The sequence below is a fragment of the Pseudomonas sp. PS02303 genome (assembly GCF_029959925.1).
Lineage (GTDB): Bacteria > Pseudomonadota > Gammaproteobacteria > Pseudomonadales > Pseudomonadaceae > Aquipseudomonas > Aquipseudomonas mandelii.
Window position 1 is genome coordinate 1 of sequence record NZ_JASCOM010000008.1, and the last position, 83,779, is coordinate 83,779.

General features: G+C 59.0%; 63 protein-coding genes. 33 read left to right on the forward strand and 30 right to left on the reverse strand.

Going from position 1 to position 83,779, the window contains the following annotated elements:
• The 13 genes from tssI to QMX98_RS03865 form a co-directional block, all read right to left on the reverse strand.
• The coding region (gene tssI, locus QMX98_RS03805) for a type VI secretion system tip protein TssI/VgrG (RefSeq protein ID WP_282410264.1) at nucleotides 1-1,064 on the reverse strand (1,064 nt) is incomplete at its 3' end.
• Between the two features lie 384 nt (nucleotides 1,065-1,448).
• A complete protein-coding gene (locus QMX98_RS03810; RefSeq protein ID WP_282410265.1) occupies nucleotides 1,449-2,387 on the reverse strand; it encodes a carbohydrate kinase in 939 nt (312 codons plus the stop codon).
• A gap of 13 nt (nucleotides 2,388-2,400) precedes the next feature.
• Nucleotides 2,401-3,897, reverse strand: a complete 1,497-nt coding sequence (gene xylB / locus QMX98_RS03815; RefSeq protein ID WP_200666127.1) for a xylulokinase — start codon at nucleotides 3,895-3,897, stop codon at nucleotides 2,401-2,403.
• A gap of 158 nt (nucleotides 3,898-4,055) precedes the next feature.
• Nucleotides 4,056-5,528, reverse strand: a complete 1,473-nt coding sequence (locus QMX98_RS03820) for a mannitol dehydrogenase family protein (RefSeq protein WP_083376706.1) — start codon at nucleotides 5,526-5,528, stop codon at nucleotides 4,056-4,058.
• Between the two features lie 15 nt (nucleotides 5,529-5,543).
• A complete protein-coding gene (gene ugpC / locus QMX98_RS03825) occupies nucleotides 5,544-6,647 on the reverse strand; it encodes a sn-glycerol-3-phosphate ABC transporter ATP-binding protein UgpC (RefSeq protein WP_077747830.1) in 1,104 nt (367 codons plus the stop codon).
• Between the two features lie 159 nt (nucleotides 6,648-6,806).
• Nucleotides 6,807-7,637, reverse strand: a complete 831-nt coding sequence (locus QMX98_RS03830) for a carbohydrate ABC transporter permease (RefSeq protein ID WP_007936731.1) — start codon at nucleotides 7,635-7,637, stop codon at nucleotides 6,807-6,809.
• Nucleotides 7,638-7,647: 10 nt separating this feature from the next.
• A complete protein-coding gene (locus tag QMX98_RS03835; RefSeq protein ID WP_256597514.1) occupies nucleotides 7,648-8,547 on the reverse strand; it encodes a sugar ABC transporter permease in 900 nt (299 codons plus the stop codon).
• A 209-nt stretch (nucleotides 8,548-8,756) separates the two neighbouring features.
• On the reverse strand, nucleotides 8,757-10,067 hold the full coding sequence (locus tag QMX98_RS03840) for a sugar ABC transporter substrate-binding protein (RefSeq protein WP_102593498.1): 1,311 nt from the start codon (nucleotides 10,065-10,067) through the stop codon (nucleotides 8,757-8,759).
• Nucleotides 10,068-10,362: 295 nt separating this feature from the next.
• Entirely contained in the window at nucleotides 10,363-11,268 is a 906-nt protein-coding gene (locus QMX98_RS03845; protein ID WP_077747836.1) for an AraC family transcriptional regulator, read from the reverse strand.
• Nucleotides 11,269-11,349: 81 nt separating this feature from the next.
• Nucleotides 11,350-12,237, reverse strand: a complete 888-nt coding sequence (locus QMX98_RS03850; protein ID WP_145307640.1) for a phospholipase — start codon at nucleotides 12,235-12,237, stop codon at nucleotides 11,350-11,352.
• Between the two features lie 189 nt (nucleotides 12,238-12,426).
• Complete coding sequence (locus QMX98_RS03855) at nucleotides 12,427-13,293, reverse strand: phospholipase (RefSeq protein WP_154504739.1); 867 nt, start codon at nucleotides 13,291-13,293, stop codon at nucleotides 12,427-12,429.
• A gap of 148 nt (nucleotides 13,294-13,441) precedes the next feature.
• Nucleotides 13,442-14,734: a glycosyltransferase gene (locus QMX98_RS03860; RefSeq protein ID WP_145307636.1), complete on the reverse strand. Its 1,293-nt coding sequence runs from the start codon at nucleotides 14,732-14,734 to the stop codon at nucleotides 13,442-13,444.
• A 341-nt stretch (nucleotides 14,735-15,075) separates the two neighbouring features.
• A complete protein-coding gene (locus QMX98_RS03865) occupies nucleotides 15,076-15,435 on the reverse strand; it encodes a response regulator (RefSeq protein WP_282410266.1) in 360 nt (119 codons plus the stop codon).
• Nucleotides 15,436-15,693: 258 nt separating this feature from the next.
• On the opposite strand from QMX98_RS03865, the gene QMX98_RS03870 reads away from it, so the two are divergent.
• The 5 genes from QMX98_RS03870 to QMX98_RS03890 all read left to right on the forward strand — a co-directional run bounded on the left by QMX98_RS03870 (nucleotide 15,694) and on the right by QMX98_RS03890 (nucleotide 22,238).
• The gene (locus QMX98_RS03870; protein ID WP_282410267.1) at nucleotides 15,694-19,185 is read left to right on the forward strand and encodes a response regulator; all 3,492 of its coding nucleotides are present in this window, start codon (nucleotides 15,694-15,696) and stop codon (nucleotides 19,183-19,185) included.
• Entirely contained in the window at nucleotides 19,185-20,018 is an 834-nt protein-coding gene (locus QMX98_RS03875; RefSeq protein WP_010460449.1) for a protein-glutamate O-methyltransferase CheR, read from the forward strand. The genes QMX98_RS03870 and QMX98_RS03875 overlap by 1 nt, the downstream gene beginning before the upstream one ends.
• Entirely contained in the window at nucleotides 20,015-20,608 is a 594-nt protein-coding gene (locus tag QMX98_RS03880; RefSeq protein ID WP_169857728.1) for a chemotaxis protein CheB, read from the forward strand. The genes QMX98_RS03875 and QMX98_RS03880 overlap by 4 nt, the downstream gene beginning before the upstream one ends.
• Complete coding sequence (locus QMX98_RS03885; RefSeq protein ID WP_010460446.1) at nucleotides 20,602-21,783, forward strand: hybrid sensor histidine kinase/response regulator; 1,182 nt, start codon at nucleotides 20,602-20,604, stop codon at nucleotides 21,781-21,783. The genes QMX98_RS03880 and QMX98_RS03885 overlap by 7 nt, the downstream gene beginning before the upstream one ends.
• A gap of 77 nt (nucleotides 21,784-21,860) precedes the next feature.
• Nucleotides 21,861-22,238: a response regulator gene (locus QMX98_RS03890; protein WP_059405185.1), complete on the forward strand. Its 378-nt coding sequence runs from the start codon at nucleotides 21,861-21,863 to the stop codon at nucleotides 22,236-22,238.
• A 30-nt stretch (nucleotides 22,239-22,268) separates the two neighbouring features.
• On the opposite strand, the gene QMX98_RS03895 is transcribed toward QMX98_RS03890, so the two are convergent.
• The 3 genes from QMX98_RS03895 to QMX98_RS03905 form a co-directional block, all read right to left on the reverse strand.
• Nucleotides 22,269-23,939 carry an ATP-binding protein gene (locus QMX98_RS03895; protein WP_282410268.1) on the reverse strand — a complete coding sequence of 557 codons (1,671 nt, stop codon included), beginning with the start codon at nucleotides 23,937-23,939 and terminating at the stop codon, nucleotides 22,269-22,271.
• On the reverse strand, nucleotides 23,936-25,438 hold the full coding sequence (locus QMX98_RS03900; protein ID WP_010460440.1) for an ATPase domain-containing protein: 1,503 nt from the start codon (nucleotides 25,436-25,438) through the stop codon (nucleotides 23,936-23,938). Before QMX98_RS03900 ends, QMX98_RS03895 begins: the two co-directional genes overlap by 4 nt.
• Nucleotides 25,439-25,564: 126 nt before the next feature.
• Entirely contained in the window at nucleotides 25,565-26,620 is a 1,056-nt protein-coding gene (locus QMX98_RS03905) for a tetratricopeptide repeat protein (protein ID WP_010460438.1), read from the reverse strand.
• Between the two features lie 181 nt (nucleotides 26,621-26,801).
• Here QMX98_RS03905 and QMX98_RS03910 point away from each other — a divergent pair, with 181 nt between their 5' ends.
• From QMX98_RS03910 to QMX98_RS03920, 3 genes are read left to right on the forward strand one after another with little or no spacing between them, the layout of a single operon-like run.
• Entirely contained in the window at nucleotides 26,802-28,937 is a 2,136-nt protein-coding gene (locus tag QMX98_RS03910; RefSeq protein ID WP_282410269.1) for an FUSC family protein, read from the forward strand.
• The gene (locus QMX98_RS03915; protein ID WP_083376715.1) at nucleotides 28,927-29,127 is read left to right on the forward strand and encodes a DUF1656 domain-containing protein; all 201 of its coding nucleotides are present in this window, start codon (nucleotides 28,927-28,929) and stop codon (nucleotides 29,125-29,127) included. Before QMX98_RS03910 ends, QMX98_RS03915 begins: the two co-directional genes overlap by 11 nt.
• Nucleotides 29,128-29,131: 4 nt before the next feature.
• Nucleotides 29,132-30,097: an HlyD family secretion protein gene (locus tag QMX98_RS03920; RefSeq protein WP_282410270.1), complete on the forward strand. Its 966-nt coding sequence runs from the start codon at nucleotides 29,132-29,134 to the stop codon at nucleotides 30,095-30,097.
• A 140-nt stretch (nucleotides 30,098-30,237) separates the two neighbouring features.
• Here QMX98_RS03920 and QMX98_RS03925 read toward each other — a convergent pair whose 3' ends face one another.
• From QMX98_RS03925 to QMX98_RS03940, 4 genes are all read right to left on the reverse strand, one after another.
• A complete protein-coding gene (locus tag QMX98_RS03925; RefSeq protein WP_282410271.1) occupies nucleotides 30,238-31,659 on the reverse strand; it encodes a TolC family protein in 1,422 nt (473 codons plus the stop codon).
• A complete protein-coding gene (locus QMX98_RS03930; protein WP_169857729.1) occupies nucleotides 31,656-34,838 on the reverse strand; it encodes an efflux RND transporter permease subunit in 3,183 nt (1,060 codons plus the stop codon). Before QMX98_RS03930 ends, QMX98_RS03925 begins: the two co-directional genes overlap by 4 nt.
• A 15-nt stretch (nucleotides 34,839-34,853) precedes the next feature.
• Nucleotides 34,854-36,107 carry a multidrug efflux RND transporter periplasmic adaptor subunit MexE gene (gene mexE, locus QMX98_RS03935; protein WP_282410272.1) on the reverse strand — a complete coding sequence of 418 codons (1,254 nt, stop codon included), beginning with the start codon at nucleotides 36,105-36,107 and terminating at the stop codon, nucleotides 34,854-34,856.
• Between the two features lie 311 nt (nucleotides 36,108-36,418).
• Nucleotides 36,419-37,336, reverse strand: a complete 918-nt coding sequence (locus QMX98_RS03940; RefSeq protein ID WP_008156370.1) for a LysR family transcriptional regulator — start codon at nucleotides 37,334-37,336, stop codon at nucleotides 36,419-36,421.
• Nucleotides 37,337-37,605: 269 nt separating this feature from the next.
• On the opposite strand from QMX98_RS03940, the gene QMX98_RS03945 reads away from it, so the two are divergent.
• The 4 genes from QMX98_RS03945 to pgm all read left to right on the forward strand — a co-directional run bounded on the left by QMX98_RS03945 (nucleotide 37,606) and on the right by pgm (nucleotide 43,901).
• Nucleotides 37,606-38,628: a zinc-dependent alcohol dehydrogenase family protein gene (locus QMX98_RS03945; protein ID WP_010460426.1), complete on the forward strand. Its 1,023-nt coding sequence runs from the start codon at nucleotides 37,606-37,608 to the stop codon at nucleotides 38,626-38,628.
• Nucleotides 38,629-39,187: 559 nt separating this feature from the next.
• On the forward strand, nucleotides 39,188-40,666 hold the full coding sequence (locus tag QMX98_RS03950; RefSeq protein WP_282410273.1) for a hypothetical protein: 1,479 nt from the start codon (nucleotides 39,188-39,190) through the stop codon (nucleotides 40,664-40,666).
• Nucleotides 40,667-40,733: 67 nt separating this feature from the next.
• Nucleotides 40,734-42,134, forward strand: coding sequence for a PLP-dependent aminotransferase family protein (locus tag QMX98_RS03955; RefSeq protein WP_282410274.1), 1,401 nt, complete (start codon nucleotides 40,734-40,736; stop codon nucleotides 42,132-42,134).
• Nucleotides 42,135-42,254: 120 nt separating this feature from the next.
• Nucleotides 42,255-43,901, forward strand: coding sequence for a phosphoglucomutase (alpha-D-glucose-1,6-bisphosphate-dependent) (pgm, locus tag QMX98_RS03960; RefSeq protein WP_083376719.1), 1,647 nt, complete (start codon nucleotides 42,255-42,257; stop codon nucleotides 43,899-43,901).
• A 187-nt stretch (nucleotides 43,902-44,088) separates the two neighbouring features.
• Here pgm and QMX98_RS03965 read toward each other — a convergent pair whose 3' ends face one another.
• Nucleotides 44,089-44,784 carry a pirin family protein gene (locus QMX98_RS03965; protein ID WP_282410275.1) on the reverse strand — a complete coding sequence of 232 codons (696 nt, stop codon included), beginning with the start codon at nucleotides 44,782-44,784 and terminating at the stop codon, nucleotides 44,089-44,091.
• Nucleotides 44,785-45,065: 281 nt separating this feature from the next.
• On the opposite strand from QMX98_RS03965, the gene QMX98_RS03970 reads away from it, so the two are divergent.
• Nucleotides 45,066-47,540, forward strand: coding sequence for a UvrD-helicase domain-containing protein (locus QMX98_RS03970; RefSeq protein WP_282410276.1), 2,475 nt, complete (start codon nucleotides 45,066-45,068; stop codon nucleotides 47,538-47,540).
• A gap of 57 nt (nucleotides 47,541-47,597) precedes the next feature.
• On the opposite strand, the gene QMX98_RS03975 is transcribed toward QMX98_RS03970, so the two are convergent.
• Nucleotides 47,598-47,873, reverse strand: coding sequence for a DUF1652 domain-containing protein (locus QMX98_RS03975; RefSeq protein ID WP_010460414.1), 276 nt, complete (start codon nucleotides 47,871-47,873; stop codon nucleotides 47,598-47,600).
• Nucleotides 47,874-48,135: 262 nt separating this feature from the next.
• Here QMX98_RS03975 and QMX98_RS03980 point away from each other — a divergent pair, with 262 nt between their 5' ends.
• The 15 genes from QMX98_RS03980 to QMX98_RS04050 all read left to right on the forward strand — a co-directional run bounded on the left by QMX98_RS03980 (nucleotide 48,136) and on the right by QMX98_RS04050 (nucleotide 69,990).
• Nucleotides 48,136-48,951: a helix-turn-helix domain-containing protein gene (locus QMX98_RS03980; RefSeq protein ID WP_083376721.1), complete on the forward strand. Its 816-nt coding sequence runs from the start codon at nucleotides 48,136-48,138 to the stop codon at nucleotides 48,949-48,951.
• Nucleotides 48,952-49,001: 50 nt separating this feature from the next.
• Nucleotides 49,002-50,408, forward strand: a complete 1,407-nt coding sequence (locus tag QMX98_RS03985) for an FAD-dependent oxidoreductase (protein ID WP_083376722.1) — start codon at nucleotides 49,002-49,004, stop codon at nucleotides 50,406-50,408.
• A 42-nt stretch (nucleotides 50,409-50,450) separates the two neighbouring features.
• Nucleotides 50,451-50,792, forward strand: coding sequence for a cupin domain-containing protein (locus QMX98_RS03990; RefSeq protein ID WP_282410277.1), 342 nt, complete (start codon nucleotides 50,451-50,453; stop codon nucleotides 50,790-50,792).
• Between the two features lie 68 nt (nucleotides 50,793-50,860).
• A complete protein-coding gene (locus QMX98_RS03995) occupies nucleotides 50,861-51,946 on the forward strand; it encodes a polyamine ABC transporter substrate-binding protein (RefSeq protein ID WP_010460406.1) in 1,086 nt (361 codons plus the stop codon).
• A gap of 118 nt (nucleotides 51,947-52,064) precedes the next feature.
• On the forward strand, nucleotides 52,065-52,319 hold the full coding sequence (locus tag QMX98_RS04000; RefSeq protein WP_077747855.1) for a hypothetical protein: 255 nt from the start codon (nucleotides 52,065-52,067) through the stop codon (nucleotides 52,317-52,319).
• 448 nt (nucleotides 52,320-52,767) lie between these two features.
• Nucleotides 52,768-54,225, forward strand: coding sequence for a serralysin family metalloprotease (locus tag QMX98_RS04005; protein WP_282410278.1), 1,458 nt, complete (start codon nucleotides 52,768-52,770; stop codon nucleotides 54,223-54,225).
• A 97-nt stretch (nucleotides 54,226-54,322) separates the two neighbouring features.
• Complete coding sequence (locus tag QMX98_RS04010; protein ID WP_282410279.1) at nucleotides 54,323-54,745, forward strand: AprI/Inh family metalloprotease inhibitor; 423 nt, start codon at nucleotides 54,323-54,325, stop codon at nucleotides 54,743-54,745.
• 210 nt (nucleotides 54,746-54,955) lie between these two features.
• Nucleotides 54,956-56,731 (forward strand): type I secretion system permease/ATPase, encoded by a 1,776-nt coding sequence (locus QMX98_RS04015; RefSeq protein ID WP_282410280.1) that lies wholly within the window; start codon nucleotides 54,956-54,958, stop codon nucleotides 56,729-56,731.
• Nucleotides 56,728-58,077, forward strand: coding sequence for an HlyD family type I secretion periplasmic adaptor subunit (locus QMX98_RS04020; RefSeq protein ID WP_282410281.1), 1,350 nt, complete (start codon nucleotides 56,728-56,730; stop codon nucleotides 58,075-58,077). Before QMX98_RS04015 ends, QMX98_RS04020 begins: the two co-directional genes overlap by 4 nt.
• Before the next feature lie 2 nt (nucleotides 58,078-58,079).
• Complete coding sequence (locus tag QMX98_RS04025; RefSeq protein ID WP_282410282.1) at nucleotides 58,080-59,447, forward strand: TolC family outer membrane protein; 1,368 nt, start codon at nucleotides 58,080-58,082, stop codon at nucleotides 59,445-59,447.
• 72 nt (nucleotides 59,448-59,519) lie between these two features.
• Nucleotides 59,520-62,477: an autotransporter serine protease gene (locus QMX98_RS04030; RefSeq protein WP_282410283.1), complete on the forward strand. Its 2,958-nt coding sequence runs from the start codon at nucleotides 59,520-59,522 to the stop codon at nucleotides 62,475-62,477.
• A 215-nt stretch (nucleotides 62,478-62,692) separates the two neighbouring features.
• Nucleotides 62,693-65,764 (forward strand): autotransporter serine protease, encoded by a 3,072-nt coding sequence (locus QMX98_RS04035; RefSeq protein WP_282410284.1) that lies wholly within the window; start codon nucleotides 62,693-62,695, stop codon nucleotides 65,762-65,764.
• Between the two features lie 24 nt (nucleotides 65,765-65,788).
• On the forward strand, nucleotides 65,789-67,477 hold the full coding sequence (locus QMX98_RS04040) for a polyurethanase (RefSeq protein WP_282410285.1): 1,689 nt from the start codon (nucleotides 65,789-65,791) through the stop codon (nucleotides 67,475-67,477).
• A 96-nt stretch (nucleotides 67,478-67,573) separates the two neighbouring features.
• Nucleotides 67,574-69,427 carry a polyurethanase gene (locus QMX98_RS04045; protein ID WP_282410286.1) on the forward strand — a complete coding sequence of 618 codons (1,854 nt, stop codon included), beginning with the start codon at nucleotides 67,574-67,576 and terminating at the stop codon, nucleotides 69,425-69,427.
• A gap of 200 nt (nucleotides 69,428-69,627) precedes the next feature.
• The gene (locus QMX98_RS04050; protein ID WP_010460382.1) at nucleotides 69,628-69,990 is read left to right on the forward strand and encodes a hypothetical protein; all 363 of its coding nucleotides are present in this window, start codon (nucleotides 69,628-69,630) and stop codon (nucleotides 69,988-69,990) included.
• Nucleotides 69,991-70,073: 83 nt separating this feature from the next.
• Here the strand turns inward: QMX98_RS04050 and QMX98_RS04055 are convergent, their stop codons facing one another.
• Nucleotides 70,074-70,298 carry a YgdI/YgdR family lipoprotein gene (locus QMX98_RS04055; protein ID WP_010460381.1) on the reverse strand — a complete coding sequence of 75 codons (225 nt, stop codon included), beginning with the start codon at nucleotides 70,296-70,298 and terminating at the stop codon, nucleotides 70,074-70,076.
• 187 nt (nucleotides 70,299-70,485) lie between these two features.
• Between QMX98_RS04055 and QMX98_RS04060 the strand changes: the two genes are divergently transcribed.
• From QMX98_RS04060 to QMX98_RS04070, 3 genes are all read left to right on the forward strand, one after another.
• Nucleotides 70,486-72,138 (forward strand): VRR-NUC domain-containing protein, encoded by a 1,653-nt coding sequence (locus tag QMX98_RS04060; RefSeq protein ID WP_348967355.1) that lies wholly within the window; start codon nucleotides 70,486-70,488, stop codon nucleotides 72,136-72,138.
• Nucleotides 72,135-74,414, forward strand: a complete 2,280-nt coding sequence (locus QMX98_RS04065) for an ATP-dependent DNA helicase (RefSeq protein WP_282410287.1) — start codon at nucleotides 72,135-72,137, stop codon at nucleotides 74,412-74,414. The genes QMX98_RS04060 and QMX98_RS04065 overlap by 4 nt, the downstream gene beginning before the upstream one ends.
• A 128-nt stretch (nucleotides 74,415-74,542) precedes the next feature.
• A complete protein-coding gene (locus tag QMX98_RS04070; RefSeq protein ID WP_282410288.1) occupies nucleotides 74,543-75,439 on the forward strand; it encodes a zeta toxin family protein in 897 nt (298 codons plus the stop codon).
• Here the strand turns inward: QMX98_RS04070 and QMX98_RS04075 are convergent.
• Entirely contained in the window at nucleotides 75,420-76,175 is a 756-nt protein-coding gene (locus tag QMX98_RS04075) for a DJ-1/PfpI family protein (protein ID WP_282410290.1), read from the reverse strand. The genes QMX98_RS04070 and QMX98_RS04075 overlap by 20 nt on opposite strands.
• 146 nt (nucleotides 76,176-76,321) lie before the next feature.
• On the opposite strand from QMX98_RS04075, the gene QMX98_RS04080 reads away from it, so the two are divergent.
• Entirely contained in the window at nucleotides 76,322-78,244 is a 1,923-nt protein-coding gene (locus QMX98_RS04080; protein ID WP_221105972.1) for a PAS domain-containing sensor histidine kinase, read from the forward strand.
• Between the two features lie 12 nt (nucleotides 78,245-78,256).
• Here QMX98_RS04080 and QMX98_RS04085 read toward each other — a convergent pair whose 3' ends face one another.
• Nucleotides 78,257-78,490 (reverse strand): hypothetical protein, encoded by a 234-nt coding sequence (locus QMX98_RS04085; protein WP_077748490.1) that lies wholly within the window; start codon nucleotides 78,488-78,490, stop codon nucleotides 78,257-78,259.
• Between the two features lie 138 nt (nucleotides 78,491-78,628).
• Between QMX98_RS04085 and QMX98_RS04090 the strand changes: the two genes are divergently transcribed.
• The gene (locus tag QMX98_RS04090) at nucleotides 78,629-79,165 is read left to right on the forward strand and encodes a hypothetical protein (protein ID WP_077748489.1); all 537 of its coding nucleotides are present in this window, start codon (nucleotides 78,629-78,631) and stop codon (nucleotides 79,163-79,165) included.
• Between the two features lie 54 nt (nucleotides 79,166-79,219).
• Here the strand turns inward: QMX98_RS04090 and QMX98_RS04095 are convergent, their stop codons facing one another.
• The 5 genes from QMX98_RS04095 to QMX98_RS04115 form a co-directional block, all read right to left on the reverse strand.
• Nucleotides 79,220-79,696, reverse strand: a complete 477-nt coding sequence (locus QMX98_RS04095) for a hemerythrin domain-containing protein (RefSeq protein ID WP_010460365.1) — start codon at nucleotides 79,694-79,696, stop codon at nucleotides 79,220-79,222.
• A gap of 382 nt (nucleotides 79,697-80,078) precedes the next feature.
• Entirely contained in the window at nucleotides 80,079-80,375 is a 297-nt protein-coding gene (locus QMX98_RS04100) for a hypothetical protein (RefSeq protein WP_145307577.1), read from the reverse strand.
• Between the two features lie 191 nt (nucleotides 80,376-80,566).
• Complete coding sequence (locus tag QMX98_RS04105; RefSeq protein ID WP_010460361.1) at nucleotides 80,567-81,910, reverse strand: sodium:proton antiporter; 1,344 nt, start codon at nucleotides 81,908-81,910, stop codon at nucleotides 80,567-80,569.
• Nucleotides 81,911-81,956: 46 nt separating this feature from the next.
• Complete coding sequence (locus tag QMX98_RS04110; protein ID WP_010460359.1) at nucleotides 81,957-82,568, reverse strand: Yip1 family protein; 612 nt, start codon at nucleotides 82,566-82,568, stop codon at nucleotides 81,957-81,959.
• Between the two features lie 169 nt (nucleotides 82,569-82,737).
• Entirely contained in the window at nucleotides 82,738-83,595 is an 858-nt protein-coding gene (locus QMX98_RS04115; RefSeq protein ID WP_010460357.1) for an SDR family oxidoreductase, read from the reverse strand.
• Between the last annotated feature and the right edge of the window lie 184 nt (nucleotides 83,596-83,779).

Sequence of the window (83,779 nt, forward strand, 5' to 3'; positions counted from 1 at the left end):
TCCCACGGGGTGGCAAGGAAGGTGTTGCGGTAGCCCTGATGGAAATCGTCTTTGTTGTGGGTGACGTCGCTGGTGACGTTTTTGCCGAGCACTTGCGGCTGCTTGCCTTCGTGCACGACTTCGAGCAGCAGCCAGAGATCGTTCCACTCGGCACGCGGGTGTTCGCTCAGGGCCATGAAGTGGCCGCTGACGAGGGTTGGCTCGTCGCCTTTGCCTTCGGCCAGTTTGTAATCGCTGCGATGGCGCTCCAGCGCGCGGGTCGCCAGTTGTTTGCCGCGCTCGCGGGTCAGGAAGCGGCCGGGGTAGTCGTAGTCTTCGAGGTCCGGCGCGAAAGTGCTCTTGGCGGCGCCTTCGGGCAGGATGCGTGGTTTTTCGAAGTCGTAGTCGCGGCGGCTGACGCGGGAGGTGCGGGTTTCCAGGCGCAGGTTGAAGCGCTTGATCACCGGTTTCGTGGCCGCCATGCCGGAGTCTTGCTGGTAGGCCACGGGTGCGAGTTTGCGGAACACCGTCTGGTCATCGCCGAAGACGAGTTTGTGGCCGCTGGCGCTGTGCTGGAAGTGGAAGTGAATGCCTTCCTCTTCGCACAGGCGCTGGATGAAGTGCAGGTCGGATTCGTCGTACTGGACGCAGTAATCGCGCTCGGGGTAGATCGCGCCGAGCTGGAAACTGTAGGCGTCAGACAGGATGCCGCGCGCCTCCAGTACCTGGGCGATGATCTTCGGCACACTTAAATGCTGGAAGATCTGCTGGTCATGGTTGTGGCGCAGGTAAGCGAGTTGCGGGACCAGGCTGATGCTGTAGCGCGTCAGGCTTTTGCCGGAATCGCCTTGCTCGATGCGATAGACCAGACCGTGAATGATGCCCTTGCCGGTGGCGCCGAAGGTCAGGCAGCCAGGCTTGTGCAGTAACTCTTCAAGTTTCAGATCGGGACGGGCGCTGACCAGTTCGATGTCGAAACAGAACGGTTGATTGAGGGTTTCGCGACCGACGAAGCTGAGCACTTGCAGGTCAACGGAAACGCCTTCCAGCGTCAGGGAAATATGGGTTGCGTTCGCGTCCAGCATGCCTTTAATTCCGTCCTTTGAATAAGCTGGTGCGGATGGTGCAGGATTAAACCGCCACGTTCAAGGCGCAAATGGCGTAGGAGTGGATGCGTTGGGCTATCGGGAAAACCCTTAGATACAAGGTTTCGGCCAATGAATGCAGGGGATTTTTAGTTATCTTTTCCTGGGTATCACTGCGCCACACCTTCCAGGTGGCCAAGAATCAACAGTCATTTCCAGACTAAAGTCCTCTTCGGCTGATATAAAGCCTGCTGCCGCCATTGCCGATGATCCTGTTGATCGTTCCTGCGCTCTGCGTGGGAATGCCTCACTGGACGCTCCGCGTCCGCTTTGGACGCGGAGCGCCCCGGGCTGTATTCCCACGCGGAACGTAGGAACGATCTGTCAGTTGAGTTGCTGCCGATACGGCAAATCCGGCCCGGTCTTGCTGCACGTCAGCGCCGCTGCCTGTACCGCAAACTTCAACATCCCGTCGATTTGCCCGCGCTCAAGGGATTGCACACCCGCAACCGAATCCAGCTGCTGCTCGGTCAACCAGGTAATCAACGCCGCCTGGAACGTATCGCCCGCGCCCACGGTATCAGCGATTTTCACTGAGCTCGCCGGTACTGACCACGAACCCTGAGTGCGGCTGAACACCGTGGCACCTTCACCACCTCGGGTCAGGAACACCAACTGACAGCGATGCTGCAACCAACCTTCAATCACCCGCTGCGGATCCTGCTCGGGGTACAACAGACTCAAATCCTCATCGCTGACTTTGATCAGATCCGCCAACTCAACCAGCGTCGCAATCCTCGAACGCCACAGGTCGATATTCGGTTCAGGATTGAGTCGGACATTCGGATCAAGGCTGATCAGACGTTTTCCGCTTTCCCGCTGCACCAACGCCAGCAGCGTGTCGGCAATCGGCTGCACCACCAGGGAGAACGAGCCAATGTGCAAACCACGCACTTGCGGCCCCAGCTCAGGCAAATGTTCAGGTTTGAGCTGGCGGTCCGCGCAACCTTCACCACGAAAGCTGTAGTGCGGCGAGCCATTGGCCCCGACCGCGACCATTGCCAGTGTGGTCGGTGCGGCGAATTCCACCAGGTAATCCGGGCGCACACCTTCGTCCTGCAGCACTTGCTGCAAGCGTCGGCCAAGGTAGTCGGTGGAGAGTCCTGCAAAGAGCGCCGCTTCCACGCCCAATCGCCGCAAACCAACCGCCACATTGAACGGCGAACCGCCGGCAATTGCCTTGAAGTTCACTTTTGAAGCCAGGCCGCTGGCGTCGTCTTCACTGAAGAAATCGAACAGCGCTTCGCCACACACCAGATACATAGTTGTTCGCTCTTTAAAGGGTTGCGACATGTTGTTGATAACGTTCATAGGCCTGCTGACAGGCCGCCACATTGTCGGCAATCGGCAAGGTTTCACTGGCCAGATCGAGCTTTACACAACGCTCGCAAAGGTCCGCCAGACTGTCCTCGTGGCCGTTTGCCCTGGACTTGCACCACGCCGCCTGAATCGCTGCGCCCAGGGCTGCCGCTTCGCTCTGCTCGGTACAGATCACCGGGGTGTTCATGATGTCGGCGACGATCTGGCGCCACACCGGGCTTTTCGAGCCGCCGCCGATCAGGCAAATGCTGCGGCTTTGTAAGCCATTCTGGCGCAGCAGGTCCAGTCCATAACGCAAACCGAAGGTCGTGCCTTCGACGACTGCGCGGCACAGGTTGGCCTGGGTCAGGTTGGTCATGGTCAAGCCCAGCAGGCTGCCGGTGGCATGGGGCAGGGCGGGGACGCGCTCGCCATTGAGGAATGGCAGCATGCACACGCCTTCAGCACCGATGGGCGCCTGCTCGACCAAATCGTTGAAGTGTTCGATATCAAGGGCGAACAGCTCGCGAATGACCCCCGTGACGTTGGTCAGGTTCATGGTGCAGATCAACGGCAGCCAGCCACCGCTGGACGAGCAGAACGTGGCGACCGAAGCATCCGGGCTGACTTTCGGCTGGTCAGCATAGGCGTACACCGTCCCCGAAGAGCCGAGGCTCATGGTGATCGCACCGGGCTTGATATTGCCGGTGCCGATCGCACCCATCATGTTGTCGCCGCCCCCGCTGGAGACCAGCGCCTGCGGGTTGATGCCAAGCTGTTCGGCGATGCCGGGCAGGATCGTGCCGACGGCTTGATGCGCATCGATCAACTCCGGTAACGCGGCTTGCAGGCGTCCGCTCGGGTCGATGTCGCGCAGCAACTGCAAATCCCATTGGCGGGTCCGCACGTTGAAATAGCCGGTGCCTGACGCGTCGCCGTACTCGCTGCAACTGCGGCCGGTGAGCCAGTGGTTCAGGTAGTCGTGGGGCAGGAGGATGTGGGCGATCCGGGCGAAAATGTCCGGGTGCTGTTCTTTGGTCCACAGCAGTTTGGAAACGGTGTAGCCGGGCGCGATGACCACACCCAGGCGCTCAAGTGAACCCTTTTCGCCACCGAGTTGAGCCAGGAGACGGTCATTTTCCGGGGTGGATTCGGTGTCGCACCAAAGCTTCGCCGGACGCAGCACCTGACCTTGGTCATCGAGCAATACCAGGCCGTGTTGCTGTCCGGAGACGCCGAGGCCAAGGATGTCCTGACCGTCGACTTTCGCCGCGAGTAACGCACGGCGGGTGGCCAGGGTGAACGCTTCGAGCCACTGGCCGGTGTCTTGCTCGCGGCGACCGTTGGCGCCGCTGATCAAGCTGTGCACAGCGGCGCCCTGGCCCAGGACCTGGCCAGTGTGGGCGTCTAGGATCACGGCTTTGGTGCCTTGGGTGCCGCAGTCAATGCCGAGGAATAATTGTTGGTTTGCCATCGAAGGTCCTTGGATCGTCAGGTTCGACATTTAGGTTGTCGGTCAGTCCGTCATCGCGGGTAAGCCCGCTGCCACAGGAGATGTTTAGTCATGTTCGACAACGATCCAATGTGGGAGCGAGCCTGCTCGCGAAGACGGCAGCATTGTCACCGCCGCATTTACGCCAGCACCCGCTCCAGCGTCCGCGTCACACCCACCTCCCGCAAGCTGTTACAGCACCATTCAAACGCCGCCACAAACGCCGGAGAACGGGGAATCGCCGTACCAAAGATCTCCTCAACCTCCAGCAACCGCTGGGTCATCAACGCATCATCGGCCACCAAGGCCTGGCAGAACGCCGCCCGTGGATCGGGAATCGAGTAGGTGTCACCATTCTCATCCACCCCCTTCAAATACAACGCCCAGGCTGCCACCACCAGCGCGGCACGCTTGGTTTCCTGGCCATCGGCAATCAGGCGATTAATGGTTGGAATGGTGAACTTGGGAAACTTCGACGAGCCGTCCGAACACACACGCTCCAGCTGATCGGCGATGGCCTGATTGGAGAAACGCGCCACCAGCGTGTTCTTGTAATCCGTCAGGTCAATGCCCGGCACGGGCGACAGTTGCGGGGTGACGTCCAGGTCCATGTAGGCACGCATGTAGCGCACAAACAGCGGATCATTCATGGTCTCGTGTACGAAGCGATAACCCTTCAGAAACCCCAGATACGTCAGGGCCAAATGACTGCCGTTGAGCAGTTTGATCTTCATTTCTTCATACGGTGTGACGTCGTCGGTGAATTGCACGCCGACCTTTTCCCAGGCCGGACGCCCGTTGACGAACTTGTCTTCCAGCACCCACTGCACAAAGGGTTCGCAGACCACCGGCCAGGCATCGTCGACGCCATGTTTGTCGTGCAGTTGCAGCTTGTGTTCGGTGCTGGTCATTGGCGTGATGCGGTCGACCATCGCGTTGGGGAAGCTCACGCTGTTGGCGATCCAGTCACGCAGATCGGCATCGCGCAACGCGGCGAAGGCCAACAAGGCTTTGCGGGTGACGGCGCCGTTGTGCGGCAGGTTATCGCAGGACATCAAGGTGAAGGCCGGCGTGCCGGCGGCGCGACGTTTGGCCAGCGCGGCGCAGAGGAAGCCGAACACGGTTTTCGGTGCGTTCGGGTTGGCCAGGTCGTGCTGGATTTGCGGCAGGTGCGCCATGAACTCGCCGTTGCTGTCGTCGATGCAATAACCGCCTTCGGTGATGGTCAGCGAGACGATGCGGATCTCTGGGCTGGCGAGCTTGTCGATCAACACCTGCGCGCCGTCTTCGGCCAACAGCATGTCGCGAATCGCGCCGATGACCCGGACTTCAGTGTCGTCGGTGTCGCCCAGTTCGAACAGGGTGAAGAGGTAATCCTGCTCTTTCAGATCGTCCCGGGCGCGACGGTCTTCGGCGCGCAGGCCGACCCCGCAAATCGCCCAGTCCAGGCCTTCTCCGGTATTCATCAAGGCGTCGGTGTAATACGCCTGATGGGCACGGTGAAAACCTCCGACACCGATGTGGGCGATGCCTTGGCGCGTATCGCTCAGGGCGTAGGCGGGCAGGGCCACTTCGGGCGCAAGGCGGTTGAGGTTCTGTTGGTTGAGTTTCATCACAGGCTCTCTAAATCAGGCCGCTGCACGCAGCGGGCGGGTGAGCGCAACGCCGTCGGCATCGAATAAATGGCAGTGTTCGGCGTCCAGGTGCAGGCTCAAGGCTTCGCCGTAACGGCTGGCGAGGTCGCCACGAACGCGCATGGTCAACGCTTCGCCGGAAGCGGTCACGACGTGGCAGAAGGTGTCGCTGCCCAGGCGTTCGCTGACGTCGGCGGTGACCTGCAAGGTGCAGTCGCCGGTTTGCGCGAGGTTGAGGTGCTCCGGACGAATGCCCAGGGTCACCGCGCCGCCGACGTTCAGTTGGGCACCGCTCAGCGGCAGGGTGATGCGGGTGCCGGCGTCCAGCAGGACTTCACAGCTTTGGCTCTCGACTCGGGTGACTTTGCCTTTGAGGAAACCCATTTTCGGCGTGCCGAGGAACCCGGCGACAAACAGGTTGGCTGGCTGGTGGTACAAGTCCAGCGGCGAGCCGACCTGCTCGATTTTGCCGCCGTTGAGGACGACCACTTTGTCGGCCATGGTCATCGCTTCGACCTGATCGTGGGTCACGTAGATCATCGTCGCTTGCAGGTCTTTGTGCAGGCGCAACAGTTCCAGGCGCATCTGCACGCGAAGCGCGGCGTCGAGGTTGGACAGCGGTTCGTCGAACAGGAAGATTTTCGGGTTGCGCACGATGGCGCGGCCGATTGCGACACGTTGACGCTGGCCGCCGGAGAGTTGCTTGGGCTTGCGCTCAAGCATTGGCCCCAGTTCGAGGATGCGCGCCGCTTCACCGACTTTCTTCTCGACTTCAGCCTTTGGTACGCCGGCCAGATCAAGGGCAAACGACATGTTCTTTTTTACGGTCATGTGCGGGTACAGGGCGTAGGTCTGGAACACCATCGCCAGGTCGCGTTTGGCCGGGCTGACTTCGGTGATGTCGCGACCGTCGAGTTCAATGGTGCCGCCGCTGACTTCTTCCAAGCCGGCGATCAGGCGCAGCAGGGTGGATTTGCCGCAGCCCGACGGGCCGACGAAGACCACGAACTCCTTGTCGTTCACTTCCAGGTCGATGCCTTTGATGATGGAAAAGCCTTCGAAGCCTTTTTGCAGATTCTTGATTTTCAGGTTGGCCATGATGATGGGCCTCCACGTGTTGTTATTCAGTTGAGCCGGGCGGGCTTTTCTGTGGGAGCGAGCCTGCTCGCGATTGCGGTAAGTCAGATGCATTAATGCTGCATGACACTCCCTCATCGCGAGCAGGTTCGCTCCCACAGGGATTTGCATGTCGGCAGGTCATTTCACAGCGCCAAACGACAGGCCGCGGACCAGTTGTTTCTGGCTGATCCAGCCGAAAATCAGGATCGGCGCGCAGGCCAGGGTCGACACCGCCGACAACTTGGCCCAGAACAGGCCTTCGGGGCTGGAGTACGAAGCGATCAACGCGGTCAGTGGCGCGGCTTTCGACGAGGTCAGGTTCAGCGACCAGAACGCCTCGTTCCAGCACAGGATCAGCGACAGCAGCACGGTGGAGGCCAGGCCTCCCTTGGCGATCGGCAGCAGCACCCGGACCATTTCCTGCCAAAGCGTGGCACCGTCGAGGCGCGCGGCTTCGAGGATGTCTTTGGGGATGTCCTTGAAGTAGGTGTAAATCATCCAGACCACGATCGGCAGGTTGATCAGCGTGTAGATCACAATCAGCGCGATGCGCGTATCGAGCAGGCCGAAGCTCTTGGCCAACAGGTAGATCGGCATCAGCACGCCCACCGGCGGCAGCATCTTGGTGGAGAGCATCCACAGCAGCGTGCCTTTGGTGCGCTGGGTTTCGTAGAACGCCATGGAGTAGGCCGCCGGCACCGCGATCAGCAGGCACAGAGCCGTAGCGCTGAACGAAATCACCACCGAGTTCCAGGCGAAGCTGAAGTAATCGCTGCGCTCGTTGATGTGCAGGTAGTTCTCCAGCGTCGGCGTGAAGATGAACTGCGGCGGCGTGGCGAAGGCGTCGATTTCGGTTTTGAAACTGGTCAACACCATCCAGAAAATCGGGAAGAAGATCAGGATCGCGATGGCCCAGGCCAGGGTGCCGAGCAGCAGGCTTTGCAGGCGGCGGGATTGTTGAAGAGTCATGGCGCAGGCCTCAGGTCTTGTCGGTCAGGTTTTTGCCGATCATGCGCACCAGCACGATGGCCGCGATGTTGGCGATCACCACCGCGATCAAGCCGCCGGCGGACGCCATGCCGACGTCGAACTGCACCAGCGCCTGGTTGTAGATCAGGTACGCCAGGTTGGTCGAGGCATAGCCGGGACCGCCGTTGGTGGTGGTGAAGATTTCGGCGAACACCGAGAGCAGGAAGATGGTTTCGATCATCACCACGACCGCAATCGGCCGTGCCAGGTGCGGCAGGGTCAGGTGCCAGAAGATCGCGATCGGCCCGGCCCCGTCGAGGCGTGCGGCTTCTTTCTGTTCCTGGTCGAGGGATTGCATGGCGGTCATCAGGATCAGGATCGCGAAGGGCAGCCATTGCCAGGACACGATTATGATGATCGACAGCAGCGGGTAGTGCGCCAGCCAGTCCACCGGCTGTGCGCCGAACAGCTTCCAGACGTAGGCGAGAATCCCCGACACCGGATGGAAAATCAGGTTCTTCCAGATCAGCGCACCGACGGTGGGCATGATGAAAAACGGCGAGATCAGCATCACCCGCACGATGCCGCGACCGAGGAATTCGCTGGCCTCCAGCAAGGCACTGATCAGCACACCCAGTACCACGCTGATTAGCAGCACGCTGCCGACCAGCAACAGGGTGTTGGTGGCGCCGGGCATGAACCCGGAGTCAGTCAGGAAGTACGTGAAGTTCTCCAGCCCGACGAATTCGTTTTCGCCGGGATAGAGAAGGTTGTAGCGGATCATTGAAAAGTAAACGGTCATGCCCAGCGGCACGATCATCCACAGCAGCAACAACGCCACCGAGGGGCTGACCAGAAACCAGCCGGGATTGGCCAATCGGCTTTTACGCACCGGTTGGGGGATGTCCATGTGAGCTTTGGCAGTTGAAATATTCATGGCGATCACTTGCTCGAAATACGGCGAGACCCTGTGGCGAGGGAGCTTGCTCCCGCTCGGCTGCGAAGCAGTCGCAAATCCGGAAAATGCGGTCTGTCTGATGAATCGCGTTTCCCGGATTTGGGGCCGCTAGGCAGCCCAGCGGGAGCAAGCGCCCTCGCCACAATTTGGATGGCTAGGGGTTATTTGGGATAACCGGCGCGTTTCATCTCACGTTCGGTGGTTTGCTGGGCCGCCGTCAGTGCCTGGTCGACCGTGGTCTGGCCAATCAGCGCCGCCGAGAACAACTTGCCGACCTGGGTGCCCACCGCCTGGAATTCAGGGATAGTCACCAACTGGATGCCAATGTAAGGCACCGGTTTGAGGGTCGGTTTGCTCGGGTCCGCCGCTTTCAGTGATTCCAGCGTGACCTTGGCAAACGGTGCGGCGCTCATGTAAGCCTCGCTGTAGGTCGAGGCCCGAGTGCCGGGCGGCACGTTGGCGATACCGTCTTTTTCGGCAACCAATGCGCCGTATTCCTTGGAGGTAGCCCAGGCACTGAAGGTTTTCGCCGCGTCCTTGGCCTTGGAACTGGTCGGGATCGCCAGCGCCCAGGAATACAACCAGGCTGAACCTTTGTCGGTGGTCTCATGCGGCGCATAAGTAAAGCCAACGTGCTCGCTGACCTTGCTTTGGGTTTTGTCGGTGACGAAGGAACCGGCAACGCTGGCGTCTACCCAGATCGCGCACTTGCCGCTGTTGAACAACGCAAGGTTTTCGTTGAAGCCGTTACTGGAGGCACCCGGCGGGCCGGATTTCTTCATGGTGTCGACGTAGAAATTCAAGGCGTTTTTCCACTCAGGACCAGTGAATTCCGGCTTCCACTGCTCATCAAACCAGCGTGCCCCATAGGCATTGGCGACGGTGGTGATCAGCGCCATGTTCTCGCCCCAACCGGCCTTGCCACGCAGGCAGATGCCGTACTGTTCTTTGTCTTTATTGGTGAGCTTGCTGGCGAATTCGCCGATCTGGGTCCAGGTCGGGCGCTCGGGCATGGTCAGCCCGGCGTCCTTGAACAGGTCGGTGCGGTAATAGGTGATGGAGCTTTCCGCGTAAAACGGCAGGGCGTAGAGCGAGCCCTTGACCGAAAGGCCTTCACGCACCGAAGGGAACACATCGTCGAGGGCGTAGGTGGCCGGCAGATCCTTCATCGGCTCCAGCCAGCCCTTGGCGCCCCAGAGTGCGGCTTCGTACATGCCAATGGTCAGCACGTCGAACTGCCCGCCCTGGGTGGCGATGTCAGTGGTCAGGCGTTGGCGCAGGACGTTTTCTTCCAGCACCACCCAATTGAGCTTGATGTCCGGATGCTCGGCCTCGAAGGTTTTCGAGAGCTTTTGCATGCGGATCATGTCGCTGTTGTTGACGGTGGCGATGGTCAGCGTCTGAGCGCCAAGACTGACGCTGCTGAGGGTCATGCAGGTGAGGGCAAGCAGAGCTTTTACAGAAGGTTGCATCGTGCACTCCTTTTCTGCACCCGATGGGGGACAGAAGGACAGTTATTGTTTTTGTGTCTTCCGAGGGCAGGAAGAATGTGCACTGATTACAGCCTTCAATTGAGGATGTGACAAATCATCCGTCGCACTTGAATCGATACTTTTTTGCACTGGGATTAATGGGGGGAGATACAAGGACAGGCTTCACAGAGGTGAACAGTCATCGATTTTGTACAGGTTTTCTGGCCCCCTTCGCGGGCAAGCCTCGCGCCTAAAGGTATGGCGTATGGCCCAGAACGCCCTGTGACCAAGACGTTCAGGCCAGATTCTGTTCGGTCAGCCGCTGTACCGCCAGCCGCCGGTAATGCGAGGGCGTCATGCCCTTGAGCTGTTGGAACCGCCGATTGAAGTTGGAAATATTGTTGAAACCCGATTCGAAACACACATCGGTCACCGGTTTGTCGCCATCGGCCAGCAACTCGCAGGACTTGCTGATGCGCAGGCGATTGACGAACTCGATGAAGCAGCGCCCGGTGGCTTGCTTGAACACCCGGCTGAAATACGTTGGCTTCATGCCTAAATGCTCGGCGACTTCCTCGAGCGGCAGGTCCCGGGCGTAATGCGCAAAAATGTAATCCACCGCCCGGTTGGTGCGATCGATATTGTGTTCATCCGCCAGTTGCGGCGTGGTGGCACCCGACAGCAACTGAAAATCGTCAGAGGCCGCGAGCAGCTCCAGCAGTATGAAAAAGTGCCCGAGCCGGGTGACGCCTTTAGTGTCGGCGATGCGTTGCATCAACGTCATGGCCTGGCGGATGGTGCGCTTGCAACGAAATTCGATGCCGTACTGCGCGCGCTCCAGCAGTGGCGCAAGGGTCTTCAGTTCTGCGAATACCTGATGACCGCTCTCGAACAATTCATCCGTGAAATTGACCAGCATGTCGCGCTTGGGCACTACCTCGTCTTCGGCCACCTGGCTGATCCAGTTGTGAGGCAGATTCGGGCCGGTCAAGAACAGGGTTTCCGGGTAGAAGTTGCCAATGTAATCGCCGATGAACACCTTGCCGGAACTGGCGACGATCAGGTGCAGCTCGTACTCCTTGTGGAAATGCCACCGCACCAACGGGCAGGGGAATCCATGCTGGCGATAGATGATCGACAACCCGTTATGGTCGTCCATCAGTTCGTAGGAAGGATCGGTGACTCTGGCGGTTCGGGTCATGTCAGGGCGCTTTTTATTATCATTGCGCCCTGATCATGCCTCTTTCCAGGCCCCTAATGCCAGTGTGCAACGTTCCGTGTGTCAGCCCGGAGTCCGCTCATGCAACGCATGGCCGTAAACCGCTTTCATGCTGTTGGCCGTCCAGCAATAACGAACGATCTCTGATTCGTCGAAAAAGTCGGTATTGATGATGCTGCAGCGCGTGACCCAGTCCCGGGTGGGATTGAACCAGTCATTGATCTGGGTTTTGATGTCCTGAGGCCCTCCCAGAAATGCGTAGCTGGTGGCTGATAACGACCATAGAAACGTTTCGTACGGCGCGTCTTCGAGTGTGCTGGAAACATGGTTTTGCAGATCCTCGGTATCGGTAAACCGTTTGTTTATCCACTTGTGCGGGATGCGCGGCCAGAAGTAATCCTCATCCAGTTCCCGCCGTCCATGCGCCGCCAACACCACCCGGCGGCGAGGACTGATCCGCTTCAGTTCGCCGATGGTTTTTTCGGCGTCGCCGGGGGGGATCACTCGCTGCCCGAGTCGACTCACCAGAAGATCGTTGAGTTTCTGATAATCAAAGGGTTTGGACCCATCCGCGAGTTGGTGGAAATCCAGCACGATGAACTCATCGGGATTGCGGTCAAGGAACGCTGACACGTCTGTCATCAGTTCATCGAGGACCCGATGGGACTGGTATCCGTTGTGGTGAAAATAGAAAATCGACTGGTCCGCGCCCTCGGTGTAACCCAGGCGGATATCAAAGGCCCGGGCACCGTTGGACAGTTGCCAGGCAAATGAACCGTTTTGACACGTCGTCCAGTTGCCGATAACCACATCATAATTGGGTGCCTGTTTATCCATGCCGGCGTTATGGGCGCCCGGCCAGACGATATCGGTCAATTTTAATCGATGGATATCCAGGACGTTACTCATCCACTTTTGTTTGTCTAACGTGCCCGCTGTGTTTTGGGTCATGACAGTTCCTTGTCGTTGACGCGCCCCCTCCGTGGGGCGACGAAATTCATGTATCAGAGTTGGCTGCACGCCACACCTGTGTTGATCGCCCTGCGCAGAAAGGCTTTCATGACCCAGCATAGAAGTGAGTAAGAGGATTTCCAGTCATGGAAACAGTTACACATAGATAGCCGTTTAATGGTACGCCGATTAGTTGGCTCGTTTGGCGGCTTTATATACGTTTGCGGTTCGGCAATAGGAAACAATTTGCGACTCTTCAATGAAGTCAACATTGATGATGTTGCACTTTGCCGCCCAATCACTTTTTTCCGGGTCGAACCAGGCATTGAGTTCATCATGAATATCCACGGGGCCACCGAGGGCGCTGTAACTCGCTGCCGAGAGCGACCATGGTGCCCATGTGCCTGGCGGGTAGGTCAGGACGCTCGTAATGTGCTTCTGCAGATCGGCGGCGCTTGTGATACCGCTGCCAGACCATTGGTGTTCAATCTGTTCAAGGAACACGTTTCGATCAAGCTGCCAATGCCCAGGGGCCGCGACCAGGAGCCTTTGCTCAGAACTGATTTGCTTGAGTTGATGCAGGCTCAGAGAACGGTTTCGAGTGGGAATTATCAGGTGCCCCATAAGATGGATCATCATGTTGTTGAAAAAAGTGTAATCAAACGCATCCCCTTTTAGTTCGTGGAAGTCCAGGACAATGAATTCATCGGGGTTCTCGTCAAGAAACTGCCTCAGGTCGGTAAACAAGTTCCCCAAGGTACGATTGTTGCGGTAGCCGTTGTGATGCATTCGGAACTTTCCAAGCCCCGGTTCCTTGGCGTCAAATACGAGTCGGATATCCAACGCTCGAGAGCCTTTGCACAGTTGCGAGTAAAACGATTGGTGCTGACAAGCCAGCCAGTGGGCGCCTGGAATAAGCGGCCAAGAGGCTTTCCAGTCGCTGCCAGCGTTATGGGTGCCCGGCAGGGTCAATTCGCAGAGTGACAATGTGTCAATGGCCGGCGTGCTGGCCATCCAGTTGTTAAGTGTCAGATTGTTTTGAACAATGGTAGTCATTTAATGCATCCTTGCATCAAGTGGTAAGTTAGATAAAAGCCGCCGGATAAGTTTGTCTGAGTCTAATCCGGCGAGTTATTTATAAGATGGGGTGTGGAAGGGGTCAATAAGCGTGACGATGCAAAGTGTGTAGCGATAGTGTCGATAGTTAGTGAGTGCGGTTTTTTGCTTCAATCCATTGCGCCATATACTGCGTACTTTTATGGTGGTGATGACGCAACATGCTGCCGGTAAAGTTATCCGTTCTAAGTTGGGCGAGGCGTTGTTGGCAGTCTATTAACTTTTCGATAAGTGCCGGGCCATGTTCGGCTTGTCTATAACGATTGGCCAACAACACCTGCCCTCTGGATTGGGCGTCCGTCCAGAGTGCTTCATCCTTGTACAACCGCACCGCATCATCGGCGAACTCCCGTGCCGTCCGGGCCACGGCGCCAGGCCAGGGATGCTGGCCGTGCATTGCTTCTGCGCCGATAGGCGTTGTGACTGTAGGCGTGCCACACAGCATGGCGTCGATGATCTTGCCCTTGATGCCCGCGCCGAAACGCAGCGGTGCCAGGCACACGCGCGCCGCCGACATCACTTGCAAGGCGTCTTCCGCCCAGTTCATGACATGGAATCCTTGGGCCGCGTTATGCAGCGCAGTAGCCTTGGGCGGCGTGTAAGCGCCATAGATGTGCAGTTGGGCGCCGGGTAGTTGTTCGCGGATCAACGGCCAGATCGCCGTTTTCATCCAGAGCACCGCATCCCAGTTCGGCGCATGTCGAAAGTTACCGATGCTGAGAAAGTGCGCCCGATCTTCAAAGGCAGCCGCCGGCACGCTCGGCGGTTCGACCATCAACGGGCACCAGTGCAGCAAATTGCGCGGCATCTTGAACTGCTCGACCAGCAACTCGATTTCCACTTCAGAGATCATCAGGTTCAAATCGCAACGATACAGCGCGGCCATTTCCCGTTTGGCCAGATCGGTATCGGCCATCAAGTCAAACTCTTCGCGCAATGCCGGTGCGAACAGGTCAGTGAAATCATTGTTATCGTCGCTGGTCTTCAAGCGATCCTTGAGACGCTGATGCCGGGCGTGCCGCAGGCTTTGCAGATCCGAAGTTTCAAGCACTCGCAAGGCGTCGGGGCAGTGTTTCTCGACACGCCAGCCGAATTGTTCTTCCATCATGAATTGATCAAACAGCACGATATCCGGGGCCAGTTGGCTGACGAAGTCGTCGAAGCTGCTGTTGTTCAATTCGATAGGGACTTCGCGAATGCCTAGCGCCGTCAGATCCGCGCGATGTTCACCGGTACCGGCCGGACTGCTGAAGGTAATATCCCAGCCTTGTTTCAGAAACGTATCCAGAATCTGCATCACATGCCCGCTGGCGGCCGAAGAGCGGGGCTCGGGCCAGACGTAACCAATGACGAGGACTTTGGTTGCGCGGGGCTGATTCATGAACGGTATTTCCTTGACTCGGGATGAGGGCTGAGTGACGCGAGAGGCGCGGGATTTAACCATATCTGGCCGCAAGGGATCACGACGTCGATGGAATGTTCTGCCATCCAGGGCGGCCTGTGCACCCGGTGGTGGGCAGGCTAAGGCTATGGAAAACGTGCTCAGGTTTATCCGCACAGGTCCGGTAGCAAGGTTGTTAGTGTGATGGATTGTTTCAATAAACAGGGAAGGCGCATTGATTGCTCAAGTGCAGCAGGATCATTTATAGGCAGCTAAGGTTTGCCGTTGACACGGCAAACCATTTTTTGGAAAAAGTGCGCCTAAGAAAATGTAATGAATGATTAAGCAAGCATGCCTTTGACCTTGTCGCGCAACTGATCAATCGAAAACGGCTTTCCAATCACCTGCATGCCCACAGGGAGCTCGATGCTCTCGGCATAACCGCTGGCGAACAGGATCGGCAACTCATGACGCAGCATCCGCGCCTGTTTCGCCAGTTCTCTGCCATCCATCACCGGCAAACCCACATCGGTCATCATCAAATCGATGTGCTGGTCCTCATCGTTGAGAAACTCCAGTGCCTTTTCGCTGCCATCGGCCTCAAGGACCTTGTACTCCAGTTCCTCCAGTACATCGACGATCAGCATGCGCACGATGGCATCGTCTTCTACTACCAGGATGGTGGACGGGGTGGAGGACATAAGAGGGCTCTCAAGGTAAATTCAGGGTCGCAGGTCGATCGAAATCGCCGGGCTCTATCATGAGTAAGTGGCAGATCCCGACAAGTTCCCGGCGTTGTGCAAAAAAGAATAGCTGTACAAGAGACGGCAGGATAACCGCTCCTTTGATCGATCGCAGCTAAATGCGGGGATTTGCCCGGACAGGCCGCAGAAAGTTGGATCAATGTGCCCGTTTTGGGGCAAACTCCCTGGTTTTGAACAGTTCGACAAGGCCTCCCCATGACCCCTGCGTCTTCGGTTGATGAGCAACGATTCCGTAAACTCCTGAGCCGCAACATCAGTCTGCCGTTGGGCGTTGGTGTGCTCAGCGCGGTGTTCTTTGTCTCACTGATCACTTACCTGCTGTCGGTAATCCAGTGGGTCGAGCACACCGACCGGGTGATCAATAACGCCAATGAGGCGGTGAAACTGACCGTTGATCTGGAAACGGGGATGCGCGGCTTTCTGCTCAGCGGCGATGAGCATTTTCTCGACCCTTACGAAACGGCCAAGCCGAGAATCGCGGTCGCGCTCAATACTTTGCTCGAACTCACGGCCGACAATCCGGTTCAGACCGATCGTCTGCGCCGACTCCAGGCCTTGCAGGTTGAGTGGGCCAACTATGCGCAATCCATGATCGAGTTGCAGCGCACCAACGGTGATTATCGCGGTGCTGTCAAAGCTGGGCAGGGCAAACGGCTGACCGACGAAATCCGCAAGCAATTCGAAGGCGTGATCGACATGGAGCAGCAGTTGCGCACCACGCGCAACGAGGAAGTGCGCCGCACCACGATCTGGAGCATCTCCCTTTACCTGCTGTTCATCCTCGGCATCAGCGGTTTGCTGGCCTATATCGGTCGTCGCGATTTGCTCAACCTGTCCCAAAGCTATAGCGCCAACCTCGCCGCACAACAGGCCAGCGCCCGGCGCCTGGAACAGCAAGCGTGGCTGCGCAACGGCCAGACCGAACTGGCCGAGCAGGTGCTGGGGCAACTGTCCCTGAATCTGTTGGGGCGCAACATCCTGCAGTTCTGCGCGCAATATCTGGGCACTGCGGTCGCTGCTATTTATGTGCGCGAAGAACATGGCGGCCTCAGACGAATAGCGTCCTACGGTTTTTCTCGCGAGCAGGAAGAGCGCGACCAGCAGATTTACAGCGATGAAGGGATTGTCGGCCAGGTGGCGCAACAGGCTCGCCTGATCCGTCTCGATGACGTGCCAAGCGACTATTTCAAAGTCAGCTCCGGTCTGGGCGAAGGCCTGCCGCGTAGCGTGCTCGTGGTGCCCACCAGCGACGATGATCGGGTCAATGGCGTGATCGAGTTGGGTTTCCTGCGCCCCTTGGACGACCGCGACGTCGAATTGCTCGAGCTGATCGCCGGCAACATCGGCACGTCAATCGAGGCCGCTCGCTACCGTCAGCGTTTGCAGGAAGTGCTGGCAGAAACCCAGCAGCTCAACGAAGAGCTGCAAGTTCAGCAAGAAGAACTCAAGACCGCCAACGAAGAGCTCGAAGAGCAATCGCGGATTCTCAAGGAGTCCCAGGCTCACCTGGAAACCCAGCAAGTCGAGTTGGAGCAGACCAACGAACAACTCGCCGATCAGGCACAGATCCTGGCCGATCAGCGTGATGCGATGGACTTGAAGAACACCGAGCTCAACCAGGCCCAGGCCCAGCTTGAAGAGCGCGCCGAAGAATTGCAGCGATCGAGCAAGTACAAGTCCGAGTTCCTCGCCAACATGTCCCACGAACTGCGCACGCCGTTGAACAGTTCGCTGATCCTGGCCAAGTTGCTGGCGGAAAACCCTCAGGAAAATCTCAGCGCCGAGCAGGTGAAGTTCGCCGAGTCGATCTACTCCGCCGGCAATGACTTGCTCAATCTGATCAATGACATTCTCGATATTTCCAAGGTCGAGGCCGGCAAGCTGGAAATGCGCCCCGAGAACACCAGCGTTGCGCGTCTGGTGGACGGACTGCGCGGAATGTTCGAGCCGATGGCCGCTGACAAGAAGCTGGAGTTCGAGGTCGACGTGCAGCCCGGTTCGCCGATGATGCTGTTCACCGACCGCCAGCGTCTGGAGCAAGTCGTTAAGAATCTGCTGTCGAACGCGGTGAAATTTACCGAAAAAGGCATCGTCAGCCTCACGGTGGCGTCCCAGCCGAACGACGGCATCGCCTTTATCGTCCGCGATTCCGGGATCGGCATCGCCGCCGACCAGCAGGACAGCATTTTCGAAGCCTTCCGCCAGGCCGACGGCACCACCAATCGCCGTTATGGCGGCACGGGGCTAGGCCTGTCGATTTCCCGCGATCTGGCGGCGTTGCTGGGCGGTTCGATCAGCGTCACCAGCGAGCCGGGGCAGGGCAGTGTGTTCACCCTCGTGCTGCCGCAGCAATACGTAGAACCGGGTGATGCGCCCCTCGCGCCGATGCAGGCTACCCCGGTCGCCGCAAAACCTAGGGTGACAACGCCCGCGCTGGTGCCGCTGATTGCCGAAGTCGACATTCCACGTTTCGATGATGACCGCAGCAAGGCGCCATTCACCACCCGTTGCATCCTGGTGGTGGAAGATGAGCCGAATTTTGCAAACATTCTCTACGATCTGGCCCACGAACTGGGTTACCAGTGCCTGGTCGCTCACGGGGCCGATGAAGGCTACGACCTGGCCAAGGAGTTCATTCCCGACGCCATTTTGCTGGACATGCGCCTGCCGGACCATTCCGGGCTGACCGTATTGCAGCGTCTGAAAGAACATGCCGAAACCCGCCACATTCCGGTGCATGTGATTTCGGTGGAAGATCGGGTCGAGGCGGCCATGCACATGGGCGCGATCGGTTATGCGGTCAAGCCGACCACTCGCGAAGAACTCAAGGACGTGTTTGCCCGCCTCGAGGCCAAGCTGACCCAGAAGGTCAAACGGGTGCTGCTGGTCGAAGACGATGATTTGCAACGCGACAGCATTGCTCGCCTGATCGGCGACGAGGACATTGAAATCACCGCCGTCGGCTTCGCCCAGGAAGCGCTCGACCTGCTGCGCACGACCATTTTCGATTGCATGATCATCGACCTGAAGCTGCCGGACATGCTTGGCAACGACCTGCTCAAGCGCATGTCCACCGAAGATATCTGCTCGTTCCCGCCGGTCATCGTTTACACCGGACGCAACCTGACCCGGGACGAAGAGGCTGAGCTGCGCAAGTACTCGCGCTCGATCATCATCAAAGGCGCTCGCTCACCCGAGCGTTTGCTGGATGAGGTCACACTCTTTTTGCACAAAGTCGAATCCAGGTTGTCCCATGAACGCCAACGGATGCTCAAGACCGCGCGCAGCCGCGACAAGGTCTTCGAAGGCCGCAAAGTGCTGCTGGTGGACGACGATGTACGCAACATCTTCGCCCTGACCAGCGCTTTGGAGCAAAAGGGTGCAGTCGTGGTCATCGGCCGGAACGGTCGTGAGGCGATTGAAAAACTGAATGAAGTCGAGGACATCGATCTGGTGTTGATGGACGTGATGATGCCGGAGATGGACGGTTTCGAAGCCACCATCGAGATCCGCAAGGACCCGCGCTGGCGCAAGCTGCCCATCATTGCGGTGACGGCCAAGGCCATGAAGGACGATCAGGAGCGCTGCCTGCAAGCCGGCTCCAACGATTACCTGGCCAAGCCCATTGACCTGGATCGCCTGTTTTCGCTGATTCGCGTGTGGTTACCGAAGATGGAACGCATTTAGTGGAACGCATTGAAACAGTGGCGCGAAACAGCGAGATCGAATTGCGGTTGTTGATCGAGGCGATCTACCTCAAGTACAGCTACGACTTTCGCGATTATTCCGGCGCTTCGATCAAGCGACGGGTCAATCATGCGTTGGCGCAATTCGAGTGCAATACCATTTCGGCCCTGCAAGAAAAGGTGCTGCACGATCCAACCGCGTTCATGCAGTTGTTGCAATTGCTGACGATCCCGGTCAGCGAAATGTTTCGCGATCCTTCGCATTTCCTCGCGATCCGCAAGGAAGTCGTGCCACTGCTCAAGACCTATCCGTCGATCAAGATCTGGATCGCCGGTTGCAGCACGGGTGAAGAAGTCTATTCGATGGCGATTCTGCTGCGCGAAGAAGGCTTGCTCGATCGCACGATCATCTACGCCACCGATATCAATCCGCGCTCGCTGGAGAAGGCCAAACAGGGGATTTTCTCCATGGAGAATGTCCGCGCCTACACTCACAACTACCAGCAGGCCGGTGGCCAGCGTTCGTTCGCCGACTACTACACGGCGGCGTATGGCTACGCGATTTTCGACAAGACGTTGTGTGAGAACGTGACGTTCGCCGATCACAGCCTGGCGACGGACAGCGTCTTTTCAGAAACCCAATTGATTTCGTGCCGTAATGTTTTGATTTATTTCAATAAAAAGCTTCAGGATCGCGCGTTCGGTTTGTTCCATGAATCCCTTTGTCATCGAGGATTCCTGGTCCTGGGCAGTAAGGAAACCCCGGATTTTTCCGCCTTCGGCAACCAGTTTTCGCCCTTGGTCAAACAAGAACGGATTTACCGTAAATCATGAACAATGCAGCGGATTTGCCTTCGATAGACGCTATCGTGATCGGCGCTTCGGCCGGTGGGGTGGAGGCATTGCTCAACATTCTCAGTCCGTTGCGTAAAGGTTTCATGCTGCCGATCATCGTAGTCCTGCACCTGCCCGACGAGCGCCGCAGCCAACTGGCCGAAGTCTTTGCCCGCCGGGTCTCCATGCCTGTCGAGGAAGCGGGCGACAAAATTGATGTGGCAGCCGGAACGTTGTATTTCGCCACTCCGGGCTATCACTTGTCAGTGGAGCAGGACCGCAGTTTTTCCCTGAGCCTTGAGGATCGCGTGCATTACTCGCGGCCTTCCATTGATTTTCTGTTCGAGTCGGCGGCCGATGTCTATGGCCCAGGCCTGGCGGCCGTGCTGCTGACTGGCGCGAACCGTGATGGCGCACACGGATTGGCGCGGGTCAAACGTTGCGGCGGCCTGACCATCGTGCAGGACCCGGACGAAGCCCAGGTCGCGACCATGCCTCGGGCGGCGCTGGATTTGCACTGCCCTGACCACATTCTCCCAATACGCGGCATCGGCCGTCTGCTTGTCGAGCTGGAACGAATAGCATGCTAAGTAACATCCAAGCCAAATTGCTGATTGTCGACGATCTGCCGGAGAACCTGCTGGCACTTGAGGCGCTGATCAAGCGTGAAGACCGCATGGTCTACAAAGCCTTGTCCGCCGACGAAGCCTTGTCGTTGCTGCTGCAACACGAATTCGCCATGGCCATTCTCGACGTACAGATGCCGGGCATGAACGGCTTTGAACTGGCCGAGCTGATGCGCGGTACAGAGAAGACCAAGAACATCCCGATCGTGTTTGTCAGTGCCGCAGGCCGCGAGCTGAACTACGCGTTCAAGGGTTACGAAAGCGGGGCCGTGGACTTCCTGCACAAGCCACTGGATATTCACGCCGTCAAAAGCAAGGTCAACGTCTTCGTCGACCTCTACCGCCAAAGCAAGGCGATGAAGCAACAGGTTGAAGAGCTGGAGCAGGCTCGCCGCGAGCAGGAAGCGCTGCTCAAGCAGTTGCAGACCACCCAGAATGAACTGGAGCAAGCGGTGCGCATGCGCGATGACTTCATGTCGATCGTCGCCCACGAAGTCCGCACGCCACTCAATGGCCTGATCCTCGAAACCCAGCTGCGCAAGATGCATCTGGCCCGGGACAACGCGTCGGCGTTCACCCTCGACAAGATGCACGCCATGGTCGACCGTGACGAGCGCCAGATCAAAAGCCTGATCCGTCTCATTGAAGACATGTTGGATGTGTCACGCATCCGCACCGGCAAGTTGTCGATCCGCTCGACCAGATTTGACCTCGTGCAGTTGGTCAGCAACCTGCTGCAAAACTTCGCGCCGCAAGTTGACGCCGCCGAGTGTTCCGTTGCGTTTACCGCCGAGCAGCCAGTGGTCGGCAATTGGGACGAATTTCGTATCGAACAAGTGATTTCAAATCTGCTGACCAACGCCTTGCGTTATGGTGGCAAGAGCCTGATTGATGTCAGGGTCTACAGTCACGAGGGTCAGGCACGGGTCGAAGTGCAGGACCGCGGGATCGGTATCAGTGAAGAAAACCAGAAGCGCATTTTTCAACAGTTCGAACGGGTGTCAGCCAAAACCGTGGTCGCGGGGCTGGGACTGGGGCTGTTTATTTCCGAGCAGATCGTCGCCGCCCATGGCGGCTCCATCGCCGTCGAGAGCAAGATCAACGAGGGCGCCTTATTTCGCGTTTGTCTGCCGTTGTAGGAAAACAGCCGGATAAACGCAACCTCTGATCGACCCCATGGTCGTATCAGCAGCTATTGACCGAACAAAGGCTTCCCATGAGTGAAGATGCACAAGATGTAGTACTCATTGTCGAGGATGACCCCTCGATTCTGATGGTATTGTCCGCTTACTTGTCGGGTGAGGGTTACCGGGTGCTGCAGGCCGAAAACGGCGAGCAGGCCTTCGAAATATTGGCGAGCAAGCCGCACCTGGACATGATGATCACTGATTTTCGCCTGCCTGGCGGCATTTCCGGCGTGCAGATCGCCGAGCCTGCCGTAAAGCTGCGACCAGAGCTCAAAGTGATATTTATCAGCGGTTATCCGCAGGAGATCCGCGAGACCGACAGCCCGATCACGCGCAAGGCGCCGATCCTCGGCAAGCCGTTCGATCTGGATGTGTTGCAAGAGCTGATGCAGGAAATGCTGTCGTAAATAGCCCCGAAGCCCCCGTCATGGGGGCTTTCAGATTCGGATCATCTCCCGCACCTTGACCGTCAACAGGTCGAAGGTGAACGGCTTAGTGATCATCTGCATGCCCGGGTCAAGGAATCCACCGCGCACTGCCGCGTGTTCGGCATAACCGGTAATGAACAATACTTTCAGATCAGGCCGGTACTGCCGACCGATTTCCGCCAGTTGCCGGCCATTCATCCCTGGCAATCCCACATCGCTGATCAACAAATCGATACGCTGGCCGGAATCGAGAATCGGCACCGCGCTGTCGGCATCGCCTGCTTCGACGAAGGCGTAGCCCAACTCACTCAGTACCGCGCTGACCAACACCCGTACCGCCGGATCATCCTCAACGATCAGCACGGTTTCTCCGTCCTGAGCATGAGGCGCGTGTGCGATGTCGATCAGCGTGTCCTCGACTAGCGCACCGTTGTAGCGCGGAAGATACAGGCTCACCGTCGTACCGTTGCCCACTTCACTCTCGATGGTGACGTGGCCGTGGGATTGCTTGCTGAAACCGTAAATCATCGACAAGCCCAAACCGGTGCCCTGGCCGATCGGTTTGGTCGTGAAGAACGGATCAAAGGCTCTGGTGATGGTGCCTTCCGGCATGCCGCAGCCAGTGTCGGTCACGCGCAGCACGACGTAATCACCCGGTTGCAGGTTGCTGTGAACCTGCGTGAAACCTTTGTCCAGATGCTGATTCGAGGTGTTGACCACCAGTTTCCCGCCTTCGGGCATGGCGTCGCGGGCGTTCAGCACCAGGTTGAGGAGGGCGCTTTCGAGCTGGTTGGGATCGGCCTCGGCCACCCACAAGTCCTCGCTCAACTGCATGTCCAGCTGAATGCTTTCGTTGATGCTGCGCTGCAGGAGTTCGCCCATGGACACCACCAGGGTATTCATATTCACGGGTTTTGAATCCAGCGACTGGCGTCGGGAAAACGCCAGCAGACGATGGGTCAGACCGGCCGCGCGATTGGCCGAGGTCACCCCCAGATCGATCAGGCCGTCCAGGTCATCGGTGCGACCTCGGGCCAGGCGTCGACGTAGCAACTCGAGGCTGCCGATGATGCCGGTCAACATGTTGTTGAAGTCGTGGGCGATACCACCGGTGAGTTGGCCGACAGCCTCCATTTTCTGCGACTGTCTGAGGGCTTCTTCGTTATGACGCAGTTGGGCGGTACGTTCCTCGACCTGTTGTTCGAGGGTTTCCAGCGTATTTTGCAGACGCAGTTCGCTTTGGCTCAGGTCAATCAACCGGTCCCTGGCTTCATACTGCCGTCGTCGCCCACGCAATGCGGTAGTGACCAGGCTGATCAATGTGACCGGATGAAACGGGCGCTCGAGGAAGGTCACGTTGCCCAATTGCGGTCCGAGACGTGACGCGGGGTTTTGTTCCGGCCCGCCGTGGTGGGTCAACAGTACGATCGGCAGGTCTGACCAGGCCGGTTGTTCCTCGATCAAGCCCAGCAGCGGTTCGAGGTCGCAACCCAGCAAGGCTTCCGAAGAAATCAACAACAGGCCGGCACCTTGTGCCAGCTCGCTGCACAGCGTGACCAGATCCCGTGTCACAAGACCTTCGAATCCCGCCTCGTTAAGCATCATCAGTGCAATCTGGCTGTCACGTCCCAGCGGCGCGAGAATAAGCGCGCGCTCGGACATCGCCTCGACAACGCTCACCGTTCATCATCCTTGAGCAGTGGCTGGCTGGCACCCAGATAGGTTGGAACGCCGCGCAATACACCCTGGAATGCATCCAAAGGCTCGCCGATGGTCATGCCTGCGCTGCCGATGCGGTATTCGCGAATGGTCGATTCGTGGCTGCCGGTGCGTTTCTTGATAATTGAAATGGCCCGGCGAACCTTGCCTACCGCTTCGAAGTAGCGCAACAGAATCACCGTGTCAGCCAGATAAGTAATGTCGACCGGGGCCTGCATGTCCCCGACCAGCCCATGTTGGGCCACGGTCATGAACGTCGCGGCGCCTCGGCGATTGAGGTACAGCAGCAACTCGTGCATGTGCAGCACCAGCGCGTTTTCCTCGGGCATTGCGGCCTGATAGCCGTTGATGCTGTCGATCACCACCGTTTTGATGTTGCGCTCATCGACGCAACGACGAACCCGGTGCGAGAACTCGCCGGGGGACAGTTCGGCGGCGTCGACTTGCTCGATCAGCAGGTTGCCGGTGTCTTGCAGCGCCTGCAGGTCGATGCCCATGTTTTTCATGCGTTCGAACAGCAGTCCCAGCTCTTCATCGAAGATAAACAGCGCGGCTTTCTCACCCCGGGCGACGGCCGCGGCGGCGAAGATCATCGAGATCAGCGACTTGCCGGTACCGGCTGGGCCGAGAATCAGCGTGCTCGAACCGGTCTCGATGCCCCCGCCGAGCAGGGCGTCCATTTCCTTGATGCCGCTGGTCAACTGCTGGCGGATATAACCGCCGCGGTGTTCAGCGGCGACCAGACGAGGGAACACGTGCACACCGTCGCCCATGATGGTGAAGTCATGGAAACCGCCACGGTACTTTTGACCGCGGTACTTCACGACACGAATGCGCCGGCGTTCGGCGCCGTAGTTGGGCGTCAGTTCTTCCAGACGAACCACGCCGTGCGCCACGCTGTGCACGGTTTTATCGAGGGATTCGGTGGTCAGGTCATCGAGCAGCAGCACGGTTGCGTCGTAGCGCACGAAGTAGTGCTTGATCGCCAGAATCTGCCGGCGATATCGCAGGGAACTCTGGGCGAGCAAACGGATTTCGGAAAGGCTGTCGAGGACCACACGGGTCGGCTTGACCCGTTCGACCACTTCGAAAATCTGTTTGGTTGCTTCGCCCAGTTCAAGGTCCGAGGAGTAAAGCAGACTCTGCTGATGCTCGGCATTGAGCAGGCTTTCTGGCGGTGTCAGTTCGAAGATGTGGATGTTTTCATCCAGCTCCCAACCGTGGGACAACGCCCCTTGGCGCAGTTCGCGCTCGGTTTCTGAAAGCGTGATGTACAACGAGCGCTCGCCGGCACGGGCGCCGGCCAACAGAAAATGCAAAGCGACGGTGGTTTTGCCGGTTCCGGGTTCACCCTCCAGCAAGAACACATGGCCGCGGGACAATCCACCGGCCAGGATGTCATCCAGACCGTCGATGCCGGTGGCGGCTTTTGCACTGAACAACTCGTTAGATGTAGACAAAAAAAACCCTCTCATGACTAGGGGAAGCGAGGCAGCAGGCTTGAAGTGCCTGAATGGACTGCCTGATCACTTGACCTTTTGCCGTGGCGACGGTTCAACCTTTTTGCCGGTGTGATATCAGTGGCGTTATAAACCCTGCTGCAACGCCGGATCGTCTGGATTGAGTTGTTCCAGCTGCGCCAGAAGGATCTGCACGTTCTGCAATTGTCCGCTTTCTTTCCAGTAGTTGATGAGCAGCACACGCGCCTTGCGATCCGCCGGATGGCGCTGGACGATTTCCTGCAACTGTTTCTGCGCCGCTTCCAGCTCTTGCTCACCGTGCAACGTAGTCGCAAGGTCGTAGCGGTAATCCTTGTTGTTCGGCTCTATCTCGACCGCTTTGGACAGCCCAAGCAGGGCAAATTCACTTTGCCCGTGATGCAGCAACCAAAGCCCCAGGGCATGTTGCAGGTAGGCAGAGTCGGGTTGAGCCTTCAACTGTTTCGCCAGCAATTGCCGGGCTGCGTCGCTTTGGCCTTGTTTATCCAGCACTTCAATCTGCATCACCAACGCCGGCAGATTGCCCGGCTCCAGTTGCAGCGTGCGTTCCAGCGCCTGCTGCGCATCTTTCAGTTCGGCATTGTGCAAGTGCAGACGGGCCAGTTGGTATTGGGTTTCGGCGCTTTCCGGGAGACTTTTCAGGTCCCGTTCCCAGGCATCGATGGCTTGCTGCAACGGCCCGAAATACAAGCCCAGGTCATCCGGCGATAAACCCAGCAGCGCGTTGATCGCGGCAGACCGGACGCTTTGTTCGCTGTCGTCGAGTAATGGTCCGATCAGCAAACTGCGCTGCCCACTGGGCACCAGTCCGCCAATGCTTTTGATGGCTGCGATGCGCACGTCGGCCGACGGGTTTTGCAGGTCTGCATCCGCCAGTTTCAAGGCTTGCGGGCTCGGGTAGTTCGGCAGTTCGGCATGCAGCCAGACACGGCGCTTGGGCGACAGGTCAGGGCGACCCAGCTGCTGGTAGAGCACCCGTGCGGCCCCCGGTTGCCCGGCACGTGCCTGGGTCAACGCTTCGCTATAGCCGCGCTTGATGGCTTCCGGCACCACGGGCGTCGTGCTGCGCAGGAAAAACCAGGCAAGAGCGATGGCGAACAGGACACAGAGGCTGATGAGCAAGTAGCGGCGGGACTGGGGCATGCAGGAATCCGGGGCTGGCAGCTTTTGCAAAGCTGTCAGCTTCGGTCAGGTGGGCGTGTGAGTCAAACCCTGACTCAGTCCGATGCCGGCGATTTTGCCTACAAGTCACGTCGACATTGAAACCCGTCGAAGCCCTGAAGCAGTGACTACGCTTGCTGGAGATGGCTCGAAGAGTGTTCCCATGCAACCGCTGCTCCAGTACTTCAAGGCGATGATCAACCCCGGGCAAGGGGTGCTATTGTTCGCCTTGAGAACCATCGCGGCCGGGCTGCTGACGCTGTACCTGGCCTTTCTGTTCGACCTCGACCAGCCCAAGTGGTCAATCATGGCGGTGGTAATCGTCAGCCAACCATTGGGAGGCATGGCTCTGGCCCGCAGTTTCGGCCAAGTCATCGGCACCACTGTGGGCGCGGCAGTCGCGGTGTTGATCATGGCCATTTTTCCCCAGGCGCCGATTCCTTTCATTATTACGCTGGGCTTGTGGCTGGCACTGTGTACTGCGGGTGGCACCTTGTTGCGTTACACCAGTTCCCAGGCTTTTGTCCTGAGCGGTTACACCGCGGTTGTGGTTGCGTTGCTGGCGGTGCCGGATCAGGACGGCACGTTCTTGCTGGCCGTCACCCGTGTCACCGAGACGCTGTTGGCGGTAGCGTGCGTCTGCGTCGTCAGCCTTCTGACCGCACGCCCGGAGGCCGTAGCCCGGAGCTATTTCGCCAAGATCGATCAAGTCATCAAGCTGCTCGCGACGCACGCTGCAGCAGTCATCCGAACCGAGGAAAGCGAGGCTGATTTTCACCGCAGGCAGATGCAATTGCTGGGGGAAATAAGCGCCCTTGAGGGTTTGCGGCGGCATTTGTACTTCGATGCTCCCCGTTTACGCAGTGCCAACGGCCTGGTGCAATTGCTGGGTAATCAATTGGTGCTGCTGACCTCACGACTGACGGCGCTGCGACACCAGCGCGAACTGCTGGCCGCGCGCTGGAAAGGCGACTTGCCTGAAGAGATCCAGCTTTTGCGCGCCGAAGAATTGGCCTTTCTCGATGAGTTGGCCGGGAAGGGGCGCACGTTGTCGGCTGAGGCACGACATCATTTCACGGCGTTGCAACAGCGTTTCGATGACCAGGCCTATAAGGCCGAGCAACTCACCGAGACGATGCCTGCCACGTTGCGTTCTCTGGCCTGGGCGCTGCGCTGGGAGCAGGCGCGGATGCTGGAGCAACTGGGGCAGATCCTGGAGCTGAGCGACGCGATCCAGGATGGACGTGAAGCCAGTTGCGTGTTCCGCGGCCAGGAAAACCCGCTGCATCTGGACTTCACCTTGGCGGCGATGAACGCAATCCGCGCCTTTACGGCGCTGATGGTGGCCGGTCTGATCTGGATCGAGACCGCTTGGGACGGGGCTCGTGGAGGAATGATCGTGGTGGGGATTCTCTGTTCGCTGATGGCGACGTTTCCCCGGCCGTTGCTGGCCGCCCAGAGTTTTGCCCGGGGACTGGGGCTGGCACTGGTGGTGTCGGCGCTCTATCTGTTCTTGCTGGTTCCGATGATCAGTGACTTCGAGCTGCTCGCCTTGTTGTTAGCGCCCTTGCTGTACGCCGTCGCGGTGGGGCTGTCCAGTCCGCCAACCACCGGCACAGGCATTGGTCTTGGGCTGACGACCATGCTGTTGCTGGGGCCGCAAAATGCGGGCGTCGGCCAAAACACGGCCATCCAGTGGTTCGAGTTTGCCGGTGCGTATATCTGCGCCGCCTCGCTGGCACTGAGTGTCTATGCGTTGATCTTTCCATTCAGGCCCGCCTTGCGGATTCGGCGACTGTTCAACGAAAACTGCGAGCAGGTCTACACCTTGCTGAAGACGCCGGCCACCGATGAGCAGCAATTCGCGTTTGAAAGCCGCATGGTTGATCGCCTGACGATGATGTTGGGCCTGTTGCCGGCCACCCAGGACAAGCAGTCCAGCGAGCTGTTCGAAGTCAGCCTCGGTTGCATGGCGGTGGGCGTCGCGTTAAACCAGCTCAGGCAACAGGGGCCAGGCAATACGTTGCTGACGACCGAGCAGCAAAACCGTTTGCAGGATTCGGTCAGAGAGACCGGCAGGTTTATCGCCGGGCGCCCGGGAATTGATGTTGACCGGCTGCTCGGACGCTTGCACGCCTTGGGTGATGAAATGGACGACTTGCAGTTGGTCGTTCATGAACACCTGTGGTCGGTGTTTCGGATGCGCGTTGCGCTGCTGATCGTGGTGTCGTTTCTGGAGCGAAATCGCCAATACTTTGATGCCAAAGAACCGGAAGGAGTGCCGGCCCTTGCCCATTGATCTGGAAATAGGTGGCGTCTACCTGCCGCCGATCGCCCAGGCCCTGCTGCTGGCCTTGCCGATTTTTCTGCTGCTGGACTGGTTGTTGAGACGCTTGGGCGTGCTGCGTTTCGTCTGGCACGAAGCCTTGTTCGAGGGCGCGTTGTACGCCTGCGTGTGCGCAATGCTGATCCTGGTGATGGGAGCCTGATGCCTTGAAAAAAATCCTTTCCCGACTCGCAACTCTTGCAGTGGTATTGCTCGCCTTTGTGCTGGGCTGGTTCGCCTGGGAACACTACACCCGCGCGCCCTGGACCCGGGATGCACGGGTGCGTGCCGACGTGGTGACTTTATCTGCGGATGTATCGGGACGCATCGTCAGCCTTGGCGTCCAGGACAACCAGCATGTTGAAAAAGGCCAGTTACTGCTCGAGATCGACCCGGCTCGCTACACACTGGCGGTAGAACATGCCAAGCGTTCCGTTGAGGTTTCCAAGGCCACCCTTGGTCAATCCGAAGCAACCATCGTCGCCAGCGAAGCGCAGCTCAAACAGCGTGAGAGCGAAGAACGCCGACGACGCACCCTCAAGCAGCGTTTGGCGATTTCCGGGGAAGAATGGGAAAAATCCAGCACCGAAGTGGCGGTGGCCCAGGCCGAACTGCTGCGCAACCAGGCCAATCTGGGGCTGGCGCGGGCTAACGTTCAATTGGCTGTCGCGGCGTTGACTCAGTCTGAACTGGACCTGCAACGCACCCGCGTCATCGCCCCGGTCAGTGGTTATGTGACCAACCTGCTGACCCGACAGGGTGACTACGCCACAGCGGGGGGCGCACTGCTGGCACTGGTCGACAGCGATTCTTTTTACGTCAGCGGCTATTTCGAAGAAACCAAGCTGCCGCGAATCGGGGAGGGCGATCGGGTCAGGATTGAATTGATGAGCGGAGAATCGTTCGGCGGCACCGTGCAAAGCATTGCATTTGCAATTGCCGACAGGGAAAACCTGCCCGGCAATCGTCTGCTGGCCAATATCAACCCCAGTTACACCTGGGTCAAACTTGCGCAGCGGGTGCCGGTGCGGATTCAAATTGACGCCGACTATGCCGCCAAAAACCGCTTGCGTGCCGGGACCACAGCCACCGTAACCATTCTGGAAACGCTCAAGACTGAAAATCACCGCTAATTTCTGTGGGAGTGGGCAAGTCCGCTCCCACAGTAATATCCGTTGCCCTCTCGAACGAACAAAAAAAAGCCCCGCGACCGAATGAGGCGCAGGGCTAAAAAGTTGGTTGGTTGCGGCCAACCAAAGGAGCTCTTTAAAAATTACTTGCTGGCGACCGTCTCTGGTTGCCAGCCACCGCCAAGGGCTTTGTAGATCGCGACAATGCCGCGATAAAGGTCGGTTTCCGCCGAGGCCTGGGTATCTTCAGCCGCCAGACGCTCACGTTGGGCATCCAGCAGGACGAGGAAGTCCACGGTGCCTTCGCGGTAGCGGATTTGCGCCAGGTCTGCGGCGGCGCGGCTCGCTTCGCTTTGACGGATCAGCGAGATCAGCCGTTGCTGACGTTTACCGTAGTCGCTGAATGCGTTTTCCGATTCTTCCAGCGCCAGCAGCACTTGCTGTTCGTAAGTCGCCAGCGCGCCTTCGGCATCGGCATCGGCGCCGCGCAGACGGGCTCGCACGCTACCCAGGTCAAACGCAGCCCACGTAATGCTCGGGCCGAGCGCCCAGGCATTGGCCGCCGCAGAACCGATCTGCGAACCACGGCCGGCGGTAAAACCAAGGAAGCCGCTGAGGCTGACCCGAGGGAACAGATCAGCCTTGGCCACGCCTATACGGGCGGTGGAGGAGGCCAGTTTGCGCTCGGCGCTGAGGATGTCCGGACGACGTTGCAGCAACTGCCCCGGGTCACCGATCGGCAATGCTTTGGCAATCGCCGGCAAGTCTTTTGGACTCAAGTCGACAGTCAGCTTGTCCGGACGCTCGCCCAGCAGGGTGGCGATACGGTTTTTCTGCCGAACCTGTTCGGCCTGTAACTGCGGCACGCTGGCTTCGACCGAGGCCAGGCGCGCATCGGCACGCTCGACGTCCAGTTGATCGCCGACGCCGGCATCACGCAGGGCTTCGGTGATCTTGCGCGACTCTTGCTGGTTGTTCAGGTTGGCCAGGGCAATCTTTTCGCGCAACTGTGCGCCGCGCAATTGGCCATAAGAATCCACCAGTTCGGCAATCATGGTGACTTGCAGTTGGTACAGATCGGCTTCGAGCGCCTGCTGTTCGGCATCGGCGGACTCGAGGTTGCGCTGGATACGCCCAAACAGGTCGATCTCCCACGCCATGTCCAGGCCGAGGTCGTAACGTTCGCTGTTGACCCGTTTGGTGGTCTGGCCCGGGATCTGACCCTTGCCCAAGTCACTGCTGGCGCGGCTGGTGATGGTGGGCATGGCGTCATTGCTGACGTCATCGCGAATCGCCCGGGCCGCTTTCCAGCGGGCGAAGGCCACGCGCAGATCACGGTTGCCTTGCAGCGATTGAGTCACCAACTGGTTGAGGGTCGGGTCTTCGAACTGCTGCCACCAGATGCCTTCGAAACGCGAGCGGTCGAAGTTTTTCTGGCCGGCAGCGCCGTCAGTGGCAGTGGTGATGTTGGCCGGCTCAGTGGCGGGTGTCTTGTAGTCCGGGCCGACGGCACAGGCACTCAAGGCCAGTACCAGAAGGCTCGGCAGGAAGGCTTTCAGGCTCATTGTTGCGCCTCCAGTTTCAGGACCTTGGCCGCTTTGCGCTTTTCACCGCGCTCCACAAAGTTACGAATCAATACGTAGAACACCGGTGTCAGCAACAGTCCGAAGAAGGTCACCCCGAGCATCCCGGAGAACACCGCCACACCCATGGCGTGACGCATTTCGGCACCGGCACCGCTGGAGAAGACCAGAGGCACAACACCCATGATGAACGCGAAGGAGGTCATCAAGATCGGACGCAGACGCAGACGGCATGCTTCCAGGACCGCAGCCAGCGGGCTGAGACCTTCGTCCTGCTGTTTATCCTTGGCAAACTCGACGATCAGAATCGCGTTCTTACACGCAAGTCCCACCAGTACGATCAAGCCGATCTGGGTGAAGATGTTGTTGTCGCCTCCCGAAGCAATCACACCGATGATGGCCGACAGCAGGGTCATCGGTACGATCAGGATCACCGCCAGTGGCAGGCTCCAGCTTTCGTATTGGGCCGCGAGCACCAGGAACGCCAGCAATACGCAGAGCGGGAACACGAACAGCGCGGTGTTGCCGGACAGAATCTGCTGGTAGGTCAGGTCGGTCCACTCGTAGGTCATGCCGTTTGGAAGTTCTTCCTTGAGCAGTTTCTCGATCGCTGCCTGAGCCTGGCCGGAGCTGTAGCCTGGGGCTGCCGCACCGTTGATTTCAGCGGTGATGAAGCCGTTGTAGTGCATCACGCGGTCCGGGCCCGAGGTGTCGCTGACCTTGATGAAGGTCGCCAGCGGGATCATCTCGCCTTTGTTGTTACGCACTTTCAGCTGACCGATCTGGTCCGGTTCGAGACGGAACTGCTGTTCAGCCTGGACGTTGACCTGATAAGTGCGACCGAAGCGGTTGAAGTCGTTGGCATACAGCGAACCCAGGTAGATCTGCAGGGTGTCGAAGATGTCGCTGACGGCCACGCCGTGGGTCTTGGCTTTTTCACGGTCGATGGCGGCATCGACCTGCGGCACGTTCACGGTGTAGCTGGTGAATAGCGCCGCCAGTTCCGGCACGTTGTGGCTCTTGGTGATGATGTTCATGGTTTCTTTGTACAGCTCGTCGTAGCCCAGGTTGCCCCGGTCTTCGATCTGCAGGCGGAAACCGCCGATGGTGCCCAGGCCTTGTACCGGCGGCGGCGGGAAGATCGCCATGTAGGCTTCCTGGATCCCGGCGAACTGGCCGTTCAATGCACCGGCAATCGCACCGGCCGACATGCTCGGGTCTTTGCGCTCGTCGAACGGTTTCAGGGTCACGAACACGATGCCGGCATTCGGGCTGTTGGTGAAACCGTTGATCGACAGGCCCGGGAACGCTACCGCACTTTCCACGCCAGGCTGTTTCAGGGCCAGGTCGGACATGCGTTTGATCACGTCTTCGGTGCGGTCAAGGCTCGAAGCGTCCGGCAGTTGCGCGAAGGCCACCAGGTATTGCTTGTCCTGGCCGGGTACGAAGCCGGTCGGGGTGTGGGCGAAACCGAAGAAGGTCAGCACCATCAGGCCTGCGTACAACAGCAGGGCAATACCGCTGCTGCGGATAACCCGGGCTACGGTGCCGACATAACCATGGCTGGCGCGTTCGAAGAACCGGTTGAACGGACGGAAAAGCCAGCCGCCCAACAGTTTATCAAGCACTTTGGTAAAGCCATCTTTCGGCGCATGGTGGCTCTTGAGCAGCACGGCGGCCAGGGCAGGGGACAGTGTCAGCGAGTTGAACGCCGAGATCACGGTCGAGATGGCAATGGTCAGGGCAAACTGTTTGTAGAACTGGCCGGTGAGTCCGGAAATGAACGCCGCCGGGATAAATACCGCACACAGCACCAGCGCCGTCGCGATGATCGGCCCGGTCACCTCTCGCATGGCTTTCTTGGTGGCTTCTACGGGCGTTTCTCCCAGCTCGATGTGCCTTTCCACGTTCTCCACCACCACGATGGCGTCGTCCACCACGATACCGATGGCCAATACCAGGCCGAACAGTGACAGGGCGTTCAGCGAGAAGCCGAACAGGTGCATCACCGCAAACGTACCGATCAGCGAAACCGGCACCGCCACCAACGGAATGATCGAGGCACGCCAGGTTTGCAGGAACAGGATAACCACCAGAACCACGAGGATCAGCGCTTCGAAGAGGGTGTGGACCACCGCCTCGATGGAGCCGCGCACGAAGATCGTCGGGTCATAGACGATGCTGAAGTCCATGCCTTCCGGGAAGTTTTTCTTCAGTTCGGCCATCTTGTCGCGAACTTCGTTGGAGATCTCGATCGCGTTGGAGCCAGGGCGCTGGAAGATCGGGATCGCCACCGCAGGCTGGTTGTTCAGCAGCGAGCGCAATGCGTATTGGCTGGAGCCCAGCTCAACGCGAGCGATGTCTTTCAGGCGCGTGATTTCACCGTTGTCGCCGGAGCGAATGATGATGTTCTCGAACTCTTCTTCAGAAACCAGACGGCCCTGAGTGTTGACCGACAGCTGGAACGCAGTGGCATTCGGCGCAGGGGGCGCACCCAGTGCACCGGCAGCGACTTGACGGTTCTGTTCACGAATCGCGGTTACCACATCGGTGGCAGTCAGGTTGCGCGAAGCGGTCTTGTTCGGATCGAGCCAGACCCGCAGCGAGTAGTCGCCCATACCGAACAGTTGCACGTCACCGACACCGCCCAGGCGCGCCAGCTCATCCTTGATGTTGAGCAAGGCGTAGTTGGACAGGTAGAGCATGTCGTAGCGTTTGTCCGGCGAGGTCAAGTGCACAACCATGGTCAGGTCGGGCGACGCCTTGTCGACGGTGATACCGATGCGCGTCACTTCTTCTGGAAGTTTCGGCTCGGTCCGGGTCACGCGGTTTTGAACCTGCACCTGTGCATTGTCCAGGTCAGTGCCCAGTGCGAAGGTGATGGTCAGGGTGATCTTGCCGTCAGCGGTGGACTGCGAGGACATGTACAGCATGTTCTCGACGCCGGTAATGGCTTGCTCCAAGGGAGCGGCCACGGTTTCACCGATGACTTTTGGGTTGGCGCCGGGGAAGTTCGCACGGACCACAACGGTCGGTGGCACGACTTCCGGGTATTCGCTGATCGGCAACTGGAACAGCGAGATGGCACCGGCGATCAGGATCAGCAGCGAAAGCACCGCTGCGAAGATCGGCCGTGAAATGAAGAATTGGGAAAAATTCATCGGAGTTGTCGTCCCTTAACCGCGTGGAGTCGCAGCAGCCAGTTTCACAACCGTACCCGGCGCGACCTTGGCAGGTGCGACTTGGGGCAGGTTGCTGGCTTCCAGCGCTTGTCGTTGTTGTGCGAGTGCCGCGAGGGTTTGTTCGCTGGCCATCGGGATCACTTCAGGGGTGACCGGCGAGCCAGGGCGAACCCGTTGCAGACCCTTGACGATGACGGTGTCATCCTTGTTCAGGCCGCTGCGCACGATGCGCAAGCCTTCGATCTTCGGCCCCAGTTCGACGGAGCGATAGGCCGTCTTGTTGTCGGCATCCATCACTAGCACGAATTTCTTGCCCAGATCGGTTCCGACCGCTTCGTCGTTGATCAGCACGGCGGAGTAAGTGCCGCTGCCGACCAGTTTCAAACGGGCATATAAGCCTGGGGTGTACTGTCCGTCAGCATTATCAAAGACCGCGCGACCGCGGATGGTGCCTGTTTTCGGGTTGACCTGGTTGTCGACGAAGTTCATCACGCCCTGGTGCGGGTTGCCGTCTTCGTTGGACAGGCCGAGGTAAACCGGAGTGGTTGCACCGCGTTTGCCCTGGCGAGCGAGCTGGGTGTATTTGAGGAACACACGTTCGTCGGCGTCGAAGTAGGCGTAGACCTTATCGGTGGAAACAACGCTGGTCAGCGCGGTGGTGTCGGCGGTCACCAGGTTGCCGGCGGTGATTTCCGCACGGCTGACGCGACCGCTGATGGGCGCGGTGACGCGGGTGAAGCTCAGGTTCAGTTTGGCCAGGTCCAGTTGAGCCTGGAGAGCGCCGACGGCGGCGCGGGCTTCCTGGGCTGCACTGGTGCGCGAATCGGCCAGTTCGGCGGAGATCGCGTTGCTGGTGCGCAAGCGTTCGCCACGCTGGGCTTCGTTTTCGCTGCGGGTGGCGTTGGCGCGGCCTTGGGCAACCAGTGCATCGAGGCGGCGGACCTCGGCCTGGAAGGGGCGTGGGTCAATCTGGAACAGCAGGTCACCTTTCTTGACCAGTGCGCCTTCGGTGAAGGCCACTTCATCAATCTGGCCGGAGACCCGTGGACGAATTTCTACGGTTTCTGGCGCTTCAAGGCGCCCGGTGAATTCGTCCCACTCGTTGACCGGTTGTTCCAGGACCTTGGCGACGCTGACTTTCGCCGCAGGCATGGTAGCGGCAGACTCCGGAGCCTTGCCGCAGGCGCTCATCACCAGTACGGCCAACATGGCCAATGGGAAGCGCAAATGTTTGAGTGACTGTTCCATGGATGCATCCGCCAATGTATTGAGATGGGCGGATGATGAGCGGCGGGGTGGTATCGCACGAATCGAATGAAGCAAAGGTAACTATCATTCGGAATGATATAAGTCTGAAGCCAGCCCTCTAGCATGCGCCTTACATTGGACGGCGATCAATTGGATTGATGACAATTCTATGTTGCGCAGAATGCAAGGGATTGGCTTGAGACCGAGTCGCGGGCAGGCCCGCTCCCACAGGGAATTGTGGCGCTGATTAAATCCCTGTAGGGGCGAGGCTTGCCCGCGAAGAGGCCATCAGCCCCAACAAAAGATCAGGATCACGCCAGGCTATCCGGATCCCCGAAGAACATCTGGATCCTGGAGCGCAACCAACGTTCACCCGGGTCATTATCCTGCGACCCACGCCACGCCATGTGCAATTCAAAGCTGCGCACCGGCAAGGGCGGATCTTCAGCTCGCACCCCGCCAGCCGCCGTCAACGCCTCAGCGGTGTAGTCAGGCACTGTCGCGACAATATCAGTCCCGCTGATGAGTGTGCTGAGCCCGTTGAACTGCGGCACCGCGAGCACCACATGACGTTTGCGCCCGAGCTTTTCCAGTTCTTCATCTATAAAGCCGCTCAGGTCACCGGCAAACGACACCAGCGCATGGGGGCGGGCGCAGAAGTCATCGAGGCTCAATGGCCCCGGCACCGTATCGGCGCGCAACAGCTTCGGCATGCTGCGGCGCAGCACTTTGCGCTTGGCGTTGGCCGGCAGGTCGGCGGTGTAGCTGACGCCGATGGAAATCTCCCCCGAGGCCAACAGGCTCGGCATCAGGATGTAGTTGGCCCGACGCACCACCAATACGATCCCCGGCGATTCCGCCCGCAAACGCTTGAGCAGCATCGGCAGCAGCGCGAACTCGACATCGTCCGACAGGCCAATGCGGAACACCGCCGTACTGGTCGCCGGGTCGAATTCTGCCGCACGGCTGACCGCCGTGGAAATCGAATCCAGGGCAGGAGAGAGCAGGGCGAAGATTTCCACCGCGCGAGCGGAAGGCTCCATGCTGCGCCCGGTGCGCACGAATAACGGATCATCGAACAGCCCGCGCAGGCGTGAGAGCGCCGCACTGATGGCCGGCTGGCCGAGGAACAATTTCTCCGCAGCACGGGTCACACTGCGTTCGTGCATCAATGTTTCAAAAACGATCAACAGGTTCAGGTCGACACGACGCAGGTCATTACGATTCATCTGGAGTCCTGGCAGAGTCATCAAGCTTGACGAGAGCGGCCATATGAGAACAATGGCCGGCATGAATATTACGGGGAAAGACTGCTACTCTGCACCGAATAATTCAGTTTCCCTGGAACGGATGCTCCGGATTTTTACGATAACCGTTGATCCAATGGATGCTGCGGAATCAATGACAGGCATGTCGACTATTAATAGCCACTGATAGTCTTGGGTAGAAAGCCCAGATAGAGTTCAGGGCATTAGAGGTTTCTTTGACGAGGTTTGCGATGTCCCGCACGATCCGTTTTCACAAGTTTGGTCCAGCCGAGGTGCTCAAATGCGAAGAGCATGCGGCCGCTCTCCCTGCGCCGGGCGAAGTGCAGGTGCGCGTCGAGGCGATTGGCATCAGCTGGTACGACATTCTCTGGCGCCAGAACCTGGCCTCATCCCATGCTCGTCTGCCTTCTGGCCTTGGCCATGAGATGTCCGGCGTCGTGACAGCGGTCGGCGAGGGCGTCGACGATCTGGCAGTCGGTGACAAGGTCGCCAGCTTCCCGGCTGAAAGCCCCAACGACTATCCGGTCTACGGCGAGCAGATCGTTCTGCCTCGCTCGGCACTGACCCGTTATCCGGACGTGCTCAGCCCGATTGAAGCGGCCGTGCATTACACGCCGCTGCTGATTGCCTACTTCGCTTATGTCGATCTGGCGCGTGTCAAACCTGGGCAATTTGCCTTGGTGACTGACGCGAGCCACTGTGCCGGTCCTTCGTTTGTGCAACTGGGAAAGGCATTGGGCGTGCGGGTAATTGCCGCCACCAAGACCGCTGAAGAACGTGAATACCTGCTGTCGCTGGGTGCCGAGAAAGTAATCGTCACCGAGGAAGAGGATCTGCTCATGCGGATCAACAAAATCACCGACAACCGCGGCGTGGATGTGGTGTTCGATGGCCTCGGCGGTCCGCAGATGTCACTGCTCGGCGATGTGCTCGCGCCTCGTGGCAGCCTGGTGCTGTACGGCCTGCAAGGTGGTAACCAGACGCCGTTCCCGGCCTGCGCAGCGTTCCAGAAGAACATTCAGTTCTTCGTTCACTGCATCGGCAACTTCACTGGCAAGCCGGAGCTGGGCATCATCCAGGATCAGGTCGCACTGCAACGTGCCTTGCGCGACATCAACCAGCTGACCGCAGACCGCGTGTTGCTGCCACTCAAGACTCGGGTCTTTCCGTTTTCCGAGTTTGTCGAGGCGCACCGCTACATGGATGAATGCCCGTGTCGCGAACGGGTTGCGCTCCAGGTCGATCCGGCGTAACACCACTGAAAAAGTCCGTGCTTGCACGGACTTTTGCATTTCCCCCTCCGAAATTCCGAGACGTCCCCTCAACCTGCGACGAGTCAGTTCAGCAACTGAACTGGTTTTTGCTCTCAATCTGTATCTTCTAATCACCCTATAAGCCCCGATAATTGAATGATTACTTTCATCTCAAGGAATGAGCTATGGCTGGGTATTGGACAGATACTTTTCTTCGCACTCCGGTAATACAAGCTCAACAAATAGCGTGTTATCGATCAATTGCCGAAAAATTAATCGCGACTTCTTTCTTTATTTCTCGTGCTACATGTCTGTGGGACGCTGTCGGACATTTCCTAGGATCCCTCGCTTGGTCGCAGGACCCTTGTCCTGCGGGGCTTTCCTGCCGTCGTGTGAGGACAGGGTCACAAGTAAGCTCGATTCATTTCAAATAATTACTCAAAACTAAGTGTTAGGATTTCATATCAATCGAAACACTTTAATCATGTCAGTCAGCCGTTTGCGCAATGCACACAGTTGTTTGCGTGACATCGAACCTATGCGTAACAGGTAAACAATGATGACCCATACCCATGAACAGGCAATGAACTATGTTTATCAGCAAGTATTGCAGCGATTGCTGAGTTTTTTTTCACGCGCCGAGCGCACGGCACTGCAGCTGATGATTCAGCGCCTGGTGGTCTCCGCGGGTGGCATGGAGCGGATCGGCGAATACAAGGTGTTGTCGATCCAGTCCGGAACCCGCGACTGTTGCTACACGCTGGCATTGCTGCGCGCCGCACAATTGAGCATCGCTGGCCGGGCGCCTGCGACGTTCCAGCTGCGAGTCGCGACCTTGCGCACGAATGGCGCAAGCCCGATGGCCCTTGAAAACATCCATCACAGTTGCAGTGCGCTGTTTCTCTACGACGATCCTCGGGTCGAAGTGGTGATGGTCGATAACCGGGAAGTCCTGCCATTCAGCCATCTGGCGCCGGTCTCCGATGCAGGTCGCGAGTCAAATCGCCTCAATCTGTTGATGGTGGGTCATCGGCGAACCTGGAACGGGCCGCTTGACCTGTGGGATGACGGGTACCTGGCGGCGGGCGAGTTTTATGGGCAAATCTGCCGTTGGGACCGAGGCGTCGATGCGTTGGTCAGCAGCGATACACCTCGCCAGCAAAAGCAGTTCATGCATGGGTTGACCCGTGCGGCGCAAAAGGCTGGCCTCAATGCATCGAATGACCCTGAATCCGGTTATGAGGAGCTGTTCGCGCGACTGGATGAACTGGGCAGCGATTGCTACCGCGAGTTTTATTCTGAGCATGGGCAGGCTGAGTGGCGGCCGGCCGAATCATTTGAAGCGTGTCGGCGCACAACCTTCATCGATATTCACGACATGCTGGTCAGCAACCTGGAAGATCGCTGGCCGCTGCTCACCGATTTCCTCGGGTTTCAGCCTGACGAGCTGGCGGCCCAGCTTAGTGATAACGAATTTGTCAGCCTGACGATTTCTGCGCACGTTCGGGGGCTGGAGGCGTGTTTTGTTCATGGCCGTACCTATGAAGCAGGCGTTGCCGAGTACGTGCAGCGGGCCTTGGTCATGATGCGTCGCAAACAGCTTCCCGAGCGCTATTGCGAGCAGGTAATGGAAACGTTCGTTAACCCGGCGACAATGTCCGACCAGCGTGCATTGGCAGCGGCGCAGGCCCAGAAAAGCCTGGGCTTGAGTGAGGCTCAACTGGTGTGCTTGCTGTTCGCGCCCTTCGTCGAGAACGGCGCCTCGCTTGAGCGTTTTCTACGCCAATGCCATCCCGGTATGCTCGTGGCGTTGCCTGATCTGCACCGGGCGATGCAGGGCAAGTCGGCTCCCGAGCAGGTGCTGCAATGGATGGTCGACGTCAGCGGGTTGACCGTCAAGTTGATCGGCACGCTTTACCGGATGGGACCGGTTGCGAGGGGCGAAGGGCCGGGCCCGGCAGTCGGTAATGCGGATGAGCCTGCGCTGGACCTCGACGCGGGCAACGCCGCAAATGGCGAACGGTCAACGGGTCGTTGAAAATGCTCGGGGTTACCGCGCTCATCCACCCACCCCACGCGGCGCGTGGCGTGCTCGGTCATCACCCATGAAAGGACCCCGCGAAACCGACTTTGCCTATCAGGCGGTGTACCGTTACCTGACTAACCTCATCAACGAGCCCGTCAGCGACACGCGGGTCCGCCTCCCTTCATTAAGGCAATTGGCGGACCGTTTGAGCGTATCGATTTCGACGATTCAGTACGCCTATTCGCTGCTGGAAAAGGAAGGGCGGGTGTACTCGGTCGCCAAATCCGGCTATTACGCGCTGCCGGTGTCGTCCATTCACCCGCTCAGCAGCGGCAATGACCTGCTCGAGACGGTTTATGTGAACGCCAGGCGACCGGGGATGCTGGTGTTGAGCGCGGATGAACCGGCGTTGTTGCAGCCCTTGGACAGCCCGTTGTTGCTGCTTGAAAGAGAACTGCTGCGTCAATATCCGCGTCAGCCGCAACCGACTTCACAACCTTGTGGCGAACTGGAACTGCGCGCCGCACTGGCCGCACGCTATACCTCGTCTCCGGCACGTTGCTGGCACGCCGATAATGTCTACATTGGCGCCGATTTGCGTGGTGTCCTGGAAATACTGATCGCTGTACTGTGTCTCAAAGATGCCATGGTAGTCGTCGAATCGCCCTGCGACTGGATGATCCTGCGCTTGCTCCAGGACGCTGACGTCCAGGTCATCGAGTTGCCTCTGCAAGCCCATGGCGGCCTGGACCTTGAGCAGCTCAAGCAACTGCTGGAGACCAAGCCGGTGCGGCTGGTCATGCTTTCTTCCGGCCTCAACATGCCGCGCGGCAGCGTGGCTTCCCACAGCAACAGGCAGTCAACCGCTGAACTGCTGGAGCGTCATGGCAGTTGGGTGTTGGAGAACGACTGCTATGGCGAGCTCGCATTCGAGCCCGACGGCCTGCGGTTTCGCGATCTGCTGAACCCGGACCGGCTGATCGTTTTCTCCACTTTCGAAAAATCCATCGGGCCGGAAGCGCCTTATGGTTATCTGCTCTCGCGGCAATTGAGCGTCGAACTGCAGCGGCATTTCCTGTTACGTTCATTCCGGTTGTCACCGATTCGCCAGAAAGCCATCGCACGGCTTTACAGCAATGGACGAATCGATCAGCACTTGTTGGTATTGCGCCGGCTGCTCAAGGACCGCAAGGTGCACATGACCCAACTGTTACAGGAGCGTCTGGGGGATGCCTTGCACTTTGTCGAACCCTTGGGCGGAGCGACGATCTGGGTGCAATCGCTGCGTCAGGTCGATGTGCGTCGGGTGTTCCAGCGCCTGCTCAGGCACCAGGTAGTGATTGCGCCAGGGGAGCTGTTCAGCCTCCAAGGGTTGCACGCGCAACACTTGCGCCTGAGCCATACTTTCGGCGGCGACCACGACCTCGCGGCGGCCATGGGTTTGCTGGGCGATGCCTTGCGTCTGGAATCGATCGATTGAGCACGGGCGGAGCTTTGGCGATTGATAACATCTCCCTCGGGATCGATAACGTCGCGCTGCGGTCAAACTGCCAGTAAACTGCGCTCCTACTCCTGAACCACTCTATTCCAGAGGTTTTGCATGACACTCAGTCCTTTTGCGGGCAAACCGGCACCGGCAGAATTGTTGGTCGACATCCCGCGACTGGTAACGGCCTATTACACCGGCCAGCCTGATGCCGCCATCTCTACCCAACGCGTAGCCTTCGGCACGTCCGGACACCGAGGCAGCTCGTTCGATCTGAGTTTCAACGAATGGCACGTTCTGGCGATCAGTCAGGCGATCTGCCTGTACCGCGAAGCCCAGGGTATCGATGGTCCGCTGTTTGTCGGCATCGACACCCACGCGCTGTCCACACCGGCCGGCGCCAGCGCCCTGGAAGTGCTGGCCGCGAACGGCGTGACCGTGATGATCGCCGAGGGTGACGAATACACGCCGACCCCGGCGATTTCCCACGCGATTCTTTGCTACAACCGCGGCCGTACCTCGGGCCTGGCGGACGGTATCGTCATCACGCCATCGCACAATCCGCCGCAAAGCGGTGGCTACAAATACAACCCCACCAACGGTGGACCGGCCGATACCCACATCACCAAGTGGATCGAAGCGAAGGCCAACGAGCTGCTGGGCAACAAGCTGGCCGGGGTCAAACGCATCAGCTACGAGCAGGCATTGAAGGCCGGCACGACCCATCGTCACGATTACCTCAACACCTACGTCGCCGACCTGATCAACGTGATCGACTTCGATGCCATCCGTGATGCCAAGCTGCGTCTGGGCGTTGATCCGCTGGGCGGAGCAGGGGTGCGCTACTGGTCGGCGATTGCCGAGCACTACCGTCTGGACCTGGAAGTGGTGAACAAACAGGTCGACCCGACGTTCCGCTTCATGACAGTCGACTGGGACGGGCAAATCCGGATGGACCCCTCGTCGAGCCATGCCATGCAAGGCCTGATCGGTCTGAAAGAGCGCTTTGACGTAGCGTTTGCTTGCGACCCGGATCACGATCGCCATGGCATCGTGACCCCGTCCGGTGGTCTGCTGGCACCGAACAGCTACCTCGCCGTTTCCATCGATTACCTGTTCCAGAACCGTCCACAGTGGCGCGCCGATGCTGCCGTGGGCAAAACCGTGGTCAGCAGCGGCTTGATCGATCGTGTGGCCAAGCGCCTGGGCCGTCGCCTGTACGAAGTGCCGGTCGGATTCAAATGGTTCGCTGACGGTCTGTTCGACGGTTCGCTGGGCTTTGGCGGCGAAGAAAGCGCGGGGGCCTCGTTCCTGCGCAAGGACGGCGGCGTCTGGAGCACCGACAAGGACGGCTTGATTCCGGCATTGCTGGCGGCAGAAATGACCGCTCGTACCGGTCGCGACCCGAGCCAGGCCTACCGTGCGTTGACTGACGAGCTCGGCGAACCGTTCTCGGTGCGCGTCGACGCCAAGGCCAACCCTGAACAGAAGGCCTTGTTGAGCAAGCTGTCACCGGATCAGGTCACCTCGACCCAACTGGCGGGCGAAGCGATCCAGAGCATCCTCAGCCACGCGCCGGGCAACGACCAGGCCATCGGCGGTTTGAAAGTCATGACCGAGAACGGCTGGTTCGCGGCACGGCCTTCGGGGACTGAAGATATTTACAAGATCTACGCTGAGAGCTTCGTCAGTGACGAGCACCTCAAGCAGTTGGTTGCAGAAGCTCAGACCCTGGTGGATGGCGCTATTTCTGCGAAGTGATTGAGCGACCCTTCGCGGTCAAGCCTCGCTCCTGCATGGGCGGAGTCGATCACATGATTGTGAGCGATATCTATCCTGTAGGAACGAGGCTTGCCCGCGAAGACACCAGCACGGCCACTCAGGATTCAGATGTAAAAAAGGGGCGACCATCAACGGTCGCCCCTTTTTTTGCCCTGCATTTACCCGATCAAGCCAGATCCACCAACACGATCTCACTGTCCTCAATCGCAGTCACCCGCAACACCTGCTCATCCGCCACGGCAACACCGTCTCGAGCTTGTGCACGCAAGCCATTGACTTCAATGATTCCGGTAGCCGGAACCAGATAAGCGCGACGGCCACTGTCCAGGCGATACTCGGCGGTTTCACCGGCCTTCAGATTGGCGGCCACCAGTCGTGCATCGGCACGGATTCGCAGGCTTTGATCGTCACCCGTTTTACCGCTGGCCAACGTCACGAAGCCTTCACGCTGGCCTTTCGGGAATGGCTTGGCGCCCCAAGAGGGGGCCAGGCCGGATTCGTTCGGGATGATCCAGATCTGAAAGATCCTGGTTTCGTTCGCTTCCAGGTTGTATTCACTGTGAGCGATCCCGGTGCCGGCGCTCATGACCTGAACGTCGCCCGCTTCGGTGCGGCCCTTGTTGCCGAGGTTGTCTTCGTGGGTAATTGCACCTTCACGAACATAGGTAATGATTTCCATGTCCCGGTGCGGGTGTTTAGGGAACCCAGTGCCGGAGGCAATCACGTCGTCGTTCCATACCCGCAGGTTGCCCCAGTTCATGCGTTTCGGGTCGTGGTACTCGGCGAACGAAAAGTGGTGGTGGGCATCCAACCAGCCATGGTGGGCGCCGCCCAGGGAGCTGAAAGGTCTGAGTTCAAGCATGATCGTCTCCTGAAAAAGGTTCGTCATGGGGCAGAGCGCCTGAGCCACGAAACGAGAACCGGTGGTTGATGGCGGGCATCATCTATCAGGCACCAATCGATAAAAAGCGTAAAAAATGCCTCATCATGATCGGATAAGTTGATATCAAATAACCTCGAAACGTTCTCATCCAGCCTTCACTTCATCGTATAAGCCAATGACCTGTAAGCATTTCACTAGAACTCAACGGCAAATACGGACACCATAGCCCTCGTCAGCCTCACACCCTGGAGTCAGCCCGCGTGCCGCAACACACCCCCGATCTTCCTCCCGAACTTCGTCCCCTGGCCGAGATGCCACTGCTCAAGCGCCTCGCCGCCCGGTTCTTTGGCCATGGCTTGACCCGTCTGCGCGCGCAACACCGTGCCTCGTGGTTGCACGGGCAAGCCGATGGGTTTCGCAGTGGTCACAGCGCCGGGGTCGATTACGGCTATAAGGAAGGCAAAGCCGAGGGGTTGGAAGAAGGCCGGCAGGTCCTGCTGATCCGCGATTCGCGCTCCACCGAGCACCGGCCACCTAATGTCGATCACAACTTGTTCGACGATTGGCGCCTGCCACTCAGCACTGACCTGAAGAAGCGCATGAAGGCCGATGTCGCCCGACTGCTGCCACCTCACGCCCAGCCCAGCGCCGCCCAGTGGAAAATGATTTTCAGCGACACGCCTTCGACGTCGGTGATTGCCGGGGCGGGTGCAGGCAAGTCGACGACACTGGTCCTGCGTATCCTGCTGCTGACCCATTACCTGGGCTTCGAGCTGAGCTCGATGACCGTGGTGACCTTCACCCGTGAGTCGCGCAAGGACTTCATTAATAAGCTGATCGAATTGTTTGGTGTGTGGGGTCGGGCACTGAGCCTCAAGGAGGCGCGCGACCTGGTGCGCACCTTCCACTCGCGAATCCTGCCGATGGTGCGCAGCCTGCCGGGCTTCGAGCGCCTGCAAGCATTCGAAAACCTCAGCAATCGCGCGCAAAACGGCGATGAGGAGGTCGACAGCAATCCCTTCGACTTGCGCATCAATGACGCGCAGCGTCAGCAACTCAATGCGTGTTTTCACAGCCTGCACACCCGCGATGAGCGTTTTCGCGAACTGATCAAGCCATTGTCCCGTCATGCCTTGCAACTCAAGGAGCTTGAGCGCGATCACCCCGATGTGCAGAAGCGCGTGGCGGTGACCGAGTTGGCGGCCAAACGTGACGAGGAGCTCTGCGACACGATTGAAGACCTGTGGTTTCGTGCCGGCGCCTGGCCAATCAAAGGCATCGAGCCCAATCGGCAGGCTTTCGATATCAATGGTGCGACTTTCCATTGTCACGGCTACATCCCCACGCTGGACGCCTGGGTGGTACTCGGTTTTGACCCACGGGAAAATCCGCAGGTCTGCCGCCCGAATGCCAAGTTAACTGTCCGCGCGGAATGGGCGGTGAAGCGCACCCTGTTTCAAGCTTTCTGTCGTAAACCGTTGATATGGCTGGATAGTTACGAATCATCAAAGCGCGTACTGGCTTCCCTGGCAGGGGATGCCAGTGCCGGTCCGGGTTTCGATTACAAGGTCAAAGGTGAGCTGGGATCAGCCCCCTTGCTGGATTGTTTTGTGGCCGCCGCCGGGTTTATCGAAAACCTCGGCCTGGATGTTCCGAGTGCCGTAGGCCAGATGAGTTTCGCCAAGGATGACCCGGACCGGTATTTCTTCGAAGCTCTGAGCCTGTTCTGGCGCGCCCTGGAAGATCATTTGCTTGATCAAAAACCACCGGTGATGACCTACAACCGGATGTTTGCCTTGTTTAGCGAGCACTCCCCGGAAAACCTGAAGCTGCTGAGCGATGAGCTGCTAAGGCCCTTGTCACACCTGATGATCGACGAATTTCAGGACGTATCGCCGCAAATTGTCTCGTGGATCCGTGCCAGTCTGGCCGAGATCCGCAGTCGCGGCCCGGCGATGCATGTGGGGCGAGGCGCGCAACGTTCGTCCTTGTTCTGCGTCGGCGATGACTGGCAGTCCATTTATGGCTGGCGCGGCAGTTCTCCAGCGTATTTCATGGAGTTCAACAAGGAATTCCCGTCACCGAGCACGACCAAAGTGATGCTCAGCGACAATTTCCGCAGTCATCAGCACATCATTGATGCGGCCGAGCATATCGTCCGCGCAGCGCCGTCGATCGCCGGAAAGAAGGCCAAGGCCAGCGGTGAACCCAAGGCGCTGTTGCCGGTGAACGTCATGGATCGGGATGATCAAGGCATGGCTCAACGCCTGATCCAGCATTACCGACAAGGTGATTCAATCTTGATGCTTTATCGAAAAAGCAGCGATAAGATATTGATTGAACAACATATTCAGTCTGTAGTTAATGTAGATTCTAACTTGCCGTATGAATCGCGGCGCATCAAACAGCTGACGTATCACAGCGCCAAGGGCTTGCAGGCTGACGCGGTGTTTTTGCTGGGTGATTGTCAGCATCTGACCAGTTCTCCCTACAAGAATCAGGTCTATCGCATGGCGGGCCTTGGCAAGACGGGCGACAACGAGCCATACGACAACGCACAGAAAGACGAAATCCTGCGACTGGCTTACGTCGGCATCACTCGGGCGGTGAGTCATTGCTACTGGTATGTCGACGGGCAGGATACTCAGGCGGCGAACATGCCCAAGGCATCTGACCGGATTGGCAAGGACAAGCCATTCTTTGCTGATCATCGCCAGGGTCAGAAACTGGCCTGAACCCGAGCCCCACAAAAAAGCCCACATGATGTGGGCTTTTTGTTGGGCGTTTGGCCTTCAGGCATAACTCTTGAAGGCCTGGGGAGGTATGAAAGACTCTAGCTCGTCTTCCACGGCTTCGATTATTCGTTCTACGTCCGCGGCATTCATCACGGTTGCGCATGGAATGCCTGCAATGGCGATCATGGTCTCGCCACTGGCGCGGTCAAACAGGCGGGCGATCATGCTGCCCGGCGCGTCCATGCTCGCCTCAAATCCCATGGGATGGAAATGCCAGCGCATCAGCTGACAGGCGTTTGGAAACGTAACTTTGCTGAAAGACCCTTTATTCATGTGTTGCCCGCCTTCTTCATCGAGCGCTTCCTTTAGCTCATGTTAGGAGGGAAGAGCCTTCAATGGCTCAACCGGTGACTGCCTTAAAAGTAGCACCCGGATGTGAAAACCATGTGATTTTTTTCAGTCCGTTTGGCGATTGCTACCGTTTTTTTGATATGGATCACGTGCCGGGCCTTGCTCGGCGTTACCGGCGACCAGGCGTGGTCATTGAAGCCGCGGCCGAACTTCGGCAAGCTCGGCTTTTTTCGTCGAGTCCCTTATGCACGCCGATGATGATGGCCCCCTGCAAACCCAGGCCACGGGCGAGACGGTCATGCGCTACCACCTGTGCTGGAAACACCGGGATCTGGACGGGGTCATGGCGCTTTATCACCCGGACATTCAGTACAACGACTTTTTCCAGAACCGGGTCATGGGCCTGGATGAGTTGCGTGAGTACGTGCGCGGCAGCATGCCGCGTAACCCGGACGAAGCGCTGGAGCATTCCGATCGCATACGGCTGGACGGCAACACTGCGTTCATCCAGTACCAGATGACCTTGCGCGGCGGCGAAGGGCTGGTGTCGTTCCGTTCCAGTGAAGCGATCACGGTGCGCGACGGGTTGATCTGGCGAGTCAACGAATACGCATCACTGGTGCGCGAACAACCGCAACGCAACACCGCTACGAATTCGCGCCCGGCCGCCAGCCGACTTGGGCTTTCACCGCGCCAGCTGAGTTTCATGGCTGAGGACCTGCAACAGTATTTCCAGCGCCAGCAGCCTTATCTGGATCCCGAGCTCGATCTGCAACGGGTGGCGCAGGAGTGCGGGTACAGCCGCAATCAGATTTCCTATCTGCTGAATCAAGTGTTGGGCCAGAGCTTCTATCGCTATGTCAATCAGGCGCGGCTGCAGCATTTACTCGCGGCGCTGGACGCCGCCATGCCACCGCTGCGCATTGATGAGCTGGCGTTTGCCGCTGGCTTCAACTCCTTGTCGGCGTTCTACAGTTGTTTTCGCCAGCACACAGGGCTGTCGCCCAAGGCTTACGTCAAACAAATTTCTTTGCGTGCACGCGCGCACGACAGCCCCTGAGGTCACGCACTAGGATCGACGCCATCGAAGTTTGAGTGGCGGAGTCTGGCATGTCGGCGTGGCGCACTATCAGTTTGTGGATGGATCAACTCGACGAGCCGTTGCTGGCGCGTCCTGCGCTGGAACATGACCTGGACGTCGACGTGGCTATCATCGGCGCAGGCTACACCGGGCTCTGGACCGCTTATTACCTCAAGCGCCTGGCGCCAGGCCTGGACATTGCCATCGTCGAAGCGCAAACCGCCGGTTTTGGCGCGTCGGGCCGCAACGGCGGCTGGCTGATGGGCAACTTGCTGGGCGAGGACCGTCTGTTGGCGGGTTTGCCGCCAGACCAACGCCGCGCCTCTTTCGATCTGCTGCACAGCATTCCTGATGAAGTCGAGATTGTCATCGAACGGGAGGGCATCGACTGCGATTATCGCAAAGGCGGGGTGTTGTACTGTGCCGCGCGTTATCCCGAGCAGGAAACCAGCCTGCGCGACTATCTGGACAAGCTTTACCGCCAAGGCCTGACCGAACGCGATTACCGCTGGCTCAGCCCGGAGCAACTGACGCAACAGATCAGAGTGGCGACGCCTTATGGCGGTATCTATGCACCGCACGTTGCGACCATTCACCCGGCAAAGTTGGTGCGCGGCCTGGCAGAAACGGTCGAGCGCATGGGTGTCAAAATCTACGAAAACAGCGCGGTCACGCAGTGGCAGTCGGGGAGTTTGCGCACGGCAAAGGCTCAGGTCCGCAGCCGCTGGATCGTGCCGGCGGTAGAAGGTTATTCGGTCACGTTGCCACCCCTCGGCCGTTATCAGTTACCGGTACAAAGCCTGATTGTCGCCACCGAACCATTGTCTGCCGCGACCTGGGACGAAATCGGCCTGAGCCGCGGCCAGGCGTTCAGCGAAAGCAGTCGACAGGTCACCTACGGCCAGCGTACGGCCGACAACCGCCTGGTGTTCGGCGCCCGGGGCGGCTACCAGTTTGCCGGAAAATTGCGCCATGACTTTGACCTGACCACCAGCGAAGTGGAGTTGCGGCGCTACCTGTTCAGCGAACTCTTCCCGCAACTCAAGAACGTGCAGATTACCCACGCATGGGGCGGCAACCTGGGCATGTCCCGGCACTTCAAGCCGCACATGCTCTGCGATCAGGCCAGCGGCATTGCCTTGTCCGGCGGTTATGGCGGCGAGGGCGTCGGCGCCAGCAACCTGGGCGGCCGAACCCTGGCGGATCTGATTCTTGAGCGCGATACCGAACTGGTTCACCAGCCTTGGGTCATGCCTCAAGGCGGTCTCGACACACTCAGGGCCTGGGAACCCGAACCCTGCCGCTGGCTGGGTTACAACGCAATCATCCGCAGCTTCGTCCACGAAGACCAGACCCTGGCCAACCCGGCGACAGCCCCTTGGCGCCGCAAACTGGCGAGCAAGGTGGCGGGGTTCATGGAAGGTTTCATGCACTGAACAGCACGCTTTCATCTACAGGCTCAATCGACAGGTACTCCCATGGGCATCACGCAATTCAAGAACACCGCAACACTGGAACTGGAGGAGTCGAACCCCGTCGCCGTGCCGTTGGGAGCGCCGGTGGCGGTGGCTTCGACCACCAGCGTCGAATGCGACGACGGCGTCGAAACCGGCGTCTGGGAATGCACGCCCGGCCGCTGGCGCCGGCAGATCGTTGCCCAGGAATTCTGTCACTTCATCCAGGGGCGCTGCACGTTCACCCCGGACGACGGTGAAACCCTCTACATCGAAGCCGGCGACGCACTGATGTTGCCGGCCAACAGCCTCGGCATCTGGGATATCCAGGAAACCGTGCGCAAGACCTACGTTTTGATTTGTTGATTTTTGATCCTTTGATTGCCTGCCAATAGCGCTCCAACAAAAAAAACGGCCCATACAGGAATCGACTCATGATCCGAAAGACACTGACCCTGGCACCCCTTGCGCTTGTCGCGTCCCTCAGCCATGCCGCCGAGACCGTCAAGATCTATAACTGGTCGGACTACATCGCGCCGGATACCACCAAAAACTTCCAGAAAGAAACCGGCATCGCCTTCAGCTACGACGTCTACGACAGCAACGAAACCCTGGACGGCAAGCTGATGACCGGAAAATCCGGGTACGACGTGGTATTCCCGTCCAACCACTTCATGGCACGGCAGATTCAGGGCGGGGCGCTGAAGAAGCTCGACAAGAACCAGCTGCCGAACTGGAAGAACCTCAACCCGGTATTGCTCACGGCATTGCAGACCAACGACCCGGGTAACGAACACGGCTTCCCATACCTGTGGGGCAGCACCGGTATCGGCTACAACATCGCCAAGGTCAAGGCCGTGCTGGGCGACAACGCGCCAGTGGATTCCTGGGACCTGATCTTCAAGCCCGAGAACATGGCCAAGCTGCAAAAGTGCGGCGTCGCCATCCTCGACAACGGCCCCGAACTGCTGCCGGCCGCGCTGAATTACCTCGGGCTGCCGCACCACAGCAAGAACCCGGAAGACTACAAAAAAGCTGAAGCGCTGCTGATGAAAGTCCGGCCCTACGTCAGCTATTTCCACTCATCCAAATACACCAGCGACCTGGCCAACGGTGACATCTGTGTAGCGGTCGGTTTCTCCGGCGACATCCTACAAGCCGAGAACCGTGCCAAAGAAGCCAAGAACGGCATCGACATCGGCTACGCCATTCCCAAGGAAGGTGCCGCCATCTGGTTCGACATGGTCGCCATGCCCGCCGACGCCCCGGACGAAAAGGCCGGCTACGCGTTCATGAACTACCTGCTGCGCCCGGACGTCATGGCCAGCATCAGCAACTACGTGCACTACGCCAATGGCAACCAGCAGGCCGACAGCCTGATTGACCCGGCCATCAAGAATGACACCAAGGTTTATCCGAGCCCGGAAATGATGGGCAAGCTGTTCGCCCTGGAGGCGATGCCGTTGAATATCGACCGGATTCGGACGAGGGTGTGGAACAAGATTCGGACGGGGAGTTGAGGCCATAACCCAATCGCGGCATTGACCGTCTGGACCTGTAAATTCTGACAGTAGATGGCTGGCAAAATCCTTTGTAGCGTTTCCGGCACAGACATAACGTCTGCAAAGGAGAATCGCGATGAACAAATCAGCTTTGCAAGCTTACGTTGAAGGAGAGATTAACCTCGCTGCCAAGCGAATCATCGATAAAGGCGCCCAGTCCGATGAAATCGCCTATGGCAGGTTGAAGGTCAACCTGAGCTTGCGTCGTATCTTGGTCGAAGCCCCGACACCTGAGGATCTCGGCCTATGGGGGGGCATCAATGACATCCTCCAGCAACTGGGGATTCTGGACAGTCGAGAAACGGTCTTGTCCGTTGTTGATGAGGTTTAGAAAGCAGTGATGGCGGTGGGTAAATGCGATGGTGAACACGCAACGTGTTCACCATTAGCTCCTGTTCGTCTGGAAGTCATCGCGGATGACTGCCCTCATCGGGCGTTTGATTTGGCTGATGGCATTGCACTGGCACTCATATTAATAAGTCACGGAAAAGTGAGACGCTCTCGACAAAAACCAACTTACCTCTATTTAATATTTAAATACGCAATTGTCAGACAATTAGTCCGAAACCCTCAACTAAAAACTATATTTCGACAGCGCAGGCATTGTTTCCGGGTACTTGCCGGGGCAGAACAATTTGACGTCAAAAAAAATGTAGACGTTTGATTTCGAATTGTGTCAGTTTTCTTTCGCCTTCATTGGGCGAGTGATAGGACGATCTCGCCAGAGATTGTCGCTATCTGACAAAAACTGTTCCATTGCTAAACAAGGAAGTGTGTTTATGTCGAAAGTTAAAAACAACGCTATTGATCTTGCCGAACAGGCCTTTTCGCCATTGCAATCATTGGCTGCGCCCAGTTCTGCGTACAACCAGATCGACAGCTTCAGCCATCAGTATGACCGGGGTGGCAATCTCACGGTCAATGGCAAACCGTCCTACTCCGTCGACGAGGCAGCGACGCAATTGCTGCGCGATGGCGCTGCCTACCAGGACAAGGACGGCAGCGGAAAAATCGAACTGACCTACACGTTCCTGACCTCGGCGTCGTCGAGCACCATGAACAAGCACGGGATTTCCGGTTTCAGTCAGTTCAGCGCTCAACAGAAAGCCCATGCCGTGCTCGCCATGCAATCCTGGGCCGATGTGGCCAAAGTCACTTTCACCGATAAGGCCACGGGCGGCGACGGTCACATGACCTTCGGCAATTACAGCAGCGGCCAGGACGGCGCAGCGGCATTCGCCTACCTGCCTGGCACCGGCGCCGGTTATGACGGTACTTCCTGGTACCTGACCAACAGCAGCTACACGCCCAACAAGACGCCGGACCTGAACAACTACGGTCGTCAAACCCTGACCCACGAAATCGGTCACAGTCTGGGCCTGGCCCACCCCGGCGACTACAACGCCGGTGAAGGCGCGCCGACTTACAACGACGCGACCTACGCGGAAGACACCCGCGGCTACAGCCTCATGAGCTACTGGAGTGAAAGCAATACCGACCAGAACTTCAGCAAGGCCGGCGTCGAAGCCTATGCGTCCGGTCCGTTGCTGGACGATATTGCCGCCATCCAGAAGCTCTACGGTGCCAACACCACCACCCGCACCGGTGACACCACCTACGGTTTCAACTCCAATGCCGGTCGCGATTTCCTGAGCGCGTCTTCGTCGTCGGACAAGGTCGTGTTCTCGGTGTGGGATGCGGGCGGCAAAGACACGCTGGACTTCTCCGGTTTTACCCAGAACCAGAAGATCAACCTCAATGAGGCCTCGTTCTCCGATGTTGGCGGCATGGTTGGCAACGTTTCCATTGCCAAGGGTGCAACCATCGAGAACGCGATTGGCGGTTCGGGTAACGACCTGCTGATTGGTAATGGCGTGTCCAACGAGCTGAAGGGCGGTGCCGGCAACGACATCCTCTTCGGCGCGGGCGGTGCGGACAAGCTGTGGGGCGGTACCGGCTCGGACACTTTTGTGTTCGCAGCGAGCAGCGATTCCAAGCCGGGTGCGACTGATCAGATCCTCGACTTTGTCAGTGGCCTGGACAAGATCGACCTGACCGCCATCACCAAAGGCGCGGGCCTGCACTTCGTGAACTCGTTCACCGGTGCGGCAGGCGATGCCGTGTTGACCTCTTCGGGCGGTAACAGCCAGTTGGCGGTGGACTTCTCCGGGCATGGCGTGGCTGATTTCCTGGTCAGCACCGTTGGCCAGGCGGCGTTCTCGGACATCGTGGCCTGATACAAGGCTAAAAGGAGCGCGACGCTTGATGCGCCGCGCTCTGTCCTTGCATCGATGTGCACTGTGCGTAAGGCTACACGTTGGAGTTGAAAGTCCTATGACCCATAACGCGTTTACCTACAGAACGACCGCGTGGCTGTTGGCGACGCTGATGATGTTTCTTGGAGATGTAGCCATGGCAAGCAGCCTGAAATTAGCGGACCCCTCGGAACTCGCCGGGAAATGGCAGGCCACCCTGACGGCTAAAGCGGATTCGCCTGAGTCTCAGGCGTTGCAGGACAAGCCATCGAACGTTTGCGTCATTGAGCTTGTAGCGAACCAGACCTTGGGCGAGGGCGCTGACTGCCTCGGCGCCTGGCTGCAAGACACTGCGGTTGGATGGTTCCCGGAACCGGACGGCATCGCAATCACCGGCAAAGAAGGCTCAAGAATCGTGTTATTCAGCCGACAGCATGAAGGGCTTTATCAACGCACGTTGAAGTCGGGTCTGATCATTACGCTCCAGCGCGTTGCGCCATAAGCGCAAAGTGCCGACCGACGCAAGTGTTGGATATAAAGCCCGTAGTTGCCGTTATAAGCGACAGATCAATAACCAGGCTTTTTTATAAAGCATAAAAAGTTGTTATTCATTTGTAAGCACTGACTGGCAAAGCATGTCTCTCCCCGTGTGCGGGCAGTTAATTGAAACCTCGCCAAAACAGGGCGAGGAATATCATCTCAGGAAAAATCAATGAAGATGGCGAAGGCCCCAGCCACCGCTCCGTTATTCAAGGCACTGGGCGACTATAAGAGCATCCTGATCAGCGTCGGTTGTTTTACCGCGTTAATTAATGTGCTGATGCTGGTCCCGTCGATTTACATGCTCCAGGTCTACGACCGCGTGTTGTCTTCGCAAAACGAAACCACCCTGGCCATGTTGTCGTTGATGGTGGTCGGATTTTTCGCCTTCATCGGGTTGCTCGAGATCGTGCGCAGCTTCATCGTCATCCGCATCGGCAGCCAGCTGGAGCGCCGTTTCAACCTGCGGGTGTATCAGGCCGCGTTCGAGCGCAACCTGCTCAAGGGCGAGGGCAACGCCGGTCAGTCCCTTGGCGATCTGACCCATATTCGCCAATTCGTCACCGGTCCTGCGCTGTTTGCCTTCTTCGACGCGCCGTGGTTTCCGGTCTACCTCTTCGTGATCTACCTGTTCAACGTCTGGCTCGGTGTGTTCGCGACCGTGGGCGCGCTGGTGCTCATCGGCCTCGCGTGTCTGAACGAGGCAATGACCAAAAAGCCCTTGGGCGAAGCCGCCGGGTTTTCCCAGAAGTCCAGCCAACTGGCCACCAGTCATCTGCACAATGCCGAAACCATCCAGGCGATGGGCATGCTCGGCGTGTTGCGCAAGCGCTGGTTCCAGGTGCATTCGCGTTTTCTCGGCCTGCAAAATCAGGCCAGCGACACCGGCGCCATCATCAGCTCCCTGAGCAAAACCTTGCGGCTGTGCCTGCAATCCCTGGTCCTGGGCCTCGGCGCGTTACTGGTGATCAAGGGCGATATGACCGCCGGAATGATGATCGCCGGCTCCATTCTGATGGGCCGCGTCCTGAGCCCCATCGATCAGCTGATCGCGGTGTGGAAACAGTGGAGCGGCGCCAAGCTCGCTTATCGTCGTCTTGATTCGCTGCTGCAAGCCTTTCCACCGAGTGACGAAGCCATGGCGCTGCCAGCGCCGAAGGGGCAGATCACCTTCGAACAAGTCAGCGCCGGCCCTCCGGGGCAACGCGCGGCGACCCTGCACATGGTCAATTTCAGCCTGAGTGCCGGCGAAGTGTTGGGCGTACTCGGCGCCTCCGGCTCCGGCAAGTCGACCCTGGCCCGGGTGCTGGTTGGCGTCTGGCCAACCCTTGGCGGCACGGTGAGGCTTGATGGCGCGGACATCCATCGCTGGAACCGCGACGATCTGGGTCCCTACATCGGTTACTTGCCCCAGGACATCGAATTGTTCAGCGGCAGCATCGCGGAAAACATCGCCCGGTTTCGCGAAGCGGATCCGCAAAAAGTCGTCGAAGCGGCGCAACAGGCGGGCGTCCATGAACTGATCCTGCGCATGCCGCAGGGCTACGACACGGTGCTGGGCGAGGACGGCAGTGGCTTGTCTGGCGGCCAGAAGCAACGGGTGGCGTTGGCCCGCGCGCTGTACGGCAAGCCAAGCCTGGTGGTGCTCGATGAACCCAATTCCAACCTCGACACCGTGGGCGAAGCGGCGCTGGCCGGCGCCATCGCGCAAATGAAGGCTCAGGGCACGAGCGTGATTCTGGTGACCCATCGTTCCTCGGCGCTGGCTCAGGCTGACAAGTTGCTGGTGCTCAACGACGGTCGTTTACAGGCCTTTGGCCCCAGCCAGGAAGTGCTCAAGGCACTCTCCGGCGCCCAGGAACAGCAACGTGAAAAACCGGCGCAAGCACCGGGCGGGCTCAGCATGAGTCGCCAGTATCAGCCTACGACAAGGAATTCGGGTGTATGACCAGCGCTCGCATGAACACTGAAAACGAAGCGACGATGGAACACGATTACATCGCCGAACGCCCTGAGCGTGATGCACGTTTCTTCTCCCGCATGGGCTGGATTCTGGCGATCGTCGGTGCTGGCAGTTTCTTCACCTGGGCCAGCCTCGCGCCGCTCGACCAAGGAATCCCGGTGCAAGGCACAGTCGTGGTCTCGGGCAAGCGCAAGGCCGTGCAATCGATGAGCAACGGCGTGGTCAGCCGTATCCTGGTGAGCGAAGGCCAGGTGGTAAAGCAGGGCCAACCGCTGTTCCAGCTCGACCAGACCCAGGTCGCGGCCGATGTGCAATCGCTGCAAGCGCAATACCGCATGGCCTGGGCCAGCCTGGCGCGTTGGCAGAGCGAGCGGGACAACCTCAAGCAGGTGAATTTCCCCGCTGAACTGAGCAACGATCCCGACCCACGCCTGGCGCTGGTCCTCGAAGGCCAGCGGCAATTGTTCAGCAGCCGCCGCGAAGCGTTTTCCCGCGAGCAGGCGGGGCTGCGCGCCAACATCGAAGGCGCCAGCGCGCAATTGGCCGGCATGCGCCGCGCGCGTGCCGATCTGACGGCTCAGGCCAGCTCCTTGCAGCAACAACTGAGTAACCTTCAGCCCCTGGCAGACAACGGCTACATCCCGCGCAATCGCTTGATGGAGTTCCAGCGGCAGCTGTCGCAGGTGCAGCAGCAATTGGCGGAAAACAGCGGCGAAAGCGGCCGGGTCGAGCAGGGCATCCTCGAGTCGCGCCTGAAGCTGCAACAGCACATCGAGGAATACCAGAAAGAAGTCCGCACGCAACTGGCCGACGCGCAACTCAAAAGCGTGACCCTGGAAGAGCAACTGACTTCCGCCGGGTTTGATCTGCAACACAGCGAGATCATCGCCACCGCCGACGGCATCGCGGTCAATCTTGGGGTGCACACCGAAGGTGCGGTGGTCCGCCAGGGCGACACCTTGCTGGAGATCGTGCCGCAAGGCACCCGCCTGGAGGTGGAAGGGCACTTGCCGATCAACCTGATCGACAAGGTCGGCACCCACTTGCCGGTGGACATTTTGTTCACCGCGTTCAACCAGAGCCGTACACCGCGCGTACCCGGCGAAGTCAGCCTGATTTCCGCCGACCAGATGGTCGACGAGAAAACCGGCGCGCCGTACTACGTGCTACGCAGCAGCGTCAGCGATCAAGCCATGGAAAAACTCAACGGACTGGTGATCAAGCCCGGCATGCCGGCGGAAATGTTCGTGCGGACCGGTGAGCGTTCACTCCTCAACTATCTGTTTAAACCGCTGCTCGACCGGGCAGGCTCCGCGTTGACCGAGGAATAAGGATGTTCGGCTGTATGAATAAGCTTTCAATGCTCGCAGCCACCCTGGCGTTGCTGACGTGCAACGGTGCGATGGCCGCCATGGGGCCGTTCGATATCTACGAGCAAGCGTTGCGCAATGACCCGGTGTTCCTTGGCGCCATGAAGGAACGCGATGCCGGCCTTGAAAACCGCATCATAGGCCGGGCCGGGTTGTTGCCCAGGCTCGGTTACACCTACAACAAGGGGCGCAACACCTCCAAGGTCACCCAAATCAATGAAGGTCGGCCGGACTTCACCGAGGACCGCAACTACGGCAGCTACGGCTCGAACCTGACCCTGCAACAGCCGTTGCTCGACTACGAAGCCTACGCGGGGTATCGCAAAGGCGTGGCGCAGTCGCTGTTTGCCGACGAAGCCTTCCGCGGCAAGAGCCAGGAATTGCTGGTTCGTGTGCTGGAAAACTACACCAATGCGCTGTTCGCCCAGGATCAGATCGACATCGCGCTGGCGAAGAAGAAGGCCTTCGAACAGCAGTTCCAGCAGAACGAGCAGATGTTCCGCCAGGGCGAGGGCACGCGCACCGATATTCTTGAGGCCGAGTCTCGCTACGAACTGGCGACCGCCGAGGAAATCGAGGCACGCAACGAGCAGGACGCGTCCTTGCGCGAACTGGGCGCGCTGATTGGCGTGCCGGCCGTCGACATCACCGATCTGGCGCCGCTGGACCAGAACTTCCAGACCTTCAGCCTGCTGCCGGCCAACTACGACACCTGGCACGAGATGGCCGTGGCCAACAACCCGAACCTGGCCTCCCAGCGTCAGGCGGTGGAAGTCGCGCGGTATGAAGTCGAACGCAACCGCGCCGGACACCTGCCGAAAGTCAGTGCCTACGCTTCGGTGCGCCAGAACGAATCGGAAAGCGGCAATACCTACAACCAGCGTTACGACACCAACACCATCGGCATTGAAGTCAGCGTGCCGTTGTACGCCGGCGGCGGGGTGTCGGCGTCGACCCGTCAGGCCAGCCGCACCATGGAACAGGCCGAGTACGAACTGGACGGCAAGACCCGGGAAACCCTGATCGAGCTGCGTCGGCAATTCAGTGCCTGCCTGTCGGGGGTGAACAAGTTGCGCGCTTATCAGAAAGCCCTGAAATCGGCGGAAGCGCTGGTGGTTTCGACCAAGCAAAGCATCCTGGGCGGTGAGCGGGTGAACCTGGATGCGTTGAATGCCGAACAACAACTATTTACCACCCGCCGGGATTTGGCTCAGGCAAGGTACGACTACCTGATGGCCTGGACCAAGTTGCATTACTACGCCGGGACCTTGAATGAGCAGGATCTGGCCAAGGTGGACGAGGCATTCGGTCAAGGCCCGAGATCTCGATGATTTGACCTGTTGCGTTGCAGCCCTTAGTGGGCAACCAGAATTCTAAAAACGCCAAAAAAGCGAGAAGTTGACATGGACGTACAGATCAAGCCGATGTCGGTCGGCACGTTATTGCTCTGGATTTCAGTAGCGCCAGGCTCGGCCCAGGCGCTTTATCAGGAAAACGGCACCCTGGGCGATGCGGCCAGTTGGCGCTCGGTGGAATTTCAGCGGGACTGGGGACTGACCCGCATGCAGGCCGACCAGGCCTACGCCGCTGGCATCACCGGCAAGGGTGTGAAAATCGGCGAACTCGATTCAGGCTTCGATGCAGCCCATCCCGAATTCGCCACCGACCGTTACCACGCGGTGCTGGCCAGCGGCAGCTACGTCGACGGCTCACTGTTCAATGTCGACGGCACTCTCAACGCCAACAACGACTCCCACGGCACCCACGTCGCCGGCACCATTGGCGCCTCCCGCGATGGCACCGGCATGCACGGTGTGGCGTACAACGCGCAGGTCTACGTCGGCAATACCAACAAGAACGACAGTTTTCTGTTCGGCCCCAATCCGGATCCGCGCTACTTCAAAGCGGTCTATAACGCCTTGGCCGACGCCGGTGTGCGGGCGATCAATAACAGTTGGGGCAGCCAGCCACCGGACGTCAGCTATCGCACCCTCGACGATCTGCACGCCGCCTACGCCCAGCACTGGAACAAAGGCACCTGGCTCGATGCGGCGGCTGACGTTTCCCGTCGCGGTGTGATCAATGTGTTCAGCGCCGGCAACAGCGGTTACCCCAATGCCAGCGTGCGTTCGGCCTTGCCGTACTTCCAGCCGGACCTGGAAGGCCACTGGCTGGCGGTGTCGGGGCTGGATCAAAATAACCAGCAAAAGTACAACCAGTGCGGAATCGCCAAGTATTGGTGCATCACCACCCCCGGCGCGAAGATCGACAGCACCATCCCCGACGCCGGTTATGCGATCAAGTCCGGCACGTCCATGTCCGCGCCGCATGCCACCGGCGCGCTGGCGCTGGTGATGGAACGCTATCCGTACATGACCAACCAGCAGGCGCTGGAAACCCTGTTGACCACCGCCACCCAACTCGACGGTTCCGTCACCCAGGCGCCCAATACCCGCGTCGGCTGGGGCGTGGCCAACCTCGAACGGGCGATGCGCGGGCCGGGGCAATTGCTCGGGCGCTTCGACGCCAATCTGGGGGCAGGGCAGAGCGATGTCTGGAGCAACGACATCTCGGACAACGCGCTGATCCAGCGGCAGAGTGAAGACGCGGCCGAACGCAGTGCCTGGCAACAGACGTTGAGGACCAAGGGCTGGGAGAATGGCGTACCGGCCGGTGCCAGTCAGCAGGATCAGACGGATTACGCCGTCGGCATGGCCCGCGATCTTGCCGCCACCAATCGGGTCTACGAAGGCAGCCTGATCAAGTCAGGAGCCGGACGCTTGATGCTGACCGGTGACAATAGCTATCGCGGGCCAACCACGGTCAATGGCGGCCTGCTGTCGGTCAACGGTTCGTTGGCATCCAGCGTGACCGTCAATGAAGGCGGCACGCTGGGCGGTTCAGGTCGAGTCGGGGATCTGACGGCCAACCGCGGCGCTACCGTCGCGCCGGGCAATTCCATTGGCACCTTGCAGGTCGCCGGCGACGTCACGTTTGCACCCGGCTCGACTTACGCGGTGGAGCTGTCGCCGACCGACAGCGACCGGATCGTTGCGAGCGGCACGGCCACGGTCAGCGGTGCGACGGTCAGTCTGTCACTGGAAAACAACCCGACCTTGCTCAGCACTCAACAAGTGCAAAGCCTGCTCGGTCAGCAATACAACATCCTGCAAGCGGCCGGCGGCATTCAAGGTCAGTTCGGTGCGGTGTTGCCCAACTATCTGTTCATCGGCGGCAGCCTCGATTACGCCGCCACCGGTATTCAACTGAGCGTGGAGCGTAACGACACGACGTTCGCCAGCGTCGGCCAGACGCCGAACCAACGCGCCGTCGCTTCCGCGGTGGAAGGGCTTGGGGCGGGGAATGCGGTGTACGAAAGCCTGTTGCTGTCGCCCACCGCGACGTCCGCACAGCAAGCGTTCCAGCAGTTGTCGGGGGAAATCTACCCGGCGTTGGGTTCGGTGCTGATCAACGACAGTCGATACCTGCGCGATGCAATCGGTGAGCGACTGGTTGACGCCAAAGGCGCGCAAAGCAATGGCTGGATCAAGGCGCTTGGGGCCTGGGGCAAGACCGATGACCGCCATGACACCGCCGGTTACACCACCTCGATCGGCGGCTTGCTTGCCGGTGTCGATGGCGCGGTTGACGAGCAAACCCGGATCGGCCTGGTCACGGGTTACAGCGACAGTTCGGTGAGCATGGGCTCGGGCACGCATTCATCGGCCAAGGTCGACAGCTATCACTTGGGTGCTTACGCCGGCCGCGAACTGGGCGCCTGGCGTCTGAGTGCCGGCGGTGCCTACAGCTGGCATCGTGCCGACGTCAAACGTGACCTGCAATACGGCGACGTCAGCGCGAAGCAGAAAGCCAAGGTCGATGCCGGCACCACTCAAGTGTTCGGTGAAGCGGCGTATCGCCTGAATCTGCAACCGCTCGCGCTCGAACCCTTTGCCAACCTGGCCTACGTGCACCTCGACACCGAGGGTTTCACCGAGAAAGGTGATGGCGCCGCACTGAAAAGCACCGCCGACACGCGGGATGCGGTGCTCAGCACCTTGGGCGTGCGCGCATTGAAAACGGTGAACCTGTCCGGCCAGCAGCAACTAGACCTGAGCGGCAGTCTCGGCTGGCAGCACAACCTGAGTAATACCGATGCTGAAGAACATCTGGCATTTGCCAGCGGCAGCACGGCGTTCTCGGTGGAAGGGGCGCCAATGGTGCGTGACGCGGCGCTGGTAGGCGCGCATGCCAGCCTGGCCCTGAGCCGGGGCATTCGCGTGAACCTCGATTACACCGGCCAACTGGCCAGCCGCGAGAAGAGCCATGGCGTAGGGCTGAGCCTCAATTGGCAGTTTTAAAAACACGAACAAAAAACGTGGCAAACATTAAATGTGGCGAGGGAGCTTGCTCCCGCTGGGTGGCGAAGCCGCCCCAAAACAGGCAGCGGTGATTTGGCAGACAAAACGCATCAGCCGGGTTCGCGACTGCTGCGCAGCCGAACGGGACGATGCGGCGTTCCGACAAGCCCCCTCGCCACAGGGATTTTGGCAAGACAACTAAGGATGGTCGCTGTATGAAAGTTAAGAACAACAACTTATTCGCCATGAAAGCACTCAACCGAGCCCTGCTTTGTGCGCTGGCTTCAGTAGGCACCGCACAAGCGGTGCCCTACGTGGAAAGCGGCAAAGCAGGCGATCCCAACAGTTGGCGTAGCGCTGAGTTCAACGCTGACTGGGGCCTGGGCGGCATCAATGCCCAGGATGCCTACGCCGCCGGTTACAGCGGCAAAGGCGTGAAACTGGGGATCTTCGATCAACCGGTTTACGCCCAGCATCCGGAGTTTTCCGGTGCCAACAAGGTCGTCACTCTGGTCACCCGCGGCATCCGCGAATACACCGACCCGTACATCCCGGTCAAAGCCGGCGATGCGTTTGTGTATGACGGTTCGCCCTCGGTCGGCTACGACGGCAAGCTCGGCTCCCACGGCACTCACGTCGGCGGGATCGCCGCGGGCAGCCGTGACGGCAATCCAATGCACGGCGTGGCGTACAACGCGCAAATCATCAGTGCCGACAACGGCGACCCGGGCCCCGAAGACGGGATCATCCTCGGCAACGACGGCGCAGTGTACAAGGCCGGTTGGGATGCATTGATCGCCAGCGGGGCGCGGATCATCAACAACAGTTGGGGCATCGGCATCACCGATCGCTTCGACCTGGGCGGCCGCGACCCGGCGTATCCGCACTTCACCGTGCAGGACGCGCAACTGCAATTCAATCAGATCCAGCCCATCCTCGGCACGCGCCAGGGCGGTGCCTATGACGGTGCGATCGCGGCCGCTCGCAGCGGCATCGTGACGATCTTCGCCGCCGGCAACGACTACAACCTCAACAACCCGGACGCCATTGCCGGCCTCGGTTATTTCGTCCCCGAAATCGCACCGAACTGGATGACCGTCGCGGCCTTGCAGAAGAACCCGGACCTCAACAGCCCGGACCTCTACAACATCAGCACCTTCTCGTCGCGTTGCGGCTACACCGCGAGTTTCTGCGTGTCGGCACCGGGCAGCAAGATCTTCAGCGCAGTCATCGGGGGCACCAATGCCGATAACATGACCATCGGCTACGCCAACAAAAACGGCACCTCCATGGCGGCGCCGCACGTCGCGGGCGCGGTGGCGGTGCTGATGGAACGCTTCCCGTACATGACTGGCGCCCAGGTCGCCAGCGTGCTGCGCACCACGGCCACCGACATGGGCGCACCGGGTGTCGACGCGCTGTATGGTTGGGGCATGATCAACCTGCGCAAAGGCATCGATGGCCCGGCGATGTTGGTCACCGAGCAAGACATACCCGAGGAGTTCCGCATCCAGGGCGCCTACGGCTCCAGCCAGTTTGTCGCGGACTTGCCCGGCATCGGCGCGATTATCGATGCGGGCAAACCGACCGAGCGCGTCTGTAATGACGTGCAGTGTGGCCGGGACGTCTGGCGCAACGACATTTCCGGCCACGGCGGCCTGACCAAGCAGGGCATCGGCACGCTGGTGCTGACCGGCGCCAACACTTACGCCGGCCCGACGCTGGTCAATCAGGGTCGATTGGCGATCAACGGCTCGCTGCTCTCGGCGGTCACCGTCAACGACAGTGGGATCCTCGGCGGTAACGGCCGCATCGGCGCATTGACCGCGAAAAGCGGCGGCACCGTGGCCCCCGGCAATTCCATCGGCACCTTGCAGGTCGCGGGTGACGTGACGTTCGAGCCGGGCTCGACTTACGCCGTGGAATTGTCACCGACCAGCAGCGACCAGATCATCGCGGGCGGTAAAGCAGTGATCGAAGGCGCGACTGTCAGCCTGTCCCTGGAAAACAGCCCGACCTTGCTGACCACCAGCGACGTGCAATCGCTGCTTGGCAATCAATACAACATCCTGCAAGCAGCTGGCGGCATCGAAGGGCGGTTTGGCGCAGTCCTGCCGAACTACCTGTTCATCGGCGGCGCGCTCGACTACTCGGCAACTGGCATCCAACTGGCGGTAGAGCGCAACGCCGCGTCCTTCGCCAGCGTCGGCCAGACCCCGAACCAACGTGCCGTGGCTGCCGCTGCCGAGCAACTGGGCGCGGGCAATCCGCTCTATGAAACCCTGTTGCTGTCGCCAACCGCTGCCGTCGCGCAACAAGCCTTCCAGCAACTGTCCGGTGAGATTCATCCGGCGATCGGCACGTTGCTGATCAACGACAGCCGTTACCTGCGTGATGCCGTCGGCGAACGCCTGCGTGAGCGTGATCTGTTCGATGCCGCGGCACCCACCGATGACCGCAGCAATGCCTGGGTCAAAGTCCTCGGCGCCTGGGGCAAGAGCGACGGCGGGCATGACAACGCCAGTTCCACCAGCTCCATCGGCGGCTTGCTGGCCGGTGTCGACGGTCTCATCACTGAAGATACGCGGCTCGGTTTCGTCACCGGGTATAGCGACAGCTCGTTGAGCATGGGCGATGGCACGCATTCGTCGGCCTCGGTCGACAGCTACCACTTGGGCGCCTACCTGGGCCATGAAATCGATGCACTGCGCTTGAGTGTCGGCGGCGCTTATAGCTGGCATCGCATCGATGTGAAACGTGACCTGCAATTCGGTGACGTCAGCGGCAAACAGAAATCCAAACGCGATGCGACCACCGCCCAGCTGTTTACCGAAGCAGCGTATCGCCTGGACCTGCAACCGCTGGCCCTGGAACCGTTTGCCAACCTGGCTTACGTGCACCTCAACCGCGACAGCTTCACCGAGAAAGGCGATGCCGCCGCACTCAAGGGGGGCGAAGACAACCGCGACGCCGTGCTCTCGACCCTCGGTGTGCGGGCGAGCAAAGCCATTGCCCTGTCGGACAAACAGCAACTGGAACTGTCCGGCACCCTGGGCTGGCAGCACAACCTGAGCAGCACCCGTTCCGAAGACCACCTGGCCTTCGCCAACGGCAACACCGGGTTCAGCGTGCAGAGCGTGTCCCTGGATCGTAACGCCGCCGTCATTGGTGCGCGCGCCGGTCTGGCGGTGGCCAAGGATGTGCGTGTGAGCCTGGATTACAACGGACTGCTGGGCTCCAACGAAAAAGACCACGGTGTAGGTCTGACACTCGACTGGCAGTTCTGATTTAACGCAAAGGAAGCAAACAACATGGGACTGTTTGATTACAAAAATGCTGACGGCAAGGCGCTGTACAGCGACGCCATCGCCCTGACGCTGTATGCGTACACGCCAACCGGTCAGCCACTGCCGGCCACCGCGTGGGCGCCGATTGGCGCCAAGCAGCTGGGTTATCAAGGCAAGGTCGGTGCTCAGGGCACTTTCTATGGTGAGAAGGACGGCTTCACCAGCGCCGAAGCCGAAGTGCTCGGCAAGTACGACACGGCGGGCAAGCTGATCGGTATCGGCATTGCCTTCCGGGGCACCGGAGGCCTGGGGTACAGCGACACCTTCGGCGACATGAAGAACAACCTGCTGGCCGCCGTCGGCCCGGTGGATTATGCGACGAATTACGCAAAAAACGCCTTTGACAACTTGCTCAAGGACGTTGCCGCGTTTTCCATCGCCCATGGCCTGAGCGCCAGGGACGTCATGGTCAGCGGCCATAGCCTCGGCGGGTTGGGGGTCAACAGCCTCGCCGAGTTGAGCGGCAACAACTGGGGCGGTTTCTACAAGGACGCCAATTACATCGCGTTCGCCTCACCGACCCAGAGCGCTACAGGCAACAACGTGTTGAACATCGGCTACGAGAACGACCCGGTGTTCCGGGTGCTCGACGGCACCACGTTCAGCAGTGGGTCCTTGGGCAAGCACGACGGTCATCAGGATTCGGCGACCAACAACATCGTCAACTTCAACGACCAGTACGCGTCCACCGCGCAGAACCTGGTGCCATTCAGCATCCTTAATCCGCTGAACTGGTCAGCCCATGGCTCGTTGGGCTATGCCGACGGTTTGAACCGGGTGATCGACTCGCGGTTCTACGACCTCACCGACAAGGACTCAACGCTGATCGTCTCCAACCTGGCGGAGTCGTCTCGGGGTACCACCTGGGTCGAGGACCTCGGACGCAGCGGCGAACCCCACACCGGCAGCACCTTCATCATCGGCACCGACAGCGACGATTTGCTCAAGGGCGGTGCCGGCAATGACTTCATCGAAGGCCGCGACGGTAACGATCGCTTGCGCGACGACGGCGGCTACAACCTTCTGCTGGGCGGCAAGGGCAGCAACACCTTCGAATTGCAGAAGCCGTTGCAGAACTTCAGTTTTGCCAACGACGGCGACGGCACCCTGTACGTGCGCGATGCCTATGGTGGCATCAGCATGACCCGCGACATCGGTTCGCTGGTGAGCAAGGAGTCGGGTTCATGGTGGGGCAGCAAGGAGGTGACTTACAGCGTCACCGCCAATGGCTTGCTCAACGGCAGTGAATTGACCCACTACAACCACTCGCTCAACGGTGACGCCTACGGCAACACACTGGCGGCCAGCGTCGACGGCGATTGGTTGTTCGGTCATGCCGGCGACGACCTGCTGCGCAGCGACAAAAGCCAGGTGACCTTCGTCGGTGGCGCTGGCAACGACCTGATGCAGGCCTCGGGAGGCCACAACACTTTCCTGTTCAGCGGCGCCTTCGGTGTCGACGCGATCAATGGCTACCAGGGCAACGACAAGCTGGTGTTCCTCGGCGTTCAGGGCGCGGGGCAGGGTTATGACTACAAGCAACACGCTTCGCAGTCGGGCCATGACACGGTGCTGAAAGTGGGCGATTTTGCCGTCACCCTGGTGGGAGTAGGACTGGACAGCCTGTCGGCGTCAGGCATCACGTTTGCGTAAAGGCTGCATGCACTAAATGCTCTGGGGCGCCTCGTGAATGAGGCGTCCTGGTTGTGAGCTATCTCTGACAATTCCAACAAAAGAGAGGCAATACCAATGGGTGTGTATGACTACAAAAACTTCGGCACAGCCGATTCCAAAGCGTTATTCACCGACGCGATGGCGATCACGCTGTATTCCTATCACAACCTCGACAATGGCTTTGCCACCGGCTACCAGCACAACGGCTTCGGCCTGGGCTTGCCGGCGACTTTGGTTACCGCGCTGCTGGGCGGCACCGATTCTCAAGGCGTGATCCCCGGCATTCCCTGGAACCCCGATTCGGAAAAAGCCGCCCTGGAGGCCGTGCAAAAAGCCGGCTGGACGCCCATCACGGCCTCGCAACTGGGTTATGACGGCAAGGTCGACGCCCGCGGAACGTTCTTCGGCGAGAAGGCCGGGTACACCAGCGCGCAGGTCGAAATCCTCGGCAAGTACGATGCTCAAGGCCATCTCAGCGAAATCGGCATCGCCTTTCGCGGCACCAGCGGCCCGCGGGAAATCTTGATCGGCGATTCCATCGGCGATGTGATCAACGATCTGCTGGCGGCGCTAGGCCCCAAGGATTATGCGAAAAACTATGTGGGCGAAGCCTTCGGCAATCTGCTCGGCGACGTCATGGCATTTGCCCAGGCCAATGGCCTGTCGGGCAAAAACGTGCTGGTCAGCGGCCACAGCCTCGGCGGGCTGGCGGTCAACAGCCTGGCGGACTTGAGCGCGGAGAAGTGGTCCGGGTTCTACCAGGATTCCAACTACATCGCCTACGCGTCCCCGACCCAGAGCAGCACCGACAAAGTGCTCAATGTCGGCTATGAAAACGACCCGGTGTTTCGGGCACTCGACGGTTCATCCTTCAACCTGTCGTCGGTGGGTGTGCACGATGCCGCCAAGGCCTCGGCGACCGATAACATCGTCAGCTTCAACGATCACTACGCCTCGACCGCATGGAATGTGCTGCCGTTCTCCATCCTCAACATCCCGACCTGGATCTCGCACTTGCCGACCGCCTATGGCGACGGCATGAACCGGGTGATCGAATCGAAGTTCTACGACCTCACCAGCAAGGACTCGACGATCGTCGTCGCCAATCTCTCGGACCCGGCACGCGCCAATACCTGGGTTCAGGACCTCAATCGCAACGCCGAAACCCACAAGGGCAGTACCTTCATCATCGGCAGCGACGGCAACGACCTGATTCAGGGTGGCAAAGGTAACGACTACCTGGAGGGGCGTGACGGTAACGACACCTTCCGTGACGGCGGCGGCTACAACATCCTGCTGGGAGGCAATGGCAACAACGTGCTGGACTTGCAGCAGTCGGTGAAGAATGTCGACTTTGCCAATGACGGCGCCGGCACCCTCTATGTTCGTGACGCCAATGGCGGTATCAGCATCACCCGGGACATCGGCAGTATTGTCACCAAGGAACCGGGGTTCTTGTGGGGGCTGTTCAAGGATGATGTGACGCACAGCGTGACGGCCAATGGACTTGCCGTCGGCAACAACCTGACGTCATACGCGTCATCGGTGAAGGGCGGCACGGGGGCCGATACGCTCAAGGCGCATGCGACGGGCGATTGGTTGTTCGGTCTGGACGGCAACGATCATTTGATCGGCGGCCAGGGCAACGATGTGTTTGTGGGCGGGGCGGGGAATGACCTGATGGAATCGGGGGGCGGGATTGATACGTTCCTGTTCAGCGGTGCGTTCGGTCAGGACCGGGTGGTGGGGTATCAGGCAAACGACAAGCTGGTATTCCTCGGGGTTCAGGGGGTCGCGCCGAATGATGACTATCGGGCTCATGCCACGACGGTGGGGCAGGATACGGTGCTGACGTTTGGCGGGGATTCGGTGACGTTGGTGGGAGTTGGGCTGGACAGTTTGTCTGGCGCCGGGATCGTAATCGCCTGAGGGTGATGTGGCGCCGGTAAGGGCCTCTTCGCGGTCAAGCCTCGCTCCTACAAGGAATCGCACAACCCTGTAGGAGCGAGGCTTGCCCGCGAAGAACGATAACGCGGTAAACCTGCCTGAGCACGTGACCCGACAGTCACCTGCGGACTCCAATACCTTGCAACAACAGGATTGAGTACTGGATCAGGAGATTACGCAACGTGAGTAACAGCAAGAAGCACCTCATCGGTCTGGCGCTGGCCCTGTTATCAGGAAGTGCCGCCGCGGAGTTGCCTCATAGCTCGATTTTGAGCCGCTATGGCATGACGCCAGATCAACTGCCGACACCGGCACCGTCGGAACCCGCCGACCCGCTGGTAGAAAAAAGCCGTTTCCAGCTCCAGCCGGAAGAGCCTTTTGTGACGTTTCGCTCGGGGGAAAAGCAGCCGGAGATGACAGGCAACATCAGCATCGACCACGCGATGCAGCAGGATTACGAGCGCTGCCAGAAGATTCATGAAGAACTGAGGAGGCGGGGAGGGAAGTTCATCTCCTGCGATAACAGTACGCCGTGGATGCCGTAGATTCTCGGTCTCTTCGCGGGCCAGCCTCACATCGCACAACCCTGTAGGAGCGAGGCTGCCCGCGAAGAACGATAACGCGGTTCTCAGTCTTCCTCGCGGACCGTGGCCACATCTTTGGCATTGACCTTCACCTTCGCGCCGGAAATATCCTCAAACTCGTAAAACCCGTCCTTGGTCTTGGTTTTCGGCATGTCCTCGGTCAAATACTGGGTGCCGTTCTGCAGCGTCACCACCGTTGGCGTGGAGCAACCGGCCAGTGCCAGGAAGGCTGCCGCTGCCAAAGGCAAACCCAGAGTCTTGATATTCATACCCACCTCTCAAATGCGTGAAAAAAGCCGCTATGCCGGTTGGTGCCGTGGAACGGCAGAAAGTTCGATGGCCACCTGAAAATAGCCAAATAGCGCCGCCGCTTATCCTTTTCCGTTTGCACCGAACGCGCTGTAACTGGTATCTGTACGCATAACCAGTACTCGCTCGCCATGGCCCTTTTTTCCTGTGACTGAAAATCCTCTCGACGACCCGTTCTATTACTTGAACAACTTCATGCAAGTGCTTGATTGGCTTGAGCATCGTTATGCCGACGTGCTGAGCGACGAGGAGCAAGCCTTCATCCGCGATTTTCGTCGGCAACCCCGCGAGTCCCGGGCGCTGCTGGTCAGGATGGTGATGCGCAAGGGCCTGCATTTCAGGGCCGGCAAATTGAGTTACGTCGAGATTGGCGACATTGCCAGTGCTGCCGAGCCATTGCTGGCGGCAGGCTGGATCTCTGCGCAATCGCCGCTACAGATCGAGGAACTGTTCGACGTTCTGCTCAAGGCCGAGATTCTTCACTGCTTCGGTGCCGCCATCGATCAACCCAAAGGCAAGAAGACCGAATGGCTGGCGACCCTGAGCGAGCAGTTCTGCGAGTCGCAGAGCTTCGCGCAATGGTGCCCGCAACTGAACGACCGGCTGTTCACGCTGACCATCATGGACCTGTGCGACCGCTTGCGGCTGATGTTCTTCGGCAACCTTTATCAGGACTGGTCAGAGTTCGTGCTGGCCGATCTCGGCATCTTTACCTACGAGAAAGTCGAATTCTGCGCCGAATCCCGGGGGCTGCGCAGCCGTGAAGACGTGGACGCCTGCCTGTTCCTGCACCACTGCCAGCAACGTTTCGAGGCCGGTGAAGAGGTGGCGGACATTATCGAGCAGATCAACGAGGTGCTACTCGACAACCCTTGGCTGCAACGACGCCGGGGCAAGTTGCTGTTCCAGATTGGTCAGCATTGTGAACGCATGACGGATTTCTCCACGGCGCTGTCGATTTATCGCGATTGCGCTTATCCCGGCGCTCGGGTGCGTCTTATCCGTGTGCTCGAACGCTGTGGTGAATATCAGTTGGCCCTGCATCTGGCCACGCACGCGGAGCAATCGCCGGAAAGCGCCACCGAGCATCAGCATGTGCTGCGTGTGTTGCCCAGGTTGCGGCGCAAACTGGGCGGCCCGGCAATGAAGCGGCCATCTCCCCGGGAAATGCTGCGCCTGGACCTGCACTTGCCCAGGACCGATCCGGCGCTGTCGGTCGAATTTCATGTTCAGGCGCACCTGGCGGAGGATTCGGCACCGGTGCATTACGTCGAAAACAGTCTGATCAACTCGCTGTTCGGCCTGTTGTGCTGGCCGGCGATCTTTGCGCCGTTGCCGGGGGCGTTTTTCCACCCGTTCCAGCGCGGGCCGGTGGACCTGCTCAACGAAGACTTCCATGCACGTCGGGCGGAGGTGTTTCAGGCCTGTCTCGCCGAACTCGATGACGGGCGTTATAGCCAGACCATCCGTGAGCGTTACGTCGCCAAGTGGGGCGTGCAGTCACCCTTTGTATTCTGGGGCGCGCTGAGCGAAGAACTGCTGGATCAGGCGCTCGACTGCCTGCCCGCCGAACACCTCAAGCACTGGTTCAATCGCCTGTTGCTGGACATCAAGGCCAACCGGGCCGGGATGCCCGACCTGATCCAGTTCTGGCCGCAGCACAAGACCTACCGCATGATCGAAGTCAAAGGCCCCGGCGATCGCCTGCAAGACAACCAGTTGCGCTGGCTGGAGTTCTGTCACGAACACCAGATGCCAATCGCCGTCTGCTACGTGCAATGGGCGGAGCAGAGCGCTTGAGTTACAGCATTGCGGTGCGGGCGCTGTGTGAATTCACCGCCAAGGTCGGCGACCTCGACCTGCGTTTCACGCCGTCGCCAACCGCGCTGGAAGGCATCGTCGGGCACCGCACTGTCGCCTCGCGCCGAAGCGAGGGCTATCAAAGCGAAGTCGCCCTCGAAGGCCTGTATAAAACCTTGAAGGTCAAGGGCAGGGCGGACGGCTACGACCCGGCGCAAAACTGCCTGGAAGAAGTCAAAACCTATCGCGGCGACCTGAGCAAGCAACCGGCCAACCACCGGCAATTGCACTGGGCACAAGCGAAGGTCTACGGATGGCTGATGTGCCAGAAGCTGGAACTGGCGCAGATCAATCTGGCGCTGGTGTACTTCGACATTGTCAGCGAAAAGGAAACCTGCCTGGTCGAGGTCTTCAGCGCCGGAGAGCTGCAGTCGTTCTTCGAGCATCATTGCGGGCTGTTCCTGCTGTGGGCCGAGCAGGAGATGGCCCATCGCGAAGCACGCAATCACGCGGCGCAGCAATTGGCGTTTCCCCATGCCGACTTTCGTCCGGGGCAACGGCACCTGGCGGAATCGGTGTTCAAGGCGGTCAGCACCGGTCGTTGCCTGATGGCTCAGGCGCCAACCGGCATCGGCAAGACCGTGGGCACGCTGTTTCCGATGCTCAAGGCCCTGGCGCCGCAGCAGTTGGACAAAGTGTTCTTTCTGACGGCGAAAACGCCGGGGCGCAAACTGGCGCTGGATGCCGCGCAAGTCATCCTGGAGAGCGCCGATGCGCCGCCGCTGCGGGTGCTGGAGATGATCGCCCGGGACAAGGCCTGCGAACACCCGGACAAAGCCTGTCACGGTGAATCCTGCCCGTTGGCCCAGGGCTTTTACGACCGTTTGCCGGCCGCCCGCCAGGCCGCCAGCGAACTCAGCCTGCTGAATCAGGACGCCTTGCGCCGAGTGGCATTGGCGCATGAGGTCTGTCCGTATTACCTGAGCCAGGAAATGGCCCGCTGGGCCGATGTGGTGGTCGCCGACTACAACTACTATTTCGATTTCAGTGCGTTGCTGTTCGGCTTGTCTCAGGCCAATAACTGGAAAGTCGCGGTGTTGGTGGATGAGGCGCACAACCTGGTGGAACGCGGCCGGCAGATGTACAGCGCCACGCTCGATCAGTCGACCCTCAGCGGGGTACGAAAAACCGCACCGGACGCCCTGAAAAAACCGTTGCAGCGGGTCAATCGTGAGTGGAATGCCCTGCATAATCTGCAATTGGCGCCGTATCAGGCCTACGACAAGGCACCGGAAAAACTTCTCCAGGCGCTGTCGTCATGCAGCGCGAGCATCGGCGATTATCTCAACGATCATCCCCAAGGCCTGGACAGCGCCCTACAGAGTTTTTACTTCGACATGCTGCAGTTTTGCCGGGTGGCCGAACTCTTCGATGAACAGTTCCTGTTCGACATCAGCAAGCGCGACCTCGAACGCAAACAAAACCTGTCGCAACTGTGCCTGCGCAACGTGGTGCCGGCCGGTTTCATCCGTCCACGCCTGAAGGCTGCGCGCAGCACCGTGCTGTTTTCGGCGACGCTGAGCCCTCGGCATTATTACGCGGACCTGCTGGGTACGCCGCCGGATACAGTGTGGATTGATGTCGAATCGCCGTTCCATGCAGATCAGTTGAAAGTGCACATCGTCAGCCAGATATCGACCCGATTCGTCCATCGCCAGGCGTCCCTCGAACCGATTGTCGAACTCATCGCCCGCCAATTCAGCCAACGCCCCGGCAACTACCTGGCATTTTTCAGCAGCTTCGATTATTTGCAGCAAGTGGCGCAGTTACTGGCCGAACGACATCCGCAGATCAGTTTGTGGTCGCAGTCCAGAGGCATGGCGGAAGGGCAGCGTCAGGCCTTTCTCGACCAGTTCACCACGCACAGCCAGGGCATAGGTTTTGCGGTGCTCGGCGGAGCGTTCGGTGAAGGCATCGACTTGCCCGGCGCACGCCTGATCGGTGCATTCATTGCCACCCTGGGGCTGGCGCAACTCAATCCGGTCAACGAACAGATGAAGCATCGAATGGCGGCGATTTTCGGCTCCGGTTATGACTACACCTACTTGTATCCCGGCGTACAGAAAGTCGTGCAGGCGGCAGGAAGGGTGATCCGCACTCAGCAGGATCAAGGGGTGGTGATGTTGATCGATGACCGGTTCGGCGACAGCAAGGTCAAGCACTTGCTGCCGCGTTGGTGGTCGGTCGAACAGGCGCATTTGGCTTCTGGTGCGTAGGATTATTTACCTTTTAAAACAGGTACATATCTTGAAAGACACACGTATTTGAACAAGCGGTGAAACAGCGCTTTATTCAAAGGGCAGCCAATCAATTTCAGCCGGCTCTTTGATAAGGAAATCAAGGCATGTCCTCCGCACCGAACTACACCTACACCACTGAACAAGTCAGCGCCGCGTTCAATGCCATCAAAACCACGCTGTTCCGCGGTATCACGGCCGAGGAAACGCCGAAAATCCTGGTGGTTGCCGGGCTTCAAGGCTCGGGGAAAACCTTCCTGCTGGAAAACACACTCCTGCCGACCAGGCGCTACGACAAGTATGTCCGTCTCTACCTGCCCGAATACCGGCAGAAACATCCTCAATACGCAGAGATGATCAAGCTTGGCGTGCTGCATGCCTATGAACATACCGAAGCTTTCGTACGAGAGCTTTGCGCCAAAATATTCACCGAAGCCTTCACACTCAAATACAACATCATCATGGAGTGTGCGTTCGACAGCATCGATTTCGCGGCATTTCCACCACTCGCGACGGCGGCCGGCTATCAGTTCGAAACGCATATCGTTGGCTGCACGCTGGAGTTTGCTCACGTTTCGTGCATCAAAAGAGCCTTTAAAAGCCTGGAAAACCGCGAACTGGAAAGGTTTGTCACGCGATCGACACTGGTGAGCTCCATGAGGAATGAGCAAGCGGTGATCCTGGCCTTCGAAACCGCCTCGAAGGCGGTCGATCGTTCACAAATCACGGTGTATGAACGCGGGTTCGGGGCGCTGAAGGAACGCGTCTCGCGTGCTCATATCACCTACACCACAACCGCTTGCGTGACGCCCTCTACGACGCCAACGGCATACAGCGCCTATGAAAGCATCATCAATAATCATGTCCACACCCTGAGTGAGCGTGACGAGATAGTTAAAGAATGCCACTTGGCGTTACTCAACACCCAGACTTACGCCCAGGTTGTTCCTGACTTCGTTTACAACGACCTGTACGCCTACATCGTCAAATACGTGAGCCGGTAAGCAGGCGAACCCACTCGGCGGCAAAGCGATGACAGTCTCCCGGCCAGCGCGCGGTCAACAACAGTCCATCACGGACGACGAACCCGCGTTGTGGCTGGTCCGCCGAATCACGCACCGCGAGGACGGGCCCGCGCAGGAAATCCGTCGGGCTGGACAGGGCCTCCGTGACTTCCGCTTCGACGGTTTGGGTATAGGTCCGGTAGTAGCGCCCGAGCCAGGCGGCGGTGATTGCCCAGGCAGGCAGCTCCATGGTGTTGGCGACCAGGGCGGTGACCTTGCGCCCCTGCAACACCGAACGCCCGGTATCGGGGTCGAGGGTTCGGGCAAGCAACAGTACGCCGTGGCAGACCGCTGCCACGGGTTTGTCTGTCTTGAAAAAGTGCAGGGCGATCCGTCGCGCCTGCTCGGACTCCAGCAGGCTGCGCATGCCCTTGGCATGCCCGCCGGGAATCAGCAGTCCTTGGAACTCGCTGGGGTCCACATCGTCATAGTTCAGCGGTCGGCGAAAGGAGGGGTCTTCGATCATCCGGGCGTAGCTGGCAAGGTCGGCCTTGCGCGTCATCAGCAGCGGGTTCAACGGGCCGAAACCGATGTCCACCAGACGCGAATCGGCGTAGGCGGGCAATCCCTCGGGCGACGCAAAGCGCACCTCGATGCCGGCCTGACGCATGGCCTGCCACGCAACGCTGCTCTCAGTAGGATCGTAGTCGGAAGTGGGCAACAGAATCAGGATCATCGGGGCGCCTTGGAACCGCCAGGAATGGCGTTTGGCATCGAGAATAGGCGGAGTGAACGCTATGCTCCAGTGCACAACCGTTTTCTGGCTTACCAAACCCACGGTTTGACGCATACTTCGCAAAACAACAGTCACGGGTGTGATCGATGAGTGATAACCAGTCCAAAACCAACGCCATCGAGGAAATGCGCTTTCGCCTGCTGATTGATGCCGTGGTGGACTATGCGATCTACATGATTGACCCCGATGGCATCATCACCAGCTGGAACGCTGGCGCCAAACGTTTCAAGGGGTATGAGGAGAAGGAGATCCTCGGACAGCATTTTTCGCGCTTTTATACCGAAGAAGACCGCAGTGCCGGTCTACCCCAGCGCGCGCTGGATACGGCGATTCGCGAAGGACGGTTCGAGGGCGAAGGCTGGCGGGTTCGCAAGGACGGAACACACTTCTGGTGCCATGTGGTGATCGATCCGATTCGCGACCCGGCAGGCAATCTATTGGGGTTTGCCAAGATCACCCGGGACCTCACTGACCGCAAAATGGCCGAAGAGACGCTCAAGCAAAGCGAGCAGCAGTTTCGTTTGCTGGTTCAAAGCGTGACTGACTACGCGATCTATATGCTCGCCCCGGATGGACGATTGACCAACTGGAATCAAGGGGCCCAGCGCATCAAGGGCTACCGACCCGAAGAAGTCATCGGTCAGCATTTTTCACTCTTCTATACCCCCGAAGACCGCGAAGCCGGGGAACCCCAACGTGCGTTGGAGACGGCTATGCGGGAAGGGCGCTTTGAAAACAGGGCCTGGCGCGTGCGCAAGGACGGCACGCGGTTCTTTGCCCATGTGGTGGTCGATCCGATCTGGGGCGATACGGGCACGTTGCTGGGCTTTGCCAAAATTACCCGGGACATCACCGAGGCCACACAAGCACAGAAGGTTCTGGAACAAACCCGTGAAGCGCTGTTCCAGGCGCAGAAGATGCAGGCCATCGGCCAACTCAGTGGCGGGATCGCCCACGATTTCAATAATCTGCTGACCGTTATCCTTGGCAACCTGGAAATCGTCCGTAAACGCGTGGGAGACAATCCGAAAGTCACTCGATTGGTCGACAACGCCACCCAAGGTGCCCTGCGTGGGGTGTCCCTGACTCAACGCATGCTGGCGTTCGCCAGACGACAGGAACTCAAGTCCGAATCCGTCGAAATACCCGCGCTGGTGGAAGGAATCAGCGGATTGTTGCGCAGCTCCCTCGGGCCTTCCGTACAGCTCGAAACCCGTTTTTCCCCCGACCTCGTTCCGGTCATGGCCGATGTCAATCAGCTCGAACTGGCCGTGCTGAACCTCGCCACCAATGCTCGGGACGCGATGCCCAACGGCGGAAAAATCGTCATCAGTACCCGGACGGAAGACGTCTGCGACCAATCGACACTATTGCCGGAGCCCGGACGCTATGTTTGCCTGAGTGTTGCCGATAACGGGGAGGGCATGGATGAGGTCACCCTGGCGTCGGCCATGGACCCGTTTTTCACCACCAAAGGGGTGGGCAAAGGCACGGGGCTGGGGTTGTCGATGATCCATGGCTTCATAGAACAACTGGGCGGGCGATTCATTCTCAAGAGTCAGAAGGACATCGGCACTGTCGCCGAACTGTGGATACCCGCCGCGACCACAGCTGCGCTCAATCATCCCGCCGAATCGGAAGTGGCCGCTCCGCCAGTGGCTCAGTTGTGCGTCATGGTCGTGGACGATGACAGCCTGGTGCTGACCAGCACCGGCCTGTTGCTTGAGGATCTCGGCCATCGGGTGATCAGTGCGGTGTCCGGTGCCCAAGCGCTTGAGCTGTTCGAACGCGAGCAGCATGTTGACCTGGTCATTACCGACATGGCCATGCCACAAATGAACGGTGAGCAGTTGGCCAATGCCATCCGGGCGTTGAAGCCGGACGTACCGATCATTCTTGCCACGGGTTATGCCGAACGCCTTGAAGGCTTCGCGACCACACTCCCTCGCTTGTCCAAACCGTATACCCAACTCAATCTGGTCGAGGTGATTGCGCTGGCCATGAAGTAACGGGCGTCGTGCTCAGCCTTTCACGTTCTTCTTGAAACCGCGCAAGTTCATGGCACACAGGCAAAACTGCAACACGATCAATGCGTAGGCGTGGGTGTGGTAGCCCCAAATCACCCACAAGAGATTGCTGACGATGAAGCAACTGAAACCCCACACCCTGCGCGATGGGTTTTGCGAGCCGATCAACCACGCCGCCAGTACCGTGACCAGCATCGCTGGCCATTGCACCCAATCGAGAGTGTCCATCCGCAATCCTTGAAGTCAGCCTGTGTACTTGAAGGACCACGGCAGCGAAATAGCGTTCGAGTGAAGTGCATTAAATCCGGCTGAACTTTGCCCGGGCAGGTTTCGTCATAACGCTTACCCAGTCCTTGTGTAATTCCCGTGCCCAGAATACTGACCGAACACACTGCCGAAGAAGTCTTGACCGAGCACAACGCCAAAATGTTCGGCTCGCCCAAGGAGCGGCTGGATTTCTACCGTCGGGAAATCCAGTACGAAACCAGCATCCTCGCCAATCGAACCGACGCTTACCTGGCCGCGCAGTCGTTCCTGGTGATCGCCTTTGCTTCCTGCATGGCCAACCTCAATCCCGAATGGGGAAAACTCTTCACCCTGGTGGTGCCGCCGTTCCTCGCGCTGCTGGGTTTACTGAGCTCGCTGAACGCCTGGCCGGGCATTCGTGCGGCCTACGACATCATCGACCACTGGCACTTCAAGCAAAGTGAGCTGTTGCGCAGCGAGCCATTGATGGGGCTGGCGTACGATGAATCCCCGCTGTTCAGTGAGATGGAATCGTCCCACAAGGGCTACCGCAAATCGCTGCTGTTTTCCGTGCGTACGCCGTGGATTTTCGCGACGTTCTGGGTGTTGCTGGGCACTTATGCGGTTTACATCCAGGTCACCAATCCCGGTGGCTGAATCGCAGACTAAAAAGCCCGGCATTTGCCGGGCTCTCTGACATCGACTACCAAATCAAGCCGCCAGATTGGACGCGCTCATTTCTTTCTTGTACTGAGCCTTGAGCGTTTCCATTTGCGCGCCCAATTCTTCCAGGGTGGCCTTGCCCAGCAGTTTTTTCGCCTGAGGGAACATTTCCGTTTCCTCTTCTTCGATGTGGTGTTCCAGCAGCTCCTTGACCACTTTCACCCGACCCGCGAATTCCGGGGTGGAAGGATCGGTGACTTTCAGGTCCGGCAGTACCAGGGAATCCACGGTGCGGTGTTCTTCCTTGGCTTCGTAGTACATAACGTCCTGTTCCTTGCCACCGGCTTTTTTGTACGCCGGGTACAAGACTTCTTCTTCGAGCCGGGTATGGATGGTGATCTCCATTTCGAGCTTGGCCAGCAACTCGGTGCGTTTTTTGACACCCCGTTCGGTGGACTCGCTTAACTGAGTCAGGATGCCTTTTACGCGTTCATGGTCGGCTTTCAACAGGTCGATGGCGTTCATGGTCGAATCTCTCAATTAGTCACGGAATAGGCGCAAACGGTCTCATGGCCATAGGTCGCTTTTACACTGGGAGCATTTGTCGTGCCGATTTCACCGCCATGAGTAAAGCCATATAAAACAATTGGTTAGAAGATCTGATGGCGAATTGAGGTCGTGCAGGCTGCATGAGTCTGTAAATTGACTCATGCAGTTCGCGGCGCGAAGTTTTCCGTCGAGAAATGTGAATTGTCGGTGTTACCGTCGATCAGATTCGCCGCATCCTGCCACCGGGTTCAAGGGATGTTCTGCTGACGGAGCGCGGAAACTGATGCGATAGCCGAAGGCGATTTCGCCAGCGGCTATATGGAGTGCGTCAGGGCGGATGACCCGGGGGTTTTCAGGATCAAGCCCGGCCTTCAAGCTGCTGGCGCAACCGGTGGGAGTTATTCACGGACATCGGAATCGGCGGGAAGTCCGCGTTGAGCAAACGCAGGTGCTCAATCGCTTCCTGAAACTTCAAATCAGCCTTCCTGCGCATCGCCCTGTAACGTTCGAACCGTTCCAGGTCCATGTCGCCGTCCTCAAGCATCTCGAAAGCGCTTCGGCTCAACGCCTGGGCGTCTTCGAACATCTGGCGATTGCATTCCAGGGCAAACGCCCGGCAGGCTTTGATTTGATCGGGAGTTGAATAGTGAACCATGACCGGCACCTTACTTTTTTCGAGGTCCCTTTTAATAGGCATCGTTGCCACAGTGGAACCGAACCTGTCGGGTTCCGCCGTATAAAAGAAAACAGGCGGAATTAAGGTTGTGACTGTCGAGTTGCACAGGGATTTCAAATTCTTCGAGGCGAAAATTCGTTTGATTCAACCTGTAAACACGCAGGTAAAAATCAAATAATTTGTTTCTTGCGCCGTTCATAGCGGGCGAGGGTGGGTTGCGTGCTGATGCCGTGGATCAAAATGCTCAACGCGACCACGGACAACGTCAGGTCCATGCACAGCGTCGACACCGACTGACCCAGCCCGTGATTCAAGGCGTAGAACAAGTAATACAGGCTGCCGATGCCACGGATGCCAAACCAGCCGATCAACATTCGCTGGCGCCAATCGAGCAATCGGCCCCACGGCATCACGGCGACACTCAAAGGGCGAACCAGAAAAAACAACACCCCGCCGACCAGCAGGGCGCGCCAGTCCCAGTGAGCGATCAGCACGACGCCGAGCAGTGTCACCAGAAACACTTCCATGGCCCGCTCCACGAGACTGCCAAAAGCGAGCATGTCACCCATCATGATGCCCGCGGCGACCTGGGTGTCTTCAAGGTTGTCGGTATCGCCATGCACCGCGTGTTGTGGTTCGACGTTCTGGTGACCGACCACCGGCTGGACCAGATGCTCGGCAGGGGTTTCGTCGTTGCCCGTGGAGCTGACTTCTTCCTGGCGCAATCCGAGGCCGGCGGCGAACACCGACAGAAACCCATAGGCGTGGATAGACTCGGCCCCGACATACGCCAGGGCAATCAAAGCAAGGGCCAGGTAATCGTTCGGAGACAGCGTGCTGTCATCGTTCTTGATCCGCAGCGCCAAGGTCAGGCGCCCGATGCCGCGTCCCATCCAGTACCCCGTCAGAAAACCGGCCGGAACCGCCCAGATCAAACTGCGCAGCACCCAGTCGCCCAACCAGCCGGGGTTACCCTCGTGTTGCAGCAGGAGCAGGCCAAGGATCACGAACGGAAACGCGATCCCGTCATTGAGCCCGGCCTCACCGGAGAGGCCGAAGCGCACGCTGTCGTCATCCCGCGCGTCGTTGACCTGGACCAGCGCGGCGAGCACCGGATCGGTGGGGGCCAGGATCGAGCCGATCAGCACAGACGCGCCCCATGACAATTGCAATGCGTAATGCAGCAACAAGCAGACGCCGACAATGGTCAACAGCATCACCGGGCCGGCCAGGCCGACCGCAATCCGCCAGTTTTTATGCTTGAGCGGCGAGCGCAATTTCAGGCCGCAGACAAACAGCGAAAAGAGCACCGCGACTTCCGTCAGGTGCTCCATCCAGATCGAAGCGTCAGCGGTGTCCAGTTTCAACAGCCCGAACCCGGCCGGGCCGATGGCGGCGCCCAGCACCAGGCACACCGCCGACGTGGTCACCGGCATCCATCGCAGGTAGGACGAGGTCAGCGCCAGCGTCAGGAGTACAGCACCCAACACGGCCACCCATAAAATGAAACTCATACTCGGTTCTCGCTGGGGGTGGACCGCGTTTGTTGGTCTCTGCGGATCAACCGACCGTGGCGCGCAGGTATTCAGGCGTCAGCACGTTGAACCACAGCAGAATCATCTCTACCAGAATAGTCACCAATACCAGGAGCCCGACGCCCCAGACGCACGCCGCATTCAGCAGGCCTTGTTCCTTGCGCTCGTGCATGAACGTCGGCAAGCCGACGAACAGCAAAAACGTCGAATAAGCCGAAGCAGCCATCAACACAATGATTGCCAACCAGCGACTCGGGTACAGCCCGGCAATCCCCGCCAGGAAAAACGGCGTCGCGGTATACGCCGCAAAACCGATGCATTGATTGATGGTCGGACGCGCGTCGAAGGTGCGCGACATCCAGCGGATGAATCCCCCCATCAACGCCACGCCGGCGATGATGGTGACATACAGCAGCACGCAGAGTTGCAACGCACTTTGGGTACTGAGTTTGACCGTTTCGTTCTCGGCCAGGCTCCAGCCGACATAGGTGGTGCCGATGAACAGGCAGACGGCGGGGATCAAGGCGAGCAGCAGCAAATGCGCGAGGTAATGGCGCGGATGTGCTTCCTCCTCCCGGCGAATATCCGTCCAGGCGAAATTGGGCTGGGTGAACAGTTTGACGATAGGTGCGGACATGACGACCTCCTCGAACGGCCCGTGATGGGGGCCTAAACGTATTGAGGGGAGAGATTTGTAAGGGGTTCATTTTTTCGCGACTTCGCGGAATGACGTGTAGCCGTTGGCGCAGCTTGTGGCGAGGGGGGCAAGCCCCTCGCCACAAGGCTGCTGCTATTACAGCGGGCGGTCACAACATCGGTTTACCGCCGGTCACGCCGTAGCGCTGGCCGGTGATGTAGCTGGCCTCGTCCGACGCCAGCAGCACGTAAATCGGCGCCACTTCCACCGGTTGGCCCGGCCGGCCCAGCGGGGTGTGCGCGCCGAAGTTCTGCACCTCTTCATCGGGCATGGTCGAGACGATCAGCGGTGTCCAGATCGGCCCCGGCGCCACGCTGTTCACCCGAATGTTTTTCGGCCCGAGCATCTGCGCCAGGCCACCGGTGAAGTTGGCGATGGCACCCTTGGTCGTGGCGTAGGCCAGGAGGGTGGGTTTGGGCATGTCCGAGTTGACCGAACTGGTGTTGATGATCGAACTGCCGGCCTTCATGTGCTTGAGCGCGGCCTGGCAGATCCTAAACATGGCGGTGATGTTGACGTCGAAGGTCATCACCCATTCTTCGTCCGGGATGTCTTCGAAGTGTTCGTGCGTCATCTGGAAGGCCGCGTTGTTGACCAGAATGTCGATCCGCCCGAAGCGTTCGACTGTCTTGTCCACCAGGGCCTGGCATTGCGCTTTCTGCGCGATGTCGCCGGGCAGCAGCACGCATTGACGTCCGGCCTGTTCGACCCAACGTGCGGTTTCCTGCGCGTCTTCATGTTCATTGAGGTAGGCAATCGCGACATCGGCGCCTTCACGGGCGAAGGCGATGGCGACCGCACGGCCGATGCCGCTGTCGGCCCCGGTGATCAGGGCGATCTTGCCATCCAGCCGGCCCGAGCCTTTGTAGCTTTTTTCGCCGCAGTCTGGATACGGGTCCATTTTCTTTTGGGAGCCTGGGACAGGCTGGCCTTGTTTGGGGAAGGGTGGTCTTGGGTAGTCAGTCATGGCAAATCTCCGATCTCGGGGCACAGGATTCAAAGGGTTGACCCTGGTGTTTTGCCTTGAGTTCGGTTGGATTCAGGTGGGTGCACAAAACCCCGAATCCGGGTAAATCCAGTGTAGGAGCGAAGCTTGCTCGCGAAGGCGGTGTGTCAGTCATACATGTGTCAACTGGCACACCGCCTTCGCG

Bases quoted from the DNA above. Each gene is read 5' to 3' on its own strand.
- QMX98_RS03810 (WP_282410265.1), bottom strand. From the start codon at position 2,387: ATGTATCTGGTGTGTGGCGAAGCGCTGTTCGATTTCTTCAGTGAAGAC.
- xylB (WP_200666127.1), bottom strand. From the start codon at position 3,897: ATGGCAAACCAACAATTATTCCTCGGCATTGACTGCGGCACCCAAGGC.
- QMX98_RS03820 (WP_083376706.1), bottom strand. From the start codon at position 5,528: ATGAAACTCAACCAACAGAACCTCAACCGCCTTGCGCCCGAAGTGGCC.
- ugpC (WP_077747830.1), bottom strand. From the start codon at position 6,647: ATGGCCAACCTGAAAATCAAGAATCTGCAAAAAGGCTTCGAAGGCTTT.
- QMX98_RS03830 (WP_007936731.1), bottom strand. From the start codon at position 7,637: ATGACTCTTCAACAATCCCGCCGCCTGCAAAGCCTGCTGCTCGGCACC.
- QMX98_RS03835 (WP_256597514.1), bottom strand. From the start codon at position 8,547: ATGGACATCCCCCAACCGGTGCGTAAAAGCCGATTGGCCAATCCCGGC.
- QMX98_RS03840 (WP_102593498.1), bottom strand. From the start codon at position 10,067: ATGCAACCTTCTGTAAAAGCTCTGCTTGCCCTCACCTGCATGACCCTC.
- QMX98_RS03845 (WP_077747836.1), bottom strand. From the start codon at position 11,268: ATGACCCGAACCGCCAGAGTCACCGATCCTTCCTACGAACTGATGGAC.
- QMX98_RS03850 (WP_145307640.1), bottom strand. From the start codon at position 12,237: ATGACCCAAAACACAGCGGGCACGTTAGACAAACAAAAGTGGATGAGT.
- QMX98_RS03855 (WP_154504739.1), bottom strand. From the start codon at position 13,293: ATGACTACCATTGTTCAAAACAATCTGACACTTAACAACTGGATGGCC.
- QMX98_RS03860 (WP_145307636.1), bottom strand. From the start codon at position 14,734: ATGAATCAGCCCCGCGCAACCAAAGTCCTCGTCATTGGTTACGTCTGG.
- QMX98_RS03865 (WP_282410266.1), bottom strand. From the start codon at position 15,435: ATGTCCTCCACCCCGTCCACCATCCTGGTAGTAGAAGACGATGCCATC.
- QMX98_RS03870 (WP_282410267.1), top strand. From the start codon at position 15,694: ATGACCCCTGCGTCTTCGGTTGATGAGCAACGATTCCGTAAACTCCTG.
- QMX98_RS03880 (WP_169857728.1), top strand. From the start codon at position 20,015: ATGAACAATGCAGCGGATTTGCCTTCGATAGACGCTATCGTGATCGGC.
- QMX98_RS03885 (WP_010460446.1), top strand. From the start codon at position 20,602: ATGCTAAGTAACATCCAAGCCAAATTGCTGATTGTCGACGATCTGCCG.
- QMX98_RS03890 (WP_059405185.1), top strand. From the start codon at position 21,861: ATGAGTGAAGATGCACAAGATGTAGTACTCATTGTCGAGGATGACCCC.
- QMX98_RS03905 (WP_010460438.1), bottom strand. From the start codon at position 26,620: ATGCCCCAGTCCCGCCGCTACTTGCTCATCAGCCTCTGTGTCCTGTTC.
- QMX98_RS03910 (WP_282410269.1), top strand. From the start codon at position 26,802: ATGCAACCGCTGCTCCAGTACTTCAAGGCGATGATCAACCCCGGGCAA.
- QMX98_RS03925 (WP_282410271.1), bottom strand. From the start codon at position 31,659: ATGAGCCTGAAAGCCTTCCTGCCGAGCCTTCTGGTACTGGCCTTGAGT.
- QMX98_RS03930 (WP_169857729.1), bottom strand. From the start codon at position 34,838: ATGAATTTTTCCCAATTCTTCATTTCACGGCCGATCTTCGCAGCGGTG.
- mexE (WP_282410272.1), bottom strand. From the start codon at position 36,107: ATGGAACAGTCACTCAAACATTTGCGCTTCCCATTGGCCATGTTGGCC.
- QMX98_RS03940 (WP_008156370.1), bottom strand. From the start codon at position 37,336: ATGAATCGTAATGACCTGCGTCGTGTCGACCTGAACCTGTTGATCGTT.
- QMX98_RS03945 (WP_010460426.1), top strand. From the start codon at position 37,606: ATGTCCCGCACGATCCGTTTTCACAAGTTTGGTCCAGCCGAGGTGCTC.
- QMX98_RS03950 (WP_282410273.1), top strand. From the start codon at position 39,188: ATGACCCATACCCATGAACAGGCAATGAACTATGTTTATCAGCAAGTA.
- QMX98_RS03955 (WP_282410274.1), top strand. From the start codon at position 40,734: ATGAAAGGACCCCGCGAAACCGACTTTGCCTATCAGGCGGTGTACCGT.
- pgm (WP_083376719.1), top strand. From the start codon at position 42,255: ATGACACTCAGTCCTTTTGCGGGCAAACCGGCACCGGCAGAATTGTTG.
- QMX98_RS03965 (WP_282410275.1), bottom strand. From the start codon at position 44,784: ATGCTTGAACTCAGACCTTTCAGCTCCCTGGGCGGCGCCCACCATGGC.
- QMX98_RS03975 (WP_010460414.1), bottom strand. From the start codon at position 47,873: ATGAATAAAGGGTCTTTCAGCAAAGTTACGTTTCCAAACGCCTGTCAG.
- QMX98_RS03980 (WP_083376721.1), top strand. From the start codon at position 48,136: ATGCACGCCGATGATGATGGCCCCCTGCAAACCCAGGCCACGGGCGAG.
- QMX98_RS03985 (WP_083376722.1), top strand. From the start codon at position 49,002: ATGTCGGCGTGGCGCACTATCAGTTTGTGGATGGATCAACTCGACGAG.
- QMX98_RS03990 (WP_282410277.1), top strand. From the start codon at position 50,451: ATGGGCATCACGCAATTCAAGAACACCGCAACACTGGAACTGGAGGAG.
- QMX98_RS03995 (WP_010460406.1), top strand. From the start codon at position 50,861: ATGATCCGAAAGACACTGACCCTGGCACCCCTTGCGCTTGTCGCGTCC.
- QMX98_RS04000 (WP_077747855.1), top strand. From the start codon at position 52,065: ATGAACAAATCAGCTTTGCAAGCTTACGTTGAAGGAGAGATTAACCTC.
- QMX98_RS04005 (WP_282410278.1), top strand. From the start codon at position 52,768: ATGTCGAAAGTTAAAAACAACGCTATTGATCTTGCCGAACAGGCCTTT.
- QMX98_RS04010 (WP_282410279.1), top strand. From the start codon at position 54,323: ATGACCCATAACGCGTTTACCTACAGAACGACCGCGTGGCTGTTGGCG.
- QMX98_RS04015 (WP_282410280.1), top strand. From the start codon at position 54,956: ATGAAGATGGCGAAGGCCCCAGCCACCGCTCCGTTATTCAAGGCACTG.
- QMX98_RS04020 (WP_282410281.1), top strand. From the start codon at position 56,728: ATGACCAGCGCTCGCATGAACACTGAAAACGAAGCGACGATGGAACAC.
- QMX98_RS04025 (WP_282410282.1), top strand. From the start codon at position 58,080: ATGTTCGGCTGTATGAATAAGCTTTCAATGCTCGCAGCCACCCTGGCG.
- QMX98_RS04030 (WP_282410283.1), top strand. From the start codon at position 59,520: ATGGACGTACAGATCAAGCCGATGTCGGTCGGCACGTTATTGCTCTGG.
- QMX98_RS04035 (WP_282410284.1), top strand. From the start codon at position 62,693: ATGAAAGTTAAGAACAACAACTTATTCGCCATGAAAGCACTCAACCGA.
- QMX98_RS04040 (WP_282410285.1), top strand. From the start codon at position 65,789: ATGGGACTGTTTGATTACAAAAATGCTGACGGCAAGGCGCTGTACAGC.
- QMX98_RS04045 (WP_282410286.1), top strand. From the start codon at position 67,574: ATGGGTGTGTATGACTACAAAAACTTCGGCACAGCCGATTCCAAAGCG.
- QMX98_RS04055 (WP_010460381.1), bottom strand. From the start codon at position 70,298: ATGAATATCAAGACTCTGGGTTTGCCTTTGGCAGCGGCAGCCTTCCTG.
- QMX98_RS04070 (WP_282410288.1), top strand. From the start codon at position 74,543: ATGTCCTCCGCACCGAACTACACCTACACCACTGAACAAGTCAGCGCC.
- QMX98_RS04075 (WP_282410290.1), bottom strand. From the start codon at position 76,175: ATGATCCTGATTCTGTTGCCCACTTCCGACTACGATCCTACTGAGAGC.
- QMX98_RS04080 (WP_221105972.1), top strand. From the start codon at position 76,322: ATGAGTGATAACCAGTCCAAAACCAACGCCATCGAGGAAATGCGCTTT.
- QMX98_RS04085 (WP_077748490.1), bottom strand. From the start codon at position 78,490: ATGGACACTCTCGATTGGGTGCAATGGCCAGCGATGCTGGTCACGGTA.
- QMX98_RS04095 (WP_010460365.1), bottom strand. From the start codon at position 79,696: ATGAACGCCATCGACCTGTTGAAAGCCGACCATGAACGCGTAAAAGGC.
- QMX98_RS04100 (WP_145307577.1), bottom strand. From the start codon at position 80,375: ATGGTTCACTATTCAACTCCCGATCAAATCAAAGCCTGCCGGGCGTTT.
- QMX98_RS04105 (WP_010460361.1), bottom strand. From the start codon at position 81,910: ATGAGTTTCATTTTATGGGTGGCCGTGTTGGGTGCTGTACTCCTGACG.
- QMX98_RS04110 (WP_010460359.1), bottom strand. From the start codon at position 82,568: ATGTCCGCACCTATCGTCAAACTGTTCACCCAGCCCAATTTCGCCTGG.
- QMX98_RS04115 (WP_010460357.1), bottom strand. From the start codon at position 83,595: ATGACTGACTACCCAAGACCACCCTTCCCCAAACAAGGCCAGCCTGTC.